106 protein-coding genes and 2 pseudogenes (1 of these 108 only partly in view) are annotated in these 112,796 nt (G+C 63.6%); 55 read left to right on the forward strand and 53 right to left on the reverse strand.

The window, feature by feature from the left end; all coding sequences use genetic code 11:
• Together DT068_RS13760 and DT068_RS13765 are read left to right on the forward strand one after the other, a co-directional pair.
• Positions 1-103 carry the 3' end of a tellurite resistance TerB family protein gene (locus DT068_RS13760; protein ID WP_119390417.1) on the forward strand. 629 nt of this gene lie to the left of the window's left edge, so only the last 103 of its 732 coding nucleotides appear in the window; the start codon falls outside the window, past its left edge; it ends in the stop codon at positions 101-103.
• 141 nt (positions 104-244) lie between these two features.
• Positions 245-1,120 carry a YihY/virulence factor BrkB family protein gene (locus DT068_RS13765; protein WP_119390418.1) on the forward strand — a complete coding sequence of 292 codons (876 nt, stop codon included), beginning with the start codon at positions 245-247 and terminating at the stop codon, positions 1,118-1,120.
• Here DT068_RS13765 and DT068_RS13770 read toward each other — a convergent pair.
• Complete coding sequence (locus DT068_RS13770) at positions 1,088-1,345, reverse strand: TfoX/Sxy family DNA transformation protein (RefSeq protein WP_119390419.1); 258 nt, start codon at positions 1,343-1,345, stop codon at positions 1,088-1,090. The genes DT068_RS13765 and DT068_RS13770 overlap by 33 nt on opposite strands.
• A gap of 6 nt (positions 1,346-1,351) precedes the next feature.
• Complete coding sequence (gene ccrA / locus DT068_RS13775) at positions 1,352-2,653, reverse strand: crotonyl-CoA carboxylase/reductase (protein WP_119390420.1); 1,302 nt, start codon at positions 2,651-2,653, stop codon at positions 1,352-1,354.
• 225 nt (positions 2,654-2,878) lie between these two features.
• Here ccrA and DT068_RS13780 point away from each other — a divergent pair, with 225 nt between their 5' ends.
• The 4 genes from DT068_RS13780 to DT068_RS13795 are packed head-to-tail and all read left to right on the forward strand — an operon-like array spanning position 2,879 to position 6,531.
• Entirely contained in the window at positions 2,879-3,187 is a 309-nt protein-coding gene (locus tag DT068_RS13780; RefSeq protein WP_119390421.1) for a hypothetical protein, read from the forward strand.
• Between the two features lie 48 nt (positions 3,188-3,235).
• Complete coding sequence (locus tag DT068_RS13785; protein ID WP_368904714.1) at positions 3,236-5,215, forward strand: methylmalonyl-CoA mutase family protein; 1,980 nt, start codon at positions 3,236-3,238, stop codon at positions 5,213-5,215.
• A complete protein-coding gene (locus tag DT068_RS13790) occupies positions 5,212-5,559 on the forward strand; it encodes a hypothetical protein (protein WP_162914187.1) in 348 nt (115 codons plus the stop codon). The genes DT068_RS13785 and DT068_RS13790 overlap by 4 nt, the downstream gene beginning before the upstream one ends.
• A gap of 27 nt (positions 5,560-5,586) precedes the next feature.
• Entirely contained in the window at positions 5,587-6,531 is a 945-nt protein-coding gene (locus DT068_RS13795) for an AEC family transporter (RefSeq protein ID WP_119390424.1), read from the forward strand.
• Here DT068_RS13795 and DT068_RS13800 read toward each other — a convergent pair.
• Both DT068_RS13800 and DT068_RS13805 read right to left on the reverse strand, forming a co-directional pair.
• Positions 6,524-7,573: a MaoC family dehydratase gene (locus tag DT068_RS13800; RefSeq protein WP_119390425.1), complete on the reverse strand. Its 1,050-nt coding sequence runs from the start codon at positions 7,571-7,573 to the stop codon at positions 6,524-6,526. The two genes, DT068_RS13795 and DT068_RS13800, sit on opposite strands and share 8 nt — an antisense overlap.
• On the reverse strand, positions 7,570-8,442 hold the full coding sequence (locus DT068_RS13805) for an HpcH/HpaI aldolase/citrate lyase family protein (protein ID WP_162914188.1): 873 nt from the start codon (positions 8,440-8,442) through the stop codon (positions 7,570-7,572). Before DT068_RS13805 ends, DT068_RS13800 begins: the two co-directional genes overlap by 4 nt.
• 100 nt (positions 8,443-8,542) lie before the next feature.
• Here DT068_RS13805 and DT068_RS13810 point away from each other — a divergent pair, with 100 nt between their 5' ends.
• Positions 8,543-9,712, forward strand: coding sequence for an NAD(P)/FAD-dependent oxidoreductase (locus tag DT068_RS13810; protein WP_119390426.1), 1,170 nt, complete (start codon positions 8,543-8,545; stop codon positions 9,710-9,712).
• Here DT068_RS13810 and pbpC read toward each other — a convergent pair.
• Together pbpC and DT068_RS13820 are read right to left on the reverse strand one after the other, a co-directional pair.
• Entirely contained in the window at positions 9,709-11,847 is a 2,139-nt protein-coding gene (gene pbpC / locus DT068_RS13815) for a penicillin-binding protein 1C (protein WP_368904715.1), read from the reverse strand. The genes DT068_RS13810 and pbpC overlap by 4 nt on opposite strands.
• 2 nt (positions 11,848-11,849) lie before the next feature.
• Positions 11,850-17,063, reverse strand: coding sequence for an alpha-2-macroglobulin (locus DT068_RS13820; protein ID WP_119390428.1), 5,214 nt, complete (start codon positions 17,061-17,063; stop codon positions 11,850-11,852).
• Between the two features lie 298 nt (positions 17,064-17,361).
• On the opposite strand from DT068_RS13820, the gene DT068_RS13825 reads away from it, so the two are divergent.
• From DT068_RS13825 to DT068_RS13835, 3 genes are read left to right on the forward strand one after another with little or no spacing between them, the layout of a single operon-like run.
• Positions 17,362-18,183, forward strand: coding sequence for a PfkB family carbohydrate kinase (locus tag DT068_RS13825; RefSeq protein WP_162914189.1), 822 nt, complete (start codon positions 17,362-17,364; stop codon positions 18,181-18,183).
• Positions 18,176-18,889 carry a DUF429 domain-containing protein gene (locus DT068_RS13830; protein ID WP_119390430.1) on the forward strand — a complete coding sequence of 238 codons (714 nt, stop codon included), beginning with the start codon at positions 18,176-18,178 and terminating at the stop codon, positions 18,887-18,889. Before DT068_RS13825 ends, DT068_RS13830 begins: the two co-directional genes overlap by 8 nt.
• Positions 18,882-19,826: a threonine/serine dehydratase gene (locus tag DT068_RS13835; protein WP_119390431.1), complete on the forward strand. Its 945-nt coding sequence runs from the start codon at positions 18,882-18,884 to the stop codon at positions 19,824-19,826. The genes DT068_RS13830 and DT068_RS13835 overlap by 8 nt, the downstream gene beginning before the upstream one ends.
• On the opposite strand, the gene DT068_RS13840 is transcribed toward DT068_RS13835, so the two are convergent.
• Positions 19,819-20,019 carry a hypothetical protein gene (locus DT068_RS13840; protein WP_119390432.1) on the reverse strand — a complete coding sequence of 67 codons (201 nt, stop codon included), beginning with the start codon at positions 20,017-20,019 and terminating at the stop codon, positions 19,819-19,821. The genes DT068_RS13835 and DT068_RS13840 overlap by 8 nt on opposite strands.
• A 421-nt stretch (positions 20,020-20,440) precedes the next feature.
• Complete coding sequence (locus tag DT068_RS13845) at positions 20,441-21,478, reverse strand: aspartate-semialdehyde dehydrogenase (protein ID WP_119390433.1); 1,038 nt, start codon at positions 21,476-21,478, stop codon at positions 20,441-20,443.
• Between the two features lie 431 nt (positions 21,479-21,909).
• Between DT068_RS13845 and DT068_RS13850 the strand changes: the two genes are divergently transcribed.
• Positions 21,910-22,659: a TerC family protein gene (locus tag DT068_RS13850; protein WP_119390434.1), complete on the forward strand. Its 750-nt coding sequence runs from the start codon at positions 21,910-21,912 to the stop codon at positions 22,657-22,659.
• A gap of 143 nt (positions 22,660-22,802) precedes the next feature.
• Here the strand turns inward: DT068_RS13850 and leuB are convergent, their stop codons facing one another.
• Both leuB and leuD read right to left on the reverse strand, forming a co-directional pair.
• Positions 22,803-23,912: a 3-isopropylmalate dehydrogenase gene (gene leuB, locus DT068_RS13855; protein ID WP_119390435.1), complete on the reverse strand. Its 1,110-nt coding sequence runs from the start codon at positions 23,910-23,912 to the stop codon at positions 22,803-22,805.
• A gap of 31 nt (positions 23,913-23,943) precedes the next feature.
• On the reverse strand, positions 23,944-24,549 hold the full coding sequence (leuD, locus tag DT068_RS13860) for a 3-isopropylmalate dehydratase small subunit (protein ID WP_119390436.1): 606 nt from the start codon (positions 24,547-24,549) through the stop codon (positions 23,944-23,946).
• 130 nt (positions 24,550-24,679) lie between these two features.
• Here leuD and DT068_RS13865 point away from each other — a divergent pair, with 130 nt between their 5' ends.
• Positions 24,680-26,371, forward strand: a complete 1,692-nt coding sequence (locus DT068_RS13865) for a flavin monoamine oxidase family protein (RefSeq protein ID WP_119390437.1) — start codon at positions 24,680-24,682, stop codon at positions 26,369-26,371.
• Positions 26,372-26,404: 33 nt separating this feature from the next.
• The gene (locus tag DT068_RS13870) at positions 26,405-27,481 is read left to right on the forward strand and encodes an NAD(P)H-dependent flavin oxidoreductase (protein WP_119390438.1); all 1,077 of its coding nucleotides are present in this window, start codon (positions 26,405-26,407) and stop codon (positions 27,479-27,481) included.
• Here DT068_RS13870 and DT068_RS13875 read toward each other — a convergent pair.
• Positions 27,478-28,368 carry a LysR family transcriptional regulator gene (locus tag DT068_RS13875; RefSeq protein ID WP_119390439.1) on the reverse strand — a complete coding sequence of 297 codons (891 nt, stop codon included), beginning with the start codon at positions 28,366-28,368 and terminating at the stop codon, positions 27,478-27,480. The two genes, DT068_RS13870 and DT068_RS13875, sit on opposite strands and share 4 nt — an antisense overlap.
• A gap of 102 nt (positions 28,369-28,470) precedes the next feature.
• Here DT068_RS13875 and DT068_RS13880 point away from each other — a divergent pair, with 102 nt between their 5' ends.
• Positions 28,471-29,481, forward strand: a complete 1,011-nt coding sequence (locus tag DT068_RS13880) for an aldo/keto reductase (protein ID WP_119390440.1) — start codon at positions 28,471-28,473, stop codon at positions 29,479-29,481.
• 111 nt (positions 29,482-29,592) lie between these two features.
• Here DT068_RS13880 and DT068_RS13885 read toward each other — a convergent pair whose 3' ends face one another.
• From DT068_RS13885 to leuC, 4 genes are all read right to left on the reverse strand, one after another.
• Positions 29,593-29,802, reverse strand: a complete 210-nt coding sequence (locus tag DT068_RS13885) for a hypothetical protein (protein WP_119390441.1) — start codon at positions 29,800-29,802, stop codon at positions 29,593-29,595.
• Entirely contained in the window at positions 29,799-30,155 is a 357-nt protein-coding gene (locus tag DT068_RS13890; protein ID WP_368904716.1) for a metallopeptidase family protein, read from the reverse strand. Before DT068_RS13890 ends, DT068_RS13885 begins: the two co-directional genes overlap by 4 nt.
• A gap of 38 nt (positions 30,156-30,193) precedes the next feature.
• Positions 30,194-30,328 carry a hypothetical protein gene (locus DT068_RS28360; protein WP_368904717.1) on the reverse strand — a complete coding sequence of 45 codons (135 nt, stop codon included), beginning with the start codon at positions 30,326-30,328 and terminating at the stop codon, positions 30,194-30,196.
• Between the two features lie 270 nt (positions 30,329-30,598).
• The gene (leuC, locus tag DT068_RS13895) at positions 30,599-32,002 is read right to left on the reverse strand and encodes a 3-isopropylmalate dehydratase large subunit (RefSeq protein ID WP_119390443.1); all 1,404 of its coding nucleotides are present in this window, start codon (positions 32,000-32,002) and stop codon (positions 30,599-30,601) included.
• A 158-nt stretch (positions 32,003-32,160) separates the two neighbouring features.
• On the opposite strand from leuC, the gene DT068_RS13900 reads away from it, so the two are divergent.
• The gene (locus DT068_RS13900; RefSeq protein WP_368904718.1) at positions 32,161-32,841 is read left to right on the forward strand and encodes a DUF1287 domain-containing protein; all 681 of its coding nucleotides are present in this window, start codon (positions 32,161-32,163) and stop codon (positions 32,839-32,841) included.
• Here DT068_RS13900 and htpG read toward each other — a convergent pair.
• Complete coding sequence (gene htpG, locus DT068_RS13905) at positions 32,838-34,745, reverse strand: molecular chaperone HtpG (protein ID WP_119390444.1); 1,908 nt, start codon at positions 34,743-34,745, stop codon at positions 32,838-32,840. The genes DT068_RS13900 and htpG overlap by 4 nt on opposite strands.
• A 448-nt stretch (positions 34,746-35,193) precedes the next feature.
• On the opposite strand from htpG, the gene DT068_RS13910 reads away from it, so the two are divergent.
• Positions 35,194-35,577: a DUF2794 domain-containing protein gene (locus tag DT068_RS13910; RefSeq protein WP_119390445.1), complete on the forward strand. Its 384-nt coding sequence runs from the start codon at positions 35,194-35,196 to the stop codon at positions 35,575-35,577.
• A 69-nt stretch (positions 35,578-35,646) separates the two neighbouring features.
• Here DT068_RS13910 and DT068_RS13915 read toward each other — a convergent pair whose 3' ends face one another.
• The 4 genes from DT068_RS13915 to DT068_RS13930 form a co-directional block, all read right to left on the reverse strand.
• Positions 35,647-36,384, reverse strand: a complete 738-nt coding sequence (locus DT068_RS13915) for a Bax inhibitor-1/YccA family protein (RefSeq protein WP_119390446.1) — start codon at positions 36,382-36,384, stop codon at positions 35,647-35,649.
• Between the two features lie 89 nt (positions 36,385-36,473).
• Entirely contained in the window at positions 36,474-36,767 is a 294-nt protein-coding gene (locus DT068_RS13920) for a 4a-hydroxytetrahydrobiopterin dehydratase (protein WP_119390447.1), read from the reverse strand.
• A 2-nt stretch (positions 36,768-36,769) separates the two neighbouring features.
• Entirely contained in the window at positions 36,770-37,312 is a 543-nt protein-coding gene (gene thpR / locus DT068_RS13925; RefSeq protein WP_119390448.1) for an RNA 2',3'-cyclic phosphodiesterase, read from the reverse strand.
• A 79-nt stretch (positions 37,313-37,391) separates the two neighbouring features.
• Positions 37,392-38,021, reverse strand: coding sequence for an arylesterase (locus DT068_RS13930; RefSeq protein ID WP_119390449.1), 630 nt, complete (start codon positions 38,019-38,021; stop codon positions 37,392-37,394).
• Between the two features lie 79 nt (positions 38,022-38,100).
• On the opposite strand from DT068_RS13930, the gene DT068_RS13935 reads away from it, so the two are divergent.
• The 3 genes from DT068_RS13935 to DT068_RS13945 all read left to right on the forward strand — a co-directional run bounded on the left by DT068_RS13935 (position 38,101) and on the right by DT068_RS13945 (position 41,753).
• Positions 38,101-38,784 (forward strand): ABC transporter ATP-binding protein, encoded by a 684-nt coding sequence (locus DT068_RS13935; RefSeq protein WP_368904719.1) that lies wholly within the window; start codon positions 38,101-38,103, stop codon positions 38,782-38,784.
• Positions 38,781-41,285, forward strand: coding sequence for an ABC transporter permease (locus DT068_RS13940; protein ID WP_119390451.1), 2,505 nt, complete (start codon positions 38,781-38,783; stop codon positions 41,283-41,285). The genes DT068_RS13935 and DT068_RS13940 overlap by 4 nt, the downstream gene beginning before the upstream one ends.
• A gap of 105 nt (positions 41,286-41,390) precedes the next feature.
• Entirely contained in the window at positions 41,391-41,753 is a 363-nt protein-coding gene (locus DT068_RS13945; protein WP_119390452.1) for an endonuclease domain-containing protein, read from the forward strand.
• 72 nt (positions 41,754-41,825) lie between these two features.
• On the opposite strand, the gene DT068_RS13950 is transcribed toward DT068_RS13945, so the two are convergent.
• On the reverse strand, positions 41,826-43,346 hold the full coding sequence (locus DT068_RS13950; RefSeq protein ID WP_119390645.1) for an MFS transporter: 1,521 nt from the start codon (positions 43,344-43,346) through the stop codon (positions 41,826-41,828).
• Between the two features lie 104 nt (positions 43,347-43,450).
• Between DT068_RS13950 and DT068_RS13955 the strand changes: the two genes are divergently transcribed.
• From DT068_RS13955 to DT068_RS13980, 6 genes are all read left to right on the forward strand, one after another.
• Positions 43,451-44,320 (forward strand): LysR family transcriptional regulator, encoded by an 870-nt coding sequence (locus tag DT068_RS13955; RefSeq protein ID WP_119390453.1) that lies wholly within the window; start codon positions 43,451-43,453, stop codon positions 44,318-44,320.
• A gap of 138 nt (positions 44,321-44,458) precedes the next feature.
• Positions 44,459-45,616, forward strand: coding sequence for an IS110 family RNA-guided transposase (locus tag DT068_RS13960; protein WP_119390454.1), 1,158 nt, complete (start codon positions 44,459-44,461; stop codon positions 45,614-45,616).
• A 494-nt stretch (positions 45,617-46,110) separates the two neighbouring features.
• Complete coding sequence (locus DT068_RS13965; protein ID WP_119390455.1) at positions 46,111-46,689, forward strand: cob(I)yrinic acid a,c-diamide adenosyltransferase; 579 nt, start codon at positions 46,111-46,113, stop codon at positions 46,687-46,689.
• The gene (locus DT068_RS13970) at positions 46,689-47,378 is read left to right on the forward strand and encodes a rhomboid family intramembrane serine protease (RefSeq protein ID WP_119390456.1); all 690 of its coding nucleotides are present in this window, start codon (positions 46,689-46,691) and stop codon (positions 47,376-47,378) included. The genes DT068_RS13965 and DT068_RS13970 overlap by 1 nt, the downstream gene beginning before the upstream one ends.
• 325 nt (positions 47,379-47,703) lie before the next feature.
• The gene (locus tag DT068_RS13975; RefSeq protein ID WP_119390457.1) at positions 47,704-48,450 is read left to right on the forward strand and encodes an electron transfer flavoprotein subunit beta/FixA family protein; all 747 of its coding nucleotides are present in this window, start codon (positions 47,704-47,706) and stop codon (positions 48,448-48,450) included.
• Position 48,451: 1 nt separating this feature from the next.
• On the forward strand, positions 48,452-49,393 hold the full coding sequence (locus tag DT068_RS13980; protein ID WP_119390458.1) for an electron transfer flavoprotein subunit alpha/FixB family protein: 942 nt from the start codon (positions 48,452-48,454) through the stop codon (positions 49,391-49,393).
• 63 nt (positions 49,394-49,456) lie between these two features.
• On the opposite strand, the gene DT068_RS28365 is transcribed toward DT068_RS13980, so the two are convergent.
• The 4 genes and pseudogenes from DT068_RS28365 to DT068_RS13995 form a co-directional block, all read right to left on the reverse strand.
• A complete protein-coding gene (locus tag DT068_RS28365; RefSeq protein ID WP_368904736.1) occupies positions 49,457-49,981 on the reverse strand; it encodes a nuclear transport factor 2 family protein in 525 nt (174 codons plus the stop codon).
• 6 nt (positions 49,982-49,987) lie between these two features.
• Positions 49,988-50,905, reverse strand: a pseudogene (locus DT068_RS28370) (alpha/beta hydrolase); the annotation flags it as partial.
• Between the two features lie 51 nt (positions 50,906-50,956).
• Positions 50,957-51,763 carry a helix-turn-helix domain-containing protein gene (locus tag DT068_RS13990; RefSeq protein ID WP_119390460.1) on the reverse strand — a complete coding sequence of 269 codons (807 nt, stop codon included), beginning with the start codon at positions 51,761-51,763 and terminating at the stop codon, positions 50,957-50,959.
• Between the two features lie 50 nt (positions 51,764-51,813).
• Positions 51,814-53,007, reverse strand: a complete 1,194-nt coding sequence (locus DT068_RS13995; RefSeq protein ID WP_119390461.1) for an MFS transporter — start codon at positions 53,005-53,007, stop codon at positions 51,814-51,816.
• Positions 53,008-53,154: 147 nt separating this feature from the next.
• On the opposite strand from DT068_RS13995, the gene DT068_RS14000 reads away from it, so the two are divergent.
• Complete coding sequence (locus DT068_RS14000) at positions 53,155-54,030, forward strand: 3-hydroxybutyryl-CoA dehydrogenase (RefSeq protein ID WP_119390462.1); 876 nt, start codon at positions 53,155-53,157, stop codon at positions 54,028-54,030.
• Between the two features lie 297 nt (positions 54,031-54,327).
• Here the strand turns inward: DT068_RS14000 and DT068_RS14005 are convergent, their stop codons facing one another.
• Positions 54,328-54,948, reverse strand: a complete 621-nt coding sequence (locus DT068_RS14005) for a TlpA family protein disulfide reductase (RefSeq protein WP_162914190.1) — start codon at positions 54,946-54,948, stop codon at positions 54,328-54,330.
• A 26-nt stretch (positions 54,949-54,974) separates the two neighbouring features.
• Between DT068_RS14005 and argH the strand changes: the two genes are divergently transcribed.
• From argH to DT068_RS14050, 9 genes and pseudogenes are all read left to right on the forward strand, one after another.
• Positions 54,975-56,357 (forward strand): argininosuccinate lyase, encoded by a 1,383-nt coding sequence (gene argH, locus DT068_RS14010; RefSeq protein WP_119390464.1) that lies wholly within the window; start codon positions 54,975-54,977, stop codon positions 56,355-56,357.
• A 246-nt stretch (positions 56,358-56,603) separates the two neighbouring features.
• Positions 56,604-57,818, forward strand: a complete 1,215-nt coding sequence (locus DT068_RS14015) for an adenylate/guanylate cyclase domain-containing protein (RefSeq protein ID WP_119390465.1) — start codon at positions 56,604-56,606, stop codon at positions 57,816-57,818.
• Positions 57,819-58,473: 655 nt separating this feature from the next.
• Positions 58,474-59,148, forward strand: coding sequence for an outer membrane protein (locus DT068_RS14025; protein ID WP_119390467.1), 675 nt, complete (start codon positions 58,474-58,476; stop codon positions 59,146-59,148).
• 10 nt (positions 59,149-59,158) lie between these two features.
• Positions 59,159-59,824: pseudogene (locus DT068_RS14030) on the forward strand (adenylate/guanylate cyclase domain-containing protein); the annotation flags it as partial.
• Positions 59,825-59,920: 96 nt separating this feature from the next.
• Positions 59,921-61,108 carry a hypothetical protein gene (locus DT068_RS14035; protein WP_119390469.1) on the forward strand — a complete coding sequence of 396 codons (1,188 nt, stop codon included), beginning with the start codon at positions 59,921-59,923 and terminating at the stop codon, positions 61,106-61,108.
• A gap of 3 nt (positions 61,109-61,111) precedes the next feature.
• On the forward strand, positions 61,112-61,723 hold the full coding sequence (locus tag DT068_RS14040; RefSeq protein ID WP_119390470.1) for a hypothetical protein: 612 nt from the start codon (positions 61,112-61,114) through the stop codon (positions 61,721-61,723).
• A gap of 65 nt (positions 61,724-61,788) precedes the next feature.
• Positions 61,789-61,923 (forward strand): hypothetical protein, encoded by a 135-nt coding sequence (locus tag DT068_RS28375; RefSeq protein ID WP_368904720.1) that lies wholly within the window; start codon positions 61,789-61,791, stop codon positions 61,921-61,923.
• Positions 61,924-61,936: 13 nt separating this feature from the next.
• On the forward strand, positions 61,937-63,214 hold the full coding sequence (lysA, locus tag DT068_RS14045) for a diaminopimelate decarboxylase (protein WP_119390471.1): 1,278 nt from the start codon (positions 61,937-61,939) through the stop codon (positions 63,212-63,214).
• Positions 63,215-63,485: 271 nt separating this feature from the next.
• Positions 63,486-65,972: a TIGR02302 family protein gene (locus DT068_RS14050; RefSeq protein ID WP_162914191.1), complete on the forward strand. Its 2,487-nt coding sequence runs from the start codon at positions 63,486-63,488 to the stop codon at positions 65,970-65,972.
• A 245-nt stretch (positions 65,973-66,217) separates the two neighbouring features.
• Here the strand turns inward: DT068_RS14050 and DT068_RS14055 are convergent, their stop codons facing one another.
• Positions 66,218-66,529: a GIY-YIG nuclease family protein gene (locus DT068_RS14055; RefSeq protein ID WP_119390473.1), complete on the reverse strand. Its 312-nt coding sequence runs from the start codon at positions 66,527-66,529 to the stop codon at positions 66,218-66,220.
• 319 nt (positions 66,530-66,848) lie between these two features.
• Here DT068_RS14055 and DT068_RS14060 point away from each other — a divergent pair, with 319 nt between their 5' ends.
• The 3 genes from DT068_RS14060 to DT068_RS14070 are packed head-to-tail and all read left to right on the forward strand — an operon-like array spanning position 66,849 to position 69,670.
• Positions 66,849-67,646 carry a chorismate mutase gene (locus tag DT068_RS14060; RefSeq protein WP_119390474.1) on the forward strand — a complete coding sequence of 266 codons (798 nt, stop codon included), beginning with the start codon at positions 66,849-66,851 and terminating at the stop codon, positions 67,644-67,646.
• A 3-nt stretch (positions 67,647-67,649) separates the two neighbouring features.
• A complete protein-coding gene (gene hisC, locus DT068_RS14065; RefSeq protein WP_119390475.1) occupies positions 67,650-68,750 on the forward strand; it encodes a histidinol-phosphate transaminase in 1,101 nt (366 codons plus the stop codon).
• A complete protein-coding gene (locus DT068_RS14070) occupies positions 68,747-69,670 on the forward strand; it encodes a prephenate/arogenate dehydrogenase family protein (RefSeq protein WP_119390476.1) in 924 nt (307 codons plus the stop codon). The genes hisC and DT068_RS14070 overlap by 4 nt, the downstream gene beginning before the upstream one ends.
• A 189-nt stretch (positions 69,671-69,859) precedes the next feature.
• On the opposite strand, the gene DT068_RS14075 is transcribed toward DT068_RS14070, so the two are convergent.
• Positions 69,860-70,804, reverse strand: coding sequence for a DUF2125 domain-containing protein (locus DT068_RS14075; RefSeq protein ID WP_119390477.1), 945 nt, complete (start codon positions 70,802-70,804; stop codon positions 69,860-69,862).
• A 38-nt stretch (positions 70,805-70,842) separates the two neighbouring features.
• Here DT068_RS14075 and DT068_RS14080 point away from each other — a divergent pair, with 38 nt between their 5' ends.
• Positions 70,843-71,367: a gamma-glutamylcyclotransferase gene (locus tag DT068_RS14080; RefSeq protein ID WP_119390478.1), complete on the forward strand. Its 525-nt coding sequence runs from the start codon at positions 70,843-70,845 to the stop codon at positions 71,365-71,367.
• A 191-nt stretch (positions 71,368-71,558) separates the two neighbouring features.
• Here DT068_RS14080 and DT068_RS14085 read toward each other — a convergent pair whose 3' ends face one another.
• Together DT068_RS14085 and DT068_RS14090 are read right to left on the reverse strand one after the other, a co-directional pair.
• Positions 71,559-71,957 carry a hypothetical protein gene (locus DT068_RS14085; protein ID WP_119390479.1) on the reverse strand — a complete coding sequence of 133 codons (399 nt, stop codon included), beginning with the start codon at positions 71,955-71,957 and terminating at the stop codon, positions 71,559-71,561.
• A gap of 52 nt (positions 71,958-72,009) precedes the next feature.
• On the reverse strand, positions 72,010-75,456 hold the full coding sequence (locus tag DT068_RS14090; protein WP_119390480.1) for a ribonucleotide reductase barrel domain-containing protein: 3,447 nt from the start codon (positions 75,454-75,456) through the stop codon (positions 72,010-72,012).
• Positions 75,457-75,578: 122 nt separating this feature from the next.
• Here DT068_RS14090 and DT068_RS14095 point away from each other — a divergent pair, with 122 nt between their 5' ends.
• From DT068_RS14095 to DT068_RS14105, 3 genes are all read left to right on the forward strand, one after another.
• Positions 75,579-75,911: a type II toxin-antitoxin system RelE/ParE family toxin gene (locus DT068_RS14095; RefSeq protein WP_119390481.1), complete on the forward strand. Its 333-nt coding sequence runs from the start codon at positions 75,579-75,581 to the stop codon at positions 75,909-75,911.
• A complete protein-coding gene (locus DT068_RS14100) occupies positions 75,908-76,189 on the forward strand; it encodes a helix-turn-helix domain-containing protein (protein ID WP_119390482.1) in 282 nt (93 codons plus the stop codon). The genes DT068_RS14095 and DT068_RS14100 overlap by 4 nt, the downstream gene beginning before the upstream one ends.
• Positions 76,190-76,366: 177 nt before the next feature.
• On the forward strand, positions 76,367-76,972 hold the full coding sequence (locus DT068_RS14105; protein ID WP_368904721.1) for an NYN domain-containing protein: 606 nt from the start codon (positions 76,367-76,369) through the stop codon (positions 76,970-76,972).
• 31 nt (positions 76,973-77,003) lie between these two features.
• On the opposite strand, the gene DT068_RS14110 is transcribed toward DT068_RS14105, so the two are convergent.
• From DT068_RS14110 to ftsE, 5 genes are all read right to left on the reverse strand, one after another.
• Positions 77,004-77,291, reverse strand: a complete 288-nt coding sequence (locus tag DT068_RS14110; RefSeq protein WP_119390484.1) for a type II toxin-antitoxin system RelE/ParE family toxin — start codon at positions 77,289-77,291, stop codon at positions 77,004-77,006.
• Positions 77,292-77,301: 10 nt separating this feature from the next.
• A complete protein-coding gene (locus tag DT068_RS14115) occupies positions 77,302-77,538 on the reverse strand; it encodes a transcriptional regulator (protein WP_119390485.1) in 237 nt (78 codons plus the stop codon).
• A gap of 34 nt (positions 77,539-77,572) precedes the next feature.
• Positions 77,573-78,292 carry a lysophospholipid acyltransferase family protein gene (locus DT068_RS14120; RefSeq protein ID WP_119390486.1) on the reverse strand — a complete coding sequence of 240 codons (720 nt, stop codon included), beginning with the start codon at positions 78,290-78,292 and terminating at the stop codon, positions 77,573-77,575.
• Positions 78,289-79,194 carry a cell division protein FtsX gene (locus DT068_RS14125; protein ID WP_119390487.1) on the reverse strand — a complete coding sequence of 302 codons (906 nt, stop codon included), beginning with the start codon at positions 79,192-79,194 and terminating at the stop codon, positions 78,289-78,291. Before DT068_RS14125 ends, DT068_RS14120 begins: the two co-directional genes overlap by 4 nt.
• Positions 79,195-79,279: 85 nt before the next feature.
• Positions 79,280-79,939: a cell division ATP-binding protein FtsE gene (gene ftsE, locus DT068_RS14130; protein WP_119390488.1), complete on the reverse strand. Its 660-nt coding sequence runs from the start codon at positions 79,937-79,939 to the stop codon at positions 79,280-79,282.
• Between the two features lie 137 nt (positions 79,940-80,076).
• On the opposite strand from ftsE, the gene DT068_RS14135 reads away from it, so the two are divergent.
• Both DT068_RS14135 and hpt read left to right on the forward strand, forming a co-directional pair.
• Positions 80,077-80,820, forward strand: coding sequence for a zinc-ribbon domain-containing protein (locus DT068_RS14135; protein WP_119390489.1), 744 nt, complete (start codon positions 80,077-80,079; stop codon positions 80,818-80,820).
• Complete coding sequence (gene hpt, locus DT068_RS14140; protein ID WP_119390490.1) at positions 80,807-81,358, forward strand: hypoxanthine phosphoribosyltransferase; 552 nt, start codon at positions 80,807-80,809, stop codon at positions 81,356-81,358. The genes DT068_RS14135 and hpt overlap by 14 nt, the downstream gene beginning before the upstream one ends.
• Positions 81,359-81,421: 63 nt before the next feature.
• Here the strand turns inward: hpt and DT068_RS14145 are convergent, their stop codons facing one another.
• Complete coding sequence (locus tag DT068_RS14145) at positions 81,422-82,177, reverse strand: SDR family oxidoreductase (protein ID WP_119390491.1); 756 nt, start codon at positions 82,175-82,177, stop codon at positions 81,422-81,424.
• Between the two features lie 10 nt (positions 82,178-82,187).
• Positions 82,188-82,898, reverse strand: a complete 711-nt coding sequence (locus tag DT068_RS14150; protein WP_368904722.1) for a class I SAM-dependent methyltransferase — start codon at positions 82,896-82,898, stop codon at positions 82,188-82,190.
• A 96-nt stretch (positions 82,899-82,994) separates the two neighbouring features.
• On the opposite strand from DT068_RS14150, the gene gloB reads away from it, so the two are divergent.
• Together gloB and DT068_RS14160 are read left to right on the forward strand one after the other, a co-directional pair.
• Entirely contained in the window at positions 82,995-83,768 is a 774-nt protein-coding gene (gene gloB / locus DT068_RS14155) for a hydroxyacylglutathione hydrolase (protein WP_119390493.1), read from the forward strand.
• Positions 83,765-84,190 (forward strand): cupin domain-containing protein, encoded by a 426-nt coding sequence (locus DT068_RS14160; protein WP_119390494.1) that lies wholly within the window; start codon positions 83,765-83,767, stop codon positions 84,188-84,190. Before gloB ends, DT068_RS14160 begins: the two co-directional genes overlap by 4 nt.
• Before the next feature lie 51 nt (positions 84,191-84,241).
• On the opposite strand, the gene DT068_RS14165 is transcribed toward DT068_RS14160, so the two are convergent.
• From DT068_RS14165 to DT068_RS14205, 10 genes are all read right to left on the reverse strand, one after another.
• Positions 84,242-84,979 carry an ATP-binding cassette domain-containing protein gene (locus DT068_RS14165; protein WP_119390495.1) on the reverse strand — a complete coding sequence of 246 codons (738 nt, stop codon included), beginning with the start codon at positions 84,977-84,979 and terminating at the stop codon, positions 84,242-84,244.
• A 10-nt stretch (positions 84,980-84,989) separates the two neighbouring features.
• Positions 84,990-86,189 carry an alanine racemase gene (locus tag DT068_RS14170; RefSeq protein WP_119390496.1) on the reverse strand — a complete coding sequence of 400 codons (1,200 nt, stop codon included), beginning with the start codon at positions 86,187-86,189 and terminating at the stop codon, positions 84,990-84,992.
• Positions 86,190-86,200: 11 nt separating this feature from the next.
• Positions 86,201-87,166 carry an ABC transporter permease gene (locus DT068_RS14175; protein ID WP_119390497.1) on the reverse strand — a complete coding sequence of 322 codons (966 nt, stop codon included), beginning with the start codon at positions 87,164-87,166 and terminating at the stop codon, positions 86,201-86,203.
• Between the two features lie 8 nt (positions 87,167-87,174).
• The gene (locus DT068_RS14180) at positions 87,175-88,236 is read right to left on the reverse strand and encodes a substrate-binding domain-containing protein (protein WP_368904723.1); all 1,062 of its coding nucleotides are present in this window, start codon (positions 88,234-88,236) and stop codon (positions 87,175-87,177) included.
• Between the two features lie 16 nt (positions 88,237-88,252).
• Positions 88,253-89,314, reverse strand: coding sequence for a substrate-binding domain-containing protein (locus tag DT068_RS14185; protein WP_119390498.1), 1,062 nt, complete (start codon positions 89,312-89,314; stop codon positions 88,253-88,255).
• Positions 89,315-89,345: 31 nt separating this feature from the next.
• The gene (locus DT068_RS14190) at positions 89,346-90,605 is read right to left on the reverse strand and encodes a M20 family metallopeptidase (protein ID WP_119390499.1); all 1,260 of its coding nucleotides are present in this window, start codon (positions 90,603-90,605) and stop codon (positions 89,346-89,348) included.
• On the reverse strand, positions 90,602-91,804 hold the full coding sequence (locus DT068_RS14195) for an ROK family transcriptional regulator (RefSeq protein ID WP_119390500.1): 1,203 nt from the start codon (positions 91,802-91,804) through the stop codon (positions 90,602-90,604). The genes DT068_RS14190 and DT068_RS14195 overlap by 4 nt, the downstream gene beginning before the upstream one ends.
• A 72-nt stretch (positions 91,805-91,876) precedes the next feature.
• The gene (locus DT068_RS28015; RefSeq protein ID WP_162914192.1) at positions 91,877-92,038 is read right to left on the reverse strand and encodes a hypothetical protein; all 162 of its coding nucleotides are present in this window, start codon (positions 92,036-92,038) and stop codon (positions 91,877-91,879) included.
• Between the two features lie 44 nt (positions 92,039-92,082).
• Positions 92,083-92,808, reverse strand: a complete 726-nt coding sequence (phbB, locus tag DT068_RS14200) for an acetoacetyl-CoA reductase (protein WP_119390501.1) — start codon at positions 92,806-92,808, stop codon at positions 92,083-92,085.
• A gap of 46 nt (positions 92,809-92,854) precedes the next feature.
• The gene (locus DT068_RS14205) at positions 92,855-94,042 is read right to left on the reverse strand and encodes an acetyl-CoA C-acetyltransferase (protein ID WP_119390502.1); all 1,188 of its coding nucleotides are present in this window, start codon (positions 94,040-94,042) and stop codon (positions 92,855-92,857) included.
• 183 nt (positions 94,043-94,225) lie between these two features.
• Between DT068_RS14205 and phaR the strand changes: the two genes are divergently transcribed.
• Complete coding sequence (phaR, locus tag DT068_RS14210) at positions 94,226-94,846, forward strand: polyhydroxyalkanoate synthesis repressor PhaR (protein ID WP_119390503.1); 621 nt, start codon at positions 94,226-94,228, stop codon at positions 94,844-94,846.
• A gap of 113 nt (positions 94,847-94,959) precedes the next feature.
• Here phaR and DT068_RS14215 read toward each other — a convergent pair whose 3' ends face one another.
• Together DT068_RS14215 and DT068_RS14220 are read right to left on the reverse strand one after the other, a co-directional pair.
• Positions 94,960-96,957 carry a putative bifunctional diguanylate cyclase/phosphodiesterase gene (locus tag DT068_RS14215; RefSeq protein WP_162914193.1) on the reverse strand — a complete coding sequence of 666 codons (1,998 nt, stop codon included), beginning with the start codon at positions 96,955-96,957 and terminating at the stop codon, positions 94,960-94,962.
• Between the two features lie 128 nt (positions 96,958-97,085).
• On the reverse strand, positions 97,086-98,672 hold the full coding sequence (locus tag DT068_RS14220; protein ID WP_119390505.1) for a gamma-glutamyltransferase family protein: 1,587 nt from the start codon (positions 98,670-98,672) through the stop codon (positions 97,086-97,088).
• Between the two features lie 137 nt (positions 98,673-98,809).
• On the opposite strand from DT068_RS14220, the gene DT068_RS14225 reads away from it, so the two are divergent.
• Both DT068_RS14225 and DT068_RS14230 read left to right on the forward strand, forming a co-directional pair.
• Positions 98,810-100,489, forward strand: a complete 1,680-nt coding sequence (locus tag DT068_RS14225) for a formate--tetrahydrofolate ligase (protein ID WP_119390647.1) — start codon at positions 98,810-98,812, stop codon at positions 100,487-100,489.
• 26 nt (positions 100,490-100,515) lie between these two features.
• Complete coding sequence (locus DT068_RS14230) at positions 100,516-101,052, forward strand: hypothetical protein (RefSeq protein WP_162914194.1); 537 nt, start codon at positions 100,516-100,518, stop codon at positions 101,050-101,052.
• Between the two features lie 729 nt (positions 101,053-101,781).
• Here the strand turns inward: DT068_RS14230 and DT068_RS14240 are convergent.
• Complete coding sequence (locus DT068_RS14240; RefSeq protein ID WP_119390508.1) at positions 101,782-103,017, reverse strand: FAD-dependent monooxygenase; 1,236 nt, start codon at positions 103,015-103,017, stop codon at positions 101,782-101,784.
• Positions 103,018-103,236: 219 nt separating this feature from the next.
• Between DT068_RS14240 and DT068_RS14245 the strand changes: the two genes are divergently transcribed.
• From DT068_RS14245 to DT068_RS14265, 5 genes are all read left to right on the forward strand, one after another.
• Positions 103,237-103,575: a P-II family nitrogen regulator gene (locus tag DT068_RS14245; protein WP_119390509.1), complete on the forward strand. Its 339-nt coding sequence runs from the start codon at positions 103,237-103,239 to the stop codon at positions 103,573-103,575.
• A 25-nt stretch (positions 103,576-103,600) separates the two neighbouring features.
• Positions 103,601-105,127, forward strand: coding sequence for an ammonium transporter (locus DT068_RS14250; RefSeq protein WP_119390510.1), 1,527 nt, complete (start codon positions 103,601-103,603; stop codon positions 105,125-105,127).
• A gap of 173 nt (positions 105,128-105,300) precedes the next feature.
• The gene (locus tag DT068_RS14255) at positions 105,301-107,808 is read left to right on the forward strand and encodes a DNA translocase FtsK (RefSeq protein ID WP_162914196.1); all 2,508 of its coding nucleotides are present in this window, start codon (positions 105,301-105,303) and stop codon (positions 107,806-107,808) included.
• A 172-nt stretch (positions 107,809-107,980) separates the two neighbouring features.
• On the forward strand, positions 107,981-108,631 hold the full coding sequence (locus DT068_RS14260) for a LolA family protein (RefSeq protein WP_119390512.1): 651 nt from the start codon (positions 107,981-107,983) through the stop codon (positions 108,629-108,631).
• 362 nt (positions 108,632-108,993) lie between these two features.
• A complete protein-coding gene (locus DT068_RS14265) occupies positions 108,994-109,803 on the forward strand; it encodes an exodeoxyribonuclease III (protein ID WP_119390513.1) in 810 nt (269 codons plus the stop codon).
• A 34-nt stretch (positions 109,804-109,837) separates the two neighbouring features.
• Here the strand turns inward: DT068_RS14265 and DT068_RS14270 are convergent, their stop codons facing one another.
• Both DT068_RS14270 and DT068_RS14275 read right to left on the reverse strand, forming a co-directional pair.
• Positions 109,838-110,314 (reverse strand): Crp/Fnr family transcriptional regulator, encoded by a 477-nt coding sequence (locus DT068_RS14270; protein ID WP_119390514.1) that lies wholly within the window; start codon positions 110,312-110,314, stop codon positions 109,838-109,840.
• Positions 110,315-110,469: 155 nt separating this feature from the next.
• Positions 110,470-111,150, reverse strand: coding sequence for a response regulator transcription factor (locus DT068_RS14275; protein ID WP_119390515.1), 681 nt, complete (start codon positions 111,148-111,150; stop codon positions 110,470-110,472).
• Positions 111,151-111,235: 85 nt separating this feature from the next.
• On the opposite strand from DT068_RS14275, the gene DT068_RS14280 reads away from it, so the two are divergent.
• Positions 111,236-111,766 (forward strand): L,D-transpeptidase family protein, encoded by a 531-nt coding sequence (locus DT068_RS14280; protein ID WP_368904724.1) that lies wholly within the window; start codon positions 111,236-111,238, stop codon positions 111,764-111,766.
• 85 nt (positions 111,767-111,851) lie between these two features.
• Here the strand turns inward: DT068_RS14280 and DT068_RS14285 are convergent, their stop codons facing one another.
• A complete protein-coding gene (locus tag DT068_RS14285) occupies positions 111,852-112,703 on the reverse strand; it encodes a helix-turn-helix domain-containing protein (protein ID WP_119390648.1) in 852 nt (283 codons plus the stop codon).
• Positions 112,704-112,796: the final 93 nt, after the last annotated feature.

Raw genomic sequence — 112,796 nt, forward strand, 5'->3', positions numbered from 1 at the left:
GCAGGCCTATCTCGCCATGCTCGCCTCGCGCCTCAAGCTCGATCCCGGCCTGAAGGCAAGTGTCGAGACCGAGGCGCGGAAGCTTCCGGTCGTGGTGGGATAACCGCTCCAATCTCAATAACTTTCCCCTTCTCCCGCTTGCGGGAGAGGGCGAAAATCCCGGAAACCATGCTTGACACGCGTCGAAGGAATTGGCGGCACCGCCGACCTTTCATCGAATCCTCGCCCCTGATATGCCTTGCGCATGACGGACTCACGGCCTTCCCTCACCCGGCTCATCCTCGAAGCCATAAGGCGCCTGTTCGCCGATGAGGCGATCCCCTTGGCCGGCAATATCGCCTTCCGCTTCCTCTTCTCGATCTTCCCCTTCCTGATCTTCCTCACAGCCCTCGCCGGCTTCTTCGGCAGCGCCGATCTCGCCGCCCGCATCGTCACCTATCTGCTCAGTGTCGCGCCCAGGGAATTCGTCTCGCCGCTGGCGCCCGAGATCAATTCGCTGTTGACCCGTCCGCGCACCGGCCTCCTCAGCGTATCGGCCATCATCACGGTATGGAGCGCCATGGGCGGCGTCGACAGCGTGCGCGTGGCGCTCAACCGCGCCTATGGCCTGACCGAGGACCGCAATGCCTTCCTGCTCTATCTGATCATGGCGCTGTTCGTGGTGGGCTCGGCGATGCTGCTGCTGGCGCTTGCCGTGCTGATCGTCTTCGCCCCGACCGCCATCCATTTCATCAACACCTATGCGCCGGGCTTCGACGACATCATCGCCACCTTCGACCGCTACCGCTATCCGCTGGCGCTCATCATCCTGGTGGTCGGCCTGTTCCTGGCGCATCTCATTTTGCCGGCGCGGCGGGTGAAGCTGCATTATCTGATGCCGGGCGTCATCCTCACCGTTTCCGTGTGGCTCATATTGTCGAGCGTCTATTCCTACTTCCTGTCCAATTTCGCCACCTTCGCCTCGACCTATGCCGGCCTGTCCGGTCTCTTCGCGGCGATGTTCCTGATCTATCTGTCGGCACTGGCGCTCATCCTCGGCGGCGAGCTCAACCGCGTCATCGTGCTGGCGCGCAAGCACCGGGAGCCGTCAGCCGAAACGGCGGACCTCAGCAAGGAGTGAGGCTTTCTCCGCTTTCGTGACGGTGCGCCAGTCGCGATCTTCGAGGCCGGCGGCGATTGCCCACAGGAGATTGAGCGACGCTTTGTCCTTCACGCGCCGATAGGCTTTCGCCGCGCCGAGGAGCCGCAATTCGGCGATCCTGCGAATGCCGGCCTCGGCCAGAAGCCGCGCGGATTTAGGCCCGAGATTGCGCAGGCTCGCGACCGGCAAACGGTCTTCGTCCATGAAGAGCTACGACGCCGAAGCTTCGATCACATCCTCGAAGGTCTTGAGCCCGGTGCGCGGCGCCGACACCAGCACCGCCATATTGCCGGGCCGGTGCTCGTTCTTCCACATCTTCATATGCGCCTTGGGAATGTCGCTCCACGCATAGACCTCCGACATGCAGGGATCGATGCGCTGCGCCACGACCAGCTTGTTGGCGTTCGACGCCTGCATGAGATTGGCGAAATGCGAGCCCTGGACGCGCTTCTGGTGCATCCACAGATAGCGCGCATCCATGGTGAGATTATAGCCGGTCGTGCCGGCGCAGATGACCACCATGCCGCCGCGCTTCACCACCAGCACCGAGACCGGGAAGGTCGTCTCGCCCGGATGCTCGAACACCATATCGACATTGTTGCCTTTGCCGGTGAAATTCCAGATCGCCTTGCCGAAATCGCGGGCATTCTTCAGCCAATCGTTATATTCGGCCGTGCCGACCTTCGGCATCTCGCCCCAGCATTTGAAATTCTTGCGGTTGATGACGCCCTTGGCGCCGAGCGACATCACGAACTCGGCCTTGTCGTCGTCCGAGATGACGCCGATGGCATTGCCGCCGGCGGTGGCGATCAACTGCACCGCCATGGAGCCGAGGCCCCCTGATGCGCCCCACACCAGCACATTCTGGCCGGGCTTCAGCGTATGCGGCCGGTGGCCGAAGAGCATGCGATAGGCGGTGGCGAGGGTGAGCGTATAGCAGGCCGATTCTTCCCAGGAGAGATGCTGCGGCCGCGGCAGCAGCTGGCGCGCCTGCACGCGGGCGAACTGCGCGAAGGATCCATCCGGTGTCTCATAGCCCCAGATGCGCTGCGAGGGCGAGAACATCGGATCGCCGCCATTGCATTCCTCGTCATCGCCGTCATCCTGGTTGCAGTGGATGACGACCTCATCGCCCACCGTCCAGCGCTTCACCTTGGCGCCGACCGCATAGACGATACCGGCCGCGTCCGAACCCGCGATATGATAGGGATTCTTGTGGCCGTCGATCGGCGAGATCGGCTTGCCGAGCGCTGCCCACACGCCGTTGTAATTGACGCCCGCCGCCATCACCAGGACGAGCACTTCGTCCTCGCCGATCGTCCAGGTCGGCACGACCTCGATTTGCATGGCGCTGTCGGGCGGGCCGTGACGATCCTGGCGAATGGTCCAGGCATACATTTTTTCGGGAACATGGCCGAGCGGCGGGATCTCGCCGATCTCATAGAGATCCTTCACCGGCTGGTTGGTGTTGGCGGCATCGGCACTCAGCGTGGTCTTGGCCTGGGCCTTCATGGCTTGGTCCTCCGTTCCCCCGTCATTATTAAGGGAGAGGCTAGACCATTTCGCAATGCAACAAAAGTCCACCGCGCCTGCTAACGGCCAATAAAGGACAGTTTGCCGCGCTTTTAGGCAAAGCTGCCCCAAACCGGGCAGGTCCGGTTAACCTCTCCAAGGCTTGGAGCTTACCGCGAAGAATGCTCTGCGGTATGATCCGGCCAACACATGGGATCCTGTGGAATGATGGATTTCCTGACCCATATCCATGATCTCCTGACCCGCGCCCCGCCAATATCGGGCGGACAGTGGCTGTTCCTGCTGCTTCTCCTGGGGGTGGCCACCATCATTTTCAACATCGTGACCAATACGTCCGAATTGCCGCAGATGGCTCTCAATTTCCTGTTCCTGCTGGTGGGCGCGAGGCTGGGCATGATCCTGTTTCCCAACCTGTCCCCGCCTTTGGATGTGATGGCCAATGCCACCCTTGCCGTATTTTCCGGCATGGTCGGGGCGGCGCTCGTCAATATGGCGTTCTTCCGGTCCAGCTGACTCCGAAGGAATTATTGCGCCGCAACATGACCCATGCTTTCATGGGCCATGACGCGAGACCGCCCCTGGATCTTCCGCACCTATGCCGGCCATTCGACCGCGGCCGACAGCAACCGCCTGTTCCGCACCAATCTCGCCAAGGGCCAGACCGGCCTCTCGGTCGCCTTCGATCTGCCGACCCAGACCGGCTATGACAGCGACCATGTCCTGGCCAAAGGCGAGGTCGGCAAGGTCGGCGTGCCCATCTCGCATCTGGGCGACATGAAGGCCCTGTTCGACCAGATCCCGCTCGGCGAGATGAACACGTCGATGACGATCAACGCCACGGCGGCCTGGCTTCTCGCCCTTTATGTCGCCGCCGCCGATGCGCAAGGGGCATCGCGCGCGAGCCTCACCGGCACCACCCAGAACGACATCATCAAGGAATATCTCTCGCGCGGCACCTATGTGTTCCCGCCGAAGCCCTCGATGCGGCTGATCACCGACACGATCGCCTTCGCGTCGAGCGAGCTCCCCAAATGGAATCCGATGAATGTCTGCTCCTATCATCTGCAGGAAGCCGGCGCCACACCGGTGCAGGAGCTGAGCTTCGCGCTCGCCACCGCCATCGCCGTGCTGGACGGCGTCAGAGCGAGCGGCACGATCCCCGAGGATGAATTCCCGCAAGTGGTCGGCCGCATCTCCTTCTTCGTCAATGCCGGCATCCGCTTCATCACCGAGATCTGCAAGATGCGGGCCTTCACCGAATTGTGGGACGAGATCTGCCGCGACCGCTATGGCGTCGCGGACGAGAAGCTGCGCCGCTTCCGCTATGGCGTGCAGGTGAATTCGCTGGGCCTCACCGAGCAGCAGCCGGAGAACAACGTCTATCGCATATTGCTCGAGATGCTGGCGGTGGTGCTGTCGAAGAACGCCCGCGCCCGCGCCGTGCAGTTGCCGGCCTGGAACGAAGCTCTGGGCCTGCCGCGCCCATGGGACCAGCAATGGTCTTTGCGCATGCAGCAGATCGTCGCCTATGAATCGGACCTTCTCGACTATGGTGACATCTTCGACGGCTCGAAGGAGATCGAAGCCAAGGTCGAAGACCTGAAGACTGAAGCGCGCACCGAGCTTTCCCGCGTGCTCGCCATGGGCGGCGCCATTGCGGCGATCGAGTCGGGCTATATGAAGAAGGCGCTGGTCGAATCCAATGCCGAACGCCTGCGCGCCATCGAAGCAGGCGAGACCAAGGTCGTCGGCGTCAACGCCTTCACCGCGAGCGAGCCTTCGCCGCTTGCCGCCGAAGATGGTGATGCCATTCTCACTGTCCCTGAGACAGTCGAATATGAGCAGATCGATAAATTGAAAGCCTGGCGCAGCGCCCGGGATGCGAAGGCGGCGGCGGCGGCGCTGAAAGAGCTGGATAGGGCGGCGCGCGAAGCGCGCAATGTCATGGAGGCCTCGATCGCCTGCGCCCGGGCCGGCGTCACCACCGGCGAATGGGGCGAGACCTTGCGCCGCGTCTTCGGCGAATACCGTGCCCCCACCGGCGTCACGCTGCTGATGCGGGGCGACGCCTCGCAATCGATCACCGATGTGCGGGCCGCGGTCGAAGCGCTATCCGCCAAGCTCGGCATGAAGCCCAGATTCCTGGTCGGCAAGCCCGGCCTCGACGGCCATTCCAACGGCGCCGAGCAGATCGCGGTCAGGGCCGCCGATTGCGGCTTCGAGGTCTCCTATGACGGCATCCGCCTGACGCCTGAGCAGATCGTCTCGGCGGCGATCGAGCACAAGGTCCATGTCGTCGGCCTCTCGATCCTGTCGGGCTCGCATGTGCCCCTGGTGCGCGAGGTGATGAACCGCATGCGCGCATCGGGCTTGAGCCATGTGCCGGTGGTGGCGGGCGGCATCATCCCGGCGGAGGACGTGCTGGTGCTCAAGCAACTGGGCGTCGCCCAGGTCTATACGCCCAAGGACTTCGATCTCAACCGCATCATGACCGATCTCGTGCGCCTCATCGAGGCGAAGGAAAGCGAGCGCGCCGCGTGAAACGAGAAGCCACCAGGCGACTCGACCGGCAATTGGCTCTAGAGGCCGTCACTGGGAACATCTTCGCGGTCCTGCTCGGGCTTGCCATCGCGGCCGGATTGCTTTTCTGGGTGACGAATGTCCCCGTGTCGCGCCAGACCATCGAAGGCCGCTTCGTCCGCTGGACGGTGCATCAATCCGACAAGGGACAAAGCTTGCCGCGGGTCTTTGTCGATTTTCCCGATGGCCATACGACGGCGGTGGTCGCCTGGGCCGACTGGCGCCCGCCGGAGGTCGGCAGCGCAGTCAGGGTCGAGGAAGAAACGCTGCGCTGGTACGGGAAATACTATCGCCTGGTCCCCTGATCCGGCTATTGTGCCGGCATCTTACGCATGTCTTCCGTCCTCACCACGATCCTTCCCGTCTTCGGCCTGATCGCGCTCGGTTTCCTGTGCGCGCGCACCCAGTTCATCGGCAGTGCCGCGGGCCAGGGCCTGAGCCAGGTGGTGTTCAACCTTGCCATGCCGGCGCTGCTCTTCCGCACCGTGGCGGTGATCGACCAGCAGAGCCTGTCGCCCTGGCCGCTCTGGGCGGCACTCTTCGGCGGCATCGCCGTTGTCTGGATCGCCACCACCCTCATCGCGCACACCACCTCGCTCATCGCGGCCGTGCCGGCCTCGGCTGCCATGGGGGCGAGCTTCGGCAATCTGGCAATGCTCGGCCTGCCTCTGGCGCTGGCGCATTTCGGCGACCGCGCCGCCTTGCCGGTGGGCCTCATCCTGTCGATCCACGCGCCCATTCTGTGGCTCGCCGCGGTCCTTCACATCGAATCTTCCGGCCGCGGCCAGCTGCCCTCCGTCATGGCGGTGATCCGCCAGCTGGTGAACCAGCTCATCCGCAACCCGATCGTGCTCGCACTGCTTCTGGGCACGCTGTGGCGCGTCACCGGCCTCGGCCTTCATCCCGTGCCGGATCGCTTCCTCGAAATGCTGGGCGAGGCCGGCGTGCCGACGGCGCTCGTCGCTCTGGGACTGACGCTGGCCGGCTACAGCCTCAAGGGCCAATGGCGCGGCATCATCACCTTGCTGGTGCTCAAGCTTCTCTGCCTGCCGGTCGTCGTCTTTCTGATCGCGCGCTATGTCGTGGCGCTCGATCCGTTCTGGACCCAGATCGCGCTGATGCTCGCCGCCATGCCGACCGGCGCCAATGCCTATCTCTTCGCGCAGCGCTATGATTCGGGCACGGCGCCAGTCTCGGGCGCCATCGCGGTCGGCACCGCTCTGTCGCTTCTGACCTTGAGCGCTCTTTTCGTGCTCATGGATGCGGGGATTATCTAGGCACCAGCGCCCAATAGTCGAATTCGAGGATGACGCCCGGCTCGTCCGCCGTCGCGTCCTTCGTCGGAAAATCCGCACAAGCGAGATCGCGCGTCGCCCGCGTCACGATGCGCAAGGCGCCGAGATCGGATTGCGCCGGCACATCGGCGGTCTCGACGATCTCGGACCAGGCGAAGACGGTGCCGCCGGCGAAGAGCGGCGCCACATGGCGCCCGCCATTGATCGCCGCCACATGGAAGGCATTGCCGAGGCCGTTGAAGGAGAGCGCGCGTGCGAGCGAGATGACATGCCCGCCATAGATGAGCCTTCGCCCGAAGCGGCCCTTGGCCTCGCTGAACTGGTTGAAATGCACCTTGGCGGTGTTCTGATAGAGCCGCGTCGCCAGCATATGCTCGGCCTCTTCGACCGTCATGCCGTCGACATGGTCGATCCGCTCGCCTTTCTTATAATCCTTGAAGCGATGGGCCGAGCCCGACAGCGCATCGTCCCAGAGCTTGCCGGCGATCTTGGGACAGCCGGAGCCGAGATCGGCCGGCAGCACCGTCTTGGGCAAATCGGGCACCTGCGCCCTGGGCACTTTTGCCGCCTCGTCGCGCTTCCTCACCATCACCCAGCGCACATAGCTCAAGACCGGCTCGGCCCTTTGGTTGAAGCCGGTCGAGCGCACATAGACGGTGCCGGTCTTGCCGTTGGAATTCTCCTTGAGCCCGATGACCTCCGAAGCGGCGCTCAACGTATCGCCCGGATAGACCGGTGCCAGGAAGCGGCCATCGGCATAGCCCAGATTGGCTACCGCATTGAGCGAGATATCGGGAACCGTCTTGCCGAACACGATGTGGAAGACGAGGAGATCGTCGACCGGCGCCTTGCCATAGCCGATGGCGCGCGCGAACTCGTCCGAGGACTGGACCGCGAAGCGCGCGCCATAGAGCGCCGTATAGAGCGCCTGGTCGCCCGCCGTGACGGTGCGCGGCGTCGCATGGCGGATGATCTGGCCGATGCGGAAGTCCTCGAAGAAATTTCCCGGATTGGTCTTGCTCATGCGGCAATTGCCTCCCAAATGGCGACGACGCGCTCGGCCATCACCAGATGCAGCCTTTCCACCATCCGCCCCTCGACGGTAATGACGCCCTTGCCCTTATGTTCCGGAAACGCGAAAGCCTGGATGACCTTGCGCGACCATTCGACCTCTTCGGTGGAGGGCGAGAAGATCTCATTGCAGGGTGCGATCTGCGAGGGATGGATCAGCGTCTTGCCGTCCATGCCCAGCGTGCGGCCCTGCTCGCATTCGGCCCGGAAGCCCGGCTCGTCCTTGAAGTCGTTAAAGACGCCGTCGATCACATCGAGGCCATAGGCGCGGGCGGCGAGCACGCTCGCGGCCAGCCACGGCACGATGGCGAAGCGGTCGCCCAGGGCGCGGGCGCGCGACTCTTTCAGAAGATCATTGGTGCCGAGCACCAGGCAGGAGAAACGGTTGTCGGCATCGCCGGCCACGCCTGCAATGTCACGCGCATTGAGGATGGCGAGCGGCGTCTCCATCATCGCCCACAGCCGCGTCTCGGCCGCGGCACCCTGGGCTTTGAGAAGCTTGGCGGCGCTCACCATGTCGCCCGGCCGCGACACTTTCGGCACCAATATGGCATCGGCCTTGACCGAGGCGGCGGCCTTGAGGTCATCCGCCCCCCAGGGCGTGTCGAGCGCATTGACGCGGATGACGATCTCGCGCTGGCCGTAGCCGCCGCCTTTCACCGCGGCGATCACCTTGTCGCGCGCCTGGACCTTGGCTTCCGGCGCCACCGAATCCTCAAGATCGAGGATGAGGGCGTCGGCCGGTAGGCTACGCGCCTTTTCCAGCGCCCGGTCATTGGCGCCCGGCATATAGAGGACGCTGCGGCGAGGTCTGATCTTCATGGGACTTCCCGCACCCTATTCACTCCCGGCATATCTGCCAAGTCTGGTGCGACCATGAAAGGCTTGAGAGGCGCTCGCGCTTTGGGCAGAGTGCCGCACCATGAAATATGATGTTGTGATCGTCGGCGGCGGCATTGTCGGAAGCAGCGCCGCCTATTTCCTCAAAAAGCAGGGTTTCACCGGCTCCATCGCCCTCATCGAGCGCGACACGAGCTATGCCAAGGGCTGCACGGCGCGCTCCTGCGGCGGCATCCGCCAGCAATTCTCCACCCCTGAGAACATCAAGCTCTCCAGATTCGGGCTCAATATATTGCGCCACCTGAAGGAGGAGTTCGGTCCCGAGGCGGATGTGAGCTTCCGCGAATATGGCTATCTGATCCTCGCTTCCGAGAATGGCCGCACCATCCTCGAAGAGAACCACAGCGTTCAGATCGCCAATGGCGCCGACAATGTGCTGCTCGACCCTGAAGGTCTCGCCAGGCAATTTCCATGGCTCGTCACCGACGGGCTGGCGCTTGGCTGCTTCGGCAAAAGCGGTGAAGGGTGGCTCGATCCCTATTCGCTGATGAGCCTGTTCCGCAAGGCGGCGGTGGCGAAGGGCGTCGCCCTCATCCAGGGTGAGGTGGCGAGCGTCCGCAAGGTCGCCGGCAAGGCGGCCTCGCTCACCCTTGCCGATGGCCAGGAGATCATCTGCGGCTCCATCGTCAATGCCGGCGGCGCCGGTGCGGGCGCGCTCGCCCGGATGGCCGGCATCGATCTCCCGGTCGGGCCGCGCAAGCGTTATGTCTATGTGCTCGACTGCCCGGGGGCGAGCGAGGCCTTGCACAAGGCGCCGCTCACCGTCGATATTTCCGGCATCTATTTCCGCCCCGAGGGCCAGCAGTTCATTTGCGGCCTCTCGCCCGAGGAAGCCGACGAGCCGCGCGAGATGGACTGGGAGGTCGACTATGGCTGGTTCGAGGAGCGCATCTGGGAAAGGCTCGCCGCCCGCGTGCCGGCCTTCGAGGCGATCAAGGTCGTCAATGCCTGGGTCGGCCATTATGACTACAACGCGCTCGACCAGAACGCCGTCATCGGCCCGCATCCGGAGCTGTCCAATTTCCTCTTCGCCAATGGCTTTTCGGGCCACGGCCTGCAGCAGGGACCAGGTGCGGGCAATGCCATTGCCGAACTCATCCTGCACGGCTCCTACCGCACCATCGATCTCGCCCGTTTCGGTTTCGAGCGCATCGCCAGCAAGACGCCGCTGTTCGAGCGCAATGTGATCTAATCCAACCGCACCTGCACGCTCGCCGTATGCCCGCGCGAGTCGATGACCGAGAGGCGCGCAAAGCCTTTGCCCGGCATTTCCCATTGAGTCTCGCGCCGCACTTCGCCGATCACGATCGGCAGGCCATCGGCAAACCAGGTGAAAGGCGGCGCGCCGCCCATGGCCTTGAGCGCCAGGCCGACATCGCTGTCGCCGCCTGAAAGATCGATCCGCGCGCCCTCGGGCGGGAAGGAAATCGCCAGTGGCGGATCGCCGGGCCCGGATGCGGCGATCTCCGGCAGGCTGTTGGGACGGAAGCGCTGCAAGGCCGGCGGCAAATCGGAGCTGCGGGCGAAGACAACGCCGGCCGGCGCCGGCGGCAAAGGCGCGCGCTTGTCGCTGATGCGGCTGAACGCATCAAAGAGGATGGGCGCCGCCGCCATGCGCCCGATGAGATCGGAGACGGGCTCATTGTCCGGCCGGCCGACCCAGACCGCCACCGTGCTGGCGCCATCGAAGCCCACGGCCCAGGCATCGCGATAGCCATAGGACGTGCCGGTCTTGTAGGCGATCTTGCCGGGCAGCGCATTCTGCGGCGCCGGCGCGCCGATCAGCACATCACCCACCTGCCAGGCGGCCGCCTTGTCGAACAGCCGGCGCGGTGTCGCCGCATCGGCCCTGTCCTGCGGCCGCCAGACGAGCGGCAGCGCCTCGCCATCGCGCGCCAGAGCGAGATAGAGGGTGGCGAGATCGGTGAGCTTCACCCCGGCGCCACCAAGGCCGACGGCAAGGCCGGGTGCCGCATCGAGCGGCAATTGCGGCGTGACCCCGGCCGTCTTCATGCGCGCGATCAGCCGGTTGGGACCCAGCGCATTGAGCAGCATCACGGCTGGCACATTCAAGGATTGCTGCAGCGCCCGGCGCATGGTCACCGTGCCCTGATAGGCTTCGTCGAAATTTTCGGGCTTGTAGATGCCGAAGCGGATCGGCCGGTCGTCGACCAGGGTTTCGGGATGGGCCAGGCCGTCCTCGAAAGCGAGACCATAGATGAAAGGCTTCAGCGTCGAGCCGGGCGAGCGCCAGGATTGCGCGAGATCGATCTGGCCGGCGCGTTTCTTGTCGAAATAGCCGACACCGCCGACATGCGCCCTGACCTCGCCGGTGGCGTTGTCGGCCGCGATGATCGCCACGGAGACGCCGCCGCCCAGCGCCGTAGCCCGTTCGCGCGCCAGGGTCTCGAGCTGCTCCTGCAGCGGGCGCGAGAGCGTCGTGGTCTCGACGAGATTGGCCTTTCTGTGGGGCCCCCGATTCTGCCTGACCAGGCGCTCGGCGACATGAGCCGCCAGCATCGGGAAGAGCTGGCGCCCGCCGGGCGCCGGCTCGCTCTCGGCCGCCGTGACCTGGTCTTCATTGATGGCGCCCTTTTCCTTAAGAAGGCGGAGCACGCGGTTGCGCGCTTCCCGTGCGGCGCGCGGGAAGCGGTCGGGCCGGCGGGATTCCGGCGCCTGCGGCAAGGCCACCAGCATGGCGGCTTCGGCGGTCGACAGGCGCGCCGGCTCCTTGCCGAAATAAGCCAGCGAGGCGGCACGTATGCCTTCGAGATTGCCGCCATAGGGCGCGAGCGCCAGATAGAGCGAGAGGATCTCGTCCTTGCTCAGCCGGCTTTCGAGCTGCACGGCGCGGATCATCTGGGTCATCTTGGCGCCGAAGCTGCGCTCGGGGCGCGGCTCCAGCAGGCGCGCCACCTGCATGGTGATGGTCGAGCCGCCCGAGACGATGCGGCCATGCCAGGCGAACTGCCAGGCGGCGCGCATCATGGCGATCGGATCGACGCCATGATGCGCATGGAAGCGCTTGTCCTCATAGGCGATCAGCATCGAAAGAAAGCGCCGATCGACATCCTGGGGCCTGGCCGGCAGGCGCCAATAGCCGTCGCCGGTGGTGAACGGCCGCAGCAATTTGCCGTCGCGGTCCAGCACCAGCGGCGAATAGCTCAGGCTTTCGCCCATGGGCAGCGGACCCAAGCGCTTCATCGCCTCCGACAGCGCGAAGCCGCCGGCATTGACGGCGAGGATGGTCGTGAAGACGAAAGCGCATAGGACATGGAAGCGCCGCGCCCGCGCCCGCCCTGTTGCACTTGCGCTCTTCACGTCCATGCTCATTTCTCGATCACGCTCATCGTCGTGGTGGCAAGCGTGGCATTGCGCTCGGGCCGGTACATGTCCTCGACGGTCGCCCCCGGCAGCGTGTACTGACCGGGCGCCACGGCGCGCACGATATAGGCAAGCTTGGCGCTCTGATCCGTGAAGGCCGCGACGAAGCGATCGTCGCGGAACTCGGTATAGGTCGCCCCGGTCATGTCGGTGAGCCAGGACAGGCTGCCGGTGCTGCCGGTTGCCACGAGCGCCGGATTCTCGATCTCGAGTCCGGCCGGCAGGCGATCGACCAGCAGGAAGTTGCCGGTCTGGTCCTTGCCGTCGCGGCTGGCGGTGAGCACCACGACAAGACGCGTATTCTGCACGACCTGTGCCGGATCGACCGGCGTGCCGTCGAGCCCGTAATAGATGCGCATCAGCGTCATGCCGTTGGAGGACGCTGGCTCCGGCACGATGGGCGCGCCCGAGACCGCGACCACCGCCTGGAGCGGCGTCGTGCCCTGGTTGCTGACCTTGTGCGACGCATCGAGAGCGGTGTCACGATAGATCTTGTAGAAGGCGCCCTGATGCGCCGAGCCGTCGACATTGAGCTGGACGCCCCTGGCCTGCTCGACGATGCTGCGCGCCGCCAGCACCATCCAGGTCATTTCCTGGGTGGAGGCATAGCGGGATTTGGCGCGCTCATCGCTGATCACCTTGAGCGCCGCCTGGATCACCGGCGGACCGGCATTGCCATTCTCGGCGAGCGCCACGATGGCCGCGGCATCGCGCAGGGGCGAGCCGTAATAGCCCCAGGCGGACGGTATTGTGCCCGCGGCTTCGGCTTGCAGCACATCGGCGGCCGACTGGAAGGCAGCCCCGGCGCGCGGCTTGTCGCCCAACATGCCGAGTGCTGCCGCGATCTGCGCCCGCGCCATGGCGGTGCCGAACTGTCCGATCTTGGTGTCGGCGAAATATTTGAGATCGCCGGCGGGAGCCCGGCCGGCGCGCGCCAGCGTGTAGAGCGCATAGGCCATGTCCTCGCCCTTGCCCTGTTCCACATAGGGCGAGTTGCCGACCTGGTTGCGCAGATAGTCGACCGCCTGGTTGAGCGCGCCTTCCGGCACTGCAAAACCTTTCTCGCGGGCTCTGAGCAGGAAGTCGGTCACATAGGCCGACAGCCACAGATCCCCGCTATAGGAGTTCCACAGGCCGAAGGCGCCATTGGTGTCCTGGCGTGCCAGCAGGCGCTGCACCGTATCCGCCAGGCGGTCCTTCACCGATCCGTCGAGATCGATGTCGTTGCCGCCGAGCTCCGACAGATAGAGCAGCGGCATGGCGCGGCTGACCAGTTGCTCGGAGCAGCCATAGGGATAGCGATCGAGATCGCGCAGGAGGCCCGGCACGTCGATGGCGCTCAAGGGGCCGACCGACAGCGACACGGCGCCGGTGCCCGCCACCATCTCGGCGATCAGGTCCTTGCTGACGGTAATGCCGCCATTGGGCTCGATCATGTGCACCATGCGGCGTGTCACCGGCGGGTTGGACGGGACGACGCCGAGCGTGAAGCCCTGCTCGACCTGGAGATCGCCCGGGCCGGTGAGCATGGCCGTCACCTGCGCCGTGCCGATGCCCGACGCGGTGATCGGAATATTGACGGGCGTGCGCGCCCCCACCGCGCCGACCTTCACGGTCTGGTGGAGAAGTGCCGGATCGCTGCTGATCGGGCCGTCGATCGTCACGGCCAGCGTGTAATCGCCAGGCACCGCCTCGGCATTGAGGAGATCGAGGCGCAGGCGCGATTTGTCGCCCGACCCCAGGAAGCGCGGCAGCGTGCCGGCGATGACGATGTGATCGCGCGCGATCACATCGACGGAGGCATGGCCGACCTTGGTCGGCGTCCACGCCACCGCCATGACGCGGATGGTGCCGTTGAAGGCGGGAATCTCGAAAGGCACTTCGGCGCTGCCATCGGCCGCCACCTGGACGATGCCGGAGAACAGCGCCAGAGGCGCCTGGGTCGGCGGCGGGCTGTTGAAGTTGCCGGCGCCGCTGTCGCCGCCGGTGCGGATCGGTCCGCGATTGGCGCCCATGCCGTCGATCAGCTGGCCATAGATGTCATAGAGCTCGGCCGACAGCCGCTTCTGGCCGTAATAATAGGTCTCGGGCTCCGGCGGCTTGTAGTTGGTGAGATTGAGGATGCCGACATCGACGGCGGCCACCGTGACATAGGCCTTCTCGCCGGCGAGGCCTTCGATCTTCACCGGCACTTTCAGCGCCTGGCGCGGCTTCATCACCGCCGGCGGCGTGAGCGAGACCTTGAGCGTGCGCTCGGTGCGGTCGATGCCGAACCAGGCGAGGCCGATCGAACGCGTCGGCATGCGCTTGGCGGCGATATCCATCGGCCGGAAATGGGTGACGAGGACATAGGCGCCCGTGCCCCAGTCGCTGCCGACCTTGACCGGAACGGTCGTGCCCTTTTCCGGCACGTCGATCAGTTCGGAAGAGAACAGCCTTTCGCCGACCACTTGCACCGAGGCCTTGCCGGCGAAGCGGGCATCGATCTTGACCTGCAGCGTGTCGCCCGACTTGACCGAGGTCTTGTCGAGGGCCACCGGCAGCATGTCCGGCGTGTTGGTCTTCTCGGAGGTGTAATAGCCGGCATAGAAGCTCGTCGACGACGGCGCCAGGCCATCGGCCGTGATCTCGAGACGGTACTGGCCCCATTGCACGGGAGCACTGATCTGCGCCGGCTGGTCGGCGGCGAGATCGACCGTGCCGCCGGTGACCTTGCGGGCGGTGGTGACGGCCTCATAGCTCCAGCGATTGTCGCTCTTGTACCACTGATAGGTGGTGGTCAGGCGCTTGAGCACCCAGCTGGCGCCCTTGGCCGCCACCTGATTGCCCTGCGGGTCGATCGCAACCGCGTTGAAGATCGCCTGCTGGCCTTCGCCGGCCTCGCCTTCCTGCCTCAGTCCCAGCATGTTGCCCGGCGAAGCGATGGGCAGCGATGCCGTGCGCACCACGCCGCGCCCGCCTGATTCCTTCATGCGGATGGTGAAATTCGCCTTGAGCGGCCGCGACGTCGTCGGCAGCTGCGGCAAGGGCATGGTGATGTCGGCATGGCCCTTGTCGTCGGTCTGGGCCAGATCGCCAATGGTGTTCTGCACCGTGTCGACGGCCTCATCCGACAGGCCGAAGACATACGCCTTCCATTGCTCGAAAGGCTGATAGTCGACGGAAACCGAGATATCGCCCTCGATATCGAGCCTGGCGGCGGGCGCGCCGAAGAGATAGCGCCCATCCACCGTCAGGCTGGCGCCCGCATTGCGGTCGATCCGCGTGCCATTGGCCTTGAGATCGAATTCGATGCGATCGGGAATGTAGTCTTCGACCAGGAAGCTGGTTTCGCCGACCGCCGCACTCCTGGGATCGGTATAGGCAAGGACGCGCCAGGTGCCGCCCGCCGCCGAGGAGATGAGCGGGATGTCGAGGACGCGCCCGCCCGCCCCCTGGTCGTTCAGCACGGTGCGGGAATATTCGACCCCGTCCGGGCGCTCGACGACGAGCGTGACCGGCACGTCGGTCAGCTGGTTGGCGTTGCCGTCGCGCAACAGGACGGCGGCATGCACCGTCTCGCCGCGGCGATAGACGCCGCGCTCGACATAGACGAAGGCATCCGCCGGTCCCGGCGGATCGCGGCCGGTGACGCCGCGATCGGAAAGATCGAAGGCGGTGCGCGAAATATCGATGAAGGCATAGTCGTCCTTGTCGTTGGACGCGACCACCAGCGCCGGCTCGAGCCCGTCCTGGCCCTTGGTGAGGCCGCTGTCGAACAGGGCTGTGCCTTGGGCGTCCGTCTTCACGCTGCCGAGGATCTCGTTGTTGCGGGCAATGAGCCGCACCGTGACATTGGCGAGCGGATCGGCGGACGCGATGGAGCGCAGGAACACATGCAGCCCATCCTTGCCCTTGAGCGTCGTGAGGCCGAGATCGGACACGACGAACCACTGCGTGGCGAGCTGGCTGTATTCTTCCGCCGTCACATCGGCCGGCGCCGCGGTCATCACATAGAGGCCGGGCTCGATCTTGCCCAGCGCCTCATCCACCGGGAAGGCGGTGGTGACATCCTCATTGGGCCTGCTCACGAGGTCCATGGTGCCTTCCCACACCTTCTGGCCCTTGCTGCGGCCGATATCGCCCGCCTGGTAGTTGTAGATCTGGTCGAGGAAGTTGGAGCCGACGGCGGACAAGAGGCTCCGGTCGCCGATGCGATAGAGCTCAAGCTTGGCCTTGGTTGAATTGACCGACACCAAGGGGATGCCGTTCTGGCCGGTGCGCGGCAGCACATAGGACTTGCCGACGAAATGCACCGACGGCGTGCGGTCGCGCACATAGATCTCGTAATCGGCATCTTTCAGCAGGGCCTCATCCACCGAAGAGGGCAAGCCCTGGCGCACGGTGACCTTGTAGCGCTCGCCATGCTTCAGGCCCTCGATGCACAATTTGGTGCCGTCGACCGTGACGGCCGAGATGGCGCCGGGGCTCTGCGTGAAATAGGGCGCGAAATCGCTGACCGCATTGGACAAGGGATCGGAGAACTGGAAGCACAAACGCGGCTGCGGCGCATCGCTCTCCACCGTGTAGTCGGTGATGCGGAAGCCGTGAACCTTGCGCAGCTCCTCATAGGTCTGGCGGATCTCTTCATTCTCGACCAGCGCGAGGCTGGCGCGATAGGCATTGAGCGCCGGGCGCCAATCCTCGCGCTTGACCAGCGCCTGGGCGATATCGTTGAGGGCGAGCGCCTTCTCTGCGGTCACATTGGTGAGCTGATAGGCCCTGACCGCCGCACCCAGCGCCTTGAAGGGCAGATCATAGCCGTCCTGGGAGTTGAAAGGCTCGGCGACGAGGAGGAAATCGGCAAGCTTTTGCCAGTTTGTCTGGTCATTGGGTGAGAGGGCCAGCATCTGCTCCACCACCACCGCGGCATTGCGGTTGTTGCCCTGCGTGTTCGCCGCTTCGAGCTCCTGCTGCAGCTCAGGCAGCGTCTTCTTGAGGGTCTTGGCGATCTTGGCGATCGTCTCGCGGTAGCTGTCGGCCGCATAGGAATAGGTATCGACCGAGAATGGCGTGGCGGCCCGTGCCGGCGCCACCATCAGCCCGAACAGCGCCAGGATGATCAGCAATCGGGAAATATGGAACTGCGTGACGTTGGTGAATTGCGCCTTCGGAATCATCCTTGTCCTCCCAAGACATAGGGTGAGGTGACGCGAGCTGCGCCACCCATCGGGTTGCGTGTATATGCGGACTGTCGATGTCTGGCCTGCCTCAAGCTCCGGCCAAGCATGGTATGGGTCTTTCCGTCGTCCGGCAATCAGGTGACAGCAAATTATGGCAATTGTTTCGCGAGGGAAGCGGGAAGCAGCAAATTGATTTCGCCTCGCTTCCAGCGCATGTCATCCCATTAAAATTGTCTGATTGCCTTTCACCTGTTGAGGCGGGATGCTGACGCCTCCGCGAGATGGAGCATCATGCATGGCCCTTCCCCGCCAGGTTCTCACCATTTCATCGCAAGTGGCGGCAGGCCCGGTCGGCAATTCGGCAATCGTTCCGGCCCTCCTGGCTCTGGGCGTGACGCCCATTGCCCTTCCGACCATCATGCTCTCCAACCATCCGGGCCATGGCAGGCCGGAAGGCGTGCACGTGCCGGCCGAGAAGCTCAGCCACATGCTCGACCGTCTCACCGAGCTGGGCTTTATCGGCGAGGATGTCATCGTGCTCACCGGCTATTTCGCGCATGAAGAGCAGATCGAGGCCGTGGCCCGATTCCTGGCTGCCTTCAACCGCTCTTATTATCTATGCGATCCGGTTCTCGGCGACACGCATAAGGGCCTCTATGTCACCGAAGCGGTGGCAGGCGCCATGCGCGACCGCCTCGTGCCGCTGGCCGATGGGCTCACCCCCAATGTCTTCGAGCTCGGCTGGCTCACTGGCGCCGAGATCAACGACATGGACTCCGCCAGGCGCGCCTGCCGCACGCTTGCCGACAAATCCGTCATCGTGACCTCGCTGCCGGCGGGCGATGCGCAGCTGACAACGGCGCTGATCGAGGACGGGCGCAGCCTGGCCGTGACCCGGCCGAAGCAGCTGCAGGTGCCGCACGGCACCGGCGATCTTCTGTCCGGTTTCCTCGCCGGCCGCTTGGCGCAAGGCCACGCGCTGAAGGACAGCCTGGGCTTTGCCATTGCCGCCACCGAGCAGGTGATGAAGGCGAGCGAAGGCACTGCCGCCCTCGATCTCGCCTGGGGTCTCAAGGACATCGTCTCCGTCAGCGCCTTCGCGGCGGCGTATGGCTGAGCCTGCGACCGTTGCCGGCGTCGATGGCTGCCCGGCCGGCTGGATCGCCGTCCTGTGGGATGGCGCCGACCGGCTGACCTCTGAATTGTGCATGGATTTCGCCGCCGTGCTGGCGCTCCCCGCCCGGGTGATCGCCGTCGACATGCCCATTGGCCTGCCCGAGACCTCGGGCCGCCCGCCTGAGCGCGAGGTGCGCGCCAGATTGGGCGAGCGGCAGTCGAGCGTCTTCGCGGTGCCGGCGGCGCCTGCGATCTATTGCGACGATTACCGCGAGGCCTGCCGGGTCAATCTCCTTCACTCCGATCCGCCGCGGAAAGTGTCCAAGCAGTGCTTTCATCTTTTTCCCAAGATGCGCGAAATCGATGCCGTGATCGATCCGTCCTCGCAGTCACGTATCTATGAATCGCATCCCGAGCTCGCTTTCTGGGTGATGAACAAGGAGACACCCTTGCCGCTGCCCAAGAAGGTGAAGAGCGCTCCCTTTCCGCCCGGCCTCGATTTGCGGCGCGCGCTGCTGCGCGCCAATGGCGTGCCGGTCGACAGCCTGAAGGCGGATTACCGCCGCCGCGATGTCGGCGCCGACGATCTCATCGATGCCTGCGCTTGTGCTTTCGTGGCATGGCGCATCCTCAATCGACGGTCTATCCGTTTCCCGGCAAATCCGCCACTCAATACCCGCGGCCTGAGGATGGAAATCAATGCCTGAACCAATCACCCGTTCCGCCATCGAGGCGACGGCGGAGAAGATCGCCCCCTATGTGCGGCGCACGCCGGTCATGGATGTCGTGCTCGCCAATATCGCAAGGCCGGTGGCGCTCAAGCTCGAGCTCTTCCAGCATACCGGCTCCTTCAAGGCACGGGGCGCCTTCTCGACCGTGCTCGGGCGCGATATTCCGAAAGTCGGCCTGGCCGCGGCCTCGGGCGGCAATCATGGCGCGGCGGCCGCCTATGCTGCGCATGTGGCCGGTGTTCCGGCCCATATTTTCGTGCCCGCCATCGCTGCGCCCGCCAAGGTGGCGAAGATCAGGAGCTATGGCGCGATCATCGATCAGGGGGGCGCCACTTATTATGAGGCGCTCGAGAAGTGCAATCGCTTCATCGCCGAGACGGGAGCGCTCTCGGTCCATGCCTATGACGCGGTGCCGACACTTCTGGGCCAGGGCACGCTCGGGCTCGAGATCGAGCAGCAATTGCCGGACATCGACACGCTTCTGGTGGCGGTGGGCGGCGGCGGACTGATCGGCGGCATTGCCGGCTGGTACCGGGGCGATGTCAGGATCATCGGCGTCGAGCCCGAGACCTGCAATACGCTCCATGCCTCGCTCAAGGCGGGCGAGCGGGTGACGGTGACGCCGTCCGGCATCGCGGCCGATTCGCTGGGTGCGAGCTATGCCGGAGAGCTGATGTGGCCGCTGGCGAAGGAATATATCGAGAGCGTGGCGCTCGTCGATGATGAGGAAATCAGGATAGCGCAGCGTTGGCTATGGGACCATGCGCGGATCATCACTGAACCGGGTGGTGCCACGGCCTTCGCTGCGCTTCTCTCAGGTGCATACCGGCCACAGAAGGATGAGTGCGTCTGCGCCATCCTGTGCGGCTCGAATACCGATCCCCTGACCTTTTCGCAGGTCATTTCTACATGACCTTGAAACGGTAGGTGAGATCGAGGCTGGCGCGCTTCAGCTCCAGCTCCGTGCGGAACCTTTCGATCTCGCGCGGATCATGCGGGATGCGCCTTTCCCTCTTGCGGCCGGCGAGGAGCCGGGCCGCCGGAGCGGCGATGAGACTGCGTGCCGGGTGTCGGAACCACGGCATGGACTTCTGATAAGCAGACATAGGTTTTCCTTTCGCGGAACACGGATTTCCGTGCGCGTTGGCAGTTGTGAAAAATTGAAGGTGGTGATGCGTGCGCATCCCGCACATGCGCGTCACGCGCATGATACGAGAGTCACGTCCCGGTCAAATGGTCTTCAGGCTTTTACTTGGAAGAGAACACAAACTGGAAAGGCCAGACCGGGACCCGAGCCCGGGGCCCGGAGATCACCAGAATCGAAGCTCCTTGCGTGCTGTCATCATGACGATCTCCGTGTGTTGTCTAAAGGGGAGCGCTTGATAGCACGAGTCGGCCGCCTGCAACAGGGGGCTTCGCGCGCTTTATTCCGGATGCTGACAGAATGTGACAATCTTGCCACAGGGAAAGTCCTCTCCGCGTGAGATCGCGGAGAGGATCTTCATATCGTCGCGTAAGTGCCGAGCGTCAGGCGGCCTTCTTGAGCAGGCCGCGATTGACCAGCGCCTCGGCGATCTGCACCGTATTGAGGGCCGCGCCCTTGCGCAGATTGTCGGAGACCACCCACAGATTGAGGCCGTTCTCGATCGTGCCGTCCTCGCGGATGCGCGACACGAAGGTGGCGAAATCGCCGACACATTCGACCGGCGTGACATAGCCGCCGTCCTCGCGCTTGTCGACGACCAGCACGCCCGGCGCCTCGCGCAAAGTCTCGCGCGCCTCTTCGGCGGTGATCGGCCGTTCGAACTCGATATTGACCGCTTCCGAATGGCCGACAAAGACCGGCACCCTGACGCAGGTGGCGGTGAGCTTGATCTTGGGGTCGAGGATCTTCTTGGTCTCGGCCGTCATCTTCCATTCTTCCTTGGTGAAGCCGTCTTCCATGAAGACGTCGATATGGGGGATGACGTTGAAGGCGATCTGCTTGGTGAACTTCTTGGGCTCAGGCTGGTCGGTGACGAACACGCCCTTGGTCTGGTTCCACAATTCGTCCATCGCGTCCTTGCCGGCGCCCGACACCGACTGGTAGGTGGCGACGACCACGCGCTTGATCTTGGCCAGATCATGCAGGGGCTTCAGCACCACCACGAGCTGCGCCGTCGAGCAGTTCGGATTGGCGATGATGTTCCGGCGCGTCTTGCGGCTCATATATTCCTCGAGCGCATGCGCGTTCACTTCCGGCACGATCAGCGGCACTTCCGCGTCATAGCGCCAGCAGGAGGAATTATCGATGACCATCGGCCCCAGCGCGCCGATCCGGGGCGACCATTCCTTGGAAACGGCGGAGCCCGCCGACATCAGCACGAAGTCCAGCCCACGGAAATCGAACTGCTCGAGATCCTGGCACTTGAGCGTGCGGTCGCCGAAGGAAACCTCGGTGCCGAGCGAGCGGCGCGAGGCGATGGCATGGATCTCATCCACCGGGAACTGGCGTTCCTCGAGGATGTTCAGCATTTCCCGGCCGACATTCCCGGTCGCGCCGACCACTGCAACTCTGTAACCCATTGATTTAGTCCTCTATCCCTCGCCCTCTCCCGTGAACCTTAGGTTCTGCCTGGGGCGGATGCTGTTCCGGCCATCTCCCCCGCGGGAGACGAGACCGGGGGAGAAGGCTCAAACGGTTTTCGTCGTTTTCGTTTTGAGCATACCCAGGCCACGGCAAAGCGCGTCCGGAAGAGCCGGAAGGCAGGCGATGCTGTCAAGATCAATAGACATCGGGGACCGTGGTTCGAGGTTTCGGGACGGGGTTCTAACAAATCGGGACTTTAAGTCAATGCGCCTTGAAGGAGGCAGGCGGGCTTCCTATGTCGCCAAGGCGCGTGGCGAGGACCGGCGGGAGACCGGTTCCTTACCGCGCTTCGTTTTATGGCGCGCCGGGCCGGTGAATGGGGCTTAACCCACGGGCAAGGCGGCATTTTTTGGAGCAAGGGGACCGCATGTTCGAATGGCTGTTCACGGTCGAGGGCTGGATGAGCCTTCTGACCCTCACCATCCTGGAAGTGGTGCTCGGCATCGACAATCTGGTCTTCCTCTCCATCGCCTCGCAGAAACTTCCCCCGCACCAGCGTCCGATCGCCCAGAAAATCGGCCTTTTGGGCGCTCTGGGCCTGCGCATCCTCATGCTGGCGCTCCTCGTCTGGATCACCAAGCTTACCTATCCGGTCCTTTCGCTCTGGGGTTTTGACCTCTCCTGGCGCGACATTATCCTGATCCTGGGCGGCCTGTTCCTGCTCTATAAGGGCACCGCCGAGATCCATGAGGAGATGGAAGGCGGCGAGGAAGGCCCGCAGAAGAGCTATACGGCCAGTTTCTTCGGCGTCATCGCCCTGATCATGGTCATCGATTTCGTCTTCGCGCTCGATTCCATCATCACCGCCGTCGGCATGACCACTTTCCTGCCGGTGATGATCGCCGCCAATGTCATCGCCATTGCCGTCATGATGCTGGCGGCCCGCCCGATCGGCGAGTTCATCGCCCGCCATCCGACCGTCAAGATGCTGGCGCTCGCCTTCATCCTGCTGATCGGCGTGGCCCTCGTCGCCGACGGCCTCGGCATGCACATACCGCGCGAATATATCTACTTCGCCATCGCCTTCTCGCTCGGCGTCGAGACGCTCAACATCCTGGTCAAGACCAAACGCCAGCGGCTGAGCAAGATCGACAAGACGGATGTCGAGCAGCCGTAATAACTATCGTCATCCCGGCGAAAGAACGTCATCCCGGCGCAAGCCGGGACCCCCTGAATAAGAAAAACCGGGCGGCGCTGCCTGCGCTTCACCAATTTAATGGGCCCCGGCTTGCGCCGGGATGACGGAAAGAATGATGCTCTTCAGGCCGCCGCCTTGAGCTCATTGAGGATGGCGGCCCCCATTTCCGTGGTGCCGATCGTCTTCTCGGAGCCTTGCGCGATATCCTTGGTGCGCAGGCCCTTGGCCAGCACTTGGGCGATCGCCTTGTCGACCTTGTCGGCCCAGGAACCGAGCCCGAAGGAATAGCGCAGCGCCATGCCGAAGGAGGCGATCATGGCGATCGGGTTGGCGAGCCCCTTGCCGGCGATATCAGGGGCCGAGCCATGCACCGGCTCATAGAGCGCCTTGCGCCGCTTGGTCTTGCTATCGACGGCGCCGAGCGAGGCCGACGGCAGCATGCCGAGCGAGCCGGTCAGCATGGCGGCGATATCGGACAGCACATCGCCGAACAGATTGTCGGTGACGAGCACATCATACTGCTTCGGCCAGCGCACCAGCTGCATGGCGCAATTGTCGGCGAGCACATGCTCGAGCGCCACGTCCTTGTAGCTCTCCTGATGCACGCGGGTGACGACCTCGTTCCACAGCACGCCCGTCTTCATCACATTGCGCTTCTCGGCCGAGGCGACCTTCTTGCTCCTGGTGCGGGCGAGGTCGAAGGCGACACGCGCGATGCGGTCGATCTCGAATGTGTCATAAACCTGCGTGTCGATGCCGCGCTTCTGGCCATTGCCGAGATCGGTGATCGTCTTGGGCTCGCCGAAATAGACGCCGCCCGTGAGCTCGCGCACGATCAGCATGTCGAGGCCCTCGACCACCTCGCGCTTGAGCGACGAGGCATCGGCCAGGGCCGGGTAGCAGATCGCCGGGCGCAGATTGGCGAACAGGCCCAGATCCTTGCGCAGCCGCAGAAGCCCTGCTTCCGGGCGCACATCATAGGCCACCTGGTCCCATTTGGGTCCGCCGACCGCGCCGAAGATGACGGCATCGGCGGCCTGCGCCTTGGCCATGTCGGCTTCCGAGATCGCCTTGCCATGCGCGTCATAGGCGGAGCCCCCGACGAGGCCGCGCTCGAGCTCGAACCTGGCGATGCCCTCCTTGGTGAACCAGGCGATGATCTTCTCGACTTCGGCGGCGACTTCGGCGCCGATGCCGTCGCCCGGCAGCAGCAGGAGATTGAAAGAGGACATGCGGGACTTTCCGTTAAAGTGAATTGGGGCGCTACAGCCAGGGTCGCGCGGCTTCGGCCTTCTTCTCGAATGTATCGATCGAGGTCTTCTTCTCCATGGTAAGGCCGATATCGTCGAGACCGTTGAGCAGGCAATGCTTGCGGAACTCGTCCATCTCGAACTTGACACAGCCGCCGTCGGGACCGCGGATTTCCTGGGCATTGAGATCGATCGACAAGGTCGCGTTCGAGCCGCGATCGGCATCGTCCATCAGCTTCTTGAGATCTTCCGGCGACACGCGGATCGGCAGGATGCCGTTCTTGAAGCAGTTGTTGTAGAAGATGTCGGCGAAGCTGGTCGAGATCACGCAGCGTATGCCGAAATCGAGCAGCGCCCAGGGCGCATGCTCGCGCGACGAGCCGCAGCCGAAATTGTCGCCGGCGACCAGGATCTGCGCCTTGCGGTAGGCCGGCCTGTTGAGCACGAAATCGGGCAGCTCCTTGCCGTCCTGGCTGTAGCGCATTTCATAGAACAGCGACTTGCCGAGCCCGGTGCGCTTGATCGTCTTCAGGAACTGCTTCGGGATGATCATGTCGGTGTCGACATTGACGATGTTCAGGGGCGCGGCGACGCCCGTCAGCGTGTCGAATTTCTGCATAAGTGGCTCCACCTGCAAAGGGCCAGGATGAAAGGGGCTTTCTGCGGTGGATGGAAGGGCGCGTCAAGCCCCTGCCCTTCCTTGTCTTTGCCGGTTCCCGACCCTAGCATGAGGGTATTGAGGTAGATGCATGACGGCTCCCCACACGCCCCAGATCGCCGAAAGCACCGACAAGCGCCCGGTCACCGTCTTCGGCCCTGATTTCCCCTTCCCCTTCGATGACTGGATCAGGCACCCTTCCGGCCTGGGACGCATCCCCGCCCATCGCCATGGCGAGGAAGTGGCCATCATCGGGGCCGGCATGGCGGGCATGGTGGCGGCCTATGAGCTCATGAAAATGGGCCTCAAGCCCGTGATCTATGAGGCCGGCCGCATCGGCGGTCGCCTGCGCTCGCAGAGCTTCGAGGGCGCCGAAGGCATCATCGCCGAGCTCGGCGGCATGCGCTTTCCGGTCTCGGGCACCGGCTTCTACCATTATTCCGACATGCTGGGCCTCGAGTCGAAGCCCTTCCCCAACCCCCTGGTCGCGGCCTCGCCCTCGACGGTCATCGATCTCGAAGGCGAGACTTACTATGCCGAGAAGCAGGCCGACCTGCCGCCCATCTTCCAGGAAGTCGCCGCCGCCTGGTATGAGGCGCTGGAAGAGGGGGCGAAATTCAGCGCCATGCAGAAGGCGATCCGCGCCCGCAATGTGAAGGCGCTGAAGGCGATCTGGGACAGACTGGTGCCGTTGTGGGACGACCGCAGCTTCTACGATTTCGTCGCCACCGCGCCCGCTTTCGCCAAGCGCTCCTTCCACCACCGCGAGATCTTCGGCCAGGTCGGCTTCGGCACCGGCGGGTGGGATTCCGACTATCCCAATTCGATGCTGGAGATCCTGCGCGTCGTCGTCACCAATTGCGACGACAACCAGCGCTGGATCGTGGGCGGCGTCGAGCAGGTGCCGCGCGGCCTCTGGAAATGCAAGCCCGACAGGATGGTGCACTGGCCGAAAGGCACCTCGCTCGAGAAGCTGCATGCCGGGGCCACGCTCCCGGCGGTCGTCAAGATCGCGCGTTCGCCTTCCGGGCATCTCGCCATCACCGACCGCTGGGGCCGCACCAAGTTCTTCGATGCCTGTCTCGTCACCTGCCACAGCTGGCTGCTCACCACCTATATGCAGGTGGAGGAGCGCATCTTCTCGCCCAAATTGTGGATGGCGCTCGACCGCACCCGCTTCATGCAGTCGGCCAAGACCTTCATCATGGTCGACCGTCCGTTCTGGAAGGACAAGGACCCGCGCACCGGGCGCGACCTGATGAGCATGACGCTCACCGACCGTCTCACCCGCGGCACCTATCTCTTCGACAATGGCGACGACCGGCCGGGCGTCATCTGTCTCTCTTATTCCTGGATGAGCGATGCGATGAAGATGCTGCCGCTTCCCGTCGACAAAAGGGTGCGCCTGTCGCTCGACGCCCTGAAGCGCATCTATCCCACGCTCGATATCGAAAGCCACATCATCGGCGATCCGATCACGGTCTCATGGGAATCGGACCCCAATTTCCTCGGCGCCTTCAAGGGGGCACTTCCCGGCCATTACCGTTATAATCACCGCATGTATTGCCACTTCATGCAAGGCGACATGCCGCCCGACGAGAAGGGCATCTTCATGGCGGGCGATGGCGTGTCCTGGACGCCGGGCTGGGTCGAGGGCGCGGTGCAGACCGGCCTCAATGCGGTCTGGGGCATCGTCAATCACCTGGGCGGCGAGACGCCGAAGGACAATAAGGGACCCGGCGACCGCTATGCCGAGCTTAAGCCGATCGAATTGCCGGATTGACGCGATCAAATTTCACTGCGCCAGGAGGTAGTCATGTGGCCTGATCGCCGTCTGTGCCAGCTGCTGGGGCTGGAGCATCCGATCATCCAGGCGCCGATGGCGGGATCGGCGACGCCTGAGCTGGCGGCGGCGGTCAGCAATGCGGGCGGATTGGGATCGCTCGGCTGCTCCGAAATGACGCTGGATGATCTCACCGCCAGTGTTGCAAATCTGCGCGCCCGCACCAACCGCTCCTTCAATCTCAATTTCTTCACCCATCCGGCGCCGCGACCGGACCAGGCGGTGTTCGCGCAGGCGCGCGAGCGGATGCTGCCCTGGTACCGGCGCCTCGGCCTGGGCGAGCCTGCGATGGCGGCCGCGCCGCAAGGCCCCGGTTTCGACGATGCGCGGCTGGCCACGCTGCTCGACCTCAAGCCCAGGGTGGTCAGCTTCCATTTCGGCGTTCCCGACCGGGCTTCGGTCTCGGCGCTCAAGGCGGCCGGCATCATGCTGATGAGCACCGCGACCACCGTCGCCGAGGCGCGCGCGCTGGAAACGGCCGGGATCGATGTGGTCATCGCGCAAGGCTTCGAGGCCGGCGGCCATCGCGGATCGCACAAGCCGCGAGCGCCGGCCGATGGTGTCGGCACGCTCGCTCTGGTTCCGCAGATCGCCGATGCCGTGCGCCTGCCGGTGGTGGCGGCCGGCGGCATTGGCGATGGAAGAGGCATCGCGGCCGCTTTTGCCCTGGGCGCCGCCGGCGTCCAGATGGGCACCGGCTTCCTCTCCTGTCCGGAAGCCGGCACCGATGCGGTGCGGCGCGCGATGCTGCGCGACGCCACGGAAACCGACACGATGATGACCAACGCCTTTTCCGGCCGGGCCGCCCGTGCGGTGCGCAGCGACTATGCCGACGAAATGGAGCGGATGCAGATCGACTTGCCTGATTTCCCCTCCATGTATGATTTGAGCGCGCCGCTTCTCCAGTCGACGAAGCCGAGCGAGGTGTCGTTTCTGCTCTATGGGCAGGCTGCCCGGCTCAACCGCGAACTGCCGGCAGCCGAGCTTGTCGCGCGCTATGTGGCGGAAGCCGAAGCCGTCTTTGCGAGGCTCAGGACCGGTCAGGCCTAAATCGCCTCACCCCGCACGAAATCGATGAACGCCCGCAACGGTGCCGGCACATGGCGGCGGCTCGGATAATAGAGCGACGGGCCGGGAAAGCTCGGGCACCAGGAGGTCAAAGCTTCGACGAGGCGGCCGGCGGCGAGGGCGGGCCGCACGAAATCCTCGAAGGTCGCATACCAGCCCACCCCATCCTCGGCGGCGCGGATGGCGATATCGGGACTTGTCGTGACCAGCAGCGCATCGGGATCGAGCTTCACCGTCTCGCCGTCCTTCTCGAACTCCCAGGGCAGCACCGCGCCGCTGTGAAAGCGATGACGGATGCAGGGCCGCGTCAACAACTCCTTAGGATGCTGCGGCAGGCCCTGCCGGCGCGCAAGCTCGGGCGAGGCGACGAGCGCATAGCGTTGGGGGCGACCGATCGGCAGCGCGATCATGTCGAGAGCCAGGCTCTCGTCATAGCGTATGCCGGCATCGAAGCCTTCGGCGAAGACATCGACGAAATTATTGTCGACGGTAATCTCGAGGCGGATGCCCGGATGCTGGCCGAGGAAGCGCGCCACCAGCGGCGCCAGGATCGGCTGCGCGGCGCCCGGCACATTGAGCCGCAAGGTGCCGGTCGGCGTGTCGCGGAAGCCGTTCACTTCATCGAGCGCTTCGGTCATTTCCGAGAAGATCGGCGACAGCCGCGCCGCCAGCCGCTCGCCGGCATCGGTCGGGGTGACGGACCTGGTTGTCCGGTTGAGGAGGCGCACGCCGAGCCGTTCCTCGAGATCGCGCACCGACTGGCTTAAAGTGGAGGCCGAGACGCCGCGTTCCCGTGCGGCGCGCCTGAAATTGCGATGCCGGACAATGGTGACGAAGGCGTCGAGATCGGAGAATTCGGGACGATTCATTGTTCGATTTTCCGCACAGCCTATTCAGGATTGAGCGGATTATCGCACGACAAGGGATATGGCATCTACTCCCTTCATCGTCCCCACTGCACGGAGATTTCCATGATCGCGCACCGTCCCCTGGGCCGCACCGGCCCGCAAGCTTCCGCCTTCGGCCTCGGCTGCATGGGCATGTCGCCCATGGTCTATGGACCGACCGACCGCGCCGAGAGCATCGCCACGCTTCACCAGGCGCTCGATGCCGGCATCAATCTCCTCGATACCGGCGACTTCTATGGCATGGGCCACAATGAGCTGCTCATTGCCGAAGCCCTGAAAGGCCGGCGTCGCGAGGATGTGCTGCTGAGCGTGAAATTCGGCGCCCAGCGCGACCCGGCCGGCGGCTGGATCGGCTTTGACGGCAGGCCCGCCGCGGTCAAGACCGCGCTCGCCTATTCGCTGCAACGTCTCGGCACGGATTATATCGATGTCTATCGCCCGGCCCGGCTCGATCCGAATGTTCCGATCGAGGATACGATCGGCGCCATCGCCGATCTGGTGAAGGCGGGCTTCGTGCGCCATATCGGCCTGTCGGAAGTCGGCAGCGACACGATCAGACGGGCCGCCAAGGTCCATCCGATTGCGGACCTCCAGATCGAATATTCGCTGATCTCGCGCGGCATCGAGGACGACATCCTGACGACCTGCCGCGCGCTCGGCGTCGCCGTCACCGCCTATGGCGTGCTGTCGCGCGGGCTGATCAGCGGCCGCTGGACGAAGAGCAGCGCCGGCGCCAGCGATTTCCGCAGCATGAGTCCGCGCTTCCAGGACGGCAATGTCGACCAGAACCTCAAGCTGGTCGAGGCGTTGCGCGCGGTGGCGAACCGGCTCGGCGTAACGGTGGCGCAGGTCGCCATCGCCTGGGTCGCTTCGCGCGGCGACGACATCTTCCCGCTCATCGGGGCACGCAAGCGCGGTCAGCTCGCTGAATCCTTAAGCGCGCTCGACGTGAGGCTCTCAGGCGCCGATCTGGCAGCAATCGAAAAGGCGGTGCCGAAGGGTGCTGCGTCCGGCGGGCGCTATGCCGACGCGCAGCTTGCCCATCTCGACAGCGAGCGCAAACCGGCTGCGTAGTGCAAACCCCGCCAAAGTCGAAAACTTTGGTGATCAGGATTTGCTCAGTGAATTGATTTGGCGCGCATCCTTTCCGGCGAAGTGATTCCACTTCGCCGGGATTCGCGCCGGTCAGCCGCTGAAATAGGTTCGCCACAGATAGACGATCAGCCCGACCAGGATGATCATCGACAGGATGCGCGCGATGCGCTTGCCGAGGATCTCGATGCGATCATTGTCGGCCGGGTCTTCGGCAGGCTGGGCGCCCAGGATCTTCTCCGCCTGCTCGTCGAGCCGCTTCAGCGCCTTCAGCGCTTCTTCCTCGCGCCCGGACTTGCTCATGATGTCTCGCCCTCGATGCGCGCCATATCGGCATCGGAGAGACCGAAATGATGGCCGATCTCATGGATCAGCACATGGGTGATGACGGCGCCCAGGGTCTCGTGGTGCTCGGCCCAGTAATCGAGGATGGGGCGGCGATAGAGGAAGACCATGTTGGGCAGCGTCCCGGTATGGCTGAGCTCCTCGCTTTGGGCGAGACCGGTGCCCTGGAACAGGCCGAGCAAGTCGAACTCGCTCTCGGCCTTCATGTCGTCCAGCACATCGTTCTCAGGGAAATCCTGTACCCTCAGTACAACATTGCCAGTGAGGTCACGAAAAGTCTTGGGCAGGCGCGCATAGGCATCCGCGGCCAACGCGTCAAAATCCTCGAGCGACGGCGCTTCGAGGCCGCTCAGTTCATGCAGAGAAAGCCGGTGGCCTGGCAGATATCGATTCCTTCGGCGGTCATCGCATTCACGGTCGTATAGGCCGCGACGCTGCCGGTTACCAGCGTCAGGACAACAAGCACCATAAGTACGCGGCGCAAGAACCGTGTATCCGCCGTCTGAGTAGTAATCACTTGGGAACTCCCCGCCACCAAGAAAAAGGTTGAACTTGGAATCAACCTTATCGCCTCGGTGATGACATAACCCTTAATGCCCCGTTCATCAACCGTTAATCGGCCACAGCGTTACTTTCTTTCGCCGGACAAACGGTTTAGGCGATCTTCGCAGGTGCGAAATAGAAACAGGCTCCCTTTTCCGGGAACTCGTGTCCTGCAAGAGAAATGTGTCTCGGATTTTAGCGTATCGATTCGCTAGTTCCAGCGCCTGATATCGACGAAATGGCCGGCAATCGCCGCCGCCGCCGCCATTTGCGGCGACACCAGATGGGTGCGGCCCTTATAGCCCTGGCGGCCTTCGAAGTTCCGGTTCGATGTCGAGGCACAGCGTTCGCCGGGCTTGAGCTGGTCCGGATTCATGCCGAGGCACATGGAGCAGCCGGGCTCGCGCCATTCGAAGCCCGCGGCGGTGAAGATCTTGTCGAGGCCTTCCTGCTCCGCCTGGATTTTGACCAGGCCGGAACCGGGCACGATCATGCCCTTCAGCCGCTCATGGATCCGGCGGCCCTCGACGATCCGGGCGACGGCGCGTAGATCCTCGATGCGGCCATTGGTGCATGAGCCGATCCAGATCATGTCGAGCGGGATGTCGGTGATCTTGGTACCGGGCTTCAATCCCATATAGTCGAGCGCCCGCCATTTCGACTGGCGCTTGCCTTCGTCGGCAATATCGTCCGGATTGGGCACGCTGCCTTCGACCGAGACGACGTCCTCGGGCGAAGTGCCCCAGGACACGATCGGCGGCAGTGATGCCGCATCGAGCTTCACGACGCGGTCGAAATGGGCGCCGTCATCGGTCCTGAGCGTATCCCAGTAGCGCAGCGCCGCATCCCAGTTCGCACCCTTGGGCGATTTCGGCCGGCCCTTGAGATACTCATAGGCTTTCTCGTCGGGCGCGATCATGCCGGCACGGGCACCGCCCTCGATCGACATGTTGCAGATCGTCATGCGTCCTTCCATCGAGAGGCCGCGCAGCGCTTCACCGGCATATTCGATGACCGAGCCGGTGCCGCCGGCCGTGCCGATCTCGCCGATGATGGCGAGGATGATGTCCTTGGCGGTGGCGCCCGGCGCCAGCTTGCCATCGACCTGGACCAGCATGTTCTTGGCCTTCTTCTGGATCAGCGTCTGGGTGGCGAGCACATGCTCGACTTCCGACGTGCCGATGCCATGGGCGAGCGCGCCGAAGGCGCCATGGGTCGAGGTATGGCTGTCGCCGCAGACGATGGTGGTGCCGGGCAGTGTGAAGCCCTGCTCCGGGCCGATCACATGCACGATGCCCTGGCGGCGGTCATGCTCGTCGTAATATTCGATGCCGAAATCCCTGGCGTTCTGCGCCAGCGTCTCGACCTGGGTGCGGCTTTCGGGCTCGGCGATGCCGTGGCTGCGGTCGGTGGTCGGCACATTGTGATCGACCACGGCCAGCGTCTTTTCGGGGTGTCTCACCTTGCGGCCCGACATGCGCAGGCCCTCGAAGGCCTGCGGGCTCGTCACCTCATGGACGAGATGGCGATCGATATAGAGGAGGCAGGTGCCGTCGGGCTGCTCGTCCACCAGATGATCGTCCCATATCTTGTCATAGAGCGTGCGCGGTGCCATCGCGAAACTTCCTGTTTTACTGGCCTTCTGCTCGCCCGATCCCCAAGGGGACCCGGCGCTGGGCAAGCTTTTAGCCGCATTGCTCGCGCTGTCAAATATGGGGAACCGCGGAGGACGCATCCCAAGACTGCCATAATGGCATGCGTTGATCGCCGCCCATGATCTCCCGCCGCTTCGTCATCTTGCCCCTCGCCGGTCTCGCCGGGGCGGCCGCCATTGCCGGCCTGGTGCCGGCTCACCGCCTCAAGGTCCTGGCCCAGGTGCTGGTCGACCCGGCTCCGCCGCGGCCTGATATGCCGGTCTTCGCCCGGGCGGAAGGCGACGCCGGATCTCTCATTGCAGCGGGCATTGCCCAGATCGGCGTCACCCGGATCTATGACCCGGCCTATGTGAGGCTTCCCTATCCGGGCGGCGATGTGGCGCCGGAGCGCGGCGTATGCACCGATGTGATCGTCAGGGCCTATCGCAAAGGGCTGAAGCTCGATCTGCAGAAGCTCGTCCATGAGGATATGCGCCGGGAATTCTCAGCCTATCCCACGACCTGGGGCCTGAAGCGGCCCGACCGCAATATCGACCACCGGCGCGTGCCCAATCTCCAGACCTTCTTTGCCCGGCAGGGCGCCGGGCTGACGGTGACCGACAGGCCGTCCGACTTCCGCCCCGGCGACATCATCACCCAGATGCTGCCCGGCAATCTTCCCCATATTGCGCTGGTCAGCCATTTCGCCTCGGCCGACGGCGAACGCCCGCTTTGCATCCACAATATCGGCGCCGGCGCGCGTCTCGAGGATATCCTCTTCAGCTACCGGCTGACCGGACATTATCGGTTCAGGATTTAGCTCGCGCCGAAAGTCTTCTGCATCAGCGCGCCGACGGCGCCGGCGAACTTCACCGGATCGGCGACCCTTTCGCCATCCATCACCCGGGCAAGATCGAGGAGCAGGCCGGAAGCCTCGCCGAGCGCCGGCGAGGCGCCATGTTTCCTGGCATTCTCCGCCAGCGCCTTGATCAGCGCATGGCCGGCATTGATCTCGAGGATCGGGGCCGAGACCTTCACATCCGTCGTGCCCTGCCGCGCCAGGAGCTTTTCCAGCGTGCGGTCGAGCGCCTGGTCGCTGGCGACGAGACAGACCGGGCTGTCGGTGAGGCGTGAGGATTTGCGCACATCGGCGACGCTGTCGCCGAGCGTCTGCTTGACGACGGCGATGAGCGTCGCGGTCGCTCCTTCATCGGCATCGTTGCCGGGCGCTTCCTGCTCCAGGGGAATGAGATCGAGATCGGCCGCCCCTTGCGTCACCGACTTGAAGGGCTTGCCGTCGAAGCCCAGCGCCATGCGCACCCAGAAGCTGTCGACCGCATCGGTGAGCAGCAGAACCTCGATGCCGCGGGCACGAAAGCCTTCGAGCTGCGGACTGGCTTTCGCCTTCGCCGCATCCTCGGCGGTGAGATAGTAGATCGCCGTCTGGTTGGTCTTGAGATCAGCCACATACTGCTTGAGCGTGACATTCTCGCGCTTGGTCGTGTTGAAGCGAACGATCTCGAACAGCTGGTCGCGCCGCTCCATGTCCTCATAGAGGCCTTCCTTGATGACGGGACCGAAGGCGTCCCAGATCTTCGCCGCCTTTTCGGGCTCCGCCTCGAAGCATTTCTTGAGCTCGGCCAGCACCTTGTTGGTCACCGCCTTGCGGATTGCCGCCACTTGCGGATTATGCTGCAGCATCTCGCGCGAGATGTTGAGCGGCATGTCCTCGCTATCGATCACGCCGCGCACGAAGCGCAAATAGGGCGGCAGCAATTCGGCATCATTGGTGATGAAGACGCGGCGCACATAGAGCTTCTGGCGGCCGCGCCGCTCGGGATCATAGAGATCGAAGGGCTTCTCGCCCGGCACGAACAGCAGCACCGTATATTCATGCCGGCCTTCCGCCCTGTAATGGAGCGTCAGCGCCGGCTCCGCATAGGCGCCGGTGATATGGCCGAAGAATTCCTTGTACTGCTCCGGCGTGATGTCGCTCTTCGCCCTGGTCCAGATGGCGGAGGCCTCGTTGATCTGCCGGGTCGTCTGGTCGGCGACGGTAAGCCGGATCGGATGCGCGATATGGTCGGAATAGGCGCGCACCACTTCCTCGATCTTCCAGTCCTCGAGGAAATCGAGCGCGTCTTCCTTGAGATGGAGGATGATGCTTGTGCCGCGCTGCGGCGCGGTCTCCTTTGGCGCCGGATCGACGGTGAAGGTGCCGCTGCCGTCCGAGGCCCAGATGAAGGCTTCCTCGCCGCCCGCCTTGCGCGAGATCACCTCGACCTTGTGCGCCACCATGAAGGACGAATAGAAGCCGACGCCGAACTGGCCGATGAGATGGACATCGTTCTTGGCCGTCTTTGCCTGCTCCATGAAGGCCTGGGTGCCGGATTTGGCGATGGTGCCCAGATTGTCGATGAGCTCGGCCTCGCTCATGCCGATGCCGGTATCGGCCACCGTGAGGGTCTTGGCCGCCTTGTCGGGGGTGATGGTGATGGCAAGCTCGCCATCACCCGTCATGAGGTCGGGATTGGCGATCGCCTCATAGCGCAATTTGTCGAGGGCATCGGCGGCGTTCGAGATCAGCTCGCGCAGGAACACGTCACGGTCGGAATAGACCGAATGCACCATCAGATGCAGGAGCTTGGCGACCTCGGCCTGGAAATTGTGGGAATGCGTTGCCCCGGTTGTTTCAACCTTTGCCTTTGCCTTAGCTTTCGCCATCTCGAACCCTATGTCCTGCGTCGGAATTTGGCAGGCATTTGGGGAAAAGGGCTTTGTCCGTCAAGATGTCCCGTATCGGCCCAAAAAGAAAGCGGCCAGTGTTTCCACCGGCCGCGAACTCTAAACGCCTCTACTCACAGAAGGGGAGATGGTTCGGCCCGGCGGCACTCAGCTACGGGGGGCTGGGGGGCTGAGATTTCCGACGCTCAGTACCAGCCGGGCCATTGAGGCAACGATTGGAGTGTGCCCATCCATGGTGGCTCCGAAAGGGCCGGATTGCGGCGGCAATGTGAAACTTTTATTCCGACGGGGCAGCTTGGTTTTTACCGGCTCGATCGAGCGAATCGCTTCGATTCCAACAGCTTGTCCTGCGCGAACGAAAGCAAGCTTGCCAAGCTCCCGCTCCGGGTCCATGCTTCATGTGACAGAATGGAGTCGCAGGACTTAGGTGAGCGATTTCGAGCCGATAGTTTCCTTCCGGGCGCGTGCGGCTGGCACGTTTCCGGAACCCAGGGACACCAGCCCCCCGGCGAAGCGGACCGCCTTCGACCGGAAAGAACTCAACATTATTCTCAATGTCTATGGCGCCAAGGTCGCGGAGGGCGAATGGCGCGATTACGCGCTCGATTTCGAGAGCGACAAGGCGACCTTCTCGATCTACCGGCGCGCCAGCGAGATGCCGCTCTATCGCATCGTCAAGGACGCGACGCTCGCCCGCCGCCAGGGCGCCTATTCGGTCATTGCCCAGGGCGGGCTGATCCTCAGGCGTGGCCACGACCTGGCCCAGGTGCTGCGCGTCCTGCTCGGCAAGCCCAAGCTGGTGACCATTTAATCTCTTCAATAAAAAAAAACCCCGGATGTCGCCATCCGGGGTCGGTTCAGCTTCTCCGTGCTTCAAGGACTATTCGCGATTACCGAACAGCCGGAGCAGCATGAGGAACAGATTGATGAAGTCGAGATAGAGACTGAGAGCACCCATGAGGATCTTCTTGCTCATGGTCTCGCTGTCATCGGCTTCGAAATACATCTCCTTGATCTTCTGCGTGTCATAGGCGGTGAGGCCCGCAAACACCAGGACGCCGATCACCGAGATCGCGTATTGCAAAGGCCCGTTCGCCCAGAAAAGATTGACGATGCTGGCAATGATGATTCCGATCAGGCCCATGAACAGGAATGAGCCCCAACCGGTCAGGTCACGCTTGGTCGTGTACCCCCACAGGCTAAGCGCGCCGAAGGTTGCCGCTGAAATGAAGAACACCCGCGTGATGCTGTTGCCGGAATAGACGAGGCCGAGCGTCGAGAACGCGACGCCATTGAGCGCCGCATAAATCCAGAACACCGCCTGGGCGGTTGCCGCCCGCATCGCATGGACACGAAAAGACAGGAAGAACACCAGCGCCAACGGCGCCAGCACGAACACCCACATGAGCTGGGAGTTGAAAATGGCATTGCCAAAAGGCGTAAGCTGACCGTTCTGCACCGCCAGCATGAAAGTGCCGGCCGCTACCGCGCCAGTGACCGCGAGGCCGGCGGCCATGTAGTTGTAGACGCCGAGCATATAGGACCTGAGGCCCTGGTCGATCTCGGCCCGTGTGCCGGCGCGGGTCTGCGCCTGGTTTTGGTATCGGATATCAGCCATTTAGGTTGCTCCCTCCAGAAGCTCGAAACACGCCAACGCATATGGGGTCTCTTCACCCCACCGTCAAGCCGTCAAGGTCTTGAACTCTCTCACAACTTTGCGAAGACGTCCATCTTTGCCGCAAGCTTGAGGTCGAACTCGGTCAAGCCCCCGGCATCATGGGTCGAAAGCACGACATCGACCTTGTTATAGACATTCGACCATTCCGGATGATGGTCCATCTTCTCCGCCGCGAGCGCCACCCGGCTCATGAAGCCCCAGGCTTCATTGAAGCTCTTGAACCTGAAGCTTTTGGCGATCGCGTCGCGGCCCGGAACCTCGCTCCAGCCGGAAAGGTCCTTGAGCGCCCTGGCGCGCGCCTCGCCTGACAGTTTCTCAGCCATGGCTAGAAGGCCGCACCCAGCGAATAGGCTTCCTCCACCGCATAGGGTCCGCCGCCGCGCGACGGCCTGGACGAGAACAGCACGAAGCGGTCGACCTCGAAGAAGCGGCTGGCGAACAGGCTGTGCGCGGCGATGAAGCGGTGCACATGATCGAGCGTCGTGTCGCGCAGGCGCGCCAGCGTCACATGCGGGGTGAATTTGCGCTGCTCGGGCGGCATGCCCAGCATCTGGCAGATGCGCTCATGCGTGCTCTGCAGCCGCCGCAGCTCCGGGCTTTCCGCCACGCTCGCATAGAGCGCATGCGGCTTGTTGCCGCCGAAGGCATCGATGCCCTTGAGCCGGAGCGTGAAGGGCTTGGCCGACACGGCATCCAGCTCAGCCGCGATTTCACGGGCTAATCCGTCGTCTATGTCGCCCATGAAACGCAAGGTGATGTGATAGGATTCCCGGTCGATCCAGCGTGCGCCCCAGATGCCACCTTTCATGAGATCGAGCTCGAAGGCAACGTCGGTCGGAATCTCGACACCGGTAAACAATCGCGGCATGGCGGGTCTCCTTTCAAGCGGAGCTCGTTTGTCGCGTGAGCAGCCTTACGCTAACGCGATTCGTGGAGAAATAAAGCGGTTATTTGGAGGAGGCCTGCCTGAGCAGCTCTTCCGTGATCGGAAGGATTTTGGCAACGATGATGTCCACTCCTTTGCGGTTGGGATGGAGCCCGTCCGGCTGGTTGAGGGCCGGCTCGGCGGCGACGCCGTCGAGGAAGAAGGGATAGAAAAGGACGCCATGCTTTTGGGCGAGGCGCGGGAAGAGCGCATCGAATTCCTGCCCATAGTCGGGTCCGAGATTGCGAGGGGCGAGCATGCCGGCGAAGAGCACCGGGAGCTTGCGCCGCTTGAGCTCGCTTAGGATCCGGTCGAGCGCCTTTTCGGTCTCCCGGGGCTTGATCCCCCGGAGCGCGTCATTGGCGCCGAGCTCGAGGATGACGCCGTCGACGTCACCGGCAAGGGTCCAGTCGAGCCGCTCGGCGCCGGCGGTGCTGGTGTCGCCCGACACCCCGGCATTGGCGATCACGATATCGTGACCTTTGGCCTTGAGGGCCGCCTCCAGCCTGGCCGGAAAGGCATCGCCCGGATCGACGCCGAGACCCGCGGTCAGGCTGTCGCCAAAGGCGAGGATATGGAGCGTTTGCGCCGAAACCGGCAGCGGGGCGAGAAGAAGGGCGAGGAGGACGAGAAACCCGAATCGCATGGCCATTCAGGTAGGAACTCCTTGTGACAACAGCAAGTCATGGGCTCGTATGGACTTTTCCGGCCCCGTCTCCCATCTAGGCCGGATGCCCGATCCCATCGTCTCCCTGGAAAATGTCCATCTGACCCTTCCGAGCCGCGCCGGCCCCGTCGACATATTGCGCGGCATCGATCTGAGTGTCAGGCCGGGCGAGGCGCTGGGCATTGTCGGCCCCTCGGGCTCCGGCAAGACCACCTTGCTGATGGTGATCGCCGGTCTCGAGCGGGTCAGTTCCGGCACGATCTCGGTCGCCGGCACCCTGCTCAACGGCAAGAACGAGGACGCCCTTGCCCGTTTCCGCCGCGACGCCATCGGCATCGTCTTCCAGTCCTTCCATCTGATCCCGACCATGACGGCGCTCGAGAATGTCGCCGTGCCGCTCGAATTCAAGGGCGTCGCCGATGCCCTGGGCCAGGCTGGTAAGCATCTCGACCGCGTCGGCCTCGGTCACCGCCTCAGCCACTATCCGGGCCAGCTCTCGGGCGGCGAGCAGCAGCGCGTCGCCATTGCGCGTGCTTTGGCGTCGGGCGCCAGGATCATCCTGGCCGATGAGCCGACCGGCAATCTCGATCTCGATACCGGCAAGGCCATCATGGATTTGCTTTTCACCTTGAAGCAGGAGGATGGCGCGACACTTCTCCTCATCACCCATGACCCCGCTCTCGCCCAGCGCTGCGACCGCATCGCCAGCGTGCGCGACGGGCGCATCATGTCGGGCGCCCATCCATGAGCCTGTGGCTCACTTATGCTTGGCGCGACCTGCGCTCCGGCCTGCAGGGCTTCTGGATATTCCTCACCTGCCTGGCGCTCGGCACGGCGGCCATCGCCATTGTCGGCTCGCTCGGTGCCGCCATCGATCGCGGCCTCATGGAGCAGGGCCAGCCGCTGCTCGGCGGCGACATCGAGGTGGCGCTCATCCACCGCGAGGCGACGCCGGCCGAGCTCGCTTTCCTCGAGAGCAAAGGCGTCGTCTCCCAAGTCGGATCCTTGCGCGCCATGGCGCGTGGCAATGACCTGACGACATTGGTCGAGATCAAGGCGGTCGACGGCCAATATCCGCTCTATGGCGCGGTCGATCTTGCACCCGCCGTCACCGTCAAGGATGTGGTCGCCGGTGACAATGTCGCCGTCGATCCGATCCTGCTCGAGCGCCTCGATCTGAAGACGGGCGATGTGGTCCGCATCGGCGAGAAGGATTTCACGATTGATGCCACGATCACCAAGGAGCCCGACCGGATCTCGGACGGTCTCGCTCTCGGCCCGCGCGTGATGATGAGCGAGGCCTCGCTGCAAGCCACGGGCCTCATCCAGCCGGGCAGCCTCATCACCTGGAAATACCGGGTGAAGATGGCGGCGGGCGCCAGCCCCGCGGAAGTGCGCGAGGTGGTGCGCGAGGCCCAGGAAGATCACCGCGATTCGGGCTGGCGGGTGCGCAATCGCGGCAGCGCGGCACCGGGCGCCGATCAGTATATCGAGCGTCTCTCCTATTTCATGACGCTGGTCGGCCTGACTGCGCTCATCATTGGCGGCGCCGGCATCGCCAATGCCGCGAGCGCCTTCATCAACCGCCGCACCGAAGCCATCGCGACGCTGAAATGCTTAGGCGCCCCCCAGCGCACCATCACCGGCATCTACCTGACCGAGATCCTGCTCGTCGCCCTCCTCGCCATCGCCATCGGCCTTGCCGCAGGTGCAGTGGCGCCCATGATCGCCAAGGCGACGATCGGCGAGCTCATCCCCTTGCCGCTGACGGCGGGCGTCGAAGGGAGGCCGCTGGCGCTCGCCGCCGTCTTCGGCTTCCTGGTCACCATCGCCTTCACCATGTGGCCCCTCGCCCGCACCCGCCATGTGCCGGCCTCGGCCCTGTTCCGCCACCATGTCCAGGCGGTCGCCGGCTGGCCCGGCTGGCTGGCGCTCATCACCATCGCTTCGGCGCTCGCCATCATGGCCGGCCTCGTCTATGTGAGCTTCGCCGATGCGCGCATCACCACCATCTATCTGGGCGGCCTTGCCGGCAGCTTCGTCGTGCTGCTCGGCCTTGCCGCGGCGATCGTCCATCTGACCCGCAAATTGCCGCGCCCGAAAAGCGCCATCTGGCGCTATGCGCTGTCCAATGTGCACCGTCCGGGCTCGGCGGCGATCTCCGTCATCCTGGCGCTCGGCCTCGGCCTGACGCTGTTCGTCACCCTGGCGCTCACCGACCGGACCATCTCGACCGAGCTCACCTCCGGCATTCCCGACCGCGCCCCGTCATTTTTCTTCCTCGATATCCGCAATGACGAGAAGCAGGCCTTTCTCGACCTCGTGGCCAGGGAACCGGGCGTCACCCAGGTCGAGACGGCGCCCATGCTCCGTGGACGGATCACCAACCTGAAGGGCGTCACGGTGGACAAGGTGAAGTCATCGCCCGATACCGCCTGGGCACTGCGCGGCGATCGCGGCCTCACCTATGCGAGCGACCTGCCCCGGGGATCGACGCTCACCGACGGCACATGGTGGCCGGCCGATTATTCGGGCCCGCCGCTCGTCTCCTTTGTCGATGAAGTGGCCAGGGGCCTCGATCTCAGGATCGGCGATGACATCACCGTCAATGTGCTGGGCCGCGACGTGAAGGCGAAGATCGCCAGCCTGCGCAAGGTGAACTGGCGCTCGCTCGACATCAATTTCCTGATGATCTTCACGCCCGACACGCTGGCGAAGGCGCCGCATCAGAACATCGTCACCGTCGAGATGTCGGGCGGCGACGAAGGCAAATTGCTCAATACAGTTTCTCGCGCCTTCCCGACCGTGACGGCGATCAGGGTCAAGGATGTGGTGGCGACCGTCACCGATCTTTTGACCCAGATGCTCGCCGCCATCCGGGGCGCCAATGCGCTGACCCTCGTCACCGGCATATTGGTGCTGGCGGGCGCCTTGAGCGCCGGTCTCGCCGGAAGGCTTTATGACGCCGTGGTGCTCAAGACCTATGGCGCGACAAGGCTCGAGCTGATCCAGGCCTTTGTCATCGAATATGCGATACTGGGTCTCGCCTCGGCGGTATTCGGCATCACCGTCGGCGCTTTGGGCTCGTGGTTCCTGAGCTTCTGGATCCTCGAAATGCCCTGGGCCTTCTCCTGGAGCACCGCGCTGCTGACGGCCCTCATCGCCATGGTGCTCGCCATCGCCGCAGGCCTCATCGTGACCTGGCGCGCGCTCACCGCCAAGCCGGCGCCGATCCTGAGGGATGAGTGAGGCGTTCCCGGGAAGCACCTCGCCCCGCGAAGCGGGGAGAGGGAGGGGCCCATTGCGCAGCAATGGGAGGGTGAGGGGCATCCCTGTTCATGTTATGCTGACCGCATGCGCGGCGTTGATCGCAGGGGAATCCCGGTAGCCAGAAAGCTGCGCCGTCAACTGACGAGCGCGGAATCGAAACTTTGGGCTGAATTGCGCAATCGACAGCTCGGCGGCTTCAAATTTGTGCGACAGGAGCCGGTGAGCGACTACGTCGCAGATTTCGCATGTCGGGAAGCACGGCTTATCGTTGAAGTTGATGGTGCCACACATTCAACCGATGAGGAGATGAGGCACGATTCAATCCGTACGGCGGATCTCAATCATTTCGGATATACGATCATTCGCGTTCAGAACGATGATGTCTATAACGCGATGGAGGGCGTTCTGGGTACTATCCTGGCGGCGCTGACATCATCCTCCAGGTAACAGGGATGCCCCTCACCCTCCCATTGCTGACGCAATGGGCCCCTCCCTCTCCCCGCTTCGCGGGGCGAGGTGTCATGCAAACCTGGCTTTCCTCTTCGGGCTCAGGATCGCGAAGGCCAGCGCCGCGAGGATCCACGCGCCGATGCCGCCATAGAGCGTGATCCAGCCGAAGCCCTGGGTGAGGGCGCCGTGCAGCACGCCGTCCGAAGCAACGCCCGGCAGCCTGTCGGCCAGCGACGTCACGCTGCCCGAGGCGATGCCCTCGGCAAGGGTGCGCAGCCCGGCCGCATCGATGCCGGATGGAAGCGCCTCCCTGAGATGGGCCAGGATGCCCTGCACCAGCACGAAGCCCATGACGGCGATATTGATGGCGAGCGCGATGAGCCTGGCGCTCACATCGATGCCGGACGCCATGCCGGAACGATCGGCCGAGACCGAGCCCGTCGTCGTGTCGGTGACCGGCGTGTTGGTGAGGCCGATGCCCATGCCGGCGATGAGCGCGCCCGGCAGCATCGTCAGCCAGCTCGCCTGCGGGGCTGAGCTGCCGAAGCGCATCAGGAGGAAGCCGAGGCCGATGGTGAAGAGCCCGAGCGGGATGACGGTGCGGGCGCCATGGCGGTGCAGCAGATATTGCGCGACCGGCGTCATCACCAGGAAGGGCATCGTATAAGCGAGCAGCACCGCACCCATGACCGTGCTGTCATAGCCGAGGCCTGCGGTGAAATAGATCGGCAGATAGATCATCAGCGGCCAGTAGCTGAAATTCATGCCGATGCAGCCGATGATCGCGCCGGAGAAGTTGCGCACCCTGAACACCGAGAAATCGAACATCGGATGCGCGTTGAGTTTCTCGACGAAGACGAATGCGATGAAGCTCAGGACGGCGACGGCCAGGATGGCGAGCGAAGCGACGCTGCCGAAGCCGAGCCCGGGCCCCTGCGTGATGTAAAAGGCGAGACAGAACACAGCCACGGTCAAGGTGGCGATGCCCGCAAGGTCGAGATGCCTGGCGGCGGGATCGCGCGATTCGCGCACCCCGGCAGAGGCGAGCACGAGGGTCATGAGGGCGAGCGGCACATGCACGAGGAAGACCCATTGCCAGCTGGCCAGCGCCACGATCATGCCGCCGACCGCCGGGCCGAAGCCGAGGCCGATGCCGGCGATGACGCCCCACATCGCGAAAGCGCGGCCGCGCTCGGCGCCGTCGCGGAACTGATGCGAGAGAACGGCGATCGAGCAGATGAAGATGGCGCCGCCCGCCATGCCCTGCAGGAAGCGCCCGATGATGAGGAGAAGCGCGCTGGAGGCGAGGCCGCAGATGAGCGATGTGATGGCGAAGGCCCAGATGCTGACGGCGAAGACGCGCCGGCGCCCGAACCGGTCGGCCAGGGTGCCCGTCGCCATGAGCACCGGCGTGCAGGCGATCGTATAGGCGTTCATGATCCATTGCAGATCCTGGAAGGAGGCCGCGAGCACCCGCTCCAGCGTCGGCAGGATCACCGGCACGCTGGAGATTTCGAGGCCGAACATCAGGGCGGCGAGGCAGGTGGCGGCCAGCGCGATCCGGTTTCTTCCGGTCGGGTCAAGGCTCATGTCGGGTCCCCCATTCATGGTTACTGGGGAGGACATAGGCGCGGCTTGACTATATAAAAATAGGATGGTTCTCTATTTCAGAGATAACAGAACAGAATAGATCAATGGCCACACTGGATGTCGAATCGGTACAGGCTTTCGTGACGGTGGCGGATCTGCGCAGCTTCACCAAGGCGGCCGCGACGCTCGGCACCACCCAGGCGGCGGTGAGCGTCAAGCTGAAGCGGCTCGAGGACCGTCTGGGCTTCCGGCTGATCGAGCGCACGCCGCGCAAGGTGCGTCTGTCGGAACGCGGTGCCGCCTTCCTCTGTTCCGCCCGCGACTTCATTTCCGCGCATGAGCGCGCCATTGCCGGTCTTTCGGCGACGCCGCGCCGCCTGGCCCTGGGCTTCCTCGATCATGTGGCCGGTCCCGATTTTCCGCCTCTGCTGGCGCGCCTGCATGAGCACGACCCGGCTTTGGTGATCGAGGTGCGCATCGATGTCTCGCAGCGTCTTCTCGAGGCCTTCGACAAGGGGCTGCTCGATGCGGTGATCGTCCGCCGCGAGGACAACCGCCGCGACGGCGAGGTGGTGACGCATGATCATCTCGGCTGGTTCGCCGCACCGGGTTTCGTATGGACGAAAGGCACGCCCTTGCGGCTTGCGTCCTTTGCCGCCAATTGCCCGGAGCGGTTGCTCGCGACGCGCGCCCTCGATGCCGCCGGCATCGCCTGGAGCGAGACTTTCGTCGGCGGCGGCATCACCGCGATCGCCGCCGCTGTATTGGCCGGGCTCGCGGTGGCGCCTCTTGCCCATCAGGTGGCGCCGGCGGGTGCGGTCGAGGTCGGCCGGCAGCTTGGCCTGCCGCCGCTGCCGGCAACCGACATCATCCTGCTTTCGACGCTGACCGACACCCGCTCCCGCGAGGCCCTGCGCATCCTCGCCACCGCCTTCCGCGAGCGCCGCTGGCAGGCCAGGCCGCGACTGGCTTGAGTGCTGGAATCAACGAGAGTCTCCACCGGTCTAAAATATTTCCCCTTCTCCCGTGCGCAGCATGGGAGAAGATTCTATGGGGTGGACGACGAGGGTAAGCTGCCCAGTGTCGTACACACACTGAATGGAGTGACCCCCATGCAAAGTGATCTGAGCAGATCTCTCGTCGTCCTCAAGCAGGATACCACGCTGATCGCGGTTATCGAACTGAGCCTGTCGAGCTGGCTGGTCGGCGGACTTGTCCCCGGCCTGAAGCGCCAGCCCCGGCGGAAGCTTGATCCCGATCCCTGTGGACTGCTTGCCTTGCTTGAGCGCTGGCGGGATGAAGGGGTGAGGGCTGGCCAGAAGATCGAGCGCATAGCGGTGGCTTATGAAGCCGGGCGTGACGGCTTCTGGCTGGCGCGCTGGCTCAGGTCGCGCGGGATCGAGGCGCATGTGATCCACCCCAACAGCATTCCCGTGCCGCGCGAGCATCGCCGCGCCAAGAGCGACCGGCTCGACACCGAGCTTCTGTTGCGCGGCTTTTTGGGCTGGCTGCGCGGCGAGGCGAAGCACTGCTCGATGGCGCAGATTCCCAGCATCGCGCAGGAAGATCTGAAGCGCCCCAATCGCGAGCATCAGCGCCTGGTCAATGAGCGTACCTCGCTGATCAACCGTCTGAAGGCCTGCCTGATCCGCTTCGGCATCCGCACCTTCAATCCCAAGCTCAAAAAGGCGGCCGAGCAGCTTTCGGGGCTGCGCACCCCGGAAGGCGGGCCTCTGCCTGCCAACACCCTTGCCGAACTCGGCCGCGACCTGGCCAGGCTGCGTCTGGTCAGGGAACAGATCAAGGCGATCGAGACCGAGCGATGCGCGCACCTGGCCAAGGCAAGCAAGGACAGGCACGCCACGACAGTGCGCTCGCTCATCCGGGTGGTGGGGCTGGGTGTCGAGACTGCCGACATGCTGGACAGCGAGATGTTTGCCCGGCCCTTGCGCGACCGCTGGGCGGCGGCGCGCTATGGCGGGCTCACCGGCTCGCCCGATGAGAGCGGGACGAGACGGCGCGAACAAGGTCTGGCGCGCGCCGGCAATAGCCGGGTCAGGCGCGGCATGATCCAGTTCGCCTGGCGCTTTCTCAGGTTCCAGGAGGACAGCCCGCTGGCCCAATGGTACCGGCACAAGACCCAGAGCGCCCGCAAGGACATCCGCAAATTGATGATCGTGGCGCTTGCCCGCAAGCTGCTCATCGCTCTGTGGCGCATGGCCACCCAGGGCGTGGAACCTGAGGGCATTACATTGCGCCAGGTGGGATAAGAGGAGAGCAAAACAGGATAACTGGAGAAAGGTTTCGGCCTCATGGCCGTTCTCGATCCGGGGTGATGGCTGACCGTTGCGCCACCATGGCTTTGATGTCGCGGAGAAGATTGGAGCCAGCATCACGGAACTTGCCGACGATGCGCATGACTGCATCATGGTCAGGCCCTCAGTGGCCGCCGTATACAAGGCTGTGGCGGAAGTCTTCGCCACATCATGCAAGTTCCCCCGATCGACGCCTCGATCCATCGTCTTGTGAACAAGGAGGAGCAAATGAATGAATCTGTTCTTGACAAAAAGCCCCATACAAGGTGGCCGATAGGCCGGATGAGGGCTCTTCCCGCGAAGCGGGCCAAATCCTGGACCAAAGAGCCCTCACCCGCCCTCTCGGGCACCCTCTCCCATTGCTACGCAACGGGCGAGGGGGAAACGCGTTTCAGAGATCGTGTGTCTTGGCTATTCAACGGCGCGGCAACAACCGCTAAGACTGTCCCATGGTCGTTCTCAACCGCATCTATACACGCACCGGCGATAAAGGTGACACGGCGCTGGGTTCCGGCGAGCGCGTGCCCAAGACCCATTTGCGCATCCAGGCCTATGGCACGGTCGATGAGACCAATGCCGTGCTCGGCATCGCCCGGTTGCACACCGGTGAATTCGCCCGCCTCGACGGCATGCTGGCCCGCATCCAGAACGATCTCTTCGATCTGGGCGCCGATCTCTGCGTGCCCGACACCGGCAAGGACCTGGGCTACGAGCCCTTGCGCATGACGGCGCACCAGACCGAGCGGCTCGAGGCCGAGATCGACGAGCTCAATGCCGATCTCAAGCCCTTGCGCTCTTTCGTGCTGCCGGGCGGCCATGCCGGCGCGGCGCATCTCCATCTCTGCCGCACCGTGTGCCGGCGCGCCGAACGGCTCATCGTCGAGCTCAGCCTCGACCCTGAGGAGGATGTGAGCGACGGCGTCCTCACTTTCGTCAACCGCCTGTCGGATTTCTTCTTCGTCGCCAGCCGCTGGGTGAATGCGCAGGGCTCGGGCGATGTGCTGTGGGTCAAGGGAGCCAACCGCTGATGTTCGTTCCTCTGCATGACGACACGCCGTTGAAGGTCATCCGCTTCCAGTATGTGACGGGCGCCCTCATCCTCATCAATGTCGTCGTGTTCCTGCTCACCGGCGCCTTCACCAGCGAAGAGGTGCTGTGGGCGGTGGCCACGGGCTATGGCATCGTGCCGGTCGAGCTCATCCACATCGTCAATCCCGGCACCGCCTATAATCCCATCCCCGAGCCCCTGACCCTCATCACCTATCAGTTCCTGCATGGCGGCTGGTGGCATCTCATCTCCAACATGGCCTTCCTCTGGGTCTTCGCCGACAATGTCGAGGATGCCTTCGGCCATGCGGGCTTCCTGATCTTCTATCTCCTGTGCGGGGCCGCCGCCGGCATGCTGCACACGCTGCTGGCGCCGCAATCGGCCGCCCCGCTGATCGGCGCCTCGGGCGCGGTGTCGGGCGTGCTCGCCTCCTATCTCCTGCTCTATCCCAAAGCGCGGGTGTGGATCCTGCTCTTCCTGCGCATTCCCTTGCCGATCTCGGCCTTCTGGGCCTTGAGCGGCTGGTTCCTCCTGCAGGTTGTCAGCGTTTTCATCGCCACCGATGAGGGCGACCAGGTGGCGTGGTGGGCGCATATTGGCGGGTTCCTCTGCGGCCTCATCCTCACTTTCGTGCTGCGCTCGCGGCTTCTGGTGAAAACCCAGACGTAGCGAGCCCTCTCCGATTTTCCCCTCGCCCGTCGCGAAGCGATGGGAGAGGGTGGCCGAAGGCCGGGTGAGGGCTCTTCGCCTGCAAAACGCAATGCCTTTGAAAACTTCTTGGGCTTTGAGAAAGAGCCCTCATCCGCCCTTCGGGCCCCTTCTCCCATGCTGCGCACGGGAGAAGGGGAACTGAAAGGCGGGGCGAGGGTGGTTTGCAACGTCGCAGGCGGCATTGTTTTGCCGGTATCGGCGTTGACTCGGATGGGCCCGGTCTCTAGTTTCCGGCCCGATTTGTGCGCCGCCACAAAGGGCGGCAACCCCATGAGGAGTGCCCATGAAGGTTCTGGTCGCGGTCAAGCGCGTCGTTGATTACAACGTCAAAATTCGCGTCAAGGCGGACGGCTCGGGCGTCGAGCTCGCCAATGTGAAGATGTCGATGAACCCCTTCGACGAGATCGGCGTCGAGGAAGCGGTCCGTCTCAAGGAAGCGGGCAAGGCGACCGAGGTCGTCGCCATATCCGTGGGCCCGGCCCAGGCGCAGGAAACCATCCGCACCGCGCTCGCCATGGGCGCCGACCGCGGCATCCTCATCAAGAGCGACAGCTATGTCGAGCCGCTCGGCATCGCCAAGATCCTGAAAGGCGTGATCGAGGCCGAGAAGCCCGATCTCGTGATCCTCGGCAAGCAGGCGATCGACGACGATTGCAACCAGACCGGCCAGATGCTCTCGGCCCTCCTCGGCTGGGCGCAGGCGACCTTCGCCTCGAAGCTCGAGATCGACGGCGCCGAAGCGACCGTGACGCGCGAGATCGACGGCGGCTTGCAGACCATCAAGGTCAAGATGCCGCTGATCATGACCACCGATCTCCGTCTCAACCAGCCGCGCTATGCCTCGCTCCCCAATATCATGAAGGCGAAGAAGAAGCCGCTCGAAGAGAAGACCCCGGCCGATTACGGCGCCGATGTCACGCCGCGCCTCAAGGTGGTCAACACCGCCGAGCCGCCGAAGCGCCAGGCCGGCGTCAAGGTGAAGTCGGTGCCCGAACTCGTATCGAAGCTCAAAGAAGCGGGAGTGATCTGAGATGGCTGTTCTTCTCATTGCCGAGCATGACAATGCTCATCTCAAGGACGCGACCCACAAGGCGCTGACCGCCGCGGCGAAGCTCGGCGGCGATGTCCATGTGCTGGTGGCCGGCAACAAGGCCGATGCCGCTGCCGCGCAAGCCGCGAAGCTCGACGGCGTCAAGAAGGTGCTGCATGTCGATGCGGCGCAATATGAGCGCCCGCTCGCCGAGCCGATGGCGGCATTGATCGTCTCGCTTGCCGGCCCCTATGACCATATCGTGGCGCCCGCCACCACCAACGGCAAGAACTACATGCCGCGCGCCGCCGCTCTTCTCGATGTCATGCAGATCTCCGACATCTCGGAAGTGAAGTCGCCCGACACCTTCGTGCGCCTCATCTATGCCGGCAATGCCGTGCAGACGGTGCAGTCGGGCGACAAGAAGAAGCTCATCACGGTCAGGACCGCGGCCTTCCCGGCGACGGGCGAAGGCGGCTCGGCGCCGGTCGAGAAGACGCAAGGCCCCGCCGATCCGGGCCTCTCCTCCTATCAGGGCGAGAATCTCTCCAAGTCCGACCGCCCCGAGCTCACCTCGGCCAAGATCATCGTCTCGGGCGGCCGCGGCATGCAGAATGGCGAGAACTTCCACATGCTCGACAAGGTCGCCGACAAGCTCGGCGCCGCGGTCGGCGCTTCCCGCGCCGCCGTCGATGCGGGCTTCGTGCCGAACGACTACCAGGTCGGCCAGACCGGCAAGGTCGTCGCTCCCGATCTCTATATCGCGGTCGGCATTTCGGGCGCCATCCAGCATCTGGCCGGCATGAAGGACTCGAAGGTCATCGTCGCCATCAACAAGGACGAGGAAGCGCCGATCTTCCAGGTCGCCGATTACGGCCTCGTCGCCGATCTCTTCCAGGCGGTGCCGGAGCTCGAAGCCGAGCTCGGCAAGCTGGGGAAGTAAGGCAGCATTCAGGACCAAATCCAAGGCCCGGCTTTTGCCGGGCCTTTTATTTTGTGCGACTCGCTATCTCATTTTCGCTTTCGCCCGCTCCATCGCCTCGGCCGCGAGCGCCCGCTCACCTATCTCCTGCGTGAGGCTGAAGGTCATATGCGTGACCTTCCACATGCCGTCGATCCTCGCCAGCTGCCAGTCATAGGTTCCGATCGGGCGCCACACGCGCTCGCCCAGATAATGCCGGCCATCGACAAAGGCCGACGCCCGCGCCGTGTCGCCCTCTATCGTCGCTTTCACATCGGTGATCTCGTGGCGTGTCGCATCGAAGCCCGGCACGATGCCGCGCCAGGCCGTCATCAGCGCGGCCGGCGTCATGCGCTGCGCCTCGCCGCCCCACAGGCTCGTATAGTCGATGAGGATTTTGGGCGCGAAAGCGCGTTCGGCGACATCATAAGCGGCAAGATCGACGGCGAGCGGAATGGACGAGACGACCGCGATCACCTGGGCTTCGTCAGCCGTGCCGGTGGGACCGAGTTCACGCGTCAGATACCTGGCGAAGTGGCGAACCGCCGCGTCGCTCGAGCGTTTCACCACCTGGGGATCGTCATAGAAGGAGAAATGGTCCTCGCTCGACCAGAGGAGATCCTTGGGCGCCCTGACCGCCGCATGGATCGCTCTCACATTCGCCGCCAGCGCTGCATTGTCGGAATGGACGAAGAGGCTCGGCACCTTCAGTGCCTTGGCGGCGGCGACGCTGTCATAGGTGAGCCATTCGGGCCAGCCCATCAGCGCGAAGCGATTGTCCCATTGCGCGATGCCGCCGCGATGGGCGCTGCCATAATAGTCGAAAGGCCCGGCCATGGCGGCGCTCGTGTCCTTGTAGTCGAAGGCTTTCACATAGCGCACCTCGCCGTCGCGATCGAAGATGGCGCGAGCCTCCTCGCCGGCCTTGATGCGCTTGGCGACACCGGCATCTCCACCATAGATCGAGCCGACACTCGCCTTGTCGTGAAACCAGCCCGCAACCGCCACGAAAGCCTTGATGGGCGCCCCTTCATTGATCGCCTGCGCGGCATAGCCGGCGGAGGCGCAGACCGCGAGGATGCCGGTGCGGGCCGCATCGACTTCCGGCACCGTCCGCAGGAATTCCGCCGCCGCCCTGAAATCGGCAACCTTGCGGGACGGGCTTTCATGGGCGCGCGGCTCGCCGCCCGATTCGCCGAAATTGCGGAAATCGAAAGTCAGCGCCGCATAGCCCCGCCTTGCGAGTTCTTGCGCATAGTTCTGCGCCATCTGCTCCTTGACCGTGGTCCATGATCCGGCGACCAGAATGCCCGGCAGCCTGCGGCCGGCATGGTCGGCGGGCAGATGCAGGATGCCCGCCATGGATTCACCCCCGCTGGTGAAAGTGACCTTGCGGGTCATGACATCGGCCGCCGCGGCCTGCGCGGCCATGATCATTGCCGCAATGGCACTCAGGATGATGAGCTTCATCTTCGCCTCCTTGTTCGCAAGGCGCGGATTATCGGCCGCACTGCGACCGGACGGAGGTGGCGGTCTTGCTGGTTTCTAGGCCGATCTTGCTTTTCGCAAGCTTGCGGGCGCGGTTCCGACATGGCGCCGGAACAGCTTCGCAAAGCGCGACGCGTCCCTGTAGCCCAGCGACCAGGCGATGTCGGCGATCGGCACGCGTGTCGTTTCGATCATCTGCCTTGCCCGCGTCATGCGCCGCTGCGTGACATAGGCATGGGGCGTGGCGCCGGTCTCGGCCTTGAACCGGCGCAGGAAGTGATAGGGGCTCACGGCGGCGATGGCCGCGAGCGGCTGGAGCGCCAGATCTTCCGCCAGATGCGCTTCGATGAAAGCGAGCGCGCGCAGGATGCGCCGGTCTCGCGCCGGGACGCGATCGGCAAAGAGGCGCCCTTGCGCCAGATGCAGCGCGAGCGTGACCGAGAGGCTCTCGCGATAGAGCTCAGGCGCATCATCGGGGGCGGCGTGGAGCGCGAAGACCAGCTCGGCCGCCAGCGGATCGAGCGTGCCGACGGTGAAGTCCCTGATCTCCTCCACACCCTCGTCGGCGAAGAGGGCCCGCGGCAGGCTCACATTGATGATCGCCTGCGGCCCCTTCCAGCTGCAACGCCCATCGAGCCCGGCCGGGAATATCCAGCCCGATCCCGGCAGCAGCGGCAATTCGCGTTCGGCATCGCTGGCATAGGCGCCCCAATGACCGGGCTGGGCGGTGAGCACGAGGCCGACCGTCAGCTCATCGAAGCGGAAGCACCCTTCGCCGGCGGCGAAACGATGATGTGACGAGGCCGCGTTGGACCAGCGCCTTGTGCCGGGCGCGAGCTGCGGCCACCGCGTGGTGAAATCCATGCGCGCAGTCTCTCATGCTTTGGCAGCACCCGCGCTTCACATGATCGCGATCAGCCTCTCCGGCGATCGAAACGGCTCGCGATGAGCGTGAACACGATCGCCAGCGCCGCGAAGAGGGAACCGACCGGCGTCAGCCAGGCGAGGAGATGCTCGGCGACGATCTTCGCGCCGACGCCGGCGCCGATCGCCTGGCCCAGATAGATGGTGGATGTGTTGAGCGCCACCGAGGCCGAGGCGAGCGCCGGCGCATGGGCGATGAGCCGGCTCTGCTGCAGCGAGTTGGACGAGAAGGTGCCGAGGCCCCAGATCGCCATCGCGACGGCTGCGCCCGCGAGCAGGCCAAGTGTCGCCGAGAAGACGATCATGCCGATGAGCAATGCGCCAAGGGCGAGCAGGATCATGCGGTCGATGCCGATGCGGGCGACGAAGCGCGCGGCGATGAAATTGCCGAGAACGCCCGCGGCGCCGAAGCCGGCGAGGAGACCGGCAATGAGGGCGGGCGATGCGCCGAGCAGATCCTTGAAGAGCGGCGCCATATAGCTGAACGCCGTGAACTGCCCCGACGAGCTTGCCAGCGTAACCAGCAGGATGAGGATCAGCACCGGATCGAAGAACACGTCGCGCCAGGCGGCGAGCGAGAGCTTGCCGACATGGAGGCCTGACGGCATTGTGCGCCATACGATGATGCCGGCCGCAAGCGCCAGCAGCGCCATGATCGCATAGGCGAAGCGCCAGCCGATAAAGGCGGCGATGAGACTGCCGCAGGGCATGCCGGCGACCGAGGCGATCGACCAGCCGATGAAGATGAAGGCCACGGCGCCCGCGCGTTTTTCCGGCGGCACTATCAGCCCGACGCTCGCCGCCGCCTGCGGCGTGAAGATGCCGGCCGAGATCACGGTGATGGCGCGCAAGGCCAGCAGCGACCAGAAATCGGGCGCCAATGCCGAGAGCGCATGGCCCGCCGCATAGAAGATAAGCGAGCCCACCAGAAGGACGCGGCGATCGATGCCGCTGGTGAAGGTGGCGAAGAACGGGGCGCCCAGGCCGATGACGATGCCGCTGGCCAGCATCAGGAGGCCGGCCGTCGCCGGGCTGACGCCGAGGCCGGCGGAGAGATCGTTCAGCATGCCCGCTGGCAGCAGGATGCCGGTGCCGATGATGAAATTCCCGGCAAAAAGCGCCCATAAAGCCCAATTGAGCCGGGCCGCCGGCAGCCCCGCGGGGCCCTCATTTGTATGGGTCATGCCCGATCATGCCAGAAGCTGAAGAGCGCCGTATATCGCCCCTGCGGTATGCCAGACCCGTCGATTTCGCACATGCGAAATGCACTTGCTCAAGCAACAGGCACGATATAGGCTCCCACGCCTTTACCAAGTGGGTAGTAGACGGACATGCAGATTAAAAAAGTCGGCGTCATTGGCGCCGGTCAGATGGGCAACGGCATCGCCCATGTTTGCGCCCTTTCGGGCTTCACGGTGCTTCTCAACGATGTGAGCAAGGAGCGGATGGAGGCGGGACTCGCCACCATCAACGGCAACCTCTCCCGCCAGGTCAGGTCCGCCAAGATCACCGAAGCCGAGCGCGACAAGGCGCTGAAGAACATCTCGACCGCGCCCTCCTATGAGGATTTCGGCGATTGCGATCTGGTGATCGAAAGCGCCGTCGAGGACGAGGCGGTCAAGCGCAAGATCTTCACCGCGGTCTGCCCGCATCTCGCGGAGCATGCGTTGCTCGGCACCAACACATCTTCGATCTCGATCACCAGGCTCGCCGCCTCGACCGACCGGCCGGAAAAATTCATGGGCATCCACTTCATGAATCCGGTGCCGCTCATGGAGCTGGTCGAGCTCATCCGCGGCATCGCCACCGACGAGCAGACCTTCAGCTCGGTGAAGGAATTCTCGCTCAAGCTGAAGAAGACGATCGCGGTGGCCGAGGATTTCCCGGCCTTCATCGTCAACCGCATCCTGATGCCGATGATCAACGAGGCGGTCTATACGCTTTACGAAGGCGTCGGCAATGTCGAGGCGATCGACCTGTCGATGAAGCTCGGCGCCCATCATCCGATGGGCCCGCTCGAGCTTGCCGATTTCATCGGCCTCGATACCTGCCTGTCGATCATGCAGGTTCTCTATGAAGGCCTCGCCGATTCCAAATACCGCCCCTGCCCGCTGCTGGTGAAATATGTCGAGGCCGGCTGGCTCGGCCGCAAGACCAATCGCGGCTTCTATGACTATCGCGGCGAAAAGCCGGTGCCGACACGGTAAGGAAGAACATCAACGCGGCGAGACGACCACCATCGTTCGTCATCCCGGCGAGGCGAACACCAACGTTCGTCATCCCGGCGAAAGCCGGGACCCCTGAATAAGGCCAATCTGGGTTGTGTTCCCCGCGCTTCGCCAATCCAATTGGGGCCCGGCTTCGCCGGGCGAAGATCGGCATCAGCTCGCTGAAACAGGGCAGCACCGCCCGGTTGATTCTATTCAGGGGGTCCCGGCTTTCGCCGGGATGACGGACTATAGGGACCGTCACTTTCGCCGGGATGACGGTGTTGGATGTTGCGCTTATTCTTCTTGAATCGCCGCTTTGATCAGCGCTTTGGCTTCCGGTGAATTCCATTCGGCGGGGCCGAGGAGGCGGCCGATCTCGCGGCCTTCGCGGTCGATGAGGATCGAGGCCGGCAGGCCCACCGCCTGGAACTGGCTCAAGGCTTCGGTCGAGGGATCGGCATAGAGCTTGAGCGCGGTGGCACCCACCTCTTTCAGGAACTGGCCCGACGCTTCGAAGCCCTTGCGGTCGACGCTGATGGCGACGACCTCGAAATCAGGCCCTCCCATCTCGCTCTGCAATTGGGCGAGCGCGGGCATTTCCTTGCGGCAGGGCGCGCACCAGGTGGCCCACAGATTGACCAGCACGACCCGGCCCTTCCAGGCCTTGAGCGATGTCGCCGCCCCGTTTTCCGGCGTGAGGCTGATCTCGGGCACCGGCTTTCTTTCGCCCTTGACCACAAAGGCCGCCATGGCGCCGGTCGCCAGCGCCCGGCTCACCTGGCCCGGCGCCGCGGGCGACGCCGTCTCGACCTTGCCATCGCCTTCCCCCTTCAAGTAAACCCCGAAGGCCGTGGCCAGGACGGCAAGGACGACGATCAGGATGGCGGGCCTCAGGGTTCGGGCTTTTTCACTCATTCGGGATTCCATTAACGAGGCAGGCGATGACCAACAAGATGTGGGGCGGCAGGTTCGAGAGCGCGCCCGACGCCATCATGGAAGAGATCAATGCCTCGATCGGCTTTGACCAGAGACTGTTCGCGCAGGATATCAGAGGATCGCTCGCCCATGCCAGGATGCTTGCCGAGAAGGGCATCATCTCGAAGTCAGACGCGGCTGAAATAAGGCGGGGCCTGGAGAAGGTGCAAGCCGAAATCGAGGGAGGCTCCTTCACTTTTTCGCGCGCGCTGGAAGACATCCATATGAATGTCGAGCAGCGCCTGAAGGACCTGATCGGCCCGGCCGCCGGGCGGCTCCACACCGCCCGCTCGCGCAACGACCAGGTGGCGACCGATTTCCGCCTCTATATTCGCGATGTCTGCGACCATCTCGACGGACAGCTCAAGGACTTGCAGCTCGCTCTCGCCGCCAAGGCCGAGAAGCACGCGGCCACCATCATGCCGGGCTTCACCCATTTGCAGGTGGCCCAGCCCGTCACCTTCGGCCATCACATGCTGGCCTATGTCGAGATGCTGGCGCGCGACAGGAGCCGCATCGGCGATGCGCGCAAGCGCATGAATGAATCGCCTCTGGGCGCCGCGGCGCTCGCCGGCACATCCTTCCCCATCGACCGCGCCATGACGGCGAAGGAGCTCGCCTTCGACCGGCCGATGCGCAATTCGCTCGATGCGGTGGCCGACCGCGATTTCGTGCTCGAGCTGCTCGCCGCCGCTTCGATCGGCGCGATGCATCTCTCGCGCCTGGCCGAAGAGATCGTCATCTGGTGCTCGGCGCAGTTCCGCTTCGTGACGCTCTCCGACAGATTCACCACCGGCTCCTCGATCATGCCGCAGAAGCGCAATCCCGATGCGGCCGAGCTCATCCGCGGCAAGCCGGGCCGTGTGCTGGGCGCCTTCACCTCGTTGTTGCTGGTGATGAAGGGCCTGCCGCTGACCTATTCGAAGGACATGCAGGAGGACAAGGAGCCGGCCTTCGATGCGATCGACAATTTCTCGCTCGCCGTCGCGGCGATGACCGGCATGATCAAGGACCTCGAGCCCAATGCCAAGACGATGCGCGCCGCCGCCGCCCAGGGTTTCGCCACCGCGACCGACCTCGCCGACTGGCTGGTGCGCTCGCTCGGCCTGCCTTTCCGCGAGGCGCATCACGTGACGGGGGCGCTGGTGGCGCTGGCCGAGAAGAAGAACTGCGATCTCGCGAGCTTGAGCCTCACCGACATGCACGGCGTCAACGACAGGATCACCACCGATGTCTACAAGGTGCTCTCGGTGGAGAACTCCGTCGCCTCGCGCGTGAGCCTCGGCGGCACCGCACCCGCCAATGTGAAGCGCGAAGCGGCGCGCTGGTTGAAGCTGCTGACGAAGTAGGGGAAATGATCCTCGCCATTACGGGAAAGGAACGGGGAGATTTTCGCCGGTAAATCCCGGGCCTTTCCGTCAATGGCGGCTTCAGGCGGTCGCCTGTTCACAAGGCTCACGAGCCGGCGCCCTGGCTCCTTCACTTTCCGGTCGCACGCTCCGGTCATAGGCAAGAGCAAATCGATTTGACACTGGCTTCAGCTCGACGCCCCCGATATCGTGGCGAGATTCACGCGCCGAAAGAAAGAAACCCGCATGAATGAAGGCGACATCTCGCGCATCTCGCAGGCGATCATCGCGCGCGGCATTGCCGGCCAGTCGGAAGTGGCGCTGCTCCATGGCTTCTGCGCCGACTGCAACGAGGCGGGCCTCGGCCTTGCCATCGCCACCGCCGTGATCGACACGCTGCATCCCATCCATGAGGGCCGCGCCTTCCACTGGCGCGCCGATGGCGCGGTCGAGCGCGAGATGTCGGAATATTCCCCCGGCTCCTATTCCGAGGAGAACTGGCGCCGCAGCATCTTCTTCCATCTGCTCGAGACGGGTGGCGATGAATTGCGCCGCCGCCTCGGCCCCGACGATCCGCGCGATTTCTTCTATCTCGACCAGCTCGACCAGCAGAAGCAGACCGACTATGTCGCCTTCCTGCAGCGCTTCGACCGCGAGGCCGCCATCGGCGAGATGGACTGCATCTATACGCAATGGTCGACGGCGAAGCCGGAAGGCTTCAGCGATGCGGAGCTCATCGCGCTGCGCCGCCTGGTGCCGCTTCTAGCGCTGGCGCTCAAGTGCGCTTCGCTGGCCCGCGTCGCCGAGACCATCGCCGAGGTCTATCTCGGCCGCGATGCCGGGCAGCGCGTGCTGCAGGGCCGCATCGTGCGCGGCGTCGCCGACCGCATCAATGCCGTCCTGTGGTATTCCGACCTCAGGGATTTCACCACCATCACCGATTCATCGCCGCCGGACGAGGTGATCCCGCTCCTCAACGACTATGCCGATGCGGTGATCTCGGCCATCCACGACAAGGGCGGCAGCGTGCTGAAGCTGATCGGCGACGGCGTGCTCGCCATCTTCGGCGGCGCCGGGCCGGAAGAGACCTGCCGGCGCGCGCTTCTCGCCGAGATGAAGATGCGGAAGCGCATCGCCGAGCTGAACGAGAAGCGGAAAAGCGAAGGCCGCGCGGTTGCCGGCGTCAATCTCGGGCTCCATATCGGGGATGTGTTCTACGGCAATATCGGCTCGGCCACGCGGCTCGATTTCACCGTCATCGGCCCGGCGGTGAACGAGGTGAGCCGCATCGTGGCGCTGTGCCGCTCGGTCGAGCGCAATATCCTGCTTTCCTCCGATTTCGCCGCCGCCACGCCCGAGCCCGAACGCTCCCGCCTGGTCTCGGTCGGCCGCTTCGCGCTCCGCGGTGTCAGCCGGGCGCAGGATCTCTACACGATCGATCCCGAGCTGGTGCGAGATTGAACCGCCGACCAATACTGGAAACATTCGGCAATAGATTCTGATACGAATCCGCTTCGCGCGTCGCTAGGTGCAATCTTTGCCGACGAACCGCTTGGCAAGTGGATTGCCAGTAATCCATCAGATGAAGACCTCCGTGAAAGGCTACTTCGTCGCGCACAGTGGACACCACCTTCCCGTTCTTTAACCGCTCCGTGAGCACCATGCGACGTGAAAACATCGTGCCGAAAGCCGCCAATATCATGTTGTGAGCGTCATCCGTCCCGAGGACTGAATTAAAAGCCTTATTGTCTCGCAGATGGAGGAGCATGCTCGGTTCGTCAGGGGTCAAGGTAATATCCTTCGGGAGGCTGGCGAGCGGGATCAAGAATACCCATGGCTCGGCTCCATCGCCCCTCTTCCTGGCATTCGCCGAGCCGCGCGTCGCTCCAGAACCTGCACTGGACCAGGAGCGAGACACCTAAGCTGATTAGGCCGCCGACAATCACGCCGATCATCGGGATCGAGGCCGGCAATCCGTTCGACATCCAGATTGCCGGCGAACGCATGCTGCCATGTGACCTGAAAGCCACAACGGGCAAGAATCGGGTAGGGGTCGGTTGACCTTCCGGCAACCCAGGTGCAGTATTTTCACTCATATCCAATCGGGCTGGGACCAATGATCAATAAACTTCTTTTGGCCGGTGCCGTTTCAGCTTTCGTGATTTCGAGCGCGCAGGCGGCGGATTTCGTCGAGGAGCCCGCAGTCTATGATTGGAGCGGTCCCTATATCGGCGCTCATTTCGGTTACGGCGGAGTCGGCACAGATGGCGAGTTCGACCGTGACGCAGATGTGAACAATGATCTGAGTGACTTCGACGCAGAAGGGATCTTGGGTGGTGCCCAGTTGGGGTGGAACTGGCAAAGTGGTGACTGGGTGTTCGGCATCGAAGGAGATATTTCAGCAGTCGATTGGGATAGTTCCGCCGAAGATCAGATTTTCGCTCCTGGCGAAGTAACCTTGGAGATTGATTTCCTGGCCACCATACGTGGGCGCGTCGGCTGGGCCATGGACAATACGCTGCTTTACGTGACTGGTGGCGTGGCTTTTCTTGAAGGAGAATTCGAAGACACGGAGGAGGGTGGCAGCGCTGACGTTTCGGCTACTGGCGGGGCGATCGGTGGTGGCCTTGAATGGGGCATGACTGAGAATTTGAGCATCAAGGCAGAGGGACTGTATCTATTCTTCGATGATGACACCAGCCTTGCGGATCTGCCGACCGGCGCCTCAACTGACAGCCTGGAGATTGAGGACGGATATATCGTGAGACTCGGCGCCAATCTGCGATTCTAGAGAGAGTGCCCGCGTCGCCGAGACCATCGCCGAGGTCTATCTCGGCCGCGATGCCGGGCAGCGTGTGCTGCAGGGCCGCATCGTGCGCGGCGTCGCCGACCGCATCAATGCCGTCCTGTGGTATTCCGACCTCAGGGATTTCACCACCATCACCGATTCATCGCCGCCCGACGAGGTGATCCCGCTCCTCAACGACTATGCCGATGCGGTGATCTCGGCCATCCACGACAAGGGCGGCAGCGTGCTGAAGCTGACCGGCGACGGCGTGCTCGCCATCTTCGGCGGCGCCGGGCCCGAGGAGACCTGCCGGCGCGCACTTCTCGCCGAGATGAAGATGCGGAAGCGCATCGCCGAGCTGAACGAGAAGCGCAAAGCCGAAGGCCGCGCGGTTGCCGGCGTCAATCTCGGGCTCCATATCGGGGATGTGTTCTACGGCAATATCGGCTCGGCCACGCGGCTCGATTTCACCGTCATCGGCCCGGCGGTGAACGAGGTGAGCCGCATCGTGGCGCTGTGCCGCTCGGTCGAGCGCAATATCCTGCTCTCCTCCGATTTCGCCGCCGCCACGCCCGAGCCCGAACGCTCCCGCCTCGTCTCCGTCGGCCGCTTCGCGCTCCGCGGCGTCAGCCGGGCGCAGGATCTCTATACGATCGATCCGGAGCTGGTGCGGGAGTAAAACGCCTGTTGGGCGTTCCTTAAGGATTTTGCGAGCGCCATCTTGTTCCCGGCGCGCGAGTCCCTATATCTCTGCCCCATTGGGACGGTACATCCAATGGCAATTGTCGAACCCGGCAAAGGCCGGGCGGTCATCGAGCATGGCGAGACGGGATTGCGCATCACGATCCCGGCGGAGATCCAGCCCAAAGGCATGATGTTCATGTGCCTATGGCTGACCATCTGGGTCATAGCCGAAGCGATCATCGCTTTCGAATTGCTTACTGGAGAGCCGACAGACCGTTCCTTTGTCAGCGGTCCGCTTTTGTCATATTTCTGGTTTGCGATGTGGACAGTTGCCGGCATGTCGATGATCTATACCCTCCTCTGGCAAGTCGTCGGCAAGGAAATCATTGAGCTCAGCTCGACCTTGCTGCGTCTGCGCAAGCGAATTCTGTTCTTCAGCCTCAGCAGGGACTTTGCAGTTTCGAGCATCAGAAATATGCGACCCATTTCGCCGCGACCAAAAGATGCCAACAACAAAAATACATTGTCGCATTTGAGTTTCCGAGACGGCGCTATCACGTTCGATTATGGGCGGACCACCAGGTATTTGGGCCAAGACCTCAATGAAGCAGAGGCGCAATATGTGATCGATGAGATGTGCGAGCACGTCAAATCTCTCCGCGCAGAGGCCAGCGGCGGCAACATGAACATAGCTGGCGTAGAACACGGGAGGGGGCGAGCAATCATAGAGAATGACGGCACCGGCCTGCATATCACGATCCCGGCAGAATTCCGACTCGGCATTACGGCCTTCGGATTCCTGTGGCTGATCATCTGGGCTTATGTCGAGTTCCTCCTTCCGTATTTGTTTCTCAAAGGCAAGCCGGGCGAGACCAGAGAGATGTATGAGTATGTTTTCATGGCCATCTTTACAACGCTCTGGACTTATGGCGGCATCGGGATCATCGCCGAGTTGCTGTGGAGCATCGCTGGCAAAGAAATCATCGAGCTCAATTCGATTCGATTGAAGCGAACGAAGCAGATACCGATTTTCAGGCGCAGCCGCGAATATGACGTGAACGGGGTCGCCAATCTGAGATTTGCATCACCTCCAGCTGGCTCAGCGGATACCGAGCACAGCACCTCTTCTCTATCTCTCAAGGACGGCACGATCGTCTTCGATCATGGTCGCGGCGCCCATTACCTCGCCTCTGGCCTCGATGAAGCGGATGCGAAATATGTGATCGAGCAAATGTCCCGGCGAGTGAAGTCGCTCGGCGCAAATGAAGAGGTAGCTTGAGACATGGCCGTCATCTATCCCAGCTATGACCGGGCGATCCTCGAAAATGACGGTGACAAGCTTCGCATAACGATCCCAGTAGCGCGGATGGCTTTTGCCACCATATTCCTCAGCATTTTTCTGATCCTCATCGCTTACAGCGAAATTCACGGATTCATCGTCTTGTGGAATGGCTCGCCTCCGGATGGCGTGCGTATGAGCGTGGAAGGGGAAGTGATATCCAAAGGCCCTGATTTCACGCGCCTCATGATCAGATGGCTGGCAGGTTGGACCATAGTCTCCGTGCTGTTTGCCGGCCTATCCCTCTGGTATTTTTTCGGCAGGGAAATCATCGAGCTCGATGCGACGACGTTACGGCGCATCAGGAAAATCCCGCTCTTGCACTTTACGAAGAAATATCCGGTAGCGAACATCTCCAACCTTCGGCAGGGATCCGACTTCTGGCTGCCGTCCTGGCTCCCGGCGCAAAGAGTTTCATTCATGACCTTCAGAGGCGGCCGCATCGCCTTTGACTGCGGCCGCCATACTCGTCGCCTGGGATTAGAACTCAGCGACAACGACACGAGACGCATCATGGAGGAGATGTGTAAAAAGGTGCCGTCACTTTGCCGGTAGGCGAACCGGCGGGTGCCGATCACATCCCTCTTCCCCGCCCGCCCGCCTTGGTCTAATCATCCCGCATGACCCGTCTTCTCCTCGCCCTTGTCGTCCTTTCGGGCCTCCTCGCCGGTTGCGGCGTCAGGGGTTCGCCCCAGGCGCCTGAGGGGACGAAGAAATCCAACGAGCCCTCCGTGCTCGACCCCCTGATCAAGTGATCTAGCGGCCGCCATGCACCATTTCGCCTACAAGGAGGGCCATCTCCATGCCGAGGAGGTGAGCCTCAGGGTGATCGCCGAGGAGGTGGGCACCCCTTTCTATTGCTATTCGACCGCCACGCTCGAGCGCCATTACCGCGTCTATGACGAGGCCTTCCAGGGCCAGGACCACGCCATCTGCTATTCGATGAAGGCCAATTCCAACCAGGCGGTGGTGAAGACCCTGGTCGATCTGGGCTCCGGCATCGATGTCGTCTCGGAGGGCGAATTGCGCCGCGCGCTGGCGCTCGGCGTGCCCGGCCGCAAGATCGTCTTTTCCGGTGTCGGCAAGACGGCGCGGGAAATGGCGCTGGCGCTCAAGGAGCGCATCGCCTGCTTCAATGTCGAATCCGAGCCCGAGCTCGAGCTTCTGGCCAGCGTCGCCACCCGGCTCGGCATGCGCGCCAATATCTCCTTGCGCGTCAATCCCGATGTCGACGCCAAGACCCATGCCAAGATCACCACCGGCAAGGCCGAGAACAAGTTCGGCATCGCCTTTGCCGAGGCCAGGCGCGTCTATGCCAAGGCGCGCAAGCTCGAAGGCATCGAGGTGTCGGGCATCGACACCCATATCGGCAGCCAGATCACCGAGCTTGCCCCCTTCGAGCAGGCCTTCAAGCGCATCGCCGAGCTGACGGCCGAGCTCAAGCGCGAAGGCCATGACATCCGCCATATCGACCTGGGCGGGGGCCTGGGCGTTCCCTATCGCGGCACCAATGACGTGCCGCCGCATCCGGACGAATATGCCGGCATGGTGAAGCGCACGCTGGGCCATCTCGGCTGCAAGCTGGTGCTGGAGCCGGGCCGCATGATCGCCGGCAATGCCGGCATCCTGGTGTCGCGCGTCATCTATGTGAAGAAGGGGGCGGCCAAGAGCTTCGTCATCCAGGATGCGGCGATGAACGACCTGATCCGCCCCACCCTCTATGACGCCTGGCACGACATCATCCCCGTCACCGAGCCGCTGGATGGCCGCGAATTCGTGGCCGATGTGGTGGGCCCCATTTGCGAGACCGGCGATTATTTCGCCCTCGACCGCAAGATGCCGGAAGTGGAAGAGGGCGATCTCCTCGCCGTGATGACGGCGGGCGCCTATGGCGCGGCCCAGTCCGGCACCTATAATTCGCGCCCGCTCATCGCCGAGGTGCTGGTCAAGGGCTCGAAATTCGACATCGTCCGCCCGCGCCAGACCTATGAGGAGCTGATCGGCCTCGATCACATCGCCTCGTGGCAGGAGAAGAAGCGGGGCTGATACTTCCCCAATCCGTCATCCCGGCGAAAGAACGTCATCCCGGCGAAAGCCGGGACCCCTTAAATTGGTGAAGCGCGGGAAGCGCCGCCCGGATTGCTCTTATTCAGGGGGTCCCGGCTTTCGCCGGGATGACGGAATGATGGGGATCACAATTTTGCGAGGGAACCTCGGGAACCAGCGGGAATTGCCGATCTGAAGGGCTTCCCTGCACTGCCCCTCCGAAACGGAGAGGGCTCTTTTTCGCCGTTTTATGCTAGGATCATCGCCAGCGATGTCACCGAAGCTCAAGCGAACCGTTCTCTATGCCAGGCTGGCGCTCTTCTGGGAGCGTCTGTGGGCGGCCGCCTATCCGCTGGTCATGGTGCTGGCCCTCTTCACGGTGGCGGTGCTGACTGGCATTCTCGCCCTCCTGCCCGATCCCGTCCGCTATGCGGCGCTGGGTCTCTTCGCGCTGGCGTTCCTGTGGGCGCTCCGCCCGCTCCTCACCCTCGTTTATCCGGCGCGCAGCGAAGGCCTGCGCCGCATCGAGCAGGCTTCCGCCCTCGACCATCGCCCGGTCTCGGCCAGCGAGGACCAGCCCGCCAACCCTTCGCCCGTGGCCTCCGCCATCTGGGAGGAGCATGTCGCCCGCCAGCTGGCGCGGCTGAGGCAGCTTCGCTCCGGCACGCCGCGCTCGGCGCTCAAATGGCGCGACCCTTACGCGCTACGCCTCGTCGCTCTGCTCGCCGTCATTGCCGCGGCGTTGCTTTATCGCGGCGACCCGGCCGCCAATTTCGCCGATGCGGTGCGGATTTCGGCACCCAAGTCCGATGTGGCGCTGGCGCTCGACGCCTGGGTGCGTCCGCCCGCTTACACGGCCAAGCCGCCGCTGCTTCTCACCAGCGAGGCGATCAAGGAGCGGATCGCGCGCGACAGCGACCTCCTGGTGCCGGAAGCGAGCCTGCTGGTGCTGCGGCTTTCAGGCGCCGAGGAGCCGAAGCTTGCCTTTTTCGATTTGATCGGCGGAGAGGAGATCAAGGACCTTGCGCCGAAGACCGGCCAGGAAGGCGGCGCCTTCACCGCGCAGCTGAAGCTCGACCGCCCGGCCGAGCTGCGCGTCTATGACGGATCGAGCGAGCTTGCCAAATGGCGCCTCTCGGTCATTCCCGATGCCGCCCCCGATGTCGCCTTCACCGAGGATCCGCAGGCGGAGGCGTCCGGCGCCCTCATCCTGCCGTGGAAGGCGAGCGACGACTATGGCATCGCCGGCGTGTCGGCGAAGATCGTGCTCTCCGACACGCAGGAGGACGGCCCCGGCTTTGCCAGCAATGGCGTTTTCCTGTTCGACCCGCCGGCCTTCCCCATCTCGCTGAAGAAGGCATCGCCGCGCGCCATCGAGGACCGCACGTCGAATGATCTCACCGCCCATCCCTGGGCCGGGCTCAATGTCGACATCACGCTGCAAGCCAAGGACCAGGCCGGCAAGACCGGCATGTCGGAGGTCAAGACGGTGAAGCTGCCCGAGCGGCTGTTCATCAAGCCGCTGGCCAAGGCGCTGATCGAGCAGCGGAAGGCGCTCATCCTCGATCCCGACGACCACCGCAATGTCGAACTGATGCTGCAGGCGCTGATGACTTGGCCGGAAGGCCTCATCGACAGGAGTGGCATCCAGATCGCGCTCTCGGCACTGCGCTCGCATATCGCCAATGCCCGCAACCAGGACGACATCAAGGAAGCGGTCAACGACATGTGGAAGCTGGCGCTGGCGGTCGAGGAAGGCGACCTTGCCGATGCGAGGGCCGAGCTCGACGCCATCCGCAAGGAATTGCAGAAGGCGCTGGCCGAAGGCGCGCCGCCGGAGCGCATCGCCGAGCTCATGGACAAGTTGCGCGAGGCGATGAACAAATATCTGCAGTCGATGGCCGAGGAGACGAAGCGGCGCATGCAGCAGAACGGCATGCAGCCGCAGCAGGTCGATCCGAGCCGGCTCCTGAGCCAGCAGGACCTGCAGAAGATGCTCGACACCATCCAGAAGCTGGCCGAGTCGGGCGCCAATGAGGCGGCCCAGGAAATGCTCTCGCAGCTCGAGAACCTGCTGCGCAATCTGCAGCCGGGCATGGCCGAGATGCAGCCGCAGGGCGATTCGCCCTTGTCGGAGATGCTGGGCGATCTGTCCGAGCTGATGCGCCAGCAGCAGCAGCTCATGGACGACACCATGAAGATGCCGCAGGAGAATGGCGAGGGCCAGCAGGACGGCGACCCCAATGGCCAGCAGGGCATGGGCGGCGAGCAGGGCCGGTCCCTGTCGCAGAAGCAGGGCGCCCTTCGCGGCATGCTGGAAGATCTGATGGGCCGCCTCGGCCAGCAGGGCATGCAGGCGCCGCAATCCTTCGGCCAGGCTGGCAAGTCGATGGAAGGCGCCACCGGCGAGCTGCGCGACGGACGGCGCGATCCCGCCCTCGAGCAGCAGAGCGAGGCGCTCAATGCGCTGCGCGAAGGCGCCCAGTCGATGGCGCGCCAGATGATGCAGCAGGGCCAGGGCACCACCGGCAATTACGGCCGCCATGGCCAGGCGCGCGGCGACGACCGCGATCCGCTGGGCCGGCCGCGCTCGACCCGCGGCGAGGATTATGGCCCTGACCGCAACATGCTGCCGGGCGAGGCGGCGATCAGGCGGGCGCGCGAAATTCTCGACATATTGCGCGGCCGCGCCAACAACCCCGACCTGCCGCGCATCGACCGCGATTACATCGAGCGTCTGCTGCGCGGGCTGTATTGATCCGAGAACTCATCACTCCCAATAACGTCACCCCGGCGAAGGTGACGAGATGAGGCAAGGCGCCAGCGCTCTCTAATCCGTCAGCCCGGCGAAAGCCGGGACCCATTGAATTCGTGAAACATGAACAGTGCCGCCCGCTTGATTCTATTCAGGGGGTCCCGGCTTTCGCCGGGATGACGAGCTAGGGAGGCCCGTCGCAGCACTCATCTCGTCACTTTCGCCGGGATGACGGGATTGGGGTGGTGTCATTCAACCCAGGCGCCGCACATCTCCTCGAACAGATCGCGCCAGATTGGATTTAGATTTTCGATCAGCTCGACCTTCCAGCCGCGCTGCCATTCCTTCAGCTGCTTTTCTCGCCTGATCGCTTCTTCCATCGATCCGGGGAACTCGTACCAGACCAGCATCTTCACCTTGTATTTCCGCGTGAAACCCGGAATCGAACCCTGCTTGTGAGCGGCAATGCGGCTGCACAGATCGCTGGTCACGCCGACATAGAGCGTGCCGTGCCGCTTGCTGGCGAGGATGTAGACGGCAGGGACCTTCTCCTCTCTCACGCCGTCTTCCTCCCACTCATCTGCATGCCGTCGCCCTGGAGAAAGGGACGGGTTTACCTCCGATACTCCGTCGCTCAGTCCTCCCTAGCTCGTCACCCCGGCGAAAGTGACGGGATGAGGCAAGCCGCCAGCTCTCTCTAATCCGTCACCCCGGCGAAAGCCGGGGCCCCCTGAACTGGTGAAACATGAACAGCGCCGCCCGGTTTGATTCTATTCAGGGGGTCCCGGCTTTCGCCGGGATGACGTTCTTTCGCGGGAACTGCACCTTCCCTAACCCTTTGCTTTTGCTGGCTGGGCTCCTTAAGAATATGCCCCACTCATGGAACAGCCGCCGCCTCCCCAGGAAAGCCTCGACGACATCCGCCGCGAGATCGATCGCATCGACGACGGCATATTGAAGCTCGTCGCGCAGCGTCTCGACGTGGTGGACCGCGTCCGGGCCCATAAGGCGCAGACGGCGACGCTTGGCACTTCCCCGATCCGTCCCGGCCGCGAGGCGCAGATCCTGCGCCGGCTGATCGAGCGCGCCCAAGGCGCCGTGCCGGCCGATCTCCTCTTCCGCATCTGGCGCGCCCTCATCGCGGCGGCGACCCTGAAGCAGGCGCCCCTGCGCATCCATGGCAGCGCCGAATTCTTCGCCTCCGCCACGTCGCAGACGATGCTGCGCGAATATTTCGGACCCACCGCCTTCTGTGACCACCCGGGCGAAGCCATCGCTCTCGAAACGCTGAGCCGGAATACCGGCGATCTCGCCGCCGTCGCCATCGATGGCCCCTGGGCCAGGGCCTGGATGGAGGGCCGGGCGGGCCCCGCCCAGGTCATCAGTGTGCTGCCCTTCCTCACCACATCGCCAACACCGCGCCTCCTCGTTTTCGGCCATGCCCGGGCCGAGCCCACGGGGGCGGATGAGACATTGGTCCTGACCGACGGGCAGTTGCCGCGCGATTTCGCGCCCCAGCCTCTGTGGCAGATGAAGACCGGCGGCCTGCAGCTCACCAGCCTGCCGGGCTTCCTGGCCGAGCATCAGGCGCCGCTGGTCGGGCTTGCCCGGTCAAATGGCTCCCTTGCGCTCTCGGTCGTGGGGCGCTACCCCAGCCCGGTCGAAATCAGGACTTAGCTCATGTCATCCCTCGCTGTTGCCCGGCCGATGCCGAAGCCGGGAATTCTGGATATTGCGCCCTATGTGCCGGGCAAGGCCGGGGCCCGGGGCCAGAAGGTCCACAAGCTGTCGGCCAATGAGAACCCGCTGGGCGCCAGCCCTCACGCCATCGCCGCCTATCGCAAGGCAGCCGACGGGCTCGAATTCTATCCCGACGGCTCGGCGGGCGAGCTGCGCGAGGCGATCGCCACGCGCTATGGGCTGAAGGCCGACAATATCGTCTGCGGCGCGGGCTCGGACGAGATCCTCCAGCTTCTGGCCCACGCCTATCTGGCGCAGGGCGATGAGGCGGTCTATTCGCAATATGGCTTCCTGGTCTATCCGATCGCCATTGCCTCCAACGGCGCCAAGGCGGTGATCGCCGAAGAGAGCGATCTCACCACCGATGTCGACCGCATGCTGTCTTGCGTCTCGGCGAAGACCCGCATCGTCTTCCTCGCCAATCCCAACAACCCGACCGGCACCTATATTCCGGTCAGCGAGGTGCGCCGCCTGCATGCCGGCCTGCCGAAGGACTGCCTTCTCGTGCTCGACGCGGCCTATGCCGAATATGTCCGGCGCAACGACTATGAAGCGGGCATCGAGCTCGTCTCGACCTTCGACAATGTCGTGATGACGCGCACCTTCTCCAAGATTTATGGCCTGGCCGCGCTGCGCCTCGGCTGGGTCTATTGCCCGGCCCATATTGCCGATGTGCTGAACCGCATCCGGGGCCCGTTCAATGTCGGATCGCCGGCTTTGGCCGCGGGCGCGGCGGCCATCGCCGACAAGGCGCATGTCGAGCGTGCCGTCGCGCATAATGACCAGTGGCTGGCCTGGCTGACGAAGGAGCTGAGCGCGCTCGGCCTCAAGGTGACGCCGAGCGTCGGTAATTTCATCCTTGTCCATTTCCCGACGGATGCGGCGCATGCGGCGGCGAAAGCGGACGCCTTCCTGACGAGCCGCGGCATCATCCTGCGCCGCATGGATAGCTATGGCCTTCCGGGCGCGCTGCGGCTCACCATCGGATCGGAAGAAGCCAACCGCGCCGTCGTCGCGTCTCTCACGGAATTCCTGAAATGAGCGGCGTTCTCTATGAGCGCGTGGCGCTGATCGGCCTCGGCCTCATCGGCTCATCCCTGAGCCATGTGATGCGCCGCGAGAAGCTTGCCGGCAGGATCGCGGGCTATGCCAGGAGTGCCGAGACCCGCGCCACGGCGAAACGCATCGGCCTTGCCGATGAGATCCATGAGAGCGCCGTGGCCGCGGTGAAGGACGCCGATCTCGTCATCCTGGCGACGCCGGTCGGCGTCTATGGCAAGCTCGCCGAAGAGATCGGCCCGCATTTGAAGGAAGGCGCCACCGTCACCGATGTCGGCTCGGTCAAGAGCGCCGTGCTGCGCGATGTGGCGCCGCATCTGCCGAAGCATGTGCATTTCATTCCGGGCCATCCGGTGGCGGGCACCGAGCATTCGGGCCCGGAATCCGGTTTCGCCGAGCTCTTCACCAACAAGTGGTGCATCCTGACACCCCCGCCCGGCGCCGATGCGGCGGCAGTGGCCAGGCTCGAGAAATTCTGGCGCGCCTGCGGCTCCAATGTCGAGACCATGACGCCCGCGCATCACGACATGGTGCTCGCCATCACCAGCCACCTGCCGCATCTGATCGCCTATAATATCGTGGCGACCGCCGCCGATATCGAGGATGTGACCAATTCCGAGGTGATCAAGTTCTCGGCCGGCGGCTTTCGCGACTTCACCCGCATCGCCGCCTCCGATCCCACCATGTGGCGCGATATCTTCCTCAGCAACAAGGAAGCGGTGCTCGAGACTTTGGGCCGCTTCTCCGAGGATCTCTCGGTGCTGCAGCGCGCCATCCGCTGGGGCGACGGCGACACGCTGTTCAATCTCTTCACCCGATCGCGCGAAGTGAGGCGCGGCATCATCGCCGCCGGCCAGGAAACCACCGCCCCCGATTTCGGCCGGCAGCCGGGGAAGAAGTAAAGCCCTCATTCACTATTCACCATCACCCCGGCGAAAGTGACGGACATGAGGGCAAGGCGTCAGCGTTCTCTAATCCGTCACCCCGGCGAAAGCCGGGGCCCATTAAATTCGTGAAACGCGAACAGCGACGCCCGGTTGATTCTATTCAGGGGGTCCCGGCTTTCGCCGGGATGACGGGCGAGGGTATTTTCAGAACACCGGCGGAATATCGGTCAGCTTCACCGGGCCCCAATAGAGCTTTCCGTCCTTGGCGATGAGATCGAGCTTGATGTCGGTCGTCTTGCCGGGATTGAGGAGGCCGATCATGGTGGTGAGCGTCTGGGCGTCCTTGTCGGGCAGGCCGAAAGTCTGCCTGAGCTCGGCCATCAGCAGATCGAGGCGGTTGGTGGTGGTCACCAGATTGCCGCTCACCTGGCCTTGCGCATTGAGGCCGACTTCGCCCTTGGCCGTCATCACGAGATCGCCCTTCTTGAGCCTGAGCGTGTCGACGCCGATGGTCTTGCCGCTCCGCGCGAGGCTGCGCGGCAGGTCGGAATGGAGCGCCGTCATCGGAACCGCGCCGGTGAATTGAGCTTCGTCGAGCGTGAGCAGCATGCCGGGGCCGAGCAGGATCTCTGCCGTCCTCGCCTCGAGCGCGATGTCGAGCTTGTCGCTGCCCGTGTCGCGCGCGCTGGCCAGCAGATAGTCGGCGCCGCCGAAGGGCGACGCCTTGAGCTTCGGCAATTCGAGCGAGGCCTGCCAGCTGTGCTCGCCCCAGAAGCGGGCGCTCGCCATGGCGCGCTCATGGGTGAAAGTGAGGCCCCGGCTGGTGACCACGGGCCCGTCGAGCAGGGCTGCCGCGCGGTTCGGCATATAGGCCTGCATCACGAAGAGCAGGCGCGCGGCCACGATCTCATCGCCGTCGACGGTGAGCTTGGGATCGATGCAGTCGCGCTCGAAGCGGAAGGGAAAGCCGCCCCAGTTCTTCGCCTGGCAGGTGAGGCTGACGCCCTGGATGTGGGACAGCTCGTTCTCGACCTTGTCGCGCACGAAGCGGGAGCCGGCGAGCCAGTAGATGCACCAGGCGACGATCACGACGAGGATGGCGAGGAAGGTCAGATAGATCGACCAGGGTCGTTTCGGCAGGGCAGGCATTGCGCGGCGTGATCCATTCTGTGTAGACGACGGGCTCCATGCACGAAAATTGGGTGTTCGGCTACGGGTCTTTGATGTGGAATCCGGGCTTCCGCTTCGCGGAGCGGCGGCGCGCCGTGATCCATGGCTATCACCGGAGCCTGTGCATGCTGTCGCATATGTATCGCGGCACGCCCGACCGGCCGGGCCTGGTTCTGGGCCTCGATAGCGGCGGCGCCTGCCATGGCATCGCCTTCCGGGTCGCCGATGCGGACTGGGCCGAGACCAGGGCCTATCTGCATGCGCGCGAGCAGGTGACCTACATGTATCAGGAGCTCGTCAAGCCGGTGCGGCTAATCGGCAATGACGCCCGCAAGGTGACGGCGCTGTTCTATGGGGTGAACCGCACGCACCGGCAATATGCCGGGCATCTCAGCCTCGCGGACCAGCTCCATTATGTGCGCCAGGGCCACGGCCAGTCGGGCTCCTGCGTCGACTATGTGCAGAGCACGGTGCGGCATCTGCGCGAGGAAGGCATTCGCGACCATCCGCTGGAGAAGCTCGTCCATGCGCTTCGCATATAACCTTGCAAAAATTAAGAGGGCGGAACATGCATCCCGCCCTCCTAGATCACGATCACTTCAGGTCGTTTCGACCTGAAGTGATAAACGTGATCGGAATCTTAGGTTTAGCGCGTGATCGAACGGAAAACCGGTAACCACTTTTCCTGATCACGCGCTAGCTACGCAGAACTCAACTGACTTGATTTATGAAATTATGCAGCGAGCCGGACCGGCTCGTTGACGGGCATGGGAGCGCCCACCTTGAGCGCCGCATGGAGGTCGTTGGCGATCACCCGCGCCTCCTCATCGTTGCGGCTCAGCAGATGGACATGGATCTCATTGGCGCCGAGATCGCGCCAGTGGCTCGCACCCTCGGCCGCGATATTGATGTCCCACAGGCCGGCGAAGCGCCCGGCGCCCAGCACGGTGCGGATGGTGCCGACCCGGCGCACCGCGAGGAAGACCGCGCCCGGCAGCGGCGGGCATTTGTCGGGCGAATAGACGGAATGGATGTAGCGGCGCCCGGATGCCCCATGCCAGTACCAGAAGGCTGGCTCGGTCTCGGTGCCGCCGGAGAAGGGAATCTGAAGGGGCGTTCCATGAATTAACATGGAACAAAGATAGAACAAATGACCTCAGCTGTCAATCACGATCTGATGGCCATCAGCTGCATTTCGAATAGCCGCAGCTGAGGCAGGTCGAGCAGCCCTCCTGGAACACGAGCGCCGCCTCGCCGCAGCGCGGGCATTGCGCCGCGCGCGTGCCGTCATTGACGGCGAGCGCCAGGCCCGGCTTCGCATCCTCCTTGAGGAAGCCCGTATCGATCATATGCCGCTCGATCACCCCGCCGATGGCGGCCAAGAGGCTCGGCACATAGCGGCCCTCCATCCATTGGCCGCCCCTCGGATCGAACACCGCTTTCAGCTCCTCGACCACGAAGGAGACATCGCCGCCGCGCCGGAACACCGCCGAGATCATGCGCGTCAGCGCCACCGTCCAGGCGAAATGCTCCATGTTCTTCGAGTTGATGAAGATCTCGAAGGGACGCCGGCGGCCATCCTGCAGGATGTCGTTGATGGTGATGTAGATGGCATGATCGGAATCGGCCCATTTGAGCTTGTAGGTGAAGCCCGGCAGCACCTCATGGCGCGCCAGGGGCTGCTTCATGTAGATGACCTCGCCCTGGTCGCGCAGGAGCACCGGATCGCGCACGGCTTCGAGCGGCAGCGCCGCCTGCACCGGTCCGGCCTTGGCCGGCTCGCTTAGCGACAGCACCGAGCCCGTCACCTCATTCGGCCGGAAGGTGGTGCAGCCCTTGAGGCCCTGCTCATAGGCTTCGAGATAGACCGCCTTGAAGGCCTCGAAGGAAAGATCGGGCGGGCAGTTGATCGTCTTCGAGATCGATGAATCGATATGAGGCTGGATCGCCGCCTGCATCACGAGATGCTCGTGGGGGTTAAGATCATTGGTGGTGGCGAAGGACGCAGGCAGCGGCGTGTCCTCGCCTTTGAGGCCGCGCCACAGGCGCGCCGCATAGTCCTCGACCTTCTGGGTGATGCGCTCGCCATTGGGCTGCAGCACCTTGCGCTCATAGGCGATCGAGAAGATGGGCTCGATGCCGCTCGATACATTGCCGGCGAAGAGCGAGATGGTGCCGGTCGGCGCGATCGAGGTCAGGAGCGCATTGCGGATGCCGTCCTTGCCGATGGCCTTGCGGATATCCTCGTCGAGCCCCCGCACATGGCCGCTCGCGAGATAGGCTTGTCTGTCATAGAGCGGAAAGGCGCCCTTCTCGCGCGCCAGCGCAGAGCTTGCGAGATATGCGAGGCGCTCGATCTCGGCCATCCAGGCCTTGGCCTGCCGTGCCGCCTCATCGCTGCCATAGCGCAGCCCGCACATGGCGAGCGCATCGGCAAGCCCGGTGAGGCCGAGCCCGATGCGCCGCTTCGACAGCGCCTCCTTGCGCTGCTCGGGCAATGGATAGTTCGAGACATCGACGACATTGTCCATGAAGCGCACCGCGAGCGGCACGATGCGCTGAAGCTCGGCCGCATCGAGGCGCGCTTCATCCGTGAACGGATCAATGACCAGGGCCGCTAGATTGACCGAGCCGAGGAGGCACGCGCCATAGGGCGGAAGTGGCTGTTCGCCGCAATTATGCGCCCACAGGCCGTTGGCATCGAAGGCGTTGAGGCCGGGAATGGCGGCATCGAAAACCTCTGCCTCCCCGTGAGACTCAAGACTCTCTATCGTCGCCACGTAGGACTCGCGATTGAGAGCCCTTTTGTAGCTCTGAAGAAGTTGCTTGAGTCTCGTGCGCTTATCGCGATCGGCGAAACCAACTCGTTGCGCAAAGAGAGCGATATTCTCATTCGCAATGACAAGTTCATGCTGCGGCCGCGTGGCGTATTCCCTGGACGAGCCTTTGCCGTCAGGCAGAACAGCTATGCCCGCTACCCTGCGATCCCTATAGATAACGCTCATGATGCCGAGTCGCGCCAGCATGCGCTGAGCGGCGGTGAGACGTGGAAGATCGCTTTGCGCAAGGCGGATGCTGACGCCTTTGGTTTGACTGCCCTGCACACTGCCATCCGTATCGAAGAGCCCCCGCAGGAAACCGGCATGAAAAGCGCGAGAACGCTTTTCCATCAAAGGCGTAATGTTCTTGCTACGTACAGCTAGCCCATGGGCGTGCGCGAGCTTCTTAAGGGCCGAGGTCGAGAGTCGGAATTCACCCCGACCTTCGATCGCCATCCAACCGGTGAAATCGACGCGATGTGGCAATAACTTCGCGGCGGCAAGCGCAGCCGACATGATACCTTCGACACCCGGCCGCTCGAACCCGCCGCCAACGGCCTCTTTCCCCGGCCAGACAGAGAGAACGGCCTTATCGTCTTTGAGCACGCCATCTCCGATGAGAAGCCCCAGCAGATAGCCTTCAGCCTCATCGCGCTGAGCTTCACCAACATCACCCCAATCGGGCGCGTCGCGGTGATCGTGCAGAAAGATCTTATCTCCCGTCTTTAGCGAGGAAGCCTCGACCCACTGCCATGCATGGAGAGCGGGGCCAGGTGCTACGGCCTTCATGATCAGATGGTTTGACGTAAGACTCAGGGCGAAACCTTCACGCGTCTGAAGCTTTACCACCGGCTTGACGCCTTGCGAGAAGAAGCCGCGGTCATCGCTTGGCCAGGGCGCGCCATTGGCAATGGCCGTGAAGGGCTTGCATTGGAGATCGGCGATCTGGCGCGGACCTTCCGTGGTCATGATCCAGCTGTCGGCGGTGAGACATGGATTTGTAGCCTGGATCGTCTCGCAATAAGCGAGATTGTTCTCCCGGTTGATGCGGTCGATGAAGATGACGCCGGGCTCGGCATAGTCATAGGTCGAGCGCATGATCTGCTCCCACAGCGCGCGGGCGCGGATCGTCCTGTAGGTCTGGCCGGCGAAGACCAGCGGCCAGTCCTTGTCTTCCTTCACCGCCGTCATGAAATCGTCGGTGACCAGCACCGAGAGATTGAACATGCGCAGGCGCCTGGGGTCGGCCTTGGCGGCGATGAAATCCTCGATATCGGGATGATCGCAGCGCAAGGTGCCCATCATGGCGCCACGCCTGGAGCCCGCCGACATGATGGTGCGGCACATCGCATCCCACACATCCATGAAGCTCAAGGGTCCCGAGGCATCGGCGCCCACCCCCTTCACCGCCGCGCCCTTGGGTCGAAGCGTCGAGAAATCCATGCCGACGCCGCCGCCCTGCTGCATGGTGAGGGCCGCTTCCTTCAGCGCATCGAAGATGCCGGAGAGCGAGTCATCGATAGTGCCCATCACGAAGCAGTTGAAGAGGGTGACAGTGCGGGCCGTGCCGGCGCCTGAGAGGATGCGCCCGGCGGGCAAGAAGCGGTAATCCTTGAGCAGGCCTTCGAACGCAGCCGCCCATCTGGTGCGCTCGGCCGGCTTCTCGGCCTCGGCAACGGCTTTCGCCACGCGCCGCCAGCTCGCTTCCACGCTCTCATCGACCGCCGAGCCGTCCGGCTTCTTGAAGCGGTATTTCATGTCCCAGATCTCAGCCGAGATCGGATCCAGATAATGGGGCTGGGCTTGGGGCATTGGGTTACTCGCTGACAGACGGAACACCCCATTATATAGTATTGTTCCCGTTTTGGACATGCCTGTTTTAGGGGTATAGTTGCCAGTTAATACAAAATTTTGTATAAGATGGAGCGCGAGCCTTGACGAAGGATGTTGTCTTCCGTGGAAGCACTCTCGATGACCTACGTGCCTTCCCAGGTTCGGCAAGGCGCAAGGCCGGTTATCAGCTGGATCACGTGCAGAATGGCCGTGAGCCGGACGATTGGAGACCAATGAATTCAATCGGCCAAGGTGTACAGGAGATCAGGATAAAGGACGTCACTGGCGCCTTTCGGGTCATCTACGTGGCGAAGCTTGCTGATGCCGTTCATGTGCTGCATTGCTTCCAGAAGAAGACGGAGAAAACCAGCAAGGTCGATCTCGAACTCGCTACCAGACGTTATCGCGAACTGCTGCAGGAACTGAGCCGATGAGCAACGAACGTTTTGAAAGCATCTGGGACGCAATCAGCGATACTCCCGCCGAGGCAGAAAACATGAAGCTTCGCTCGGCGTTGATGATGGCGCTCAAGGACCATATCGCCGCAAAAGGCCTTAGCCAGGCTGAAGCGGCCAAATTGTTCGGCGTGACCCAGCCACGTATCTCGGACCTGATGCGCGGCAAGATCGATCTCTTTGGTCTCGATACTTTGGTCAACATGGTGGCTGCGGCCGGCATGCGCGTCGAGATGAATATCGAGAAGGCGGCTTGAGCCTGCCCCCTAAAACGCAAAACCCCGAGCCGAAGCCCGGGGGTTGCTAGCGGCGTACCGCATTGCGTTGACGAAATGATATATACCGAAACAGCACCAAAATGTCAAGGCTGAGCGGGCATGCTGAGAGCGGCATTCTATTACGACGGATTCAATTTATACCACGCAATCAATGACTTGGGTGAGCCCTATCTCAAATGGTGCAATCTCTGGGAGCTGGCCGAGCGTCTGATCCCGAAGCAGACGGAAGAGCTCGTGAAAGTGGTCTTCTGCACCGCTTTCTATCCGGGCGATGAGCGCAAGAAATGGCGCCACCAGCAATATCTGAACGCATTGGAGAATGTCGGGGTGACGACCGTCAAAGGCCACTATGCCCATGAGCATTCGAGCTGCAGCCACTGCAAGCGGACCTGGAAGCAGCCGACCGAGAAGGAGACTGATATCAACGTCGCGCTGAGTGTCATCGTCGATGCCCAGGATGACGTTTTCGACCGCGCCTATCTGGTCACCGCCGACTCGGACCAGGCCGCGACCGCCCGCATGTTCAGGGACCGGTTCCCGCAGAAGCAGCTGATCACCGTCGCACCGCCAGGCCGCAACTTCTCCGTCGACATTGCCCGCTATACGCAAGGCAACCGGCTCGCCATCACCAAGGATCATCTCGACTGGACGGTGTTCCCGGCCATCGTCATGCAGGGCACCAACGCATCGGGCCGACGACCGCGCGAATATGACCCGCCGGAATGGTGGGTTCACCCGCGCGATCGGGCGCCCCCGGGGTGAAAGGACAGCGAGCCAGTTTGAACGGCTGATCCTATATCTCGTCCGGCCACTGGCGTGCGCCATGTTGAACGAACAGAATTTCGATCTCGGAATCTCGCACGCGATAGGCAACAATATAGGGTGTGCCCGGGATTACCAGCTCTCGAGTTCCACTGATCTCACCGACACGTCCGATGAAAGGATTCGCAGAAAGCAGTCTTTTCGTCTTGTGGTGAATCTCATTGACGACGCGCGCGGCGGCTTGCGGATTGTGCTGGCCGATGTATTCAGCGATAGCGGCGAGTTCTTCCAGATAGGGCCGGGTCCATCTTATCCGCACGGCCGACCGGCTAGGCCTGGCGATATTTGTTAAGAACCGAAGCTATTTCTTCTTCGCTGGCAAAGTCACCACGATCCGCGGCTGAGATACCTTCTTCCACGCCGGCGATCCATTTCTCCTGCCAAGCCAACGAGCGACCATGCGAGAGCGCATCTTCAATGATCTGGGCCCGCGTCAGAGTGGAACGCTTGGTCAGCGTCTCGATCCGGCGGTCAAGGTCGTCTGATATTTCGTTGCTTTTGGCCATGTCTCATCCTGCCATAGACCATGAGGAAAATCCATCAGCTCTCACGCCCATCTTTCACCAGTCTCTCCGTCGCCATCTCGATCGCGGTCTCCAGCCGCTGCGAGAATTCCTGGCGCTTCAATCCGGCCTCAATAGCGGGAAGGATCTCGACCACGATCTTGCCCGGATAGCGCAGGAACTTTCGCCGCGGCCAGAACACGCCGGAATTGAGCGCGATCGGCAGGCAGGGGAGGCCGAGCTTGAGATAGAGTGCCACGGCACCCGGCTTGTAGTCGGGCGGCGCATCCGGCGGCCGGCGCGTGCCTTCCGGGAAGATCACGATCTGGCGGCCCATTTGCGCCGCCTCCTTCGCCCGCGCCACCATGGCCTTCAGCGCCGCGGCGCCGGACGAGCGCTCGACCGGGATCATGCGGAATTTGGGAATGAACCAGCCGAAGAGCGGGATGAAGACAAGCTCGCGCTTCAGCACCATCGCCGGATCATCGAACAGCGGCAGCAGCGCGAATGTGTCCCAGGTCGATTGATGCTTCGAGGCGACGAGCACCGCGCCTTCGGGGATGTTCTCCCGGCCGCGCACTTCATAGGTCGTGCCGCAGATCACCTTGAGCCACCAGAGCGACGTCGTCGCCCAGGCCTGCAGCGCCCGGATCGACCATTTGCGCGGCGTCACATAGAAGGGCGAGCCTATGACCAGGAACAGCACCAGGTTCACATAGAACACGATGTTGTAGATGAAGGAGCGAAGCGCGATCACCTGAGGCTCTTGAGAATCCGCATCAGCGTGATGCGCGATGTAATGAGGCAGATGAGCGTGGCGACGAACGGCACGGCGAGCAGCACCAGGTAATTCTGCACGATGTGGTGGCCGGCCGCCGAGAGGAATTCCCGGGTGATGGCGGCGAAGCTTTCAGGCGCAGCGCCCGCCGCCAGGAAGAAGGTGAGGATGCCGAGCACGAGGCCGATGATGCCGGCGCTGAGCCCGGTTTTCAGGAACCGGCCCCACACCTGGCGCGCGATGAAGCTGTCGCGCGCGCCGACGAGATGCAGCACCTCGACCACTTCGCGATTGGCCTCGAGCGCGGCTCTGGTCGCGAAAACGACGATGGCGATGGCGCATAGCCCGATGAGGACGAGGATGGCATAAGCGAGCAGCGTCAGCACCCGCGCCATGCGGGTGAGCTCGGCCTGCCAGCGCTTATGCGTGTCGAGGCTGACGCCCGGCACTTCATTGCGCAGCGCCGTTTCGAGGGCGGCGAAATCGGGTGGGTTGCCGGGATCGATCTCGATGGCGATGAGGCGCGGAACCGGCAGGTCCTCAAGCCCTTCGATGCCGCCGATCCACGGCTCGAGCAGGTCGATCGCGGCCTTCTCGTCGAGCACCGTGACCTTGACGATGCCGGGCGTGGTTTTCAGGATCGCCGCCGCCTTGGCGAGGTCGGCCTCCATGTCGCGCCCGGCGATCTCGCGGATCTGCACCGTGATCTCGCGCGCCAGATCGCCAGTCCAGGCTTCGACCGAACGGTTGATGAGCACGAGCCCGCCCGCCGCCAGAACGGCCAGATAGCACATCACCGCCATGGCAAGGGTGAGCGTGCGCAAGGGCGCCGCCCTGGGCGGGATGATCGGCTCAGGCCGGTGCGACGCGTGCTCGCTCATGCCAACGCCTTGCCACACGACGCTGCGCGTCGACCCTCCCCGCAAGGGGGAGGGTAAAATTCGGATCGGATACGGCGCGCTTCGCTCATGCCGCCAGTCTAAGCTCGCCTTGTTCCAGCGTCATGACCGGCATCCTGGCCTGGGTGATGAGGGACAGGTCATGGGTGGCGATGAGCACCGTGGTGCCGAGGCGGTTGAGCTCGAGGAAGAGGCGGAGCAGCCGCTTGGCCAGCGCCGGATCGACATTGCCGGTCGGCTCATCGGCGAGCAGCAGCTGCGGCTTGGCGATGACGGCGCGCGCGATGGCGGCGCGCTGCTTCTCGCCGCCCGACAGCACCTGCGGCATGACGCGCGCCTGCTCGGCAAGGCCGACCCATTTGAGCAGCTCCATGACATCGGCACGGTATTTCTCTTCCGCGAGGCCGGCGACGCGCAGCGGCAGCGCCACGTTCTCGTAAGTGGTGAGATGGTCGAGCAGGCGGAATTCCTGGAACACGATGCCGATGCGCCGGCGCAGCAATGGCAGGTCCGTGCGGCCGATCTGTGTCGTGTCCTGGCCGAAGACGCTCATGAAGCCGCGCGTCGGCGCCATCGACAGGAACAGGAGGCGCAGGAGCGAGGTCTTGCCGGCGCCCGAAGGGCCGGTGAGGAAGCGGAACTCGCCCGGCGCCAGCACGAAGGAGATGTCCTTCAGGATCTCCGGCCCATGCCCATAGCGCAGGCCCACACTTTCGAGACGAACCACGTGGCGATGCTCCTCCTTTGCCGCTTCCTTTGAACAGCAACAGCCTTAACGCTGCATTAACCCTGTTCGCTGTTAATCTTCAAGCTGATGCAGGGGAAGACCCGGCATGCTCGAATCGTCCCGACGTTACGGCTCAAATGATAGTCGCCTGCCCCGCTTGCGCAACTCGCTATGACTTCCCTTCCCAGCGCTTCAGCGCCAGCGGGACGATGGTGCGCTGCGTCGAATGCGGCCACAGCTGGATCGAAAGCCGCCCCGCCGAGATCATCGACATCCAGCCGCGCCCCTTGCCCATGCAGTCCCAGGCATCGGCCGTCATCGAGCCTGAGCTCGAACCTGCCGAGGATCGCGAGGTCCGCCGCCTGACCGAGGCGGCGCGGATGGTGCGCGAGGAATTCGCCGTGCGGCAGCGCCGGCGCCGGCGCGAGCAGCTGGGCTGGGGCGCCTTTGCGCTTGCCGTCCTGGCCCCCTTCGCTCTGGCCGTGACGGAGCCAGAAATGACGGTGCGCCTGATGCCGGCAAGCATGGGTGTTTTCGACCGTCTCGGCATGACGGTGAATATCTATGGCCTCGAAGTGCGCCGCGTCGAGCAGCAGCATGTCATGGTCGACGGCACCCGCGTGATCTCCATCAAGGGCGAGATCGTCAATGTCAGCGATGAGGACCGCAAGGTGCCTTCCCTGCGCTTCATCCTCAAGGACGCGGCGCAAAGCGATGTCTATGCCTGGACCCTCGATTCGGGGATAAGGCCCTTGCGCCCCGGCGAGATGACGACCTTCACCACCCGCGTCGCCTCGCCGCCCCCCACCGCCGAGGATGTGCAGATTCGCTTTGCCCATGCCGATGAAATTGGCGTAAACCCCGGGCATGTCACACATTGAAATAGACGGCCACCGCATCGCGGTGTTGTTCTCGGAAGCCGAAATATCCGAACGCATCGAGGCGATCGCCAAGGCGATTGCCGAAAAGCGCCCGCATCGCCTGCTGGTGGTGCCGGTCCTGAAAGGCAGCTTCGTCTTTGCCGCCGACCTCATCCGCGCCATGCATCGGGCCGGGCTCTCGCCCGAGATCGATTTCATGATGCTCGCGAGCTATCGCGAGAAGACGCGCTCCTCCGGCAAGGTCGATATCTTGCGCGACATCGAATCGCCGATCGAGGACCGCGACGTGCTCCTGATCGACGACATCCTCGAATCGGGCCGCACGCTGGCCTATGCCAAGGACCTGCTCGCCGCACGCGGCGCCCGCAGTGTCGCGACCGCCGTGCTGCTCGAGAAGCCGGGCCACCTTGCCGCCAATATCGTGGCCGATCACAGAGGCTTCGTCTGCCCCGACAAATTCGTCGTCGGCTATGGCATGGACATGGCGCATCAGTTCCGCGAACTGCCCTTCGTCGGCCATGTGCTGACCGCAAAATGATCTCCCTCCCACGCGCCATCGGCGTGGGGGAAGGTGGCGAGCGAAGCGAGACGGGTGGGGTCTTCAGAAATGCGTGAGATAGCCGCCATCGACCGCCAGCGTGTGGCCGGTAACATAGGAGGCGGCGGGCGAAGCGAGGAAGACGACGGCGCCGGCGATCTCCTCCGGCCTGCCCCAGCGCCCGAGTGAGGTGCGCTGCGCCAGCCACTGGCCGATGCGCTCGTCCCGGACGAGCGCCTCATTCGTCTCGGTGGCGAAGAAGCCCGGCGCCACCGCATTGACCGTGATGGCGTGGCGGCCGAGCTCGGCGGCAAGCGCGCGGGTCAGCGCCGCGAGCCCGCCTTTCGCCGCCGTATAGACGGCGTCGCGGTCATTGGCGACAGGGCCCGCGATCGAGGTGATGTTGATGATGCGCCCGCCTTGCGCCTTGGCGATCATGAGCGCCGCAGCCCGCCGCGCCAGCTCGAACGGCGCCACGAGATCGGCATCGAGCAGCCTGCGTATGTCGGCGAGGCTGAAATCGAACATCGCGCGGCGGTCGCGCAGGCCGACATTGTTGATGAGGATGTCGATCCGGTCGAGCCCGGCGAAAGCCCTTGCCACCGCCTCGGCATCGGTGACATCGAAGGCAAGCGCCTCGCCCGAGCCGCCCGTTGCCCGGATCGCCGCAGCAGCCGTCCCGAGCGGTCCGGGCGAGCGGCCATTGACGAGCACATGCGCACCGGCCGCGGCCAGGGCCCTGGCGATCTCGAGCCCCAGTCCCCGGCCCGCGCCGGTGACGAGCGCCGTTTTCCCGGCAAGAGAGAAAGCCTGCGTCATCGCGCCAGGCTCAGGGCTCGGTGCGCTTGAGCTTGGCGGCGGAGGGCGCGAGCGCCGGCCGGAGCCGTGGCAGCATGCGGCGCGAGCGCTTGCGGGCCGAGACCGCATAGACCTGCTTCACCGCCTCGACGATGATGACGCCGGAAAAGGCAGGCGAGGTCCGAAGCCCGAACCGTTCCCAGGCGGCGGCCGATTTGAGCATCAGGCTGCGCTCGGAGGGCGGCATGAACAAAGCCTGCGACCAGCCGACGGGGGAGAATTTCGTCTCCTTCAGGATCTGCTGCAATTGCGAGCGCGAATAGGGCTGGCCATAGCCGAAAGGCGTCACATCCGAGCGCGCCCACAGGCCACGCCGGTTCGGCACCACCATCACCAGGCGTCCTTGCGGCGACATGACCCGCCAGAGTTCCCTGAGCATCTCGGAGGGCTGGTCGGTGAGTTCCAGCCCATGGATGACGAGGGCGAAATCGACCGTGCTTTCGAGCAGCGGCAATTCGCATTCCTCGACCAGGGCTGCCGCATTGGGCTGGCCTTCCGGCCAATGCATGACGCCGCGCTGCGCCATCATGAAGACCAGGCTGCGCTCGGCCCCGTCGGCGGGAGATTCGAGATAGGGGGCGGCGAAGCCGAGGCCCAGCACCGTGGCGCCCTTGAGATCGCCGAACCGGTCGCGCAGGCGATGCGCGATCAGCCGCCGGCTGGCCTGGCCAAGTCGGCTCACATAAAATTCACGTAGATCGGCAACATCCATTGTGAGAAAGATAAGCGCTCCGGGGTTTGAGGTCATCTGCCAAGTTTAACCAAGGGAAACAGTGTATTGCCGAAATTCGACCTCCATCATTTCATCTGCCGCCAGGACAATTACGGCGTCCTCGTTCATGATGCCGAGACGGGCCTCACCGCCACGATCGACGCGCCCGAGGCTGCCGCCATCGAGCGGGAGCTCGCAGCGAAGGGCTGGAAGCTCACCCATATCCTCACCACCCATCACCATGCCGACCATGTCGAGGGCAACCTCCCTCTGAAGCGCAAATGGAATGCGAAGATCATCGGCCCCAAGGCGGAAGCGGCGCAGATACCCGGCATCGACCTTGGGGTCTCGGATGGCGAAAGTTATGAGTTTGCCGGGCGCGAGGTGAAGGTGATCGCCACGCCTGGCCATACCAAGGGCCATATCGTGCTGCACCTGCCGCAGGAGAAGCTGCTCTTTGCCGGCGACACGCTGTTCGCCCTGGGCTGCGGCCGGGTGATCGAGGGCACTCTCGAGGAGATGTGGACCTCGCTCGACAAATTGCGCAAGCTGCCGCCGGCCACGGTGTTCCATTGCGGCCATGAATATACCGAATCCAATGCGCGCTTCGCGCTCACCATCGAGCCCGGCAACCAGGCGCTGGTGGCGCGCGCCCAGAAGATCAAGGCGCAGCGCGCCAAGGGCCAGATGACCTTGCCCGGCACGATCGGCGAGGAGCTCGCCACCAATGTCTTCCTGCGCCCCGAGAGCAAGGAGATCCGGCAGGTGCTCGGCATGGGCATGGCCGGCAAGGCCGATGTCTTCGCCGAGATCCGCAAACGCAAAGACGCCTTCCGATGACCGAGACCTGCCAGGACATCATCCGCCTGCTCGACCTGAAGCCGCATCCCGAAGGCGGCCATTACCGCGAGACCTGGCGCGGCGATGCGGCACTTGGCGAGCGCGGGCCCGGCACGGCGATCTATTATCTCCTGGGCGAGAACGAGATCAGCCACTGGCACCGCATCGATGCCGATGAGATCTGGCTCTGGCATGCGGGCGCCTCCCTCGATCTCGGCCTGTCGCATGACGGAAGGCATGTCGACACGCATCGCCTCGGCCTCAACCTGGCCCAGGGCGAGCGGCCGCAGGTGATCGTGCCGCGCTACTGCTGGCAGACGGCGCGCTCGCTGGGGGCCTGGACGCTCGTCACCTGCACCGTGTCGCCGGCTTTCGCTTTCGACGGCTTCGAGCTGGCGCCGAAAGGCTGGCGGCCGGGTTAAAGCATCAGCCCGAAAGTTGCAGACTTTCGGATCAGCTGATGCGCAAAAGGGCTACCCCTGCTTCAGCCCGGTGATCATGGCGATGATCTCGTTCTTGTCGGTCGCCTTCGTGTCGCGCACGCCGATCTGCTTGCCGCGCCGGAGCACGCAGATGCGATCCGACAGGCGGAACACCTGATCGAGACTGTGGCTGATGATGAGCACGCCGATATTGCGTTTCTTGAGCGAGCGCACGATCTCTTCCACCCGCGCCGTCTCGGCCACGCCCAGCGCCGCGGTCGGCTCGTCGAGCAGAATGAGCTTGCTCGCCCAATGAGTGGCGCGCGCGATGGCGACGCCCTGGCGCTGGCCACCCGAGAGATCGCGGATGGCGGCATGGGCCGACGGGATGCGCACATCGAGCTCCTTCACCAGCTTCTCCGTCTCGGCGATCATCCGCCGCCGGTCGAGCAGGCCGAGCGCGGTCAAAGGCTCGCGGCCGAGAAAAAGATTCATATAGACCGCCTGCTGATCGGCCAGCGCCAGGTCCTGATAGACCACTTCGATGCCGAGCATCCGCGCCATGGTGGCGTTCGACATGACGACGGGCTGGCCGTCGAGGGCGATGCTGCCGGCGCTCGGCGGATGGACGCCCGAGACGATCTTGATGAGTGTCGACTTGCCGGCGCCATTGTCGCCGACCAGCGCCACGATCTCGCCCGGGAAAATCTCAAGCGAGAAATCCTCGATCGCGGTCACGCCGCCGAAAGTCTTGCGGATGCCCGAGAGCTCGAGAACGGGACCGGTCATCGCTTTCCCCTCATGCCGGCCACGCCATGGCCTCACCGAAGCCGTTCTCGATGGTTTCCACCTTGGGCGTCCCGGCGGCGATGCCGGATACGCCGACAATATAGGCGCGGGTGACGAAGGCCTGACCGCGGAAGCCGAAGACGGCAGTGTCTCCGGGCTGTGGCGCCTTGGCACCCGAGGCATCGATCATCGCATAATAATCGATGGCCGAAGGCGGCGGGATCTCGACACTGCGCAACGCCGAAGCCGCGACGGTCGGCTCTCGGGCAACGATCGCCTTTACGTCATAGTCGGGGAAGATCGGGTCGATATAGAAACCACCGCCCAGGCAATAGGCCTTGCCACCCGAGAGATGCGAGACCTCGGTCAGATAGAGCATGGCCGGCAACTCCGGCAGGTCTTCCATCACATGCAGTGCCGTCGTGCCATGGAGTCCATTGCCCGGCTCGCATTGGGTGGCGCCGGCTTCGGCCAACGCCTTGAGGACGACGGAAGATGTCGTGCCGGGCGCGTTGATCTCGATATTCTTGTGGCCGGCCCTGGCCAGCGCCTCCGCCGCGCGCCGGAGGGTCGTGAGATTGGGTGTCGGCAAGACCTTGCGGCTCTTCTCATCGAAGAGAAGAGCCGGAAAAGTGGTGATGCCGGCAAAGCGGGCGCCATCGAGCGACGCGATCCGCTCCGCCACGTCCACGATATCGGAGGCGGCAAAGCCGCCTTCATGACCGCGATAGAAGATGTCGCCCGGGGCCTCGATACGCGCAAGCACGTCCTGCCGGTAGCCGGCGGCGTTGGCCGCTTGCGCGGCCTCGTTTGCTTTCTCGTCGTTGAAGACGGTCCAGTAGCTCGGCCTGAAGGTCTTGGCCGCGGCCCCCGCTTCGGCGCGGGCGATCTGCTGCAGATGGCCGAGATGGGCGAGCTTCATGCCGGCTTTGTGGGTCGCCCGCGCGCAAGCCATGTCGACGGCGACCGCGCCCTCTATGCCGCCCCGCATGATGGCCCGGCAGAGGCCTGAATTGCGCCCGGCCTGCTTGGTCATGGCGAAGATCTTGAGGCCGTTCCTGTCGGCCTCCTGCCGCAGCGCGCGGGCATTCGCCTCGACCGTATCGAGATCGAGCACATAGGAGTTGGCCGGCAACTGGCCGTCCTGGTGGAGCCGCATCGCCGCCTCGACGAAGTTGGGATTGCGGCGGCGCAGGACATCAAGAAACATTGACAAACTCCCTATCTATTTTTTTCCCGCAGCGATACCGCGACTGCCGCCAGGATGATGAAGCCACGCACGATCATCTGGTCGGAGACCGACAGGCCCATCAGGATCAGACCATTATTGAGCATGCCCATCATCAGCGAGCCGACCAGCGCACCGACGATCGAGCCCTTGCCGCCATTGAGCAAAGTGCCGCCAACAATGACGGCGGCGATCACCGTCATGAGATCGGTTTCGCCCAGCGTATATTTGGCGGCCTGCAGGCGCCCGGCATAGAGCAGTCCGGCAAGGCCCGCGATCACGCCGCTCAGCGTCAGCACCGCGAGACGGATGCGCGGCACGCTGATGCCGCACACCGCGGCGGCCCGCGCATTGTCGCCGGTCGCCAGCACATGCGCGCCGAAGCGCGTCTCGCGGAAGACGATATGGGCGATAGCGATGGCGATCACCGTCCACCAGATGAGCGATGGGATCCCGAACAGCGAGCCTGAGCCGAATATGCCGGTGAACAGGCTGTCGGTGACCGGGATCGAGCGCAGATCCGTCATCGAGCGCGACACGCCGGCGAAGAGCCCGAGCGTCGCCAGCGTGACCAGGAAGGACGGTAATTTGACATAGGCGACGAGGAAGCCGTTGATGAGCCCGATGACGAAGCCGGCACCCAGCCCGGCAATGATCCCGGCCACCATGCCATACTGGCCGATCGTCACCGCCGCAGCGAGCGCCGAGACGGCGACGATCGAGCCGATGGAGAGGTCGATCTCGCCTGCCGACATGACGAAGACGAGGCCGATCGCCATGATGGTGACCGGCGCCGTCTGCAGCACGATGTTGGAGAGATTCCGCACCGTCAGGAAACCGCTGTCCCTGAGCACGATGGCGAAGAACAGGAAGATCGCCAGGAAGCCGATATAGACGACATAGCGCTGCAGGTTGATACGGCTGAGCAGGCTCGGTGCGGCTAGATCGGCGTTCGACATGGCGGTCCTTACTTGATCGCGTCGGCGATCGTCGCCGGCACATCCTTGTTGAGCGAGGCCTTCCAGCCTTCCTTCACCGTGTCCTTGGTGACGGCGATCGAATCGACCACCAGGAACGGACCGGTCTTCTTGCCGGCAAGCGACCCTGCCGCGGCCCGCGCCGCCGTGACACCGATCATGTAAGCTTCATCCGCCACCAGCGCCGCGACATTGCCGCCCTTCACCATGTCGAGCGCCGCCGGCTCGTTGAGATCGAGCGTCACGATCCTGGTATGGGTGTTGCCGGCGGCGCGCAGAGCCGCCAGTACCGAGAGCGCCGGCTCCGCCCAGGTGACATAGATGCCGTCGAGATCGGGATGCTGCGTGACCAGCGCCTGCGCGATCTCTTCGCTGCGCGCCGTGTCCGCCATGCCCTGCTCGGCCACGATCTTCATGTCCGGATAATCCTGCTCGATCGTCCTCTTGAACGCCTGGTCGCGCTGGTTGGTCACGTAGAAGTCGGCGTCATGGAAGATGTAGCCGAGCTTGCCCTTCTTGCCCAACGCATCCGCCATCGCGATCCCCGCCCGATTGCCCATCTGGAACAGATCGTCGGAGACGATGGTCACATAGTCCTTGTCATGCGCATAGCCGGCGGGCGAATTGTCGATGAAGGCGAGCTTGACGCCGGCCGCGCGCGCCGGGTCATAGACGGAAGCTGCGGTCGCGGGGTCGACCGGCAGCGACAGGATGATCGACGGCTTCTTGGCGAGCACGGTCTCGACATCGGCCTTCTGGCGCGCCGCATCGAAACCGGCATCGGTTTGCGCGACGACCGTGATGCCGAGGCGCTTGAACTCGTCCTGCGCCCCGCTGTTCACCGCATTGGTGTATTCGCTCATCTCGTGCCAGACCAGAGCGGCGGTATAGTTGCCCGCCTTGATACTGGCTTCCTCATCCGCTGTGAGCGTGAGGCTCCTGGCAGGCTCGGGCTTCTCGCCATTGGGTCCCTTGGTGACACCGTCGGCCGCATTGGCGCCGGTGACGAGCATCATCACCAGCGCCATCGGGATGAAAATGACGTTGCGCATGGGTCTTCTCCCTCGTTCACTTGGCCGCATCGAGGACGGATTGCGGCGCATCGCGGTTGAGCGAGTCCTTCCAGCCTTGCGCGACATTGTCCTTGGTGACGGTCAGTGCCGGCGCCACCACGAAGGGCGGCGCGTCCTGGCCGAGCAGGCCTTTCAGTCCCGCCGCCGCCATGGCGCGGCCGAGCTCATAGGCCTTGTCGGCGACGAGCGCCTTCACATTGCCGCCCTTCACCATGTCGAGCGCCACGGGCTCGGCGAGATCGAGCGTCACGATCTTCGTATGCTTGTTGCCGGCGGCGCGCAGCGCCGAAAGCACGCCATCGGCGGGCTCGGCCCAGGTCACATAGATGCCGTCGAGATCGGGATTCTGCGTCAGCATCGCATTGGCGAGCTCTTCGGCGCGCGCCGGATCGGCGATGCCCTGCTCGGCGACGATCTTCATATCCGGATAATCCTTCTCGATCGTCGTCTTGAAGGCCTGGTCGCGCTGGTTGGTGACGTAATAGCTCGCGTCATGGAAGATATAGCCGAGCTTGCCTTTTCCACCGAGGCTCTTGGCCAACGCGTCGGCTGCCTGCTTGCCCATCTGGAACAGGTCATCGGTGACGATCGCCACATAGTCGCTGCCATGCTTGTAGTCCTTGGGCAGGTTGGACAGCAGCACGAGCTTCACGCCATCCGCGACCGCCTGGCGGAAGGCTTCCGCCGAGGTGACCGGATCGAGCGGCAGCGCCAGGATGACATTGGGCTTCGCCGCCAGCGCCGTCTCGATATCGGCGCGCTGGCGTGCCGCATCGAAGCCGGCATCGGTCGTCACCGCGATGGTGACGCCCGCACGCTTGAACTCGTCGGTGGCGCCGGCCGTCACCGCATTGGTGAAGTCGGACGAGGTGTGCCACAGGAGTGCCGCCTTATAGCCCTTGTCCTTGAGAGCGGCGATATCGGTATCGCTCAAGGTGACATCGCTGCTCGGCGTGGCGGCCTCGCCGCTCGGCCCCTTGGTCTGGCTTGCGGCGATGCCCGCCATGAGCATCACGCTGCCGGCGACGGTGACGGCAAGAAATGTTCTTCTCAACATGGTGCTTCTCCCTTTGTTGTTTAGCTCACGGTTATTCCTCGATCCCGCAATAGCGCGCCATGAAACTGGCGAAGCCCACGATGCCGGCGAGATATTCGGCGATCTCCACATGCTCCTCGAATGTATGGCAGTTGCGTATGTCGCCCGGCGCGCAATAGACCGCCGGCACCTGCAAGCGATTGACGAAGAAGGATTGCTCCGACCAGAAGGGCGCGCCCTCGATCGCACCGCGGCCCGCCATCGCTTCCCCGATCGATTGCGCGAGCATGGCGACTTCGGGCGCTTGCGCATCGATCTCGCAAGCCGTACCGCCGAGGCGATGATCGCGGCCGGCCGGATAGGCGAAGTCGATGCGGATATCGGGATCGCTGACCGCGCCCCGCACTGCCGCCTCGATCTCAGCAGCCGCCTGATCGAGACTTTCGCCCGGCAGGAGCTTGCGGATCAGCGACAGCTCGCATTTTTCCGGCACCGCGATATAGCCGCCGCCGGTGAGGCTGGTGATGAGCAGGAAGCCGCGGCCAATGAGTTTGTGCTCGGCGCGCTTGGCGACCTCGTCCGAATGCCTCCACAGAGCGCTCATCGCCGCATGGGCAGCACGCAGCGCATCCTTGCCGAGTTCCGGCACGCCGAAATAGGCCGACTTGCCGGTGAAGGTGACATTGGCGATGAAGAACCCGATCTGCGCCGGATAGACGGCAAGGCGCGTCGGCTCGACATAGATGGTGAAATCGGGCCGGGCGACTGCGCCGCTCTCGATGCGCGCGACATAGTCCTTGATGCCGGCGGAAACGCCGCTGCCCGGCTGGCCGCTCTCTTCATCGCCGACAAAGGCGAAGGCGACATCGCCCGATAGCTTGATCCGTGCCTTGTCGAGCAGAGCCAGAGCCGCGAGCGCGGCCGAGATGCCGGCCTTGAGATCACCCGCGCCGCGCCCCCAGATGGCGCCGTCGACGACCGCCGCGCCAAAAGGATTCTCGCGCTCAGCTCCGGCCCAGTGCTCGCGCCAACCTTCGACATGCACCGTGTCGGTATGGCCGATGAAGAGCAGCCGCTTGCCTTTGCCATTTCCCTTGCGCTCGCCCCAGATATTCGGCCGGCCAGGAAGGAAATCGGCGCTGTCGAGCGTACCGAGCCTCAAAGCCTTCAGGCGCTCCTTCAGATAGGCGACGAAATTCGCCTCTTGCCCGGTGATGCTTTCACACCCGATGGCGCCGCGCAGAAGGGCGATCGCGGCGTCCCGGTCGAGCGCCGCCTCGAGCTTTCGCGTGAGGTCATTGACCCGCTTCATTCAGCCGCCTCCCTGAGGGCGCCGAGCGTCACTGGCGGCAGCGAGATGCGGCTGTCGGGGGCATCGACGCCGAACAGCGTGTTGTGCAGATGACTCAAGCCCACCGCCGCGGCTCCAACGACGGTGGCGCGCCTGCCGAGCCCACCTGCCTCGACGGTCACCGGATAGGGAAAGCACAGCGGCAGTAATTTTTGGACGCGCGCGAGTATCTCCGGTTGGAGCCCGATCGAGCCGCCGAGGATGACTTTGCCCGGATTGGCGATGGCGCAGATGGCGCCGATGCCGCGCGCCACATAGCGGGCCGTCTCCTCTATGACGGCGAGCGCATGGCTGTCGCCGGCGCGGGCGCGGGCAAAGATGTCGGGCACGCTCGCCTTCTCGTCGCTCAGTGCCTGATAGCGCCGCACGATTCCGTTCGCCGCCACGGCACTTTCATAGGCGCCCATGCGCAGGGATTCAGGCGCGAAGGGATCATCGCCGAAGGGCAGGAAACCCATTTCGCCCGCCGCATTGGCCGCACCCTTCACCAGCTGTCCGCCTACCATGAGGCCTGAGCCGATGCCGGTGCCGAGCGCCACATAAGCGAGATTGGCGATGCCCTGGCCGCGTCCGAGCCAGCTTTCGCCGAGCACCGCCAGATTGACGTCGTTCTCCAGCATGACATCGCAGCCGAAGCCGCGGCCAAAAGACAGGCGCACATCCATCTTGTCGAAGCCGCCGATATTGGGGGCGAGCATCACCCGCCCGGTCTTGCTGTCGGGCACACCCGGCACGCCGATCACCGCCAGCTTGATCTTCTTGCGCGAAAGCTGCTTGCGCGCCGCCGTCGCGACAGCGAAATCGACGATGTGGTCGATCAGCTTCTGGCCGACACGACCGCCGGTCGGCACCGCATCGCTCACCAGGATATGGCCGGCAAGATCTGCGATCGCGACCCTGACCTGTGTGCCGCCGAGATCTATGGCCGCGATATGGGCGGCATCGACGACGAGCTCGTAGGTCACGGCGCTACGCCCGATATGGCCGCTGGTACGGCCGGTTTCGCGCACCCAGCCATCCTGCTCGAGCAGCCGCATGATCTCGGAAATGGTCTGTTTCGACAGGCCTGTCTGCTTGGCGATGGCGGCGCGCGAGATCGCCCCGTTCTGGACGATCGCCTCTATCACCGAGCGCTGGGAGAATTTGCGGGAAATACGCAAAGTCGGCCTGCCAAGTTAGTTCGTTCTATCACCGAACTTATTAAGATGGACCAAGCCTGTCAAATCCTTTTCTCACCGCCGCCGGAACAGCATGTCCTTCGCCGCGATCACGGCCCCCAGGGTGATGAGGAGGCAGGCGACGATCACCGACCAATGGAACGGCGCAAAGCCGGCGCTGATCAGGATCAAGGTGGAAAGCAGCGGCGAGGCATAGGAAGAAGCGCCCAGCGCCATGATGTCTCCGCGCACGGGAGAAGGGGAAAATTGGAGGCAGAGAGCTAGATCATATACTGCCCGCCATTGACGGTCAGCACCGAGCCGGTGATGAAGCCCGCCTGGTCGGAGGTGAGGAAGACGACGCAGCGCGCCACTTCCTCGGGCTGGCCGAGGCGCCCGACCGGAATCTGCGGGATCACCGACTTCTCCAGCACCTCTTTCGGCACCGCCATCACCATCTCGGTCGCGATATAGCCCGGGCACACGGCATTGACGGTGATGCCCTTCCGGGCATTCTCCTGGGCGAGCGACTTGGTGAAGCCGATGTCGCCGGCCTTGGAGGCGGAATAGTTCACCTGCCCCATCTGGCCCTTCTGCCCGTTGATCGAGGAGATGTTGACGATGCGCCCGAAACCGCGCTCGCGCATGCCTTCGATCACCGGCCGGCACATGTTGAACAGCGAGTTGAGATTGGTGTTGATGACCTGGTACCACTGGTCGGCCGTCATCTTGTGGAACATGCCGTCCTTGGTGATGCCGGCATTGTTGATGAGGATGTCGACCGGCCCAAGCTCGGCCTCGATGGCCTTGAGATTCGAGGCGCAGGCTTCGTAATTGCCCACATCCCACTTCCGGACCGCGATGCCGGTATCGGCCTTGAACTTGTTCGCCGCCTCGTCATTGCCGGCATAGCTCGCCACCACCTTGTGGCCCTCATCTCTGAGCGCCTTCGCGATGGCGGCGCCGATGCCGCGTGTTCCGCCGGTTACGACCGCAACTCGACCCATGGTTCCTCCCCGTTCTTCACTTGATTCACCTCGCGCGCCCGCGGATCTATGCCCGCTCGACGCACATCGCGATGCCCATGCCGCCGCCGATGCACAAGGTGGCGAGGCCCTTCTTCGCCTTGCGCTTGCCCATCTCATGCAGGAGCGTCACCAGGACGCGCGCCCCCGACGCGCCGATCGGATGGCCGATGGCGATGGCGCCGCCATTCACATTCACGATATCGCTCGACCAGCCCATGTCCTTGTTGACGGCGCAGGCCTGCGCGGCGAAGGCCTCATTGGCCTCGACGAGGTCGAGATCCTCGACCTTCCAGCCCGCCTTCTTGAGCGCCGCCCGCGATGCCGGGATCGGGCCCGATCCCATGATCGCCGGATCGACGCCGGCATGCGCCCAGGAGACGATGCGCGCCAGAGGCTCGAGCCCGCGCTTCTCGGCATCCTTGGCGCTCATCAGGATGACGGCGGCGGCGCCGTCATTGATGCCGGACGCATTGCCGGGCGTCACGGTGCCGTCCTTCTGGAACACCGCCTTGAGCTTGGTGAGCTGATCTACGGTGGCGCCATGGCGGATATATTCGTCCTGGTCGACGACGATGTCGCCCTTGCGCGAGGCGACCGTCACGGGCGCGATCTCGTCCTTGAACTTGCCGGCCTTCTGGGCCGCTTCCGCCTTGTTCTGCGAGGCCACCGCGAAACTGTCCTGCGTGTCGCGGGTGATCTGCCACTGGCGCGCGACATTCTCGGCCGTGTTGCCCATGTGATAGCCATTGAAGGCGTCCCACAGGCCGTCCCTGATCATCGTGTCGATCATCTGGAAGTCGCCCATCTTCACGCCATTGCGCAGATGCTGGCAATGCGGCGCGAGCGACATCGATTCCTGGCCGCCGGCCGCCACCACCTTGGCATCGCCATTGGCGATCTGCTGCAGGCCCAGCGCCACCGCCCTGAGGCCCGAGCCGCACAGCTGGTTGACGCTCCAGGCCGGGCTTTCGACCGGGATGCCGGCGCCGATCGAGGCCTGGCGGGCCGGGTTCTGCCCCTGCCCTGCCGTCAGGATCTGGCCCAGAATGACCTCGTCGACCTCCTTCGGATCGACCTTGGCGCGCGCCATGGCGGCCTTGAGGGCGACCGCTCCCAAGGCATGGGCGGTGACGCCGGAAAGCGCCCCGTTGAAGGAGCCGACAGGGGTCCGCGCGGCCGAGACGATGACGACGGAATTCTCAGAATTTGCCATGAAAGGAAGTCTCCGGTTCGTGAGTTGTGGGCCATTAAGCCCGACTATCCCGGGCGTTGCAATTGGCGGTTTGATTAAACCTGGTGTTTCTTTTTGCACTTGCAATTGTGCACCGCACGGCGCACCTTTTGATCAAGACAGAGATTGCCGGCAGGCAACACGGAAGAAGCAAGGGAGACTGAGTTGACCGGCGAAGCAGCATCAGCCACCACCGCCAATGCGGTCGTCATCAAGAAGTATGCGAACCGGCGTCTCTACAATACCGCCACCAGCACCTATGTGACCCTCGACGACCTCGCCGACATGGTGAAGAAGGGCACGGATTTCGTCGTCTATGACGCCAAGTCCGGCGAGGACATCACCCGCCCGGTCCTGACCCAGATCATCTTCGAGGAAGAGGGCAAGGGCCAGAATCTGCTCCCGATAAAATTCCTGCGCCAGCTCATCCGCTTCTATGGCGACAGCATGCAGGCTTTCGTGCCGGGCTATCTCGAAATGTCGCTGGAATCGCTCACCAAGGAGCAGGACAAATTGCGCCAGCAGCTGGCCGAGATCTGGGGCGCCGATCCGTTCAAGGCGATGCAGGAGCAGACCGAGCGCAACATGGCGATGTTCCATGACGCCATGCGCATGTTCAACCCCTTCACCGCCGCCATGGCCGGCCAGCAGCAGCCGAAACCCCAGGAGCCGGCCAAGCCGCGCGAATCCGCCGCCTCCTCGGGCGGCAAGGACGATCTTCAGGCGCTCAAGGACCAGCTCTCCGCGATGCAGCGCAAGATCGACGCCATCGCCGGCGGGAAGTGATTATCGTCATCCCGGCGAAAGCCGGGACCCCCTGAATAAGTGAAACCTGGGCAGCGCTGATCACGTCTCGGCATTTTAATGGGTCCCGGCTTTCGCCGGGATGACGGTATCGATTATCCCCGTCCTCTTCGGAACTGCGCATTGAGCGCGTCGATGGCCATGCGCAGGCGCGAGATATCCGGTTCTTCATCCTCATCCGGATAGAACGGGACGCTGGCCCGTTCTTCGGCAGGAGGTGGTGGTGTCTGTGGCTGCGGCATTTCGCTTGCCGGCTCGGGCGCCGCGGTCCGGCTTTCGGCCTCGGGCTTGTGCGGCTCGATCTTCTCGCCGGCGTCTTCTCCCGGCCAGGGAATGTCGAGCGAGGCCTTGCCGAACAGGTTGCCCTGCAGATAATCCGCTCCCCATTGGCGCAGGAAATCGGCGTCTTCCGGCGTCTCGACCCATTCCGCGACGGTCTTGAGCTCGAACTTGCGCGCCATATCGATCAGTGAGCGGACGAAATACTGGTTTTCCGGGTTTTCCGTCAAATTGGCGCAGAACGACCCGTCGAGCTTGAGGATGTCGACATTGAGCGCCTTGAGATTGCGGAACGAGGTGTAGCCGGCGCCGAAATCATCGATCGCCACGCGGCAGCCGAGATCGCGCAGCGCCGAGGTGAAGCGCACCGTCTCGTCGAGATCGCCCAGCGCCACCGTCTCGGTGATCTCGACGGTGAGCCTTGGCGTCACCTCGCGGTGGGTTTTCAGGATCTCGGTCAGCTGTCCGAACCAGCGCGGATCGGTCGCGGTGATGCCGGAGACGTTGAAGGTGAGATGGGCTTGCGGATAGGCGAGCAGTGTCGAGACGGTGAGCTGCGCCACCGTTCGGTCGATAAGGCGCACCAGGCCCAATTTCTCGGCGATCGGGATCAGATGCGCCGCGGCGATCATGTCGCCCCTTTCATCCGCCATGCGCAGCAGCGCTTCATGCATGACGACGTCCTTCGATGTCGCATCGACGATCGGCTGGAAGGCGAGCTTGAAGCGGTCTTCCTTGAGGCAGGCGACGATCTCGTGCGCGGCGCGCGCATTGATGCTGCGCTCCGAGATGAGCTTCTGTGACGGCTTGTAGATGATGAAGCCGTCGGACGGCATGCGCTTGGCTTCGGTCAGCGCCTCTTCGGCGCGCGCCATCGCGGTATTGGCGTCGGCCGCATGCCCGGGCAGGATGATCGCTCCGATCGACAGCATGGCCCAGACCGGCCCGTGCTCGGTCTCGATCACGCTCTCGCGCGCCACTTCCAGGAACCGCTCCGCCGCGTGGCGCAGCTCCGTCTCGTTGCAGTTGTTGATGATGACGGCGAATTTGCTGCCCGAATAGCGCGCGATCGGATCGCCGGCGCGCACCACGTTCTTGAGCCGGCGCCCGACCGCGATGATGACGTCGTCGGCTACCTCGAAGCCATAGGCGTCGTTGACGACGGCGAGATTGTTGATGCCGGCGATGACGAAGGCACGGGCGACGCCTTCCCGGTCGGCCGCGATGATCGCCTCTTCCAGCGCCTCGGCCATGCGGCCACGATTCATCATGCCGGTCAGGGGATCGCAGTTGCCGAGGAAGTTGAGCTGCTGGTCGCGCGAATGCCGGTCGTCGATACGCCTGACGATGCCGAAGGCTTCCGCCGGACGTCCGTCGGCGCCGGCATACCAGCGTCCGGTGTCTTCCAGCCAGTAGGAGGTCTTGCCGCTCTTGCCATCGGGCCGGAACAGATATTCGATCTGGTAGGGAATGCCCTCGCCTTCGTCCTTGTAGACGGTGCGCATCACCGCGTCATAGCGGGTGGTGAAATTGTCGACATCGAGGAGGGCCGCATAAGCGCGACCGGTGGAAAGCCGCGGCCCCGGGCAATGCAGGATCTCGGGCGCATTGGCGCTCCAGAAGATCTCGTCCGATTCGATCACCCAGTGATAGGCCGCCTCGCCGACCGCCAGCACCGCCTTGCGCACCCGCTCGAGCTCTTCAGCGCTGATGACGCGCTGCAGCGACTCGACCGGCGAAGGCTGGGCAAGGTTCCTGTCCTCGCCGCCCTTGCCGGGTTCGAATGCGGGTGACCGTGACGGTGATTCGCTCAATTGGCCTCCGAGCTCGTAAACGCAGAATACAAACAGATCGGGAAAAAGCCAGTAGGACTGCCCCATCCCAGCCTACTGGCCAATTGGTAAATAACTAAAAAACGAGCTTGTTTGTTTCAATCGGGCAATCAGAGCCCGAGCGCCAGGCCATCCTTGCGGAAGTCTGACCCGCCGGCGAGCACATTATGCGTGCGGTCGAAGAGTATGGCCTGACCGCCGCCCAGGGGCTCCGCCGCATCGATGAGCTCGTGCCCAAAGCCGGCAAGGCCTTTCCTGACCGAGGGATCAATGCCGGCCTCGACCTCGACGCGGCCTTCCTGCGGGAAGAGCCGCGGGAAATCGAGCGCCGTCTGTACATCCTGGCCATAGACATAGCGGTTGAGCATGACGCCGACATGGCCCATCGGCTGGTATGCCCCGCCCATGACGCCAAAGGACATGTCGATCTTGCCCTTTCTGCGCACCATCGCCGGGATGATCGTATGCAGGGGCCGCTTGCCGGGGCCGATGCAGTTGGGATGGCCAAGCGAGGTGACGAAATTGGCGCCGCGATTCTGCAGAGCGATGCCGGACTTGGGTGTCACGATGCCGGAGCCGAAGCTCCAATAGATCGAATTGATGAAGGAGACGGCCATACCGTCTCGGTCCGCGACAGTGAGATAGACCGTGTCGGATCCCGGCATTTTGAGCTGCCTCTCAGGATCGCTGCCGGCGCGCTTCATGTCGATCCGGGCGGCGAGCGTTTCGCCCATGGTGTCGCCGAGCAGGCTTTCCGGCGCTACCGCCATGAAGTCGGGATCGGCGATATGCCGGTTGCGCAGCACCCAGGCGAGCTTGAGCGCCTCGATCTGCAGATGGTAGCGCTCGACGCTCGCTTCGCCATACCTGGCCATATCGAAACGCTTGAGGATGTTGAGGGCGATGAGCACGGTGAGGCCCTGGCCATTGGGCGGAATTTCGACGAGCTCGACGCCGGCATAGTCGATGCCGATGGGCTCGACCCAGCTCGCTTGCGTGCCGGCGAAATCGTCTTGGCTGAGGAGACCGCCGCGCGCCTCGAGATGCGTGACGATCTCATCCGCGACCTCGCCCGCATAGAAGCCATCGCGTCCCTCAGCGGCGATCAGCTTCAGGGTGCGTGCCAGGGCCGGATAGCACATCACCTCGCCTTCGACGGGCGAACGGCCGTCTCTCAGATAATGCAGGCGCGCACCTTCATCGCCCGCGAGATCGGCAACATCCTGCGCCCAGTCGAAGGCGACCCGGGGCGTCGTCGCAACACCCGCTTCGGCGAGGCGGATCGCCGGCTGAAGAGCTTCCCTGAGATCCATCGTGCCGTGACGCGCGAGCAGCGCCGCCCAGGCATCGATGGCGCCCGGCACGGTGACGGCATGCACGCTGCGCGGTTCGATCGACGACAGGCGCGCCGCCTTGAGCCAGTCCGCATCGGCCCGGCTGGAGGCGCGGCCGGAACCATTGATGCCCTCTATCGTGCCATCGCTCTTTCCGATGAGCGCGAAGCAGTCGCCGCCGATGCCGGTCATATGCGGTTCGGTGATGCACAGGACAGCGGATGCGGTGATCGCGGCGTCAACTGCATTGCCGCCCTGGCGCAGGACATCCAATGCCGAAATTGTCGCCAGGGGTGAAGACGTTGCGGCCATGCCCTGGGTGCCATAGGCGACCGAGCGGCCGGGGATTTGGAAATTGCGCATGGCTCCGTTTAGCCCGCCCGCATCTTCCTGGCCAGAGTGTCGCAATCCGCCAAAGGATGCCGTTTCGCTATCGCCTTGCGATTTGCGCCTGTCTATTGTTCGCTCCGTTCTCGTATCTGAGGCTGGGAGGAATGATCATGGCTACCGTCAAGAGCGACATTGAGATCGCCCGCGAAGCGAAGATGAAACCGATCCTCGAGATCGGCAAGAAGCTCGGCATCCCGGCGGAAGACCTGATCCCCTATGGCCACACCAAGGCGAAGCTGTCGCTGGATTATATTTCCGGCCTCTCCAAGAAGAAGGACGGCAAGCTCATCCTGGTCACCGCCATCAATCCGACGCCCGCCGGTGAAGGCAAGACGACCACCACCGTCGGCCTCGGCGACGGCCTCAACCGCATCGGCAAGAAGGCGATGATCTGCCTGCGCGAGCCTTCGCTCGGGCCCTGCTTCGGCATGAAGGGGGGTGCTGCCGGCGGCGGCTATGCCCAGATCGTGCCGATGGAGGACATCAATCTCCATTTCACCGGCGACTTCCACGCCATCACCGCCGCCCACAATCTCCTGTCGGCGATGATCGACAATCACATCTACTGGGGCAATGAGCTCGGCCTCGACACGCGCCGCATTTCCTGGCGCCGCGTGATGGACATGAATGACCGGGCGCTGCGCGAGATCGTCTGCTCGCTGGGCGGAGTCGCCAATGGCTTCCCGCGCGAGGCGGGCTTCGACATCACGGTCGCTTCCGAGATCATGGCGATCCTCTGCCTGTCCACCTCGATCGAGGATCTCGAGCGCCGCATCGGCCAGATCGTCATCGGCCACAAGCGCGACAAGGGCCAGGTGCTGGCCAAGGACATCAAGGCGGCGGGCGCCATGACGGTGCTGCTCAAGGACGCGCTCCTGCCCAACCTGGTGCAGACGCTCGAGAACAACCCGGCCTTCGTCCATGGCGGTCCCTTCGCCAATATCGCCCATGGCTGCAATTCGGCGATGGCGACCAAGGCCGCCCTCAAGCTCGCCGACTATGTCGTCACCGAAGCGGGCTTCGGCGCCGATCTCGGTGCCGAGAAGTTCTTCGACATCAAATGCCGCAAGGCCGGCCTCCATCCCGACGCGACGGTCATCGTCGCCACGGTGCGCGCCCTCAAGATGCATGGCGGCGTTGCCAAGGAGGACCTGAAGAAAGAGAATGTCGAGGCGCTGAAGAAGGGCCTCGCCAATCTCGGCCGCCATATCGAGAATGTGAAGAAGTTCGGCGTGCCGATCGCGGTCGCGGTCAACCACTTCGTCACCGACACCGATGCCGAGGTGCAGGCCATCGTCGATTTTTGCCGCGATCACGGCGTCGAAGGCTTCAAATGCACCCACTGGGCCGATGGCGGCAAGGGCACCGAGGCGCTGGCCAGGCATGTGTCGGCGCTCGCCGACAAGGGCTCAAGCCAGTTCCACCCGATCTATGACGACGCCATGCCGCTATGGGACAAGGTCAAGACCATCGCGCGCGAGATCTACCGCGCCGACGACATCGTCGCCGACAAGGCGGTGCGCGACCAGTTCAAGGCCTATGAGGCGCAAGGCTACGGCAAATTCCCGATCTGCATGGCCAAGACGCAATATTCCTTCTCGACCGACCCCAATCTCAAAGGTGCGCCCTCCAACCACGTGGTGCCGATCCGCGAGGTCAGATTGTCGGCAGGCGCCGAGTTCATCGTCGTCATCTGCGGTGACATCATGACCATGCCGGGCCTGCCCAAGGTGCCCTCGGCCGAGACGATCGGCCTTGACGCCAAGGGCCAGATTGCCGGATTGTTCTAGGGTCTCACCAACAGCCGGGGACGGCGATGGGCAGTACCTATGTAACTCACACAATACGGGCAACTGACCGCAAGAAAATCGGCGACCTTCTGGCGGGTCGCAAGGCCATGGTCTCGACTGCATCCGGTGGAGTGGTGGTCGTCTATGACAAAGACTGCAACTCGCTGGGAAAAGAAGCCCCGCTTGATCTTGCCAAGATGCTGTCGGCCAGCTTGAATGCCGTGGTTTTCGTGGTCATAAATCTCGACGATGACGTCCTGATATATTGGCTCTTCAAGAACGGAACGCCGATCGATGCGTATGATTCCCGTCCCGATGTCTCCAAAGGCCCTATTGGCGGGCATGCGCACATATTGTGCGAGGCCTTCGCCTCGCCAAATATCGAGGCGACGGAGTTCATTTTGAGATCCGAGGAATATGTCTCCGCTTTCGATAGGCACACACATCTGGTGAAGGCGCTAGGCCTTGCCCCCGAATTGGCCGGGTTCAGTTCCCTTGTCGCGGATTCCTTTACGACGGGCTTCGGCGAATCCGCCTCCACCGGGATCGGCGGCAATCCGTAACACCGCCTCGCCGGCTTCAGCGACCGCAGGCGCGACGGAATTCGGCTGATGCACGCGAAATCAGGGAATTCATTTTGCGGGCCCGGGAGCGATCGCGCCCCGTTGCCATCGTGCATTTGGGATGTCGCTGAACCCATGAATTGACCCTGCGAAGTGAGGTCATCAGCGGCCTGCCGGCCCTGCAGGTATCTTTGATCCTGGCATTCTGAAAGCGATAAAGGTTGGTGTTGAGCTGCCTCAGCAGCGAGCCGAATTCACGCCCCTGAGCGGCGGTGCATTGGCCGGCCGCCGATGCCGGAGAAAGCGAAGCTGTTGTAAGGATGGCGACGGCAATCAATGGAGTGAGCCGAAAGCGAAATCTCATAGGTCCCCCTGTAACTGAACATTGGTCATTGTCGTTGCGCGGATAGCACAGCCGTTGCAATTTTACAATGCATCCCGGTTTTCGCCGCTGTAGGATTCACCCAATTCATCCTTCCCCCTTGCGGGGAAGGTGGCTACCCGGCCCGGCCTCGGCCGGGTAGTCGGATGGGGTTGTGCCGCGAGACTTTTGTCGATGATTTGCGCAAGCCCAATGATCTCAACGCTGAGACATCAGTTTTCGACTCCGTTGAGTTCGTCCATTGCCCGACCCCCATCCGGCGCTTCGCGCCACCTTCCCCGCGCTTCGCGGGGGAAGGATGAATTGTGTGCATATGATAGTGGCCTTCGCCAGAATGACGGTTGGAGTCAGACCGCCTCGCCCTGCAGCAGCTTCGGCAGCCGTCCGGTCTCGCCGGCCGCTTCCCGCATGAAGAAACCTTTCAGCGCCCCGACACTGCCGGCGGCGCGCAGGCCGAGGCCCCGGATGGCCCGCAGTCCGGGATTATCGTTGGAGAAGAGCCGGGTCAGCCCGTCGGTCGCCACCGCCGTCATCACCGTGTCGAAGCGCCGCCAGCGCTCGTAAGCGGCGAGCACCGAGGCAGAGCCCGGATCGAGCCCGAGCTTGACCGCTTCTGAAATGCTCTCGGCCAAAGCCGCCACGTCACGCAGGCCCAGATTGAAGCCGAGGCCAGCGATCGGATGGATGACATGCGCCGCATCGCCGATGAGGGCGAGGCGCTCGCCGACGAAGGACTGGGCGATCTGCATCGAGAGGGGATAGGCGTGACGGGGTCCAACCACAGTGAGCTCGCCCAGATGACCGCCAAAACGGCGTGCCAGTTCGGCGAGGAAGGCCTCATCATCGAGCGCCATGATGCGTTTGGCGTCCTGGCTGCGCTCTGTCCACACCAGCGAGCTGCGGTTGCCGGGCAAGGGCAGGATAGCGAAGGGGCCGGAGGGCAGGAAATGCTCCTCGGCGCGGCCGCGATGCGATCTTTCATGCTGGACGGTGGTGACGATGCCCACCTGGTCATAGGACCAGCCATAGGTATCGATATGCGCCGCCTTGCGGGCCGGCGATGCGCGCCCGTCGGCGGCGACGACGAGCGAAGCCCTGGCCTCTTCATTCGTGTCGGTCGCGAGCCGCGCCAGGCCGGGGCCGAAACGATAGGCCGTGATGCGTGTGTTCGTCATGAGCCGGATCGCCGGCGATGCCCGCGCCATATCGAGCAGCGCGCCATAGAGATGGCGGTTCTCGACCATGAAGGCCGAGGCGTCGCCGCCATGGTCCTCTTCGCCGAAATGCAGCAAGGCCGGACGCGCTTGCGCGCCGGGCTTGGCATCGGTGACGATGATCTCGCGCATTGCCTCGGCATGCACCCTGATCTCATCCCACAGACCGAGCGCTTCCAGCATCCGCCGGGATGAAGCGGTGATGGCGGAAGCGCGGCCATCGAAGCTGTCGCGCGCGAATTTGGTCGGGTCGGCCTGGTCGAGGACGAGGATATCGAGGGGGCGGATCGCCTTGGGCCCGGCAAGCGCCACCGCTGCCGCAAGCCCGTTCAGGGCGGCACCGGCGATCACGATGTCGGCTTTTTCCATGGGAGAGGAAAAGCCAGCTCTGGCGTGGATCGTCAAGCCGGCAGTTTTGCCTATATTCTAGGCAATTGTGAGATTCTGCATGAACCTTAGGCATATGACGACTGAGTGACTCCTGGTCATCCAAAAAATATCACAGTCTATCAAAAGGATAGGCAGAATTCGGAATCTGGCACAAATCTTGTTTTATCCGTTGCGCTGCAACATCAGGGAGATGGGCGCATGAAGTATATTATTGCCATCGTCAAACCACATAAGCTGGACGAGGTCCGCGAGGCCCTGGCCGGCATCGGTATCCAGGGGGTCACCGTCACCGAGGTGAAGGGGCACGGCCGCCAGGGCGGTCATACCGAGTTCTATCGCGGCGCTGAATACGCCGTCAGTTTCGTGCCCAAGGTCAAGATCGAGATCGCCGTCGATTCGACGCTGGCGCCGCGCGTCATCGAAACCATCCGCAAATCCGGCGAAACCGGCCAGATCGGTGACGGCAAGATCTTCGTGCTCCCGCTCGAGCAGGCGGTACGCATCCGCACCGGCGAAAGCGGCAATGATGCGCTGTGACCTATTCAAAATGAAGGACATTGCAATGACACTCAGTGATTTCTCACGCCGCAAGGCAGGTCTGCTCGGTCTGGGCGCCGGGCTGGCGGCCCTGCTGCCGGTGGGAACCGCGCAGGCCGCGGCAACCATCAACAAGGGCGACACCACCTGGATGCTGGTCGCCACCATCCTCGTCATCCTGATGACCATACCGGGCCTCGCCCTCTTCTATGGCGGCCTGGTGCGCGCCAAGAACGTGCTCTCGGTCCTGACCCAGGTCTTCATCTGCTTCTCGCTGATCGGGATCCTCTGGGTCATCTACGGCTATTCGATCGCCTTCACCAACGGCACCGCCTTCTTCGGCGGCCTGTCGAAATTCTTCCTGGCGGGTGTCGACATCAACACCATGGCCGCGACCTTCTCCAAGGAGACCTATGTGCCGGAGCTCACTTACGTGATGTTCCAGCTCACCTTCGCGGCGATCACGCCCGCCCTCATCGTCGGCGCTTTCGCCGAGCGCATGAAGTTCTCGGCCATCCTGCTTTTCCTCGTTCTGTGGTTCACCTTCGCCTATCTGCCGATGGCCCATATGGTCTGGTGGTGGGCGGGGCCGGACGCTTTCACGCTGAGCGCCGACAATATCGACGCGGTGAAGGCGGCGGTCGGCGAACAAGCCGCCACCGACTTCCTCAGCCGTCTCGCCGCGGCGACCGATGACGCCGCCAAGGCCGTCGTCTTCGGCGATTACGCGAGCGCTGTGAACGCCTCCAATGGCTGGCTCTTCAATTGGGGCGCCATCGACTTCGCCGGCGGAACTGTCGTGCACATCAATGCCGGCATTGCCGGCCTCGTCTGCTGCCTCGTGCTCGGCAAGCGCGTCGGCTATGGCAAGGACGCCATGGCGCCGCACAGCCTGACGCTCACCCTCATCGGCGCCTCGCTGCTCTGGGTCGGCTGGTATGGTTTCAATGCCGGCTCGAATCTCGAATCCAACGGCCTCACCGCCCTCGTCGTCCTCAACACGACGATCGCCACGGGTGCGGCGGCCCTTGCCTGGATCTTCGGCGAATGGGTGACGCGCGGCCATCCGAGCTTGCTCGGCGCGGCTTCGGGCGCCATCGCCGGCCTCGTCGCCATCACGCCGGCTTGCGGCTGGGTCGGCCCCGGTGCTGCCATCGTCATCGGCCTCATCGCCGGCCTCGTCTGCCTGTGGGCGGTGGTCTGGCTCAAGGCCAAGTTCGGCTATGACGACTCGCTCGACGTCTTCGGCGTCCATGGCGTTGGCGGCATCGTCGGCGCGCTCCTGACCGGCATCTTCGTCAACCCGGCCCTGGGCGGCATGGGCGTCACCGATTATCTCGCCACCGACACCTCCACCAAGGTGGCCGAATATGCCTTCGGAACGCAGATGACGGCGCAGATCGTCGCCGTCCTCACCGCCGTCGTCGTGTCAGGTGTCGTCAGCTTCCTGGCGCTGATGATCTGCAAGGCCGTCACCGGCCTCAGGGTCTCGGAGGCCGAGGAGCGCGAAGGCCTCGACATCTCGTCCCATGGCGAGCGCGCCTACAACTAGCCGGTCCGAATCCCACCTTCGGATTGTCCGGGCGGAGCCGAAAGGCTCCGCCTTTTTTATGCGCCTCCCACGCCCGAACAGCACGACTTAACGCGGATTTAACCACGTCCCGCCAGACTCCCCGTTAACTATTCCTTATCGCGACAGACGGGGTTCCAATGGCGGGCCGACGCATGGCAATTGAGCACCCAATCGACACCGACGACGGTGCGGTACCGGCGGCCATACGCCGTTTCCTGCGCAATCGCCTGATGGAGTTTCTGGGCTTCCTGTGTTTCGCGCTATGCGTCGCGGTGGGCGTGGCGCTCGCCACCTGGTCGCCCACCGATCCTTCGCTCAACCGCGCCATCGATGGCGAGCCGCAGAATCTCTTAGGCTTCCCGGGCGCCGTCATTTCCGATCAGCTCATGCAGCTCTTCGGCATGGGCGTGATCGCCGTCATCGCGCTGCCGCTTCTGTGGAGCATGCGGCTGATGACGCATCATCCGGTCATCCGCCCGGTGCGCTCCTTCTTTGCCTGGATCCTCTTCGCCTTCGCCCTGTCGGCCTTTCTCGCCATGATTCCGCCGCCTGAGGCCTTCGCGCTCGAGGCCGGCTTCGGCGGCCAGGCCGGCGAGGTGCTCAAATCCGCGGTGCTGGCGGTGCTCAATCTGGGCTTCAAGGGCTTCTTCGCCTCGATCGTCGCCGCTGCCCTGTTCGGCTGCACCGCCGTCATGACCGGCGCCACGGCGGCTGGATATTCGCGCTCAGACGGCGCGCTTTCGGCGGCGCTCGGCTATTACATTCGCTGGGGCGCCGCCGCGCTGTGGGCCCTGCTGCGCAGCCTGCATCAGCGCTGGCGCATGCTGCGTCAGCTGAAGGCGCAGGACAAAGCCTTCCGCGCCGCGCAGGACAAAGCCACCCGCAAGACCGGACGCGTCGAGCCCCGGCTCGACCGCAAGGCGAAGGGGAAGGCGCAGGCGCAGGAAAATCCGCCCTGGCTCAAGCTGCCTTCCGCCGAAGCCGACGAGGACATCGACGTCGAGATGGAAGGCGACGAAGCCGAGGAAGAAGAGGCGGGCGAAGAGGCGGAGGACGAGGAAGCCGCGCCGCGCCGGGTGAGTGCCCGCGCCACCCAGGCCATCAAGCAGGCCAAGCCCAGGAAGCAGCGCTCGGCCGATGATTTCGAATTGCCCTCCTTGACGCTTCTGGCCGAACCCAAGAAGAACAACCGCGCCGTCGAATTGTCGCCCGAGGTGCTGGAGCAGAATGCGCGCGCCCTTGAGGGCGTGCTCGAGGATTTCGGCGTCAGGGGCCAGATCGTCAATGTGCGCCCGGGCCCGGTGGTGACGCTTTATGAGCTCGAGCCCGCGCCCGGCATCAAGTCGTCGCGCGTCATCAGCCTGGCCGACGATATTGCCCGCTCGATGAGCGCCGTATCGGCGCGCGTCGCGGTGGTGTCGGGCCGCAACGCCATCGGCATCGAGCTGCCGAACCCCAAGCGCGAGACGGTCTACCTGCGCGAGCTCCTGGGCTCGGAAGCCTTCGAGAAGACCAACCAGAATCTGGCGATGGCGCTCGGCAAGAATATCGGCGGCGAGCCGGTCTTCGCCGATCTCGCCCGCATGCCGCATCTGCTCATCGCCGGCACCACCGGCTCCGGCAAGTCGGTCGGCATCAACACCATGATCCTGTCGCTGCTCTATCGGCACACGCCCGATCGCTGCAAGCTGATCATGATCGACCCCAAGATGCTCGAGCTTTCCGTCTATGAGGGCATCCCACATCTGCTCGCTCCCGTCGTCACCGATCCGCGCAAGGCCGTGGTCGCGCTCAAATGGGCGGTGCGCGAGATGGAGGACCGCTATCGCAAGATGTCGAAGGTCGGCGTGCGTAATATCGACGGCTTCAATGCCAGGCTCGAGCAGGCGCGCGAGAAGGGTCAGGCGATGTCGCGCACGGTGCAGACCGGCTTCGATCCCGAATCGGGCGAACCGATCTTCGAGCGCGAGGAAATGGACATGTCGGCGATGCCCTATATCGTCGTCATCATCGATGAGATGGCCGACCTCATGATGGTGGCCGGCAAGGACATCGAAGGCGCGGTGCAGCGCCTGGCGCAGATGGCGCGCGCCGCCGGCATCCATGTCGTGATGGCGACCCAGCGTCCCTCGGTCGATGTCATCACCGGCACGATCAAGGCCAATTTCCCGACCCGTATTTCCTTCCAGGTGACGTCCAAGATCGACAGCCGCACCATCCTGGGCGAGCAGGGCGCCGAGCAGCTCTTAGGCCAGGGCGACATGCTCTATATGGCGGGTGGCGGGCGCATCTCGCGCCTGCACGGTCCCTTCGTCTCCGATGACGAGGTCGAGAAGATCGTGCGCTCGCTCAAGAAGCAGGGGGCGCCTGAATATGTGGAGGCGGTCACCGAGGAGCCCGAGGAAGGCTATGGCGAGCCGGGCAGCGGCGGCATGGGCGGCGAGGGCGGCGGCTCAGGTGATGAGCTCTATGACCAGGCGGTTGCCGTGGTGCTGCGCGACAAGAAGGTTTCGACCAGCTATATCCAGCGCCGCCTGCAGATCGGCTATAACAAGGCGGCGAGCCTGATCGAGCGCATGGAGAAGGAAGGCCTGATCTCGTCGGCCAACGCCACGGGCAAGCGCGAGATTCTGGTTCCGGGCGACAGCGCAAGGGATTGACCGGCAGCCGATGCGGAAAGAGTTGATTCTACGGATGGTACGGTGCGTAAGGAGTGCCGCAAAAGCGCCCCCTTGTTGGGGGAAGACGGCCAAGCTCATCGGGCCGAAAAAGTGCATGGCGGTTTTCGGATAACCCGATGCGCCAACAATAACGGCAAAGGAACTCATCGTGATGCAGCTCTTCAGCAGGAATTTCCGCGGCCTTGCCGCCGCCGCAGCCTTGGGCGCGGTGATCGCCATTGCCGGGCCCGCGGGCGCCGCGCGATCGGTCGACCTGACGGCCGACCAGTCCGCCAAGGTCAAGGAAGTCGCCGACTATATTCAGGGTTTCCGCACGCTGCGGGGCGAGTTCACCCAGGTGAGCTCCAAGGGCAATGTTTCCAAGGGCGTTTTCGTCCTGGCGAAGCCCGGCAAGATGCGCTTCGAATATGCCTCCCCCAATCCCTTCATCATCGTTTCCGACGGCACCTGGGTGACGATCAAGAACCGCGCCAAGGACAAGGCCGAGGAATATCCCTTGTCGCAGACGCCTTTGCGCCTGGTTCTCGATGACGACATCAACCTCTTGAAAGAGGCCAACATCCTCGGTGTCGAGAGCAAGGAGGGGCTTACCACCATCACCTTGCAAGACCGCAAGAAGACGGTGCCGGGCCATCTGATCCTCGTCTATGACGACGGCCGCAAGGAGTTGCAGCAATGGGTGGTCGTCGACGGCCAGGGCCGGCGCACCACAGTTTCCCTGGAAAATATCGTTGCCGGCGGCAAGCCCGATCCCAAATTGTTCAAGATCGAGGTCAGGCGGCTTAAGGACAAAAAGAACTAGGTTTTCCGGGCCCAAACGGCATTTTGAGGGGATTCCGCGTCTAATCAAGTCCTTACGCCAAATAAGCAGTTTTTGTGACATGGTTTGCGCGCATTAAGCCTCGCAAATAAACATATCTGCTCTCCCGAATGTTACTGGGCCGGGCATTGAATTCCGGACACGGACTATCTAACTACTGAGCTGTATGGCGGGCTAAATCCGCACCCACGCCCCCCCGCTTGTAGGTGTTGGATCCGCTGTACGCGCCGGTCTTCCCCTCCCGGCGCAATTGCGCACGAGGCGCCGGGCGCCCGGACCCCGAACCGGGCGCCCAATTTTTTGCCCTCTTGCCTGTTGCCTTTTCGCCGGGCAAGACGGCCACCATGCAAAAGCTTAAAGTCGCCACCTGGAACATCAATTCGGTGCGCCTGCGCATCGGCCTCGTCTGCCGCCTGCTCCAGGAGCACGCCCCTGACGTGCTGTGCCTCCAGGAGACCAAATGCCCACAGGGCCAGTTTCCCTCCGCCCCGCTCAAGGAGCTGGGCTACGGCCACATCGCCGAATCCGGCCAGGCCGGCTATCACGGCGTCGCCATCGTCTCACGCCTGCCCTTGAGCCGGATCGCGGTACGCTCCTTCTGCCAGAAGCAGGATTGCCGACATATCGCCGCCGTCATCGGTGAGCGCGACCCGATCATCGTCCACAATCTCTATGTACCGGCCGGCGGCGACGAGCCCGACCGCACCATCAATGAGAAATTCGGCCACAAGCTCGATTTCGTCGCCGAGCTCGAGCACTGGTTCGGCAATGGCTCGGTGCCCGAGAAGCATCACGGCATCGTCGTCGGCGATCTCAACATCGCGCCGCTCGAGAACGATGTCTGGTCGCACAAGCAGCTCCTGAAGATCGTGAGCCACACGCCGGTCGAGACGACCGGCCTCACCCGGGCGCAACAGGCCGGCGGCTGGGTCGATCTCATCCGCCAGCACATCCCGGCCGAAGAGAAGGTCTATACCTGGTGGAGCTACCGCGCACACGATTGGGAGCTGTCCAATCGCGGCCGCAGGCTTGATCACATCTGGACGACGCCCGATCTCGCCCGGCGCAGCCAGGGCATCGAGATCCTGCGCGAAGCGCGCGGCTGGAAGCAGCCCTCCGATCACGTGCCGGTCATGGCGACACTGAAGCTTTAAAGCAGGATCGGAAAAGGAACTCGCTCGGGCGGCCCTATCCGCGCGGGAATGAAGCGGCGTTCTCGAACAGATGACGGATCCGGTCGAAGTCATTGATCGAGCCGGCAAGCTTGCGCGACAGCACCCCCATCACGCGATTGCCGAATTCCGGAAATTCTTCCACCACGCGCATGAAGGTCTCGCGGCTGATGCGGGTGGCGGTGACCGGGGTCTTCGCCGTCACGGTCACCGAATAGGGAAGGCCGGCGATCATGGCGAGCTCGCCCAGGAAGGCGCCGGGCCCGGCGAGCGCCACCTGGACGCGCTCCTCGCCTTTGCTGACCCATACATCGGCATCGCCGGCCAGCAGGAGATAGGCGGCAGATCCCTTGCCGCCGGCCTTGAACAGATCCTGGCCGGCGGCGAATTCCGCCCGCTCGCTGGCAAAGGCCATGACCTGCAGATGCGCGGGTTCGCAATCCGCGAACAGCGGAATCTGTCTCAGGCTCTCGGCATTCGTCCTGACGCTCATGATCGGCGCGTTGCCCGCAGACGCAGCACTAGGTTGGTCCCATCCTCGCGAAAAGACCCCTTTACGCGAATCACCCTGATCTACCTGAGTATCACGTTGGCCGAATCAAGGGAAAAAGTCCGTCACGGCAGGCAGTGGAAAAGACCGCTCTGCGGTCAGGGCACCAGCTTGTAGCCGCCCGCTTCCGTCACCAGGATCTCCGCATGCGAGGGATCGCGCTCGATCTTCTGGCGCAGGCGGTAGATATGGGTCTCGAGCGTATGGGTGGTGACTCCGGCATTATAGCCCCACACATCATGCAGCAGCGTATCGCGGCCGATCACCTGCTCTTGGGCGCGGTACAGGAACTTGATGATGGCGGTCTCCTTCTCGGTGAGGCGGACCTTCTTGGCGTCGTCGCGCACCAGGAGCTTGGCCGAGGGCTTGAACGTATAGGGCCCGACCCGGAAGACCGCGTCCTCGCTCTGCTCGTGCTGGCGCAGATGCGCCCGGATGCGGGCGAGCAGCACGCCGAAGCGGAACGGCTTGGTGACATAGTCATTGGCCCCGGCATCGAGGCCGAGGATCGTGTCGGAATCGGAGGTCTGCGCGGTCAGCATGATGACCGGCCCCTTGTGGCCGTTGCGCCGCATCGCCTTGCAGGCCTCGCGTCCGTCCATGTCGGGGAGATTGACATCGAGCAGGACGACATCGGCAGGCTCGCTCTTGAGCGACTTGATGCCCGACGTCGCCGTCGCGGCTTCGGCCACGATGAACTCGTCGTGCAGGGCGAATTGTTCCTTCAGCGTATCGCGCAAGACATCATCGTCATCGATGATGAGAATGCGTATGGCCATGCTTACACCTGCTATTCCCGCTATATTGCCCCGGTGCCCATTTGATGTTTTAAGGGGCCGTTCCCGCCTTGAAAAGCCCTCGTCCGTGCTGAACCGACCCCTCGCTCTGATCCATGTTCGCGCCCTGTCGCCCCGGGCGAGGGATGCGGTTCTGATCGCCGGTAACCTGAGGGTTCCCTGCAAGCTCGGCCGATCGGGCCTCGCCTTCCTGAAGCGCGAAGGCGATGGGGCGACGCCGCGCGGCCTGTGGCCGATGCGGCGGGTTCTGGCGCGGCGGGAGTCATGGGGATGGCTACGGACGGCGCTGCCTTTTCGTTTCATGGCGCCGGACGACGGCTGGTGCGATGCGGTGACCGACCGCAATTACAACCGTCCCGTCAAACTCCCCTATCCGGCAAGCCATGAGGAATTATGGCGCAAGGACCATCTCTATGATGTGGTGGTCATCCTGGGTCACAATGAGCGTCCGCGTATTTCAGGCCTTGGGAGTGCCGTGTTCTTCCACCTGGCCGACCCCGGGGGTGGGCCTACCGCAGGCTGCGTCGCGGTAGCGCCTGAGGACATGCGCAAGGTGCTGGCGTTGTGCGGGCCGAAAACCCGGATCAAGGTGTGGTAACATTCAGCCTTCTGCTGAAGCACGAGCCATCGACAGCCTCGGAGACTGATGCGGGAGTAAAGATGATGCACCTATCGGTAGCAAGTCAGTTTGACCGCTCCCAATTTTCCAACACTGTTATTAGATCGCCAATCTCGAAATGCCTGTCAGTGACGCCCGCGGCCATCGCAGGCGTAGTGCGTAGGGCCTCATGAATGCGCACGAAATTGTAGTAGGCAAAGTGCATCCCGATTGCGTAGCAATAGCTTTCCACTTTCTTTGAGAATGCGTTGGTCAACCGCATGAGGCGGCGCGTGCTTGTCCTTGATGTAGTGGTGTGGCGTTCGACATATGATGTTCTGATAAGTGCCGGATCAAGGCTTCCGATCATTTCCTCGCGCTTCGCGCCACCATATGCAGCGAGGCCGGGGTAACGTTCCGGCGATTCTGGCGTGGGTTGACCGGGACGCCCATAGTGCTTGTCGAGGACCGCGTGGCCAATGTCTTCCCCAAAGATGTGATCGACAGCCTTTAAATAGGAACCTGGACCATCACTGGTCAGGTGCATCCGTTCGCTGACGCGCGTGCCAAGATCTCCTAGGAATTGGCGGGCACTATCAGATGAGCGATCCCCGACAAACCATGTGGGCACAAGTTTGGTGTCAGCGTCGATAGCGACCCATGTCCATACGTCACTTGGATTCTTGGGAGAGGTATCGTTGCTGTTGGATCGCTCTGCGCAAGCGAATGACCAGATTTCATCGAGCTGCACACGCTGGCAGGTCAGCCCACGCAAAACACGGTCCTGATACATATCAAGAGCCTGCCCAGCATCGACTAGGAGCTTTGCGACTGTATTCTTACTTGTCCCTGCCAGCCGGGTGACAGCGCGGATTCCATTCCCCTCACAGAGCAGGTGGAGAATGCGAATGCGCTCTTCTCTGGTCAGTCTATTCATTTGCAGGAACATACCGAGTCAAACCGCCGCAGTCAAGCATATTGGTCAGTTTAAAGCATGACTTTCATTATAGTTTGACCTATATATGACGCT

It is taken from the genome of Taklimakanibacter lacteus (assembly GCA_003576695.1).
Lineage (GTDB): Bacteria > Pseudomonadota > Alphaproteobacteria > Rhizobiales > Aestuariivirgaceae > Taklimakanibacter > Taklimakanibacter lacteus.

Excerpts from the sequence above, each read along its gene's own strand:
- DT068_RS14170 (WP_119390496.1), bottom strand. The coding sequence starts at position 86,189 with ATGTTTCTTGATGTCCTGCGCCGCCGCAATCCCAACTTCGTCGAGGCG.
- DT068_RS13880 (WP_119390440.1), top strand. The coding sequence starts at position 28,471 with ATGATCGCGCACCGTCCCCTGGGCCGCACCGGCCCGCAAGCTTCCGCC.
- thpR (WP_119390448.1), bottom strand. The coding sequence starts at position 37,312 with ATGCCGCGATTGTTTACCGGTGTCGAGATTCCGACCGACGTTGCCTTC.
- DT068_RS13770 (WP_119390419.1), bottom strand. The coding sequence starts at position 1,345 with ATGGACGAAGACCGTTTGCCGGTCGCGAGCCTGCGCAATCTCGGGCCT.
- DT068_RS14255 (WP_162914196.1), top strand. The coding sequence starts at position 105,301 with ATGGCAATTGAGCACCCAATCGACACCGACGACGGTGCGGTACCGGCG.
- DT068_RS14080 (WP_119390478.1), top strand. The coding sequence starts at position 70,843 with ATGCACGAAAATTGGGTGTTCGGCTACGGGTCTTTGATGTGGAATCCG.
- DT068_RS13980 (WP_119390458.1), top strand. The coding sequence starts at position 48,452 with ATGGCTGTTCTTCTCATTGCCGAGCATGACAATGCTCATCTCAAGGAC.
- DT068_RS13780 (WP_119390421.1), top strand. The coding sequence starts at position 2,879 with ATGATGGATTTCCTGACCCATATCCATGATCTCCTGACCCGCGCCCCG.
- DT068_RS14230 (WP_162914194.1), top strand. The coding sequence starts at position 100,516 with ATGGGCAGTACCTATGTAACTCACACAATACGGGCAACTGACCGCAAG.
- DT068_RS14180 (WP_368904723.1), bottom strand. The coding sequence starts at position 88,236 with ATGCGCAACGTCATTTTCATCCCGATGGCGCTGGTGATGATGCTCGTC.
- DT068_RS13915 (WP_119390446.1), bottom strand. The coding sequence starts at position 36,384 with ATGGCTGATATCCGATACCAAAACCAGGCGCAGACCCGCGCCGGCACA.
- DT068_RS14060 (WP_119390474.1), top strand. The coding sequence starts at position 66,849 with ATGGAACAGCCGCCGCCTCCCCAGGAAAGCCTCGACGACATCCGCCGC.
- DT068_RS14165 (WP_119390495.1), bottom strand. The coding sequence starts at position 84,979 with ATGACCGGTCCCGTTCTCGAGCTCTCGGGCATCCGCAAGACTTTCGGC.
- DT068_RS14285 (WP_119390648.1), bottom strand. The coding sequence starts at position 112,703 with ATGAATAGACTGACCAGAGAAGAGCGCATTCGCATTCTCCACCTGCTC.
- DT068_RS14225 (WP_119390647.1), top strand. The coding sequence starts at position 98,810 with ATGGCTACCGTCAAGAGCGACATTGAGATCGCCCGCGAAGCGAAGATG.
- DT068_RS28015 (WP_162914192.1), bottom strand. The coding sequence starts at position 92,038 with ATGGCGCTGGGCGCTTCTTCCTATGCCTCGCCGCTGCTTTCCACCTTG.
- DT068_RS14035 (WP_119390469.1), top strand. The coding sequence starts at position 59,921 with ATGGCAATTGTCGAACCCGGCAAAGGCCGGGCGGTCATCGAGCATGGC.
- DT068_RS14090 (WP_119390480.1), bottom strand. The coding sequence starts at position 75,456 with ATGCCCCAAGCCCAGCCCCATTATCTGGATCCGATCTCGGCTGAGATC.
- DT068_RS14050 (WP_162914191.1), top strand. The coding sequence starts at position 63,486 with ATGTCACCGAAGCTCAAGCGAACCGTTCTCTATGCCAGGCTGGCGCTC.
- DT068_RS14160 (WP_119390494.1), top strand. The coding sequence starts at position 83,765 with ATGACCGAGACCTGCCAGGACATCATCCGCCTGCTCGACCTGAAGCCG.
- DT068_RS14260 (WP_119390512.1), top strand. The coding sequence starts at position 107,981 with ATGCAGCTCTTCAGCAGGAATTTCCGCGGCCTTGCCGCCGCCGCAGCC.
- DT068_RS14125 (WP_119390487.1), bottom strand. The coding sequence starts at position 79,194 with ATGAGCGAGCACGCGTCGCACCGGCCTGAGCCGATCATCCCGCCCAGG.
- DT068_RS13805 (WP_162914188.1), bottom strand. The coding sequence starts at position 8,442 with ATGAAGATCAGACCTCGCCGCAGCGTCCTCTATATGCCGGGCGCCAAT.
- DT068_RS13875 (WP_119390439.1), bottom strand. The coding sequence starts at position 28,368 with ATGAATCGTCCCGAATTCTCCGATCTCGACGCCTTCGTCACCATTGTC.
- DT068_RS13825 (WP_162914189.1), top strand. The coding sequence starts at position 17,362 with ATGGCCCTTCCCCGCCAGGTTCTCACCATTTCATCGCAAGTGGCGGCA.
- argH (WP_119390464.1), top strand. The coding sequence starts at position 54,975 with ATGACCAACAAGATGTGGGGCGGCAGGTTCGAGAGCGCGCCCGACGCC.
- DT068_RS14245 (WP_119390509.1), top strand. The coding sequence starts at position 103,237 with ATGAAGTATATTATTGCCATCGTCAAACCACATAAGCTGGACGAGGTC.
- DT068_RS14075 (WP_119390477.1), bottom strand. The coding sequence starts at position 70,804 with ATGCCTGCCCTGCCGAAACGACCCTGGTCGATCTATCTGACCTTCCTC.
- leuD (WP_119390436.1), bottom strand. The coding sequence starts at position 24,549 with ATGCAGAAATTCGACACGCTGACGGGCGTCGCCGCGCCCCTGAACATC.
- DT068_RS13850 (WP_119390434.1), top strand. The coding sequence starts at position 21,910 with ATGTTCGAATGGCTGTTCACGGTCGAGGGCTGGATGAGCCTTCTGACC.
- DT068_RS14070 (WP_119390476.1), top strand. The coding sequence starts at position 68,747 with ATGAGCGGCGTTCTCTATGAGCGCGTGGCGCTGATCGGCCTCGGCCTC.
- DT068_RS13965 (WP_119390455.1), top strand. The coding sequence starts at position 46,111 with ATGGTCGTTCTCAACCGCATCTATACACGCACCGGCGATAAAGGTGAC.
- DT068_RS14085 (WP_119390479.1), bottom strand. The coding sequence starts at position 71,957 with ATGTTAATTCATGGAACGCCCCTTCAGATTCCCTTCTCCGGCGGCACC.
- DT068_RS14015 (WP_119390465.1), top strand. The coding sequence starts at position 56,604 with ATGAATGAAGGCGACATCTCGCGCATCTCGCAGGCGATCATCGCGCGC.
- DT068_RS14250 (WP_119390510.1), top strand. The coding sequence starts at position 103,601 with ATGACACTCAGTGATTTCTCACGCCGCAAGGCAGGTCTGCTCGGTCTG.
- DT068_RS13950 (WP_119390645.1), bottom strand. The coding sequence starts at position 43,346 with ATGAGCCTTGACCCGACCGGAAGAAACCGGATCGCGCTGGCCGCCACC.
- DT068_RS14175 (WP_119390497.1), bottom strand. The coding sequence starts at position 87,166 with ATGTCGAACGCCGATCTAGCCGCACCGAGCCTGCTCAGCCGTATCAAC.
- DT068_RS14240 (WP_119390508.1), bottom strand. The coding sequence starts at position 103,017 with ATGGAAAAAGCCGACATCGTGATCGCCGGTGCCGCCCTGAACGGGCTT.
- DT068_RS13800 (WP_119390425.1), bottom strand. The coding sequence starts at position 7,573 with ATGAGCAAGACCAATCCGGGAAATTTCTTCGAGGACTTCCGCATCGGC.
- leuC (WP_119390443.1), bottom strand. The coding sequence starts at position 32,002 with ATGGCACCGCGCACGCTCTATGACAAGATATGGGACGATCATCTGGTG.
- DT068_RS13990 (WP_119390460.1), bottom strand. The coding sequence starts at position 51,763 with ATGGATTTCACCACGCGGTGGCCGCAGCTCGCGCCCGGCACAAGGCGC.
- DT068_RS14270 (WP_119390514.1), bottom strand. The coding sequence starts at position 110,314 with ATGAGCGTCAGGACGAATGCCGAGAGCCTGAGACAGATTCCGCTGTTC.
- hisC (WP_119390475.1), top strand. The coding sequence starts at position 67,650 with ATGTCATCCCTCGCTGTTGCCCGGCCGATGCCGAAGCCGGGAATTCTG.
- lysA (WP_119390471.1), top strand. The coding sequence starts at position 61,937 with ATGCACCATTTCGCCTACAAGGAGGGCCATCTCCATGCCGAGGAGGTG.
- DT068_RS13765 (WP_119390418.1), top strand. The coding sequence starts at position 245 with ATGACGGACTCACGGCCTTCCCTCACCCGGCTCATCCTCGAAGCCATA.
- DT068_RS13920 (WP_119390447.1), bottom strand. The coding sequence starts at position 36,767 with ATGGCTGAGAAACTGTCAGGCGAGGCGCGCGCCAGGGCGCTCAAGGAC.
- DT068_RS13935 (WP_368904719.1), top strand. The coding sequence starts at position 38,101 with ATGCCCGATCCCATCGTCTCCCTGGAAAATGTCCATCTGACCCTTCCG.
- DT068_RS14220 (WP_119390505.1), bottom strand. The coding sequence starts at position 98,672 with ATGCGCAATTTCCAAATCCCCGGCCGCTCGGTCGCCTATGGCACCCAG.
- DT068_RS13810 (WP_119390426.1), top strand. The coding sequence starts at position 8,543 with ATGAAATATGATGTTGTGATCGTCGGCGGCGGCATTGTCGGAAGCAGC.
- DT068_RS13995 (WP_119390461.1), bottom strand. The coding sequence starts at position 53,007 with ATGACCCATACAAATGAGGGCCCCGCGGGGCTGCCGGCGGCCCGGCTC.
- DT068_RS14275 (WP_119390515.1), bottom strand. The coding sequence starts at position 111,150 with ATGGCCATACGCATTCTCATCATCGATGACGATGATGTCTTGCGCGAT.
- DT068_RS13845 (WP_119390433.1), bottom strand. The coding sequence starts at position 21,478 with ATGGGTTACAGAGTTGCAGTGGTCGGCGCGACCGGGAATGTCGGCCGG.
- DT068_RS13900 (WP_368904718.1), top strand. The coding sequence starts at position 32,161 with ATGATCTCCCGCCGCTTCGTCATCTTGCCCCTCGCCGGTCTCGCCGGG.
- leuB (WP_119390435.1), bottom strand. The coding sequence starts at position 23,912 with ATGTCCTCTTTCAATCTCCTGCTGCTGCCGGGCGACGGCATCGGCGCC.
- DT068_RS14115 (WP_119390485.1), bottom strand. The coding sequence starts at position 77,538 with ATGGCCAAAAGCAACGAAATATCAGACGACCTTGACCGCCGGATCGAG.
- DT068_RS13870 (WP_119390438.1), top strand. The coding sequence starts at position 26,405 with ATGTGGCCTGATCGCCGTCTGTGCCAGCTGCTGGGGCTGGAGCATCCG.
- DT068_RS14265 (WP_119390513.1), top strand. The coding sequence starts at position 108,994 with ATGCAAAAGCTTAAAGTCGCCACCTGGAACATCAATTCGGTGCGCCTG.
- DT068_RS13785 (WP_368904714.1), top strand. The coding sequence starts at position 3,236 with ATGACGCGAGACCGCCCCTGGATCTTCCGCACCTATGCCGGCCATTCG.
- DT068_RS14005 (WP_162914190.1), bottom strand. The coding sequence starts at position 54,948 with ATGAGTGAAAAAGCCCGAACCCTGAGGCCCGCCATCCTGATCGTCGTC.
- DT068_RS14100 (WP_119390482.1), top strand. The coding sequence starts at position 75,908 with ATGAGCAACGAACGTTTTGAAAGCATCTGGGACGCAATCAGCGATACT.
- DT068_RS14025 (WP_119390467.1), top strand. The coding sequence starts at position 58,474 with ATGATCAATAAACTTCTTTTGGCCGGTGCCGTTTCAGCTTTCGTGATT.
- DT068_RS14040 (WP_119390470.1), top strand. The coding sequence starts at position 61,112 with ATGGCCGTCATCTATCCCAGCTATGACCGGGCGATCCTCGAAAATGAC.
- DT068_RS13795 (WP_119390424.1), top strand. The coding sequence starts at position 5,587 with ATGTCTTCCGTCCTCACCACGATCCTTCCCGTCTTCGGCCTGATCGCG.
- DT068_RS13885 (WP_119390441.1), bottom strand. The coding sequence starts at position 29,802 with ATGAGCAAGTCCGGGCGCGAGGAAGAAGCGCTGAAGGCGCTGAAGCGG.
- DT068_RS13940 (WP_119390451.1), top strand. The coding sequence starts at position 38,781 with ATGAGCCTGTGGCTCACTTATGCTTGGCGCGACCTGCGCTCCGGCCTG.
- DT068_RS13955 (WP_119390453.1), top strand. The coding sequence starts at position 43,451 with ATGGCCACACTGGATGTCGAATCGGTACAGGCTTTCGTGACGGTGGCG.
- htpG (WP_119390444.1), bottom strand. The coding sequence starts at position 34,745 with ATGGCGAAAGCTAAGGCAAAGGCAAAGGTTGAAACAACCGGGGCAACG.
- DT068_RS14135 (WP_119390489.1), top strand. The coding sequence starts at position 80,077 with ATGATAGTCGCCTGCCCCGCTTGCGCAACTCGCTATGACTTCCCTTCC.
- DT068_RS13960 (WP_119390454.1), top strand. The coding sequence starts at position 44,459 with ATGCAAAGTGATCTGAGCAGATCTCTCGTCGTCCTCAAGCAGGATACC.
- DT068_RS28375 (WP_368904720.1), top strand. The coding sequence starts at position 61,789 with ATGACCCGTCTTCTCCTCGCCCTTGTCGTCCTTTCGGGCCTCCTCGCC.
- DT068_RS14185 (WP_119390498.1), bottom strand. The coding sequence starts at position 89,314 with ATGTTGAGAAGAACATTTCTTGCCGTCACCGTCGCCGGCAGCGTGATG.
- DT068_RS13820 (WP_119390428.1), bottom strand. The coding sequence starts at position 17,063 with ATGATTCCGAAGGCGCAATTCACCAACGTCACGCAGTTCCATATTTCC.
- DT068_RS13830 (WP_119390430.1), top strand. The coding sequence starts at position 18,176 with ATGGCTGAGCCTGCGACCGTTGCCGGCGTCGATGGCTGCCCGGCCGGC.
- ccrA (WP_119390420.1), bottom strand. The coding sequence starts at position 2,653 with ATGAAGGCCCAGGCCAAGACCACGCTGAGTGCCGATGCCGCCAACACC.
- DT068_RS13945 (WP_119390452.1), top strand. The coding sequence starts at position 41,391 with ATGCGCGGCGTTGATCGCAGGGGAATCCCGGTAGCCAGAAAGCTGCGC.
- DT068_RS14145 (WP_119390491.1), bottom strand. The coding sequence starts at position 82,177 with ATGACGCAGGCTTTCTCTCTTGCCGGGAAAACGGCGCTCGTCACCGGC.
- DT068_RS14205 (WP_119390502.1), bottom strand. The coding sequence starts at position 94,042 with ATGGCAAATTCTGAGAATTCCGTCGTCATCGTCTCGGCCGCGCGGACC.
- DT068_RS13835 (WP_119390431.1), top strand. The coding sequence starts at position 18,882 with ATGCCTGAACCAATCACCCGTTCCGCCATCGAGGCGACGGCGGAGAAG.
- DT068_RS13865 (WP_119390437.1), top strand. The coding sequence starts at position 24,680 with ATGACGGCTCCCCACACGCCCCAGATCGCCGAAAGCACCGACAAGCGC.
- DT068_RS13975 (WP_119390457.1), top strand. The coding sequence starts at position 47,704 with ATGAAGGTTCTGGTCGCGGTCAAGCGCGTCGTTGATTACAACGTCAAA.
- DT068_RS13840 (WP_119390432.1), bottom strand. The coding sequence starts at position 20,019 with ATGTCTGCTTATCAGAAGTCCATGCCGTGGTTCCGACACCCGGCACGC.
- phbB (WP_119390501.1), bottom strand. The coding sequence starts at position 92,808 with ATGGGTCGAGTTGCGGTCGTAACCGGCGGAACACGCGGCATCGGCGCC.
- DT068_RS14000 (WP_119390462.1), top strand. The coding sequence starts at position 53,155 with ATGCAGATTAAAAAAGTCGGCGTCATTGGCGCCGGTCAGATGGGCAAC.
- DT068_RS13970 (WP_119390456.1), top strand. The coding sequence starts at position 46,689 with ATGTTCGTTCCTCTGCATGACGACACGCCGTTGAAGGTCATCCGCTTC.
- DT068_RS13930 (WP_119390449.1), bottom strand. The coding sequence starts at position 38,021 with ATGGCCATGCGATTCGGGTTTCTCGTCCTCCTCGCCCTTCTTCTCGCC.
- pbpC (WP_368904715.1), bottom strand. The coding sequence starts at position 11,847 with ATGGACGTGAAGAGCGCAAGTGCAACAGGGCGGGCGCGGGCGCGGCGC.
- hpt (WP_119390490.1), top strand. The coding sequence starts at position 80,807 with ATGTCACACATTGAAATAGACGGCCACCGCATCGCGGTGTTGTTCTCG.
- DT068_RS14190 (WP_119390499.1), bottom strand. The coding sequence starts at position 90,605 with ATGAAGCGGGTCAATGACCTCACGCGAAAGCTCGAGGCGGCGCTCGAC.